This is a genomic window from Nonomuraea sp. NPDC050547, assembly GCF_044457345.1.
In the GTDB taxonomy this organism is placed as follows: Bacteria; Actinomycetota; Actinomycetes; order Streptosporangiales; family Streptosporangiaceae; genus Nonomuraea.
In genome coordinates, this window is record NZ_JBITGW010000004.1 from 1 (window position 1) to 114107 (window position 114107).

Consider the following 114107-nt stretch of genomic DNA (forward strand, 5'->3'; position numbering starts at 1 on the left):
GTGGGAGACCACCCCGATCCTGCGGCCCGCGCTGGAGGTGAACTCGTGTTTGAGCCCGATGCCCGGCAGCGCCGTCTGCTCGATCTCCATGGGGGTCTCCGGTTCTTGATCGTTAGCGGGATTCAGGGCCGCACCATACCCGACATCGCCGCTCGGGGTCAGGGCTCGACCAGACCGGCCCGGATGGCGTAGCGGGTCAGGTCGAGGCGGTCGTTGAGGCCGAGCTTGGCCAGGATGTTCGTGCGGTGGCGGTCCACGGTCTTGGGGCTGATGACCAGGGTGTCGGCGATGGCCTTGGTGGAGTGACCCTCGGCGATGAGCTTGACGATCTCCTCCTCGCGGGCGGTCAGCAGGCTGTCGGGCAGGGGATCGCCGTGCTCGTGGCGGTGCAGAAAGTCACGGATCAGGGCGGTGACCGCGCCCGGATAGAGGAAGGGCTCGCCGCGCATCGCCGCCCGGCAGGCCTCGATGAGGTCGCGGTCGGCGACCGACTTCAGGACGTAGCCGCTGGCCCCCGCCTTCAGCGAGGCGAAGAAGTACTGCTCGTTGTCGTACATCGACAACATCAGCAGCCGTACGGCGGGCCAGCGCCGCGAGATCTCCCTGGCCGCCTGCAGCCCGGTCATGCGCGGCATCGCGATGTCCAGGATGACCAGGTCGGCCTCGTGCTCGCGCAGGACGTTGAGCACCTCGGCGCCGTCGGCGGCCTCGGCGACGACGGTCAGGTCGGGTTCGGCGTCCAGGATGAGGCGTACGCCCTGGCGGACCAGCGCGTGGTCGTCGGCCAGCACGATCCTGGCGGGTGTCGCGGTCATGCGGTCGGCTCCTTGGCGGTTCCGGGGACGGTGAGCGTGATCCGCGTGCCCCCGCCGGGTGGTGAGTGGATGCCCAGGCGGGCGCCGATGAGCAGGGCGCGCTCGTGCATGCCGCGGATGCCGGCGCCGTGCTCGCGGACTCCGCCCCGGCCGTCGTCGGTGACGCGCAGGACCACCTCGCCGTCCTCGACGACGGCCAGCGTCAGGGCCGCGGTGGTTGCGCCGGAGTGGCGGGCGACGTTGGTGAGGCTCTCCTGGGCGATGCGATACAGGACGAGTTCGACGTCGGCGGCCAGCGGCGGCACGCTCGCCAGCGAGCGGGTGACGTGGACGCTGCCGGTCTGCGACAGATCGGTGGCCAGCGCGGTCAGCGCGCTGTGCAGGCCGAGATCCTCCAGGACGCCGGGGCGCAGCCGCCGGGCGACCTGGCGGACCTCGTCCAGGCTGGCCCGGATCGCCTCCTGCGTGTGCTCAAGCTCGGCCGTCAGCTCGGCGGGGGCGCGGTCACGGGTGCGTTTGAGCCCCAGCAGCGCGACGGTGAGGCTCTGCCCGATCTCGTCGTGCAGTTCCCTGGCGATGCGGCCGCGCTCGGCCTCCTGCGCGGCGAGCGCGTGGGCGCTGGCCGAGGCGCGTTCCTCCTCCAGCCGGTCCAGCATCTGGTTGAAGGTGGTGACCACGCTGGCCAGGTCGCCGTTGCCGTCCTCGCGCAGCCGGTCGCGGTTGTGCAGCAGATCCACGCGCTGCATCAGCGACGTCAGCGCGGTCAGCGGCGCCAGACTGGCGCGGACCAGCAGGGCGTTGGCGGCCAGGATCAGCGCCAGGCCGATCGCCAGCACAGGGATCTCGGCCAGCAGCACCGGCGAGGACACCGTCGCCGGTGACAGCGCCAGCACGAGCGTGCCGGCCGCGAACACCAGGGCGTTGATGACGAACAGACGGCGAAACAGCGCCTGCGCCGGGCTGTGGGCGTGCTCCTTCATGACCTCAGCCTGGTCGGGCGCCCCCCGCGATGTCCAACGACCGGCCCGGCCACGGCGGAAGATACGGGCCGCGACCCCGCCGAAGTGCGGGTCAGCCCCGATAGCCGCAGGTGGGGGCGGCTGGCGAGACTGATCACCTCCCCGGAGATAAGGGGCGGACCGTAAGGAGGTGACGATGCGCGGCACGGACACGTCCTGGATCGTCGCGGCCGCGGCGCTCGTTCTTCTGCTGGCCGCCGCGTTGCGGTCCGTCCCCCGGGGCCATCACCTGGTCGTGCTGCGTTACGGCCGGGCGGTCGCGGTGCGGCGGCGAGGACTGGTGGTCGTCATCCCGTTCCTCGACCGCACCCGCCCGGTGCCCGCGGGCGCCGAACTCGTCGAGGCGTTCGCGCTGCCGGCCCGCACCCGCGACGGCCTGCGGGTGCGGGTGAGCGTCGTCGCCCACGTCGGCGTCACCGACCGCACCGCCTACGCGCTGGCCGCCCGCCCGCCGCTCGCCTGCGCCGCCGAGGAGCTGGAACGCCAGATCGTCGCCCGCGTGGCCGCCGCCACCCTGAACGAGCTGGCCCGATCGCCCGAGAACGTAGGCCGCCTGCTGCACGACGGGCTTCAGGCCCGCGTCGCCCGCCTGGGCCTGGGTGTGGTCCGGGTCGAGCCGGTCCGCCTGGAGCTGCGGGCCGACCCCGCCCTGCTGCGGTGGGCGCGCGAGCGGCACACCGTCCCGACTGACGAAGGTGCACCCATGGAGATCCATCACACGACCGTGCCCGGCACCGGCGACCTGCACCACCTGCGTACCCGCGCCGGGGAACGCCTCAGCGTGCTCGTCGACCACACGCAGCGCCGCCACCTGCACGTGTACGGCACCGGCGAGGCCGACCAGCCGCTCGTGGCCGTCACGCTCGACGGCGACGAAGCCGACCAGCTCGCCGAGCTGCTGAACAGCCGCAAGACCGCCGACCGCCTGGCCGCCCTGGAACGCCGCCTGGAACGTATGGAGGTGCGCGCCTCATGACCGCCAGACCTTCGACCAGCCTTCACCCCGCCAGCGTGGATGGTGCCATGCAAGCGCGCGACATCGCCGTCCGACTGCCCACCGTGACCGTCCGCGACCCCGTCGTACGGGCCGTGCGGCTCATGGTCGTCAACCGGCTGCCCGGCCTCATCGTCGTCGACGACCACACCAGGCCGGCGACCGTGCTGCCCGGCACCCAGGTGCTGCGCCTGGCCATCCCCGCCTCCATCCGCGAGGACCACGCCCTGGCCGCCACGCTCGACGAGGCGGAGGCCGACGTGTTCTGGCAGGAGCTCGGCAGCCTGACCGTCGGCGACTGCCTGCCGGCGCCCATGGGCCGGCCGGCCACCGTCGCCAAGGACGCCACCCTGCTGGAGGTGGCCGCGCTCATGGCGCGCACCCGCAGCCCGCTGGTCGCCGTCGTCGCCCACGACGGCACGCTGACCGGCGCGATCACCCTCGAACGCCTGCTGACGAGCCTGGCCATCATCGGCCCGTCCGACTGACCGCGCGCCCGCGCCCACCGCCTCACCGCCGCCAGGAGGTCTGCTCTTCATGCCCGGCCACGCCCCGCGAGCCTCCGCCAGACCAGGATGAGCGCCATCGTGGCCCTGGCCATCTTCGTCGTGGCGTTCTTCTTCATCGCCACGGAGAAGGCCGACAAGGTCAAGGTCGTCCTCATCGCCGCCGGGCTGATGACCGTGCTCGGTCTGGCGCCGGGTTCCGACGTCTTCTTCAACGAGCACGCCGGCGTCGACTGGAACGTCATCTTCCTCCTGCTCGGCATGATGATCATCGTTGGGGTGATCAAGCAGACAGGCTTGTTCGACTACCTGGCGATCTGGGCGGCCAAACGGTCGAAGGGCCGGCCGTACCGGCTGATGGTGATGCTCATGGCTATCACCGCCATCGCCTCGCCCTTCCTGGACAACGTCACCACGATCATGCTGGTCGCGCCGGTGACCGTGATGGTGTGCGGGCGGTTGCGGATCCCGGCGCAGCCGTACCTGATCGCGGAGGTTCTGGCCTCCAACATCGGCGGGGCGGCCACGCTCATCGGGGATCCGCCCAACATCATCATCGGCAGCCGGGCCGGGCTGACGTTCAACGACTTCCTCGTGCACATGGCGCCCGCGGTCGTCATCATCTTCGTGATCTTCGTGCTGTTCACCTATCCGTTGTTCCGGAAGTCGTTCCAGTACAACCCCGACCATGTCGCCAAGGTCATGGCCATGCAGGAGAAGCGGGCCATCACCGATCCCGTTCTGCTCGTGCGGTCGCTGGCGGTGCTGGCGGGGGTGGTGGTCGCGTTCGGGCTGCACTCGGTCTTCCATCTCGCGCCCTCGGTCATCGCGCTCGTCGGCGCGGGGGTCATGCTGCTGGTGTGCCGGGTCGAGCTCGGCGACGTGCTGCGCGAGGTCGAATGGCCTACGCTGGTGTTCTTCGCCGGGTTGTTCGTCATGGTCGCGGGGCTCGTGCACACGGGCACGATCGAGGCCATCGGCCGGGCCAGCATCGAGCTGTTCGGCGACAACCACTTCGCCGCGGCCACCTCGCTGCTGTTCGGCTCCAGCATCCTCGGCGCCTTCTTCGACAACATCCCCTACGTCGCCACCATGGCGCCCGTCGTCGAGGAACTCGCCGCCGCCGCGCCCGACGCCGCCACCGGCCGGGCCCTGTGGTGGGCCTTCGCGCTCGGCGCGGACTTCGGCGGGAACGGCACCGCCGTCGCCGCCAGCGCCAACGTCGTGGCCATCGGCATCGCCGCCCGCACCGGCCACCCGATCAGCTTCTGGCAGTTCACCCGCTACGGCATCGTCGTCACCCTCGCCAGCACCGCCCTGGCCTGGGTCTACGTCTGGCTGCGCTACTTCCTCTAGGAACCGGTGCGGTGGCGGCTCGGCGACAGGCCGCGTACCCGTTTGAAGGCCACGCTCAGCGCGAACGCGTTGGCGTAGCCGACGTGCCTGGCGACCGAGTCGATGGTGATGTCGGAGGAACGCAGCAGGTCGGCGGCGAGCGCGAGCCGCCAGCCGGTGACGTAGGCCATCGGCGGCTCGCCCACGAGGCTGGCGAAGCGGCGGGCGAACGCCGCGCGTGACGCGCCGACCTTCTCCGCCAGGAGCGCCACCGTCCACGGCCGGGCCGGGTCGCCGTGGATCAGCTTCAGCGCCGGGCCGATCAGCGGGTCGCTCTGCGCCTGGTACCAGCCGGGCGCCTGGGCCTCGGGGCGGGCGAACCAGGCGCGCAGGGTCGCGATCAGCGCCAGGTCGAGGAGCCGGTCGAGGACGACCTGCTGGCCGGGGCCTTCGCCGTTGACCTCCTGGGCCAGCAGTTCCATGACCGGGGAGGGCGTGCTCGCCCGCGGCACGAGCACGACCGCGGGCAGGGCGTTGAGCAGCCGGTCGCCGACCTCGCCGCTGACCTGGTAGGTGCCGCTGGCCACGATCGCCGAGCCGTCGGGGGTGAGCCCGCTGGTGCGGGGGCCGAGCCGCAGCTCGTCGGTGATGTCGACGCCGTCGATGGTGGTCAGGCGGTTGCCCGGGTGGACGACGGTGTCGGGGGCGGTGGCCGGGTCGTCGCCGATCGTGTACGGCGCGGGCCCCTTGACGATCGCCACGTCACCGGTGCGCATCAGCACGGGCTCGCCCCCGTCGGGCACGATCCAGGCGTGCCCGCGCAGCGCGGTGGCCAGGGCGAGCATGGCGCCGTCGGCGATCCGCAGCGACCACGGTGGTTCCAGGATCGCCTGGCAGAACGCCGCGCTGCGGGCACGGACTCCGTCGAGAAGGTCGGCGAGGGGGTCCACACCCTCAGCTTAGACGGACAGAAATGGAGGCGAGCGTACCGAATATGGATCGTCTCACCCGGGGCGACTTCACTGGAAGTGACTCGATCGACGACCTCAGGAAGGCGGTCCCATGTACGCGATCACGGGTGTGACAGGCCACGTCGGCGGCGCGGCGGCCCAGGAGCTTCTGGCCGGTGGAGCGGCGGTGCGGGCGGTGGTCCGCGACCCGGCGAAGGGCCGCGACTGGCCTCAGGCGGCGGTCGCCGATCTCGGCGACAGGGCGGCGCTGGCGGAGGCGTTGCGCGGCTGCCACGGCGTGTTCGTCATGCTGCCGACCGATCCGGCGGCGGACGACCCCGACGCCTATCACCGCGGGCTGGCCGCCTCGATCGCCGGAGCGGTCGAGGACAGCGGCGTTCCGCACGTGGTGATGCTGTCCTCGGTCGGCGCGGAACTGGCGGAGGGCACGGGCCCCATCCGCTGGTTGCACCACCTGGAGAACCTGCTGCGCGAGACCGGCACGGTCCTGACCGCGATCCGCTCGCCGCACTTCCAGGAGAAGGTCGAGACCGTGCTCGACGCCGCCACGGGGGCCGGCGTCTACCCGGTCTTCGGCGAGTCGGCCGACGTGCCCACGCCGATGGTCGCCACGCGCGACATCGGCAAGGTGGTCGCGCGGGCCCTGACGGAGCCGCCCGCGAGCGGCGAGGTCGTCGACCTGGACGCCCCCGGCTACACCGAGCGGCAGGTCGCGGAGGAACTGGCGGCGGTGCTCGGCACGACGCTGCGGGTGGTCACCATCCCGCGGCCCGGCTGGGTCGGCACGATGGTCGAGGCGGGCCTCCCGGAGCCCCTCGCGCAGGAACTCGCCGGCCTGTACGAGGCCGAGCAGCGCGGCCTGCTCGAACCCCGGGGCGACCGGACGATCGCCTGCCCGACCGAGCTGGGCGAGACCCTGCGTCACGTGGTGAAGACCATCTCCTAGGAGGGCACCGTGTCCACGATGCTGATGACCGGCGGCACGTCGGGCTTCGGCGCGACCGCCGCCGGCCGGCTGACGCGCGGCGGGGACCGCCTGATCCTGGGCGCGCGCCGGCCGGTGCCCGGCGGCGAGTCGATCCCGCTCGACCTGACCGACCTCGCCTCGGTACGCGCCTTCGCGACCTCGGTGCGCGAACGACTCGGCGGCACCCCAGGCACCCCCGTGGACGCCCTGGTGCTCAACGCCGGCCTGATCCGCCCCGACGCGGACGGCCGGAGCGCGGACGGCTTCGAGACGACGTTCGCCGTCAACCACCTCGCCCACTACCTGCTCATCCGCCTGCTCCTGCCCACGTTGGCCGACGGCGCGATCGTCGTCCTGACCACGAGCGGCACGCACGACCCCGCCACCGGCGCGGGACTGACACCGCCGAGGCACGCGGACGCGGACCTGCTGGCTCACCCGGACCGCGACCCCGGCCGCGATCCGCGGCCGCGCAAGGCGGGCGAGCACGCGTACACCGCGTCCAAGCTCTGCGCCGTGCTGACGGCGCGCGCTCTGGCCGGGCGCGGCGTCACGGCCGTCGCCTACGATCCGGGTCAGGTGTTCGGCACGGGGCTGGCCAAGGACCTGCCGGTTCCCCTGCGGGTGGCGTGGTCGCTGCTGGGCACGCCGGTGCCGCGCTGGGCGGTGAGCCGGTTCAACCCGTATCTCAACAGCCGCGCCGCCGCAGGGAACGCCCTGGCCGACCTGGCCCTCGGCCTGGCGAGGCCACCGGGCGGCCGCTCGTACGCCGCGTTGCGCCGGGGCCGGCTCACCTGGCCGGACCCGTCGGAATCGGCCCGCGACGGCAGGCTCGCCCAGGCGCTCTGGGACGACAGCGCCAATCTCGCCGGTCACTTCAGGGCGTCGCGGTAGGCGTCGAGGACGAGGCCGTGGAAGTGGTGGAGCGCGTGCTCCGACAGGCCGGAGCCGGCGGGGTCGTACACGATCTTGCCCTGGGTGAAGGCGGGTGTGCGCATCCCGCGCTGGACGCTCTCCACCAGGGCGATGTCCTCCACCTGGAGAACCTCGTCGATGTAGCGGATGCTGTCGAGCTCCGCCTCGTCCGGATCGGCGGTCTCCAGGTAGAAGTCCCAGGTCTCCAGCGTCCGTTCCGGGCCGGCGGGGATGATCTGCAGGACCATGAGGTTGCCCCGGCCGGGGTAGCGCAGCAGGCACGTGTTGGGCCACAGCCACCAGACCGCGTGCTCGGTCACGGTCGCGCCCGACACGTCGTAGGCGGAGTTCTCGGCCGTGCCCGCCCGCGCCATGTGGCTGGACCAGATGCCGTGGGTCGTCACCTGGTACGTGCTCATGTCGACCAGCGACACGAAGTCCTTGTGCGCCACGTGGCAGTGGTAGCACTCCAGGAAGTTGTCGACGACGTTCTTCCAGTTGGAGGCGATGTCGTAGGTGAGGCGGCGGGCGAGGGTCAGTTTGGCGATGTCCGGCGCCCGCTCCTCGATCTCCGCCGCCAGGTCCCCGGCCCGCTCGGCGAGCGGGGCGGCGCCGGGGTCGAGGTTGACGTAGACCATGCCGGCGAACTCGGTGACCTGGACGGGGTCCAGGCGTACCGTGCCGGGGTCGAAGGCCGGCAGGTCGCCGGTGTTGCGGGCGCGCCGCAACCGGCCGGTCAGGTCGAAGTTCCAGGCGTGGTACGGACAGACGATGCTGCGCCGGACGCCGCACCCGGACAGCAGTTCGTGCGCCCGGTGCTTGCACACGTTGTAGAACGCGCGCAGCGTGCCGGACTCGTCCCGGACGGCGACGACGGGCATGCCGGCCACGGTGGCGCTGACGTAGCTTCCCGGCTCGCGCAGCTTCTCCGGGTGGCACAACCACTGCCACGTCCGCGCGAAGATCGCCCGCTGGTCGACGTCGAACCAGGCCGGATCGGTGTAGGCGTCGGCGTGCAGCGACATCGACAGCGCGGGGTCGGGGTGGTATCCGGCGGAGATGTGGTCGAAGGTGAGGGTCATCCTGCCTCCTGCAGACTTCTGCCGCGTCCATCGCGTGGGGGATCCGGTGTCCCTGGCGCCAGGGACGGGAAAGATCGCTCCCCGGCGTGACGCCCGCGCGGGGTCGCGCTGCCTAACCTGCCCGCCATGGAATCCGAATGGACCAGGTTCGGCAAGACCCGCCGCTGGGTGATCGGGATGGTGGCCGCGGCGCTGATCCCGGTGGTGGCCGGGCTCGCGCTCGTCGTCTCCTCACGCGCCACGTGCGGCAACCAGGCCACCGAGGAGCCCTGCCCCGCACCCATCCTGGGGCCGGGCGGGCAGGCCGTGGAGGACAAGTTCTACTTCGTCCACCAGCCGCTGCGCGGCGACGGCAGCATCACCGCCCGGGTGAACGGCATGACGGGGCGGATCAAGGAGCCGCCGCCGCCCGGGACCGGCGCGGGCCCGCCGCCCGTCCCCGGGCTGGTGCCGTGGGCCAAGGCCGGGGTCATGGTCAAGGACGGCATCCGGCGGGGGTCGCGGTACGCGGCGGTCATGGTGACCGCCGAGCACGGGGTGCGCATGCAGCACAACTTCACCGAGGACGTCGCGGGCTCGGCCGGACCGTATCCGCGCTGGCTGCGGCTGACGCGTACCGGCGACAGGCTCACCGGATACGAGTCGGCCGACGGCCAGAAGTGGACCGAGGTGGGCAAGGCCGATCTCGGCGGGCTGCCCGGCACGGTGGAGATCGGGCTGTTCGCCGCCTCGCCCGGCGCGCTGACGATGGCCGGCGGCGGGCCCGAGTCCAGGTTCTCCGAGGCCACCGCCGTCTTCGACCAGGTCAGCCCGCAGGCGGGCCCGTGGAAGAGTGACGACATCGGCGTCCAGATGGAGCCCGACGGCGTGACGCCGCACCACGGGGGAGGGCTCTCCCGCTCAGGCGGCACGTTCACCGTCACGGGGACCGGCGACATAGCGCCCGGCACCGAGTGGCAGCCGATCGAGCGCACGCTCATCGGCGCGTTCCCGGGCCTGATCGCGGTGATCGTCGTGGCGGTCTCGTTCGGGACGGCCGGCCGCCGGCGCCTCGTCCCCAAGGCGGTGGTGATCGGCACCGTCGCCTTCGTCAGCGGGGTGATCCCCGCCGCCGTCGTGGTGCCGATCGCCCTGCGGATCCTCCCCTCCAACGGCGTCCACCCGCTTCCGGCCGGCCTGCCGGCGTACCTGCAGGTGATCGTCGGCACCGGCCTGCTGTTCGCCGCCGTCGCGGTGCTGTCCCTGGGCATCGGCGCGCTGTTCGGGCGGGCCGCCGCGGGGATCGTCGCGGCCGTCGCCGCGGTCTTCCTTCCGTACGCGCTGGCGCTGGCGGGCGTGGGGGACTGGCTGCTGGCGGTCACTCCGGCGGCGGGTTTCGCGATCCAGCAGAGCGCCCGCGAGTACGCGCAGGTCGAGGGCTTCTACACCGCGCTCACCGGCTACTTCCCGCTGGCGCCGTGGGCGGGGTTCGCGGTGCTGTGCGCGTACGCCGCGCTCGGCCTCGGGCTGGCCGTCGTCATGGAGCGCCGGAGGCGGTTGCACTAGTGCACAGCTCGGTGTTATCCCTTGCCGCAAGGGATGCCGGCAGGCTCGTGCGTACGGTGTCAACATGAAGTATCTGGAAGGGCCGTTCGCGCCCGTCACCGAAGAGGTCACCGCTCACGACCTGCCCGTCACCGGGCGGATCCCGGCCGAGCTCAACGGCCGCTACCTGCGCAACGGTCCCAACCCGCTGGGCGTGGAGGACCCGGTCGTCCACATCTGGGGCATGGGCCAGGGCATGGTGCACGGGGTACGGCTGCGCGACGGCCGCGCCGAGTGGTACCGCAACCGGTTCGTCCGCGCGCCGGGCATCGCGCCCATGGTGCACGTGATCGAGCACGCCCGGCGCACCTTCGCCATGCTGGAAGGCGGCATGCCGCCCACCGAGCTGGACGACGAGCTGAACACCCTGGGCACGTGCGCGCTGGGCGGGACCGAGGAGGGGTTCACGGCGGGGGCCCACTCCAAGCACGACCCGCTCACCGGCGAACTGCACTCGCTGTCGTACATGATGGGCCGCGACGTCGTCCAGTACATCGTGACCGGTGTCGGGGGCGGCGTCGTGCGGGCCACCACGATCCCCATGACGCGCACGCCGTTCCTGCACGACTTCGCGCTCACCGAGAACCACGTGGTGCTGTGGGACACGCCGCTGGGCTTCGACGGCTTCGAGTGCCGGTGGCTGCCGGAGCACCCGACGCGGGTGGGGGTCATGCCGCGTACCGGCGGGGAGGTGCGCTGGCTGGACATCGACCCGGTCCACGTCAGCCACACGCTCAACGCCTACGACGACGGCGACTCGGTCGTGGTCGACCTGGTCACGGCCGAGGGGCCGTTCCATCCCGCCGATCCCGGGGCGATCCGCCCCGTGCTTGACCGGTGGACGATCACCGCGGACGCCGTCCATCAGCGGCGGGTCGACGACCGGCCGCAGGACTTCCCCCGGGTGAACGAGACGCGCGCCACCCGGCCCCACCGGTACGGCTACTCGGCGGCGGCGGCCCTCTACGGGATCCCGTTCGCGCCCGAGGGGATGCCGCCCGACGACGCGTTCACCAACGCCCTGGTCAAGCATGACCTGGAGCGGGGGACGGCCGAGGTGCACGGGTTCGGCGCCGACGAGGCCGTGGGGGAGGCCGTGTTCGCCGCCGCCGGGCCGGGAGAGGACGAGGGGTATCTGCTGACGTACGTCCACAATCCGCTCAGGAACGCCAGCGATCTGGTGATCCTGAGCGCCCAGGACTTCACCGGCGCGCCCGTCGCGCGGGTCCACCTTCCGGCCAGGGTGCCGCTCGGGCTGCACGGCAACTGGTTGCCCGATCGCTGAGGCGTGGCAGCATGGCGTCGTGAACGATCCGCGACCGCCGTACCTCCGGATCGTCGCCGACATCGAGCGGCGCATCGCCGACGGAGAGCTGCGGCCAGGCGATCGCGTCCCCACCACCAGGGCGATCATGGCCGAATGGGGCGTGGCCATGGCGACGGCCACCAAGGCGCTGTCCGCGCTCAAGCAGGCGGGCGCCATCGAGTCCGCGGCCCGGGTCGGCGCCGTGGTCGCCGCTCGCCGGCTGCCCGCGCGCTCGGCCGGGAGCCTCGAACGCGAGCGGGTCGTCCGCGTGGCCCTGCGGATCGCAGACGAGAGCGGCCTGGCGGCGCTGTCGATGCGGGCGGTGGCGGCCAAGCTCGGCGTCGCCACCATGACCCTCTACCGGCACCTCGACGCCAAGGCCGAGCTCACCCACTTGATCGCCGACGCCGCGTTCGCCGAGATCGAGTACCCGGAGCCGCCGCCCGGATGGCGCTCCCACCTGCGGGTGGCCGCCCAACTGCAGTGGGCCGCCTACCAGCGCCATCCCTGGCTGCCGCGCCTGGTGTCGATCACCCGGCCGGTGCCGCTGCCGGGGATGCTGGCGTACGGGCTGTGGACGCTGCGCGCGCTCGACGGCCTCGACCTGGACCCCGGCACCCGCCTGCACGTGTACGGCACGCTCGTCAACTACGTGCGCGGGACGGCGGTGAACATCGAGAGCGAGGCCGGCGCCGAACTCGACACCGGCATGACCAGCACGCAGTGGGTCACGGCCAGGCTGTCCGTCGACGGGCCGCTGGTCGCCCAGGTCACCGAGCCGGGGACGGAGCTCGATCTGGAGTCGTTGTTCGCCTTCGGCCTCGAACGCCTCCTGGACGGCCTGGGAACCGTGCTCACACCCCGGCGGTGAGCCCGATGATGGCTTAGCCTGAGGGCGTGGAGGATGTTCTGGCGGGCTCCGAGAGCGTGTGGGGCTTCGAGAGCGACGCCCTGCGCATCCGGCCGGGGCCGAAGGCGAACAAACTCCTCGCCGAACTCGGCGAACGCGTCGTTCCCCACAGCGCGATCGCCGAGGTGTCGCTCGCGCATGGCAGGCGGGGCACGGTGGTGCTCCGGGTGACGCCGAGGCGTGGGGCGGATCCGGTGATCAGCGCCGCCGCCGGGCAACTGGCCGAGGTGCTGGACCCGTACCGGCTGGTGTTGCCCGCCGGCAAGGAGACGCTGGCCGACTACTACGCCGACGAGCTCCGGTCCGCGATCACGAGCCGGGAGCCCGCCGAGCGGTTCCTGGTCGCCGCCCCGCCCGTGCCGCGGGGTTTCAAGGCGTGGGACGGCGCGGCCACGTTCGACGGCGAGCACGTGACCTTCACGTGGTTCTGGTCGGGCGCCTCGACGGCCAAGTACAGCGCCGGTGACCAGCGCTTCCGCGTCGCCGATCTGGAAGGCGTGGAATGGCACGCGCCGGTGAGGGCGAGCGGCTCGCTCAGGCTGAAGGTACGCGACCGGGTGGCCCCGTCCGACCCGAACGACGACCCGGCCTCGGTGGTGTTCGGCCTGGGCTGGGGCGTCACTCACAAGTCGCTCCCGTTCGCCGCCGCCGTCCTGGCCGCGATCCCCGCCGGCGGGCCGAAACCGCTCTCCCCCCGCCACACCGCCGCCGAGATCACCGAGCTGATCGCCAAGCTGGGCGAACTGCGCGACGCCGGGCTGCTGTCCCCCGAGGAGTTCCAGGCCAAGAAGGCCGAGCTGCTGTCCCGGATGTGAGCTAGTCGGCCGTGCTGTGGCGGGCGTACCAGGAGAGGGTGGTCGCCGTGACGACCGCGACGGCGGCGACCCAGCGCCAGGAGACCGCGGGCTGCGGCGTGGTGGGGGTGCCGGTCTTGCCGGGTCGCACGGGAGTACCCAGGGCGGTGATCAGGTCGGTGGTCACGGGACCTCCGATGGTCTCGTGGGTGGTCTCGCGTTCGTCGCCGGCCTTGAGCGGGCCCGTGCCCGGACGGATCGGGATGTTTCCCGAACACAGCGACGTGGACAGGCTCGCGCCCGGCACCCGCTCGGCCTGGCCGGCGAAAACGAGGTAACGCGCGTCCTGGTCGAACACGTACCCGCACGCGGGGCTGTCGGTGTCGGCGCCGATCTGGAACTCGGCGGTGGGCGCGCCCTTGTAGACGTGGTCGGTGCGGAAGGTGTAAATCTTCTGGGCGTTCGGCGGGCCCTTGACCGTGCGGATCGCCACCACGGTGCCGGTGAACACCGCCGTCGCGTTCTGTACGGCCTGCGCCGGCTTGAACTCCACGCAACTGCAGGCGCAGGCGGCGGTGGTCGTGCCCACCAGCATGGCGGCCGCCAGCGCGGTGACCACGAGCAATCGCAGCATCATGACCTCACGACGTACGGCGGACCCCGAACGGTTCGCTACACCACCTCGTATACCAGCTCGTAGACCGCCTGGCCGTCGCCCAGCACGGCGTTCTTGCGCCCGGTGGCGCGGTCGGCCACGGTCGCGACGACGGAGCCGATGTAGTCGTCCACGCCGGCGAAGCCGCCGTCCAGCTCGATGACCTCGATCTTCGCGGGCGCCGCTCCCAGCGGGAAGGTGTGCCCGAGGTCGATCCGCATGCCCTCCTCGAACTCGTACGGGGCATCGGCGACGTCGGCGCCGCCGACCCGGATGACGATCTCGTCCCCGGCGTCCGGGTCGCGGTCGGAGGGCGTACGGCAGATCAGGGAGACCAGCCGGAGCGTCGCCGCGGGCGCGTCGACGGGCACGCGCACCAGCGGGATCGGCGCCGGCTCGCGCAGCGGCGGGACCAGCTCGCCCGGGTCGAACAGGCGTGGCGGCGAGATCTGCCCGCGCGACAGCTTGATGGCGTGCTGCATCGCCGCGTTGATCAGCTTGGTGTAGGTCGAGATCACGGTCAGCAGGACGTCGGTGGAGGGCAGGCCGCGGAAGAACTCCGGCTGCCGGAGCGCGAACTCGAGATCGTTGCGCGTCTGGATGAAGCGCAGCTTGCGCTCGCGCGCGTCGGCGAGCGCCAGCAGGAACGCCTCCTGTTCCTCCGGGGTGGGGACCGGCAGCGGCAGCGTGTCGTATGTGACGACCTCGGCCTCGTAGGCGGCCGAGCTGTCGGAGGCGATGGTGGGGAACTGCTTGAACCGGGTGATCACCTCGCCGATCTCGACGGTCGGCGCGATCGTCGCGCCGGAGCCCGCCTTCTGGAACATCGTCGCGGTGTACTCCGAGCGCGAACTGGCGCTCCTGTTCGCCTCCTCGAACGAGGCCTTGAAGCTGCCGGAGGCGACCAGCCCGTTCGCCTCGGCCTGGAGGGTGGCGGCCAGCGAGGTCTGGCGGGTGGTCGAGACCGACGTGATGCGGATGACCGCGTAGAACTCGCCGCCGGTCTGCAGCCCGCGCACGAAGCTGTCGCCGAAGGCCCGGTTGAACTCCTCGAACCGCAGGGCGTCGAGCAGCGCCTTGGCGTCGGCGGTGACCCTGAACCCGCGGCCCCGGCGCAGCGCGTTCTCGACGACGACGCGGGCCACGAGGAAGGTGGAGGTGGAGTTGTAGTTGGACGACTCGGAGAACGTCGTCTTCGCCGAGGCGGAGAAGAACCCGTAGCGGCCCTGCGCCTCGAAGGACATGCCCAGGGTCTCCTGGAGTTCCTCGTGGGTGCTGACGATGCTGATCGACGAGGTCACCGTCTGGCCGTCGGCGTCCGGGTCGGAGGAGACGGTGAAGCCTTCGAGCGCCGTCCCGACGGCCAGGCCGGACTCGCTGTTGAAGCCCATCCCGACCTCTTCGTCGTTGAACAGGACCCTGCGCACCTGCGGAATTCGCGCCATGCACCGACGATCTCAGGGCGCCGGGTCCCGCCACATGAGTACGGGGCTACTCAGCTTCTCCGTCGGGCCAGTAAGGAAGCGAGCGCCCCGCGGCCGACGCGATGGCGGCGCCGTCCACCTCGGCGAAGGTGAGCTCGACACCGCCGGCGGGCCACTCCACGGCGAGCTGGAACGGCTCGGCGGGCGGAGAGGGCCACAACCACAACCCGGCGACGAGGACGCTCGAGTCTTCTGGGCCGCTGCGCATCGACATGCCGGGCAGCAGCCAGGAGATCTGCGGACCCGGCGGCGGCGCGGCCGACGGGGGATGCCGCTTGCCGATGCGGTGCCCGACGGTGGTGACCTTGGAGCCGTCGGCGAAGCGCACGCCGAACCGCAGCAGGTCGTCAGGCAGCGGGGCGCCGGCCTTCACACCGGTGACCATGTGCTGGTAGATGGCGCGCGTGAGGGCGGAGTCGTCGGCGGCCGAGCGCGTGATGACGTCCACGTTGATCAGGCAGCCGGTGCTGAAGGCCTGGATCGTCTGCACGATCATGGCGACGTCCTGGGTACGGGCCAGCACCAGATCGCTGACCAGCACCGCGCCCCTCTCCAGCGCCGGAGGCGCCTGCCAGGGGGACAGGCCCGGTTGGGGTGATTCGGATGGTTCGTCCTGGGCCGTTGGGGGCTCGAAGAACATGATTCCCACCATATGCGCGCGCAGCGCTTCACGAGCGGCGGCGGGACGCGACCGTCCGTGCCATGAAGGACTCGATCCGCCCGTCGGCCGCGGCCGTCCGCCACAGGCGCAGCGTCTCCTGCTCGCCGGTCGCCTCGCCGCGCAGTTGCCCCTTGGTGTGCCGGAAGGTGTCGGCGGGGATCGCGGCCAGCCGGCCGGCGACCGACAACGCCCGGTCGAGCAGTTCACCGGGCTCGGCCACCTCGTCCACAAACCCGTGGGCCAGCGCTTCGGCGGCCGGATGGTTGCGGCCGCCGAGGATCGCCCGCCGCGCGCCGACCGGCCCGAGCGCGGACCGCATGATCTCCAGGGCCACCTCCGGGAACGGCACTCCCACCAGCAGCTCGGGAACGCCGATCGTGCCCGGTCCGGTGGCCATGACGCGGTGGTCGCAGGCGGCGGCCAGCACGCAGCCGCCGGCGATCGCGTGGCCGTTGATCGCGGCCACGGCGGGCTTGCCCAGGTCGAAGACGGCCCGGAACGCGCCGCTCAGCGCCGGCAGGTACGTGGCCACGTAGCCGGCGCCGCCGTCGACGATGCGCTCCAGGTCGACCCCGGCCGAGAAGGCCCGTCCGGAACCGGTGAGCACGACGGCTCTCACCCCGCCGGTGTCCAGGTCGCGCAGCGTCGTCTCGATCGCCTGGCACAGCTCCAGGTCCAGGGCGTTGACCTTGCCGTGGGCCAGCCGTACGACGGCGATCCCGTCGATGACCTCAACCTCGATCACGCCGGTTCCTTTCCGCCGAACGGCAGGTCTTCGCTCATGCGCGGCATAACGATTCTTTGGGGGTATGACGCACCTTCTTGCAATGGAGCTGTGAAAGGCGAAGATAGCGTCATTCCCATGACCTCGTGCAGAGTTATGGCCGTGGTGCTGGCCGGCGGACAGGGAAAACGACTACTGCCGTTGACGATGGGCAGGGCCAAACCGAACGTCCCGTTCGGCGGGATGTTCCGGCTGATCGACTTCGTGCTCTCCAATCTGACCAACGCCGGCTATCTCAAGATCGTGGTGCTGACCCAGTACCAGAGCAACAGTCTCGACCGCTACATCGCGCGCGGCTGGCAACTCTCCTCTCAGGTGGGGCACTACATCGCCCCGGTTCCGGCGCAGCAGCAGTTCGGGCCGCAGTGGTTCTCCGGCTCGGCCGACGCGCTGTTCCAGAACCTGCACCTGCTGCGGGACGATCCTCCGGAACATGTGCTGGTGTTCGGGGCCGACCACGTCTACCGGATGGATCCGGCGCAGATGCTCGCCCAGCACCTCGAGTCCGGGGCGGACGTCACGGTCGCGGCGATCCGGCAACCGCGGGCGCTGGCCCACCAGTTCGGGGTGATCGAGTGCGCGCCGGGCGGCCGGCGGATCGCGCGGTTCGTGGAGAAACCCGGTGACCCGGCCGGCCTGCCCGACTCGCCGGAGGAGATCCGCGCGTCCATGGGCAACTACGTGTTCAGGACGCAGGCGCTGATCGACGCGGTGGAGGAGGACGCGATGGACGTGTCCAGCCGCCACGACATCGGCGCCGACATCATCCCCATGCTGGTACGCGAGGGCCGGGCCGACGTCTACGACTTCGCCCGCAACCACGTGCACGGCGTCAGTCCCCGCGAGCGCGGCTACTGGCGTGACGTCGGCACCCTGGACGCCTACTACGAAGCCCACATGGACCTCATCGGACCCGACCCGGCCTTCACGCTGCACAACGCGCACTGGCCGATCCGCACCTTCCACGACCTGCTCGCGCCGGTGACCTTCGGCAGGGAACGGCCGGGCCGCGCCGTCGACTCGCTGCTCTCGCCGGGCGTCGCCGTCGCCGCCGAGGCGGACATCGAGCGCTCCGTGCTGTCCCCGCGGGTCACGTTGGGGGCCCGCGCCCAGGTCGCCGACTCGATCCTGATGGAGAACGTACGGGTGGGCCGGGACGCGATCGTCCGGCGGGCGATCGTGGACCGCGACGCCGTCATCCCGGACGGCGCGAGGATCGGCCTCGACCCCGAACTGGATCGCGAGCTCTACACGGTCACCGACAACGGGATCGTGGTCGTCGGCAGCGAGGGCGCCCGGCGGTGCGAGACCCGGGTCGAGACGGCCGGCGGCCTGCCGACCGGATCGCGTCACTAGCCCATGAGGAAATTCCCGGAGCGGAATCCTCTCGTAAACGCTAAAAACTGCGAAGATCGCCCGTTTCTCACCGTCGGCCGGGGTATGGCTGAACGCGCAATCGTCTGAATCATCTTATTCGGGGGAGAAAGATGTTCACTCACAGCAAACCCAACAGGAGGGGGCAGGTGGAGGTTCTCTTCACCCTTCCCGGTGAGGTCGGGCCGGTGTCCGTCGTCGGCGACTTCAACGGCTGGGACCCGCTCGCGCACCCGATGCAGCTCGGCGACGACGGTCGCTACAGGGTGGCGGTAGCCGTACCGCAGGGCGAGGCGTTCGCCTTCCGGTACCTGGGCGATGGCGGCCGCTGGTTCGACGACGAGGGCGCCGAGGAGTACGACCACCGTGGCGCCGTCTTCCGCGTCCCGACGCCCAAGCGCCGTGCCGTTCCCGCCAAGCCGCGCGTCGCCGCTGGCAAGACCGCACGCTGACCCTCCACGCGGGCCCGCCGGCCGGATCCGGGAAGTCATGCCCGACCGGCGGGTGCCGCAGGGGGTGGACGCGAACCGCGCGCCACCCCACATTGGTAGACATGTCGATCAGAGCAGGCGGCCTCGCGGCCGCCGCCGCGGGCTGCGTCCTGGCCACCCCTGTCGCCGTGTGGTGGCTGGTCGGGGATCTGAGCGTGGACGTGCCGCAGGGGACCGGTCTCGACTACGCGTTCCGGCCGCCGGACATCGGCCCGGTGGTGGAGCGGGTGGCCGGCCTGGGCGCTGTGGCCGTCATGGTGCTCACGCTCGGCCTGCTGATCTGGGCCGCCCGGGGGCGGCGCTTCGACGGCCGGTGGTGGGCGGCGCTCGTACCGGCGCTGGTGGCGGGGGCGATCGCCGGGGCGGGGGCGCGCGTCGTGACCGCGGGCACGATCGGCGCGAACATCGGGGCCGGGCTGGCCCTGGTCGGCGGGGGCGTGGTCGTCGGCCTGCTCCTGCTGTGGGCGGCCGGGTGGTCGGCGCGGTTGCTGCTGTCCCGCTGACATCGGAATTCGACTGACCGTAAAGGGCGACTCTCCGCAAACCCTGCTGGAAAAATTGGACAAGATCTGCTTTTAGTTTTCCCCGCCTTCGCTTCATTGTTAGGTCGTCGGGCGAACCTTGCCACCGCATTCCTCCGCACCCCCCGTGCAGTGAAAGCAGGTTCTCATGGTCAGACGGTCCCTCTTACTCGCGATATCCGCCCTCCTGTCCGTGGCCGCCTTCTTCGGATTCGCGCTCCCGGCCCACGCGGTCACGCCGGAACAGAAACTCGCCGCGCTCTCCACCTTCTCCCAGCCGAACGCCGGCAGCGCCTCCGCCTGGCGCGCCGCCTGGCAGAACCAGGCCGCGTGGGCCGACTACAACTTCGACTGGTCGACCGACCTGTGCTCCAGCAGCCCCGACCAGCCGCTCGGCTTCGACTTCAGGATGTCCTGCCGGCGCCACGACTTCGGCTACCGCAACTACAAGGCCATGAACGTCTTCCCGGCCAACAAGCCGCGTATCGACGACGCCTTCTACTTCGACATGCGCCAGGTGTGCGCCGGATATTCCGGGCTCTCCCGCTCCACCTGCAACGGCCTGGCCTGGACCTATTACCAGGCGGTCAAGGAATTCGGCGACCTGCGCGTCACCGATGAGCAGATTCAGCAGGTCAAGCAGCAGGCCGAACGGAACCACCAGAACGCCGCGGCCTGAACCGTCGTCGGCGGCGGGGACGCCGGACCGGCGTCCCCGTCACCGGCTCGACCTGGTTCTCACGGACCCAGGGGAGCGCCGCCGGATCATTCCCCTGCCGGGCCTGCCGGGCCTGCCGGGTCGGCCGGCCGCACGCCGCAGGGGCCGCCGGCGTGGACGGTGAGGTCGCCGCGGTCCACGTGGAGCTCGATCGTCGCCAGCGTGCGCTGCTCCCACTCCGGGAGTACGGCCCCCGCCGGCACGTGACAGCAGATGCTCTTGCTGCCCGAGGAATGGTCGGCCATGGCCTCCGTCAGCGGCCCGCCGGAGCGCAGGCGCCGACGCAACGTCTGGTGGCGCAGCAACGTGTCCGGGTACTCCCGCGGCACCTGGTCGCCCGCGGCGGCGACCGGGTCGAGGAAGTGGTTGGTGTGGACCAGGACGCCGTCGTCGTCGGGCAGCACCCAGGCGGGACCGCCCGGATGGAGTTCCGCGGTGATCGCGGAGCCCGGGGTGACCACGGTGATCGAGGTCGAGGCGGAGACCTCGGGCGAGACCAGCAGGCCGGTGGCCGAGGACAGGTCGCGGGCCTCGTCGAGCACGCGCCGGGCCACCACGTGAACGGGCACGCCCATGGCCTCGCCGTCGCGCGCGTGTGACAGGAACGTGAAGAGCACGCCGACGTTCGCCGAGCTGACGCCGATCTTGCCGACGATGCCGTACTCGGTCATCGTGCGCACGACGTGCCCGGACGGGTGGGGGATGGTCCAGACGAACCAGTTCCCGGCCATCGCCTCGGCCCAGTCCCAGGTCTGCCCGGCCCGGGTCGGTTCGCCGAGCACAATGGCCGCCGAGCACTCGCCGCGCGGCGGCGCGGGCAGGGTGGCGAGGATCTCGGTCCGCGCGTTGATCGCGGCCAGGTCCTCGACCGGCAGCCCGGCGCCCGCCGCCATGCCCTCGATCTCCCGGGCGAGGTCGGGCGCCCACTTCTCGATCGCGGTGAACGCCCGCGCGCCCGGCTCGGCGATGGGCACCGGCGCCTCCGCCAGGCCGTCGAACATCATCCGGTACCCGGTCACGGTGCGGGCGATGTCGCGCGCGTGAGCCGTACCGAACTCAAGACCACGCTCGTACGGCCCGGCGGCCCGCGAGGTGAAGCTCCTGACCACGACTACCTCCAGTGTCAACGGCGGTGCAACATGACGATCATGCGGACGGCGGAGACCGCGCTCGCGACCGCACTGATCACGGTGACCCATAACCAGAAGGCCGTCCAGGTGGCGGGGATCGGCAGGAGCGCGGCGAGCAGGACGGGGTAGCCGAGCACCAGGACGCGCAGCCGCCGCTCGTCACGGAGATGGAGTCGGAGCGGGCGCGCCGGGCACGGGCGCAGGCCGCCGGCCAGGACCAGGCGCCAGGTGTGCAGCGCGGTGAGGTAGAGCGTGACGATGACCGCCAGCCCGAGCAACTGGGCCCATTCCGGCGCGGTGTCGTCCCCGGCCAGGAGGTAGGGCAGCACCATCGCCGCGAGCGGCAGCGTGCTGGCCGCCTCTGCCGCGATCATCCGGCTGGCCGGCCTCTCGCGGAACAGCGGAAGCGCTGATATGTTCATATTTCGTTCTATCGTACTGAAAACGATAGGTGAAGATGTGAGAGGTAATGATGAGAATCCTCGCCCTCGGCGGTCCCGGATCGATGGGCAGGGTCGCGGTGCGCGTGGCAGCGGGTCTCGCCGGGGTGCGGGAGATCGTCGTCGCCGACCGTGACCTGGACGCGGCGCACCGGCTGGTCAAGGAGCTCGGCGGCCTCCCGGCACGGCTCAGCGCCCGGCAGGTGGACGTCACCGACGCGGACGGGCTGGCCGCCGCGCTGGAAGGGGCCGACGTCGTGCTCAACACGGTCGGGCCCTACTACCGCTTCGGCCCGGCCGTCCTGCGGGCGGCGATCCTCGCCCGCACCCACTACCTCGACATCTGCGACGACTGGGAACCCACCCTGGAGATGCTCGAGCTCGACGGGCAGGCCCGCGCCGCGGGCGTGCGCGCGGTGATCGGCATGGGCGCGAGCCCCGGGATCAGCAACCTGCTCGCGGCCCGCGCCGTGGCGGAACTCGACACCGTGACGGACCTCTACACCGCCTGGCCCGTCGACGTCCCCGGCTCCGGCGCCGAGCAGACCGAGCTGAACGGGCCCGACGGCCGGCCCATCGCGGCGGCGGTGCATTGGATGCAGCAGATCAGCGGTACCGTCGCCGTGGTCAGCGGCGGGCAGGTCGTCCAGCGGCCGCCCATGCGGCCGGTCACGCTCGACCTGCCCGGCGGCAGGAAGGGCACCGCCTACACCGTCGGCCACCCCGAGCCCGTGACGCTGGCGCGTAGCTACGTCCTGACGGGGGAGTCGGCCAGCCTCATGGTCGTCACGCCGGGTACCGCGGCCTACCTGGACGTGCTGCGCACCGACCTCGACGAAGGCCGGCTCACCAACGAGAGCGCCGCCGCCGCCCTGGCCAAGCCCGCCACGCGCCGGGCCATGCGGGCGGCCGTGCGGGCGTTCGGCTTCAAGGCGCCGGGCTCCCTGCCGGCGTTCTTCGCCGCCGCCATAGGCACGGCGGACGGGCGGCCGCGTACCGTCCTGGCCCACCTGGCCGGGGCCGAGACGCTGATGATGGGCATGGACGAGGCCACCGGCCTCCCGGCCGCGCTGGGCCTGGCCCAGCTGCTCGACGTGGAGCGCGTCCCGCCCGGCGTGCACCCGCCGGAGACCGCGATCGACGGCGAGCGGTTCTTCGCCGACCTGGCCGGGCACGCCGGGTCCGTCCGGGTCATCGTGGAGTGAGCGTCCCGTAGAGCTTGAACAGGCGGATGCCGGAGCCGATCTGGTGGTCGAGCAGCTTCCAGCAGGTCGCGGTCAGCTCGCGGGCCTGCGCGCCGGGCCAGGGCCGCGGCAGCAGTTCCGGAGGCAGGAGCGGGTCGTCCTCCATCGCGCGGGTGAACTCGGCGGCCAGCTCCACCGCGATGGTCAGCCGCTCCTGCGGGGAGAGCGGGTTCGCGCCTCGCAGCAGGTCGAGCCGCGGCCGGGCGATCGCGGCGAGGCGGTCGTAGCGCCCGGCGATCTCCTTCAGCGGCCACAGGGCGCGGGCGAGGGCGACCGGGTCGGCCTGCCCGCCCCTGCGCAGGTCGCGGGTGGTCAGGAAGGTGACGTGGTCGAGGACGTCCAGGCGGCGGGCGTGCTCCTCGACGTAGGGCTCCCACGCGTTGGCGCTGAGGTAGAGGCCGCCGTGCACGGGCGCCCCGCCGAGCGCGGTGATCGCCGCGCGCAGCGCGTCCCTGCCGGTCCTCGCACTTTCCGGTACGGCGAAGCCCACCAGATGCCAGGTGCCGTCCCAGGGCGCGAGCCCGGCGTCCTGCCGGTAGGCGTGGGCGACGAACTCGACGTCGAGCCCCATCGCCCGCTCGGCGCTGCCGGTGGCCCGCAGGATCGCCTTGCGCCCGCGGCCCTCCTGGACGAAGCGCTCCTCCGCGACCAGCCGCTTGATGCACAGGCGCACCTGCTGATCGGTCATGCCGAGCTGTTCCGCGGTGGCGTAGAGCTCACCCGCGTCGACGGTGAGGTCGGTGCGGACGAGCGCCTCGACGAGCATCCGGGTGGGGACGTGGACGTCCAATGCGGTGGCCCTCCAGGGGTGTGTGAGCGGGAAGAGTTTACGTCACCCGAAAATCATGCCCTTGCGAACGTCGAGGAACGCGAACTTCGCGAGGTCGGCCAGGTAGTTCTGGGTGACCAGCCACGGGTCGCGCTCGCCCTGCTGCGGGAACAGGTGCGCGGCGCGCTGGACGTAGCCGGCGGTCAGGCCGAGCAGAGGCCGCCGGGCGCCGTCGCGCGGGAAGGCGGGCATCGCCGTGCTCAGGCCGTGCCTGCGCATGTGGGCGAGCAGCCGTACGACGTAGCGGGAGGACAGGTCGGCGCGCAGGGTCCATGACGCGTTGGTGTAGCCGACGCAGAAGGCGAGGTTGGGCACGCCGCCGAGCATCAGCCCCCGGTAGGCGGTGGTGGCGGCGAGGTCGACCGGCTTGCCGTCCACCGTCAGCGCGATGCCGCCGAGGGGGATCAGCGACAGCCCGGTCGCGGAGACGACGACGTCGGCGGCCAGTTCCTTGCCCGACTCCAGCGTGATGCCGTCCTTCGTGAACCGGGCGATGCGGCCGGTGACCACCGACGCCCGCCCGGCGGTCACGTCGCGGAAGAGATCGCCGTTGGGCACGACGCACAGCCGCTGGTCCCAGGGCTGGTAGCCGGGCGTGAAGTGCCGGTCGGCGTAGGCGGGGTCGGGCAGGAACCTGAGGACGCCCCGGCGCAGGTACCGCTTGGTCCGCTCGGGGTAGCGTCTGCTCAGCCAGTAGATCAGCTGGCTGCGCAGCACGTTCTTGGCGCGGACGAGGGTGTGCGCGAGCCGCGCGGGCAGCAGGCGGCGCAGCGCGTCGGCGGTCCGGTCGACGTCGGGCAGCGCGCTCATGTACGTCGGGGAGCGCTGGAGCATCGTGACGTGCGCCGCCTTCCCGGCCAGCGCGGGCACGAGCGTGACGGCGGTGGCGCCGCTGCCGATCACCACGACCCGGCTGCCGGTGACGTCGAGGTCCTCCGGCCAGAACTGCGGATGCGCGAACCGGCCGCCGAAGTGCTCCACGCCGTCGAAGTCCGGCTGGTGGCCCTGCTCGTAGTCGTAGTAGCCGGCGCAGACGTAGAGGAACGAGCACGTCCAGACCCCGTCGCCGGTCCGCACCGTCCACCGGCCGCGCTCGCCGGACCAGCCGGCGGAGACGACCTTGGTCCCGTAGCGGATGTGCCGGTCGATGCCGTGCTCGCGGGCGGTGTCCTCGATGTAGCGGCGGATGCTGTCGCCGTCGGCCAGCGACTTCCCGCCGCGCCACGGCTGGAAGGGGTAGCTGAGCGTGAACATGTCCGAGTCGGAGCGGACGCCCGGGTAGCGGAACAGGTCCCACGTGCCACCGGGGCGGTCCCGGGCTTCGAGCACCGCGTACGTCCAGCCGCGCTCGCGCTGGAGGCGCCACGCGGCGCCGATGCCGGACAGGCCCGCTCCGATGATCAACACGTCCACGTCTATCACATCAGAAACGGTCGTCATAAAAACGACCGTATCATGTGCGAACGTTCAGGGCTTCCGCGCCACCGCCCCGTGGGCGTCGATGAACGGCCCCGCCTCGTCGTGCCACTGCGAGATCGGGGCCAGCCCCGGCTCCACCATCTCCAGGCCCTCGAAGCAGCTGGCCATCTCCTCGAGCGAGCGCAGGTAGTAGGGGACCGCGCCGCTCTCCGCCAGCTTGTCGCTGCCCTCCGCGACGGCCTCGCCGGTGGCGGTGCCGTCCCACAGCACGAGGTAGCTGCCCGAGGGCACGCTGTCCATGACCCGGCCGACGATCGAGCGCATGAGCTCGAAGTCCTCGACGTACCCCAGCACGCCCATGAACATCACCGCGATGGGCTTGGTGAAGTCGAGCACGTTGTGGGCGTCGGAGACGATCAGCTCCGGCTCGTGGTAGTCGCCGTCCACGTACGCGGTGACGCCCTCCGGGGTGGTGTTGCGCAGCAGGGCGCGGGCGTGCACGAGCACCAGCGGGTCGTTGTCGACATAGACGATGCGCGAGGCCGCGTTGATCGACTGGGCGACCTCGTGGGTGTTCTGCATGGTCGGCAGGCCGGTGCCGATGTCGAGGAACTGGGAGATCCCGGCCTCGCCCGCCAGGTGGCCGACGGCGCGGACCAGGAACCCGCGCGACTGCACGGCCATCTTCACGATGTCCGGATACACCTGGGCCACCGCGTCGCCGGCGGCCCGGTCGGCCTCGAAGTTGTCCTTGCCTCCCATCCAGTAGTTCCAGATGCGGGCCGCGTGCGGGATGTCGGGCTGGATCTTCGCGGCGAGGTCGGAACGCTCGTGGTTCATGGGCGGGCTTCCTGTGAGGGGTTTCGCGTGAAGTGATCGTACGGCGGCGCCGCTCAGCGGTACACGGCCACGGCCGCCTCGCCGATCAGCGTCTCGAACAGGCCGACGAGCTCCTTCACCTGAGGCGAGTGCTCGTTGACGATGGTCCGCAGGGTCGTGGTCAGCTGGGCCGGCGACTGGCCGATGTAGAGCTCGGTGTGCACCTGCAGCGCCAGGACGAGGCCGCAGAGCGCGGCGCCGCGCGCGTCCATCTCCCGCCAGCCGCTCACCGCGGAGCGCACGTCGGTCGAGGCGCGCACGATCGAGGCCATGTCGGCCCGGTAGCGCGTGTACGGCAGCATGCCCAGCCGCCGCCCGGTCACCTCCGTCAGCAGGCCGACGCGTACGAGCTGCCGCCTGGCCCGGTCGTAGCTGTCGGCCGCGACCGTCTTGGCCCAGGTCACCGCGTCCAGCTCCGGCCGCTCGCGGAGGAACGCCCCCGCGTACGCGTCGACGACCGGGTCGCCGGTGGGGGTGCGGTCGGTGACCGCCACGGCGCGGCCGTCGAGCCGGACGCGCCCGTACAGGGCCAGGTCGATCAGCACCGCCCCGGCCAGCCCGAGGGAGATGGAGGAGCGGTGGATGAGCGGCTTGCCGTTCTCGTGGTGGCACACGATGAAGAGGTCCTGGTAGAGCGGCGGCGGGACCTCCGCGCTCACACCGGCTCCTTCGTCAGCGCGCTCGGCCGTAGGGTGGGCGGACGGCCGAGCAGGTACAGGGCGCCGAGGACCACGCCGCCCACCACGAACCAGATCAGGCCGACGACCTGCGCCATCACGTTGGCGTGGATCACGACGAAGACGAGCACGCCCAGCCCGATCAGCGGCGCGACCAGGTGCGCCCACATGTTCGTGGACCGGCCGCGGATCGTGTAGTGCACGATCACCGACAGGTGCAGGACGATGAAGGCCACCAGCGCGCCCATGTTGATCAGGCTGCTGAGGAAGTCGACGCCGTCCGGGCGGGTGGCCATCCACAGCCCGAGACCCACGGAGAGCGCCGAGATGAGCAGGATGGCGTTGGTGGGCACGGCGTTCTTGACCGAGATCCTGGCCAGGAACGAGGGCAGTTGCCGGTCGCGGGCCATGGCGTAGAGCAGCCGGGAGACCGCGACCTGCGCGACCAGCGTGTTGGCGATGCCCCACGAGATGGCGGTGGCCGTCGAGGTGACCTGCCTCAGCCACTCGCCGCCCGCCACCTGGGCCGTGTCGTAGAAGGCGGTGCCGCTGGCGCTGGTCAGCAGACCCTGCGGATCGGGTACGAGCAGCGCCGCCACCCAGACCTGGGCGATGAACAGCACTCCGGCCAGCAGCAGCGCGATGCGCATCGCCCGGCCCACCTGCTCGGAGCCGCCGGTGGACTCCTCGACGAGCATGCTGATCCCGTCGAAGCCGAGGAACGACAGCACCGCCACCGACACCGCGGCGAACACGATCGGCCAGGAGAAGGTGTCCGGGTTGAACAGCGGCGCCAGGCTGAACCCGCGCCCGTAGCCCTGCATGAGGGCCCAGACCCCGGCCGCCAGGAACAGCGCCAGCACGGCCAGCTCGGCGACGATCATCACCTTGGTGATGGTGATCGTCATGCGGATGCCCCGCAGGTTGATGGCGGTGTTGACGGCGACGAAGAAGATCAGCCAGGCCCAGACCGGGATGCCGGGCAGGGTGGAGTTCATGGCGATCGAGGCGACCAGGTAGAGCAGGCTCGGCACCAGCAGGTAGTCCAGCAGGATCGCCCATCCGGTCATGAACCCGACGGGCGGGGCGATGCCGCGGCCGGCGTAGTTGTAGACCGATCCGGACAGCGGGAACGCCCGTACCATCTGGGCGTAGGACATGGCGGTGAACAGGAGCGCGACCACGCCGACCAGGTACGCCATGACCGGCATGCCGCCCGATCGCGAGTAGACGAGGCCGAAGATGGCGAACGGTGCGATGGGCACCATCATGACCAGGCCGTAGAAGACCAGGTCGGCGAGCCCTACCCCGCGGCGTAATTCCTGCTGGTAACCGAAACGGTCGATGCCGGCCTGGGGGTCCACAACAGCCTCCTCGCTGCTGGTCTTACTGAGGTTGTGTGATCCTTCCGTAGCTCTGGGTCGCCTCGCAAGACATATCGGCCCCGTTCAACCGCACAGAACCTCGACAACATCGGTCATTACGCCGGGTCCGGGCCCTTGGCGGCCTCCGCGGCCAGCAGAGCGGCGCCGAGCTGGACGGCGACCAGCGTGCGGATCGGGATCGGGGTGGCGGTGAACCCGGCGTCGGCCTCGGCGAACCAGGCGTCGAAGAGCGCCCGCACGCGGGCCCGTTCCGCCCGGATGGCCGGGGTCGGGTTGCCCGCCGCCAGCTCGGCGTCCAGCATCCGCAGCAAGGTGCCGCCATAGCGCAGCCGCATGCTGTGCTTGAGCTGCTCGTTGCCGACGACCTCGGCGACCGTGGCCGGCCGGTCGGTGCCGGGGAAGCCCTCCCATTCGGAGATGTAGGCGTCGTGGGTGGCGACGAAGTCCTCCATCGACCGGCGGAACGGCGAGGTCACGGTCAGGTCGGCCCCGACCGCGGCCATGGACCGCCTCAGCTCGGCGATCAGGTCGCGCTGCGACGCCAGGTGAGCCGCGATCGTGTCGCCGTACACCTGGCCGGTCGGGGTCTGGTCGGAGACGGCCGGATCGGCCCAGTAGGGCAGCTCGGTCACCAGGTGCAGGGCGCCGAAGCGGTCGGCGTAGTCGACGCTGCCGCCGCCGATGCCGTAGACCTCGCCCAGTTCGGCGCCGCGCGGCGTGATGTAGGCGGCCGGGCCGATCTGCCTGGCGCTCGGGATCTCCGGCGGGCCCATGTGCAGCGGCAGGCCCCGGCCGGAGGCGACGGTGGCGAGTTCTTCCGCCAGGCCGGGCAGCTCGCGGCTGAGGTAGTAGAAGGCGCCCTGGAGCTCGCCGTTGTGCAGGGAGTAGACGAAGTCCGGCTTCACCTCGTCCATCAGCCGCATCAGCGCCTCGGTCTCCGGCAGCGTGCGGTCGAAGGTGTAGCCGTCGCCGGTCAGCGGGAACGTCCACTCGACCTGGTCGGCCTCGCACGGGCGGTAGAAGTGCTCGGCGTACGCCCGCCGGTCGCCGGGCCGCGCGTACCAGCCTTCGTTGAGCCGGGCGCCGTCCGGGTCGACGCAGGGGATGAGGTGCCAGCGGTAGCCGAACTCCTCGCGCAGCCACGGGTCGTCGATGAGCCGGCGCAGCAGGTTGCTCACGGTGAGGGAGCCGATGGGCTCGTTGGGGTGGGGGCCGCCGATGATGACCGCTTCGTGGGGGCCGGCGCCGATCGTGGCCACGCGGAGCGGCTCGCCCAGGCGGGAGGTGCCGATGTGGCGCAGCCGTACCAGGTCGGGGTGGGTGGCGGCGAGGTGGTCGAGCTCGGCGTGCATCTGATCCACGGACGGGAACGCGGCGTGGTCGGGCACCTGGTTCATGTATGCGTCGACGTTCATGCACGCAAAGATAATCTGGATTATTCTAATAATCTAGATTATCGTTTCGCTCACTCAACTCCGGGAGACCCGACACCATGCGACTGACCAGGGCGGAAAGCAAGGCCGCGAACAAGCGCGCGCTGATCGACGCCGCACGGGAGGTCGTCGGCAGGGACGGCGCGCGGGCGAAGCTGGAGGAGATCGCGCAACTCGCCGGGCTCACGACCGGCGCCGTCTACTCGCTGTTCGGCGGGAAGGACGGGCTGATGGTCGCGATGATCGACGACTACACCGGCCCGCTCGACCGGCGGCCGGTCGAGCGGATCCCGCCTGACCGCCCGCTTGAGGAGGTCGTGGACGCCATCGCCCGGCAGTTCTGGCGGATGTCGGCCGACCCGGAGGCCGCCGGGCTGCTGTTGTTCGAGGTCCGCTTGCTGGAGCTCGTGCTGAACGACGCGAACCTGCTCGCCAAGCTCAACACCGCCGTCAACGCCTCCGAGGCCGACCTGGTACGCCACCTCACCGGTCGCGAACACGACGGCGTACCGGTCACCGGAGAACAGGCCGTCCGCCTGGCCCGCGCGCTCAAGGCGCTGCTGTCCGGGCTCGGTCAGGCCGTCATCCTCGGCGTTCACGGCAGCTCGGAGGAGTTCTTCGCCGACGCCGCGCGCTCCCTGGTCACCTCCAGGGTGCTCGGCCCGGCATAGCCAGGTCACCCCCCGAAAGGCAGGACCATGTCCAGATCCGGCTTCGGCATCATCGGCCCTCCGGTGCTGTTCATCGGCGTCTTCCAGTTGCTGGAGACGATGCTCTCGCCCGCGCTCCCGCTCATCCAGAGAGAGCTGTCCGCCTCGCCCGGCGAGATCGCGTGGATCTTCACCGGCGGGCTGATCAGCTCGGCGATCAGCACGCCGATCTCCGGCCGCCTGGCCGACATGTACGACAAGCGGACCGTCCTGCTCATCCTGATGGCGATCACCAGCGCCGGCGCCCTCATCTCGGGCCTGGCGCCCAACGTGCAGGTGCTGATCGCCGGCCAGGCCGTACAGGGCGTCTGGCTGGGCGTGCTGCCGCTGACCGTCGGGCTGTTCCGCGACACCCTCGAACCCGAGCAGGGCGCCACCGGCAACGGCCTGGTCATCGGCACGGCCGCGCTCGCCGGCGCGATCGGCCTGATCCTGTCCGGGCCGCTCATCACCGCGCTCGGCTACCGGAGCCTGTTCTTCCTGACCCTGGGCGGCGCGCTGGTGGCCGCGCTCTGGGCCTGGATCGCCGTGCCCGCCACGCCCCGCGACGCCCGCGGCCGCGTCGACTGGCCGGGCGGGCTGCTGCTCGGCGGCGGGATCGCCCTGCTCATGCTGGGCCTGACCACCTCGTCGAGCTGGGGCTGGACCGATCCCGCCGCGCTCGCCCTGTTCGCCGGCGCGGCCCTGACGCTGGGACTGTGGGCCTTCGTCGAGCTGCGCAGCAGGGAACCGCTCGTGGACCTGCGCCTGCTGGCCGGACGTTCTTCCGCCGGAGTGACCGCGATGGGGTTCGTGTTCGGCTTCGCCTCCTTCGGGCTGCTGGTCGCGCTGCCGATGATGCTGTCCCTGCCCGCGAACACCGGGTACGGCATGGGCGCCGACACCCTGTGGATCGGGCTCTACATGTTCCCGCTGGGCGTCGCGGGCACCGTGATCGCGCCACTGGTCGGGCCGATGACCCGGGTGCTCGGGCGGCGTACCGTGCTGGTGCTCGGCGCCGTCCTGGTCTCCGTGGGCACGGCCATGCTCGCCTTCTGGCACGGCTCCCCGTGGGAGATCGTGGCCGGGGTGACCGTCACCGGCCTGGGCGGCGGCATCGGGCTCACCGCGGTCCTCAACGTCGTGGCCGCCGACGTGCCCGGGGAACGGGCGGCCGGCGTCAGCGGCGTGGTCTTCGTCGCCAAGAGCATCGGCGGCACCTTCGGCGCGCAGGTGGGCGCCATGGTGCTGGCCGGCGGCAGCGTGGCCGGGATCCCCGCCGAGAGCAGCTTCGTGTCCACCTACCTGCTGTCCGCGCTGCTCGGGCTGCTCGCCGTGGGCGCCGCGTTCGTGATCCCCAGCGCTGTGCGGTACGCCGAAGCCGCGCGCGAAGGTTCGGCCAACGCGCCAAAGCCCGCCGCCTTCTAGGGTGACACGCTGCGACAGCGGCCAACGAAAGGAGCAGTCAGTGCGGGTCTACATCTCCATCGACATGGAGGGCATTTCCGGCATCGCGACCATGGACCAGATCGTCCGCGGCGGCCACGGCTATCCCCGCTCGCAGAGCCTGATGACCGCCGAGGCCAACGCCGCGATCGAGGGCGCGTTCGAGGCGGGCGCCGACAGCGTCCTGATCAACGACAGCCACGGCACCATGGACAACCTGCTGCACGAGGAGCTCGACCCCCGCGCCCGGCTGATCTTCGGCACGCCCAAGCTGGACTGCATGGCCGAGGGCATCTCGGCCGAGCACGACGTGGCCATGTTCCTCGGCTACCACGCCGCCGCCGGCTCACCGGGCGTGCTCTCCCACACCTACTCCTCACACTTCTACGAGGTGCGGCTCAACGGCAGCCCGGTCTCGGAGGCCGAGGTCAACGCGCTGCAGGCGGCCGCGGTCGGCGTACCGATCGGGTTGCTCACCGGTGACGACGTCATCTGCGGCGTCGCGGAGAAGGCCTTCCCCGGCGTACGCACCGTCGCGGTCAAGGTGGCCCACGGGCACACCGCGGCCGACAGCCTGTCCCCGACCGAGGCCAGGCGGCAGATCCGGGAGGCCGCGGCGGCGACCGTACGCGGGGCGGGAGACCTGGCGCCGCTGCGCATGCCCGACGTGCTGGAGCTGGAGATCGACATGCCGAGCACGCCCGCGGCGGAGCTGGGCGCGCTCATCCCGGGCGTGCGCAGGATCGCCGACAAGACGCTCGCCGGCACCTTCACCACGCCCGCCGAGCTGCTCGGCTGCGTGAGCGTCTGCTACCACCTCGCCGCCGACGCGATGATCAGCCGGATGGCCCTGTTCGGCCGTCGAGCGTAGGCACGACCATCGGCGTGCCGGTCACCGGGTCCGGCACGACGACGGCGGGCAGGTCGAAGACGTCCTTGATCAGCGCGGCGTCCACCACGTCGGCCGCCGCGCCCTCGGCGACGACCTGCCCGTCCTTCATCGCGATCAGATGGTCGGCGAACCGGCACGCCTGGTTGATGTCGTGCAGCACGGCGACGACCGTGCGCCCCTCGTCCCGCAGCCGCGCCAGCAGCGCCAGCAGCCGGTACTGGTGCGCGATGTCCAGGAACGAGGTCGGCTCGTCGAGCAGCAGGTACGGCGTGCGCTGCGCGAGCACCATGGCCACCCACACCCGCTGCCGCTGCCCGCCCGACAACTCGTTCACCGGCCGGTCGGCCAAGCCGTCCACGCCCGCGGTCGTCATGGCCTCGCTGACCGCGCTCTCGTCCTCCGCCGACCACAGCGACAACATCGGCTGGTGCGGGAAACGCCCGCGCCCGATGAGCTGCCTGACCCTGATGTCCTCCGGCGCCAGCGGATCCTGGGGCAGGAACCCGAGCGAGCGGGCGAGTGCCTTGGCCGCGTAGGACCCGACGTCCCGCTCGTCGAGCAGCACGTTCCCCTCGGCCGGGCGCAGCAGCCGCACGAGCGCCCGCAGCAGCGTCGACTTCCCGCACGCGTTGGCGCCGACGATCGCGGTGAACGCGCCGTCGGGGACGTCCAGGCTCAACCGGGTCGAGACCACCCGGTCGGCGTAGCGCAGCTCCAGCTCCTGGGCCCGCAGACGCACCTCGGTCACGTTCGCCTCACCTCCTTGGCCGGCACTCCGATCAGAGGTCACGTTCGCCTCACCTCCTTGGCCAGCAGCCAGATCAGGTAACAGCCGCCGATCGCGGTGGTGACGACACCGACCGGCAGGGATTCGGGGGCCAGCAGCATCTGCGCGGCCAGGTCGGCGGCCTGCAGCAGGACCGCGCCGGTGAGCGCGGCCGGCAGGAGCGGAACCCCGGCCGCTCCCGCCAGCCGGCGCCCGATCTGGGGAGCGGCCAGCGCGATGAACACGATCGGCCCGGCCACCGAGGTGACCGTCGCGGTGCACCCGACGCCGACCAGCACCATGAGCAGCCGCAGCCGGCCCAGCCCGACACCGGTCGTGCTCGCGACCGCCTCGCCCAGCGCCGCCTGGTGCATGGTGTGCGACCAGGCCGTCATCAGGGCCAGTAGCACACCGATGATCGCGAAGGGAACCGGCAGGTCCGCCCAGTCGACGCCGTTCAGCGAACCCGCGCTCCAGCCCACGGCCGCGATCGCGACCTCCAGCTCGGCGCGCAGCACGATCCACGAGTTGAAGGCGGTCACGATCGCGCTGACCGCGATCCCGATCACGACCAGGCGCAGCCCCGACAGCCCGCCGCCCGAGGACAGCAGGTAGATCATGGCGGCCACGGCCAGCCCGCCGATCACCGAGCTCGTCGCGAGCACGACGGAGCCGCCGGAGAAGACCGTGAGCGCGACCAGCGCGCCGGTGTAGGCGCCGGCGTCGAGGCCGATCACGTCGGGGCTGCCCATGGGGTTGCGGGTGAGGTTCTGGAAGATCGCCCCGGCCACGCCGAGCGCGAGGCCGAAGACCATGCCCGCCAGCACCCGGGGCAGCCGCCAGTCCCTGATCACCACCACGGACTCGCCCTGCCCGCCGAGCGCGGTCAGCACCTCGCCTGGCGTCGCCCACGAGGCGCCGTAACACAGGCCGAGCAGCCCGGCCCCGAGCATCAAGGCGGCCAGCGCCGCAGACAGCACCAGAGCCCGGCGCTCGACCCGGACCGACCGCCCGCCCGCGCGCAGCACGACGACGCTCACAGCGTCCCCACCCCAAAGCGCCCGACGACGACACTCATAGCGTCCCCGCCCCGTAGCGCCGCACGGCCCAGATGAGCACCGGGCCGCCGAGGAACGCGGTCACGATCGCCACCGGCACCTCGCCCGTCGGCAGCAGCACCCGCGAGCCCATGTCGGAGACCAGGAGCAGGATCGGCCCGAGCACCGCCGCGAACGCGGTCAGCCACGGGACAGAACCCCGGGCCATCGGCCGGACCACGTGCGGCACGATCAGGCCGACGAACAGGATCGGCCCGGCCGCCGCGGTGGCCGCCCCGGCCAGCACGGTGATGCACAGGAGCGCGGCCAGCCGTACCCGGGTGACGCTCGCGCCCAGGGTGCGCGCGACCGTCTCGCCGAGCGCGACCGCGTTGAGCGGACGGCTGAGCAGCAGCGCCCCGGCGACGGCGAGGACGATCAGCACCAGCGTGAGCGCGAACGGGTCCTTCTCGCGGCCGGCCAGCGAGCCGATCGACCAGAACCGGAAGCGGTCGAAGACGTCGGGCAGCATCAGCCGCAGCCCCAGCGACAGCCCGGCCAGCACCGCGCTCAGCGCGACGCCGGTGAGCACGAGGCGCAGCGGCGACGCGCGTCCCACCGAGTACACCAGCACCGCGGCCAGCGCCGCGCCGCCGCCGGACAGCGCGAGCTCCGAGGCGGGCGTGGTGGCCAGGCCGAGCGCGGCGCCCACGGTCATCGCGAAGCCGGCCCCGGCGGTGACGCCGAGGACGCCCGGCTCGGCGAGCGGGTTGCGCGACAGCGTCTGGATGAGCACGCCCGCCACCGCCAGCGCGGCGCCGACGCCCACGCCGAGCAGCGCGCGCGGCAGCCGGACGTCGCGCACGATCGAGTGGTCGGGCGATCCGTCGAAGGCGAACAGCGCGCGCACCACCTCGGCGGGCGCGACGGCGTGGGCGCCGACGCCGACGCTGACGACGGCGACCAGCGCGAGCAGGGCCACTCCGGCGACGAGCACCGCGCCGCGCCCGGTGATCGTCCCGGCGCGTGCGGCGAGTGTCATCGCGCGGCCAGCGGCGCCAGCGACTTGTCGAGCGCGTCCAGGGTGAGCAGCGCCTGGCCGTAGGTGGCGGCCTCGGTGTAGCGGATCGCGAAGGCCTTGCCCGCCTTCACCGCGGGCAGCTTCTTCCACAGCTCGGAGTCGAGCACGTACTGGACGGCCTGCAGCGGCGCGCCGTCCGGGCCGACCGAGTAGGTGACCACGTCGGCCTCGGCCAGCGCCGTGGGCAGCTCCTCGATCGAGGGGTACTCACTGACGTCCTTGCTGCCGCCGCCCTTCACCTTGACCTGGCCGTAGTAGGCGGCGCCGATGTCGTTGGCGATGTTGGTGCCCCACGACTTGTCGAACTCGCGCTGGAAGGTGCCCTTGCCGACCTCCCCGTACGCGCCGACGTGGGCGAGCTTCAGCCCCGGCAGGACCTTCTCGTACTTCTTCCTGAGCTCGGCCGCCTTGGCCTCGTAGGTCGTCCTGGCGGTGTCGAAGCCCTCCAGCGCGCCCGCGGCGTCGGCCTGGCGCTGCGACAGTTCCCGCCACGCCGAGGGGACCGTCGGCCCGATCGCCACGACGGGCGCGATCGACTGCAGGCGCTTGAGGTCGACGTCGGCCAGCACCGGCGTCGGCACGCCGATGACGATGAGGTCGGGCTTGGCGTTGGCGATCGCCTCGTAGTTGGTCTCCGCCGCGGTGTCGCCCGCGACCTTCGGCAGCTTGTCGTAGGCGGCGCGGGTCTTGGCGTCCATGAGCGGCACGCCACGCTTCCACGTCGAGATCCCCGTCAGCGGCGCTCCCGCCTCGATCAGCACGGGTACGGCATAGCCGGTCGCGACCACGCGCCGGGGGTCGGCGGGGATGGTGATGTCGCCGTTGGCGGCCTTGAAGACGCGGGTGGCGGTCTTGGCGGCGGGCGGCTGGCTCCCGGTGTTCGACGCGCAGCCCGCGGTGGCCACGGCGAGTGCGAGCATGACGGAGCCGAGCGTGCGGCCAGTAGACATGGGTGTTTCCTTAACGTGGGTGGATCAGTGCTCGTGGTCGTCGTAGTCGGCGGCGCCGCGTTTCCAGTAGCCCGTGATGTCCTGGTCGTCGGCGCCGAGCTTGAGGTGGTCGCGGACCCAGCGGCGCAGCGGCTTCAGCGTCTCTGCCTCGCCCGCCATCCAGGCGAAGATCCGCTCGCCCTCGGGCACCGCCACCTCCTGGACGGCCCGCGCGAGGTCGCCGTTGCGCAGCCAGCGGACCTCGACGCCCGCGGGCGCGGTCAGCTCGATCTCCTCGCCGGCGTCGGCGACCTCGATGAAGGCCCATCCGGCGGCGGTGCCCGGCAGCTCTTCCAGCCAGCGGGCGATCGCGGGCAGCGCGGTGAGGTCGCCGGCCAGCAGGTACCGGTCGTAGGAGTGGGGCACGATCAGCCCGCCGGGCGGGCCGGCGACGTGGGTGGTCGCGCCGGGGGCGGCGTTCCGCGCCCAGTCGGCGGCGACGCCCTTGCCGTGCAGGGCGAAGTCGAGGTCGAGTTCGCCGGCCGCCGGGTCGTAGCGGCGCACCGTGTACTTGCGGGTGGTGGGGAACGGGCGCGGCCAGCTCAGCATGTGGCCGTCGGGCTCGGGCAGGCGCAGGGAGCCGTCGGTCTCGGGGAAGATGAGGCGTACGTGCTCGTCGGGGGAGTGGGCCTCGAATCCGGCCAGGCCGGGGCCGCCCAGGGTCACCCGGATCAGCCCGCTGCCGACCATGGCGGTGCGCAGGACCTCGACCTCGCGGATCCGGATCGGGTAGGCCACCTTGCGGGCGATCGTCCCCGCTCTGACCTCCGCGATGCGCTCCAGGTACCGCTCACGGTCATCGATCCGCTTCACGAGTTCCGTCCCTTCTGGGTGATTTAGGCAAGGCTAACCTAATCACATGGAAGGGAAGGGCCGCGCCCGGGGGCAGGCCGGGCGCGGCCGTCGAGGGGGATCGGTCAGGGAGCGTCGTAGCCGAGGGAGTAGGCGCCGGCGCCGCTGTAGGCGTGGACGCGGTAGCGGTAGTACCCGGCGGTGCCGGTGTACGTGAGCGTCTCGTCCGGGCCCGAGGTGGCGCCCTGGGCGACGGCGGCCCAGCTGGAGCCGTTCCACTTCTGCAGGTACAGGTCGTAGTCGGTGCCCGCGGGACCGTCCAGGCAGGCGCGGTGGGGGCCGGTCGTGGTCGTCTGGAAGTACTGGCCGTCAGGCTGGTACTGGCTGGCGCCGCTGGTCAGCGACCCGGTCTTGTTCGTCTCGTAGCCCGGACACCCCGTCGGCGGACCGCTGCCGAGTGTCAGGGTGAACGTGGCCGAGCGGGTCACCGAGGCGCCCGTGCCCACGACGGTGATCGTGTAGCTGCCCGTCGGCGCCTGCGCGGTGGTGGAGAGCGTCAGCGTCGAGGACGCGCCGGCCTGGATGACCGAGGGCGAGAACGACGCGGTGACGCCCGCCGGCTGGCCGGAGGCCGCGAGCGTGATCTGCTGCGCGCTGCCGCCGGTCACCGCGCTGGACACGGTCGAGGTGGCGGTCTGTCCCGGCTGCACGGTGGCCGAGGACGGGGAGAGGGCCAGCGAGAAGTCGTTGCCTCCGGTGGGCGGGTTGTTGTCGATCATGCCGGAGATCTCGTTGTAGACCTCGGTGATCCTGGTGCCCCAGTTGGGGCAGCCGCCCAGGTGGTGCAGGGCGATCACCTTGTGGCTGGAGGCGGCCAGCACCGGCGAGCCGGAGTTGCCGCCCGAGGTGTCGCAGCGGTAGCCGGTGTTGACGCCGGAGGACACCACGTCGATCTTGCAGGTGGCGCCGCCCTGGGTCTCCTCGAACAACGACAGTCGCTTGGGCCGCGCGTCGCCGTGGCCGGGGATGTAGATCCGCTCACCGGCGACGGGCGGGCGCGGGTCGAGGTACAGCGTGCCGAACTGCTGGATGGCGGCGAAGTCGGCGACGCTGAAGAGGGTGTAATCGAGGGCGTTGAGCACGCTGGTCTTGAGGAACTGCCCGCCGGCCACCTTGGTGCCGGCCCGCGGGTCGTTGCCGCCGCACGTCGCGCACTGGTAGTCGAACTGGAACTCGCTGGCGGCCAGGTCGGCGGCGTTCTCCATGCAGTGGTTGTTGGTCAGCATGCGGTTGGTGTTGCCGACCCGCCACGCGGTGCAGTGGCCCAGGCCGTCGAGGAGCTGGCGGGCGACCGCGTTGCCCCTGGCGTACTCGGTGGGGTGGCTGTCGCGGTAGCAGACGACGTCACGCCGGGCGTCGGTGCCGCAGACCGAGAAGCTCTTGGGGGTGCGCGCGGCGGCTTCGTCGCCGGTGAAGCCGCGGTAGTAGCGGTTGATCACGGCGCCGTAGCCGAGCCCGGCGAGCCGCGCGGCCGAGCGCCGGCCGGTGGTGTGCAGGGTGACCACGGCCGTGTCGCCGTCGACGGACAGGGCGGCGAAGCCCGGCGTGCCGTGGACGGTGTGGCCGGAGCCGCGGACGTTGGCGCCGAGCGTCGGGTCGCCGTAGTAGGTGTGGACCTCACGGCGGTCGGGGCCGGCGACGGTGACGTAGTCGCCGGGGACGAGCTTGAGCGCGGCGAAGTGGACCTTGATGTAGCTGGATCCAGGTCGCCGGATCTGGGTGGTGCGCTCCGCCGCGCCGTAGCGCAGCTTGAGGTCGGCAGCGTGCTGCTCGCCGGCGGGGGTGACCGGGTCTGCCTGCTGCTGGGCCGGTGGTGGGGTGGTCGCTGACTGCTGCTGGGGTACGGCTGCCGCGGCCGGAGCGGCCGTCGCGAGGATCGCGGCCAGGGCCACGATCGCAGTCCAGGGCTTGTGACTCATGCCAATGACACCTCCGCCTGGGGGGAAGACGGTTGGCCGAGGCTAACCCCGCATGTGCTACGTACCGGTATCCGTCATCGGTACTGAACCTGCGTCCGGCCGGTCACCAGTTGGCGGGCAGGCCGGGGGTGCGGGCGGGCAGGCGGTGGCCGGGCGGGCGGATCACGTAGACGATGCCCGCGCTGCTGGAGCTGCGCAGCCAGACGTTCTCGAAGGCGGCGCGGGGGTAGACCCGGCGCGCGTCGTCGTTCGCCGGCGCGTTGGCCGGGTCGTTGACGATCACGTCGCCGGTCCGGGTGAAGCCGATGACGACGAACAGGTGGCCGTCGGTCCCGTACCCGGCGCCGGGCAGTTCCTCCTTCTTGAACGACTGCGAGGTGACCACCGGGATCCCGGCCTTGATGAACCGTTCGAGCTCCGTCAGCGACCGCAGCCGGGTGACGAACCCGTCGAGCCCGTACCGCCCCGCGTAGGCGGTGTTGAACGGCCAGTTCCCCGCCCCCTCGTAGTCGAGGTCGTAGACGTAGCGGGCGGCGTAGTCGACCTCGGGGCTCGGGTCGCTCGGATCGACCCAGGCCAGGTCGGCGGCGCTCGGCCCCTTGCGCCAGTAGCCCAGCACCATCGCGGTCGAGGTGGGGCTGCACCACGCCTGGCCGCCGCCGTCCCACTCGGGGTAGTGGCCGAGGTGGATGCCCTGCGAGCGCCGCGGCACCTTGAGCTCGACACCCCACGCCCGGCCGCCGGGGCTGACGGGCACGCTCGCCCGGTACGGCACCGCCGACGCCATCGCCCCCAGGGTCCGCACGACGGGCCCGCCCGCCTGGCCGGGCTTGCGGTGCAGCGTGACCCGGAGCTGGTAGGAGTCGACCGGCCGGCCCTTCGCGGCGGCGAACGTGTCGACGTTGACGGTGCCGTCCGCGTCGGCCTGGCCGGGTACGGAGGTGCGGCGGATGTCGGCGTCGCCGTAGGCCCAGCGGCCGAGGACGTACCACTTGGTGCCGGGTGACGTGCCGCGCAGCTCGATCTGGATCCAGGTGCCCGCCGGGGTGTCGGCGGTCCAGGAGCCGATCAGCTCGGTGGCGCCGAATCCGACCTGGGTGTCGCGGCTGGTCCAGCGGGCGTACTCCCAGCTCGCGCCGCCGTACTCGATCATGCCGGCGGGCGCGGCGAAGGTCAGGGCGGAGCCGGCGGCGACGCCCTCGGAGGTGCCCGCGCGAAGGGCAGCCCGCTGGTAGACCACCGGGGGAGGTTGCGCGCCCGCGGCCGCGTGGAGCGGGACGGGGATCGCGGTCAGGAGCAGGGTCACCAGCAGCACAGCCAGCTTGCGCATCGGGCCTCACCTCGGGCGGAAGGTAACACCGCCAATACCGCGTTCGCATCGGATGAGTTACGTATGTGGCCACGATTGCGCAATCGATTTCGCTGAAGAAATGCACTGTCGGAAGGGGGTACTAGTCAGATTTTCGGCTACTTTAGAGCAAACGATTGACATCCTCTCGCTTCACATGGACACTCAGCCGCAACGTCGGTGTGAAGGGACCTCCGAGTTGGCTACTTCGGACCTGCTGTTGATGAACGCCCTGGTGACCACGCTCGCCGAGGACGGAAGGACGCCCGCCGAGGCCTCCGCCGTGCTCATCAGGGACGGACGCGTGACATACGTCGGAGAGGACGCGGTCGCCAGAACGATGGCCGGCCCCGCGGTCCCCGTGATCGACGCCGGGCGGCGCAGGGTGGTGCCCGGCCTCATCGACGGGCACACCCACTTCGTCCGCGCCGGACTGACCTGGAACGACGAGGTCCAGTGGGGCCGCGAGCCCACCCTCGCCGGAGCCCTGGAACGGATCGCCGAGGCCGCCGCCGACCGCCCGCCCGGCACCTGGATCAAGGTCATCGGCGGCTGGCATCCCGAGCAGTTCGCCGAGCGCAGGGCGCCCACGCGCGAGGAACTGGACCGCGCCGCCCCCGGCCATCCGGTCTTCGTCCAGCTGGGCTACTCGTGGGGTCTTCTCAGCACCGCCGCTCTGCGCGAGGTGGACCTGGGCAAGGCGGCCGCCGAGGGCCTCGACGCCGCCGCCGTCGATCCGGCCGGCGTGCTGCGCGGCATGGCGGCGATGCGCTGGCTGTACTGGCAGCTGCCCGTACCCTCCCCGGAGGAGCAGGTGGCCTCCACGGCCGCCGCCTCCCTCGCCTTCAGCGCCGCCGGGATCACCGGGCTCATCGACGGCGGCGGCGCCAACACCGGCCCCGACGTGTACGCCGCCCTCTACGAGACCTGGCGGCGCGGGCTGCTCACCGTCCGGGTGCGCACGACCGTGCACGCCTCGCGCCCGCACGCCGAGCCGGAGGAACTACCCGGCTACCTGCGCTATCTCGCGCCGGGCTTCGGCGACGACATGCTCAGGGTCCTCGGCATGGGCGAGATCGTCCACTACAACGTGCACGACGGCTTCTCCCGCAGCCCCGACCTGTCGGAAGGCTCGCTCGAAGCCCTGTACGCGACCTTCGCCGACTGCGCCCGCCGCCGCTGGCCGGTGCAGATCCACGCCATCAGGGCCGACACCATCGAGGCGATCGTGGGCCTGTGGGAGCGGCTGGACGCCGAGATCCCGCTCGCGCCGCTGCGCTGGGCGATCGTGCACGGCGAAGGCATGAGCCGGGCCACGGTCGAGCGGGTGGCCAGGCTCGGCGCCGGCGTGCTCGTGCCGGCCATGCTCAGGTTCGAGGGGGCCGAGCTGATCGAGGCGTGGGGCGAGGAGGCGGTGCTCCAGGCGCCGCCGCTGCGGGCCCTGCTCGACGCGGGCGTGCCGGTCGGCGGGGGCACCGACGCGATGCGGGTGGCCTCCTACCGGCCCTTCACCGCCATGCACTGGTACGTCTCCGGCCGCGAGATCGGCGGAAAGCGGATCAGGGCGGCGGACAACCTGCTCACCCGTGCCGAGGCGCTGCGCATCTGCACCGGCGGCAGCGCCTGGTTCAGCTTCGAGGAGCACCAGCGCGGACGGCTGGAGCCGGGCCTGCGCGGTGACCTGGTGGTGCTCGACAAGGACTACTTCACCGTGCCAGAGGACGAGATCCCCGGAATCGGCGCCGAGCTGACCGTGGTCGGCGGCGTCGCCGTCTGGGCCGGTCCCGCGTTCCGTTAGAGAAGGAGAGCCGTCATGTCCTACCGCAAGCTCGTCGCGGCGGCACTCGTGGCCGCGGCGATCACCGCGTGCTCGGCCCAGAACACCGGCCCGGCCGCCGCGCCCGCCGCGGCGGCCGGAGGAACGCTCAGGTTCGGCGTGGGCTTCACGCTCGACGACTGGGAGCCGTTCAACAAGCCGAACAACACCTACGTCTCCGCCGTCTTCGAGCAGCTCGTCGAACAGGCGCCGGACGGCATCGAACTGCTGCCCAGGCTCGCGACCTCGTGGAAGGCGACGGGCGAGCAGGTGGAGTTCACGCTCAGGACCGGTGTCGTCTTCCATGACGGCACGCCGTTCGACGCGCAGGCCGTCAAGGTCAACCTGGAGCGGATCCGCGACAGCATGACCGAGTTCGCGACGATCATGAAGCCGGTCGAGGAGATCCTCACCCCCGACGCCTCGCACGTGGTGCTCAAGCTGAAGCGCCCCGCCCCGGCGCTGCCCGCGCAGCTGGCCAGGACGGGCGGCTACATGCTGAGCCCCAAGACCATCAAGGACGGCACGTTCAAGACCCAGCCCGCCGGAACCGGCCCGTGGAAGTACAACGCCGCCCAGTCGATCCGCGACTCCAAGGTCGTGCTCGACTTCTTCGACAAGTACTACGAGCCGGACAAGGTCGGCCCGCGCCGCCTGGAGATCCACACGATCGCCGACGACGACAGCGGCTACAACGCGCTCGTCACCGGCCAGGTGGACGTCGTCTCGGTGGCCGCGCAGTACAAGAAGCGCGCCGAGACCCAGGGCCTGAAGTCGCTGTGGTACCCCGGCCTGCGCTACCACTTCCTGTTCTTCGACCGCAAGGACACCTTCGCCGACCCCCGCGTACGGCAGGCCGTCTGCCACTCCCTGGACACCAAGGCCCTGCTCGACGGTCAGTTCGAGGGCCTGGGCGAGAGCTACCCGCAGCGCTTCAGCGAAGGCCAGCCCGGCTACAACCCGCAGGTGCTCGGCTACACCCGTGACGTGACCAAGGCCCGCGCCCTGCTGGCGGAGAGCGGCGAGAAGGACGTCAGCTTCACCTTCCCCGTCTTCCCCGGCACCGAGCTGCTGGGCGAGCTGGTCCGCAGCCAGCTGGCCGAGTCCGGGATCACGGTCAAGGTGGAGAAGATGTCGATCCCGCAGTACTTCTCCACCTTCGACCGGTACCCCGCGGCGTACAACACCAGCAACAGCGAGAGCACCGGCCCGCTCGACTACTACGCCTACAGGTTCGCCCCGGACGGCGGCGGCAACCCCTACAAGACCGGCTCCCCGGAGCTGGAGAAACTGGCCGAGCGGGCGCTGGCCGGCGGCACGGACGCCGAGCGGGAGGACCTGTACCGGCGGATGACCCAGATCATCCACGACCAGGCACTCGACTGCGGCTTCTTCAGCCGCCCGATCACCTTCATCTGGGACCCGCGCAAGGTGGACAACATCGTGCCGACCCGGTTCGAGCCGTCGGTCTTCCGCTACAAGGAAGCCCGCATCCATGCGTAAGCTCATCCTCTCCCGGCTGGTCGCCCTGCCGCCGATGCTGCTGCTGGTGTCGGTCGTGGTGTTCCTGCTGACCCGGGTCGGGGTGGACCCGACCCGGCAGATGCTGGGCGAAGGGGCGAGCGAGGCGCAGCGGGCGCTGCTGCGCCATCAGCTGGGCTACGACCGGCCGCTGGTGGTGCAGTTCGGGTCGTGGCTGGGCCAGGTGTTCAGGGGCGATCTCGGGACCTCGTTCTTCACCCAGCAGCCGATCGTGTCCAGCCTCGCCGAGCGGCTGCCGGTCACGCTGGCGATGGTGGCCGGCGGCACCCTGCTGGCGATCGCCGTCGGCGTGCCCGCGGGCGTCTGGGGCGCGCTGCGCGCGGGCTCGGCGATCGACCGGCTGATCACCGCGGTCACCTCCGCCGGGCTGGCCATGCCCGGGTTCTGGCTGGCCCTGTTGCTCATGCTCTTCTTCGCGGTGGAGCTGCGCTGGTTCCCGGTGCTCGGATTCACCCGGTTCGCCGACGGGCCCGGCATGTGGGCGTACGGGCTGGTGCTGCCGTGTGTGGCGCTGGGGCTGCACTCGGCCGCGGTGATCGCCCGGCAGACCAGGGGCGCCATGGCCGAGACGCTGCGCGCGCCGTACGTGCGGGCGCTGCGCGCGGTCGGCACGCCGCGCCGCAGGATCGTCTACCGCTACGCGCTGCGCAACTCCATGGTGCCGATCCTGACCGCGGCCGGCCACGAGGTCGTCGTGCTGCTCGCGGTCAGCTTCGTGGTCGAGCGCGTCTTCGCCATCCCCGGCACGGGCACGCTGATCCTCGACGCGGTGGTGCGCAACGACGTGCCCGTCCTGCAGGGCGGGATCGTGCTGGTCGCCTGCCTCGTGGTGCTGATCAACCTGGCCGTCGACATCGGCTACGGGCTGCTCGACCCGAAGGCGAGGCCGCAGTGAGCGCCGTCTCCCGGCTGCTCCGGCAGCCCGCCACGGTCGTCTGCCTGGCGTTTCTGCTGCTCCTGGTCCTGGCCGCGGTGGCCGCGCCGTGGCTGGCGCCGTACGACCCGTCGGCCGTGAACGTCACGGGCAGGCTGGAAGGGCCGAGCGCCGCGCACTGGCTGGGCACCGACGAGCTGGGCCGCGATCAGCTCTCCCGGCTCATCTACGGCACCAGGATCGCGCTGCGCGCCTCGGTGCAGGCGGTGGGCCTGGCCCTCCTGCTCGGCGTGCCCGCCGGGCTGGTCATCGGCTACTTCGGCGGCTGGTGGGACCGGGTGGCCATGCGGGTGGTGGACGCGGTCAGCTCCATCCCGGCGCTGCTGCTGGCGTTCGGCGTCATCGCGCTGCTCGGGCGCGGCCTGACCAACGCGATGCTGGGCGTCAGCGTCATCTTCGCCATCCAGCTGCTCCGGCTGACCCGCGGCATGGTCCTGGCCGAGCGCGAACTGCCGTACGTGGACGCGGCCCGCGTGCTCGGGCTGTCCGCCCCGCGCATCATGTTCGGCCAGATCCTGCCCAACGTGGCGGGGCCGCTGATCGTGCAGTCCTCCATCTACCTCGGCTTCGCGCAGCTCTTCGAGGCCATGCTCAGCTTCCTCGGGCTCGGCGTGGACGTGGGCGACGCCTCGTGGGGGCAGATGCTGGACCGCTCGCGGGCCTACGTGGGCGACCAGCCGTGGCTGCCGGTCTTCCCCGGCCTCGCCATCATGCTCACGGTGCTGGCGTTCAACCTGATCGGCGACGGACTGCGCGAGGCCATGAGCGGGGCGCGGGCACCTGCGCCCTCCTGGAAGCCGCCGCCGGTCCGGCTCGTGCCCGCCGTACCCACGCGGGCGCTGCTGTCGGTGCGCTCGCTGAGCGTCGCCTTTCCCGGACCGGTCACCGTGGTCGAGGACGTGAGCTTCGACATCGCCGAAGGTGAGGTCTTCGGTCTCGTCGGCGAGTCGGGCTCGGGCAAGACGATGACCGCGCTCGCGCTGGCCGGGCTCCTGCCGCCGCCGGGCGCGGTGACCGAAGGCAGCGTACGGCTGGCCGGACGCGAGCTCCTCGGCCTGCCCGACGACGAGCTCGCCACCCTGCGCGGCCCGGAGATCGGCATGATCTTCCAGGACCCGCAGTCCGCGCTGTCACCGGTGCACACCATCGGCAGGCAGCTCATCGAGCCGCTGCGCACCCACGAGGGCCTGTCCCGCAGGGCCGCCCTGGACCGGGCCGCCGAGCTGCTGACCCTGGTCGGCGTGCCGGACGCCCGGCGCAGGCTCGGCGACCATCCCCACCAGTTCTCCGGCGGCATGGCCCAGCGCGTGGTCATCGCCAGGGCGCTGGCCGCGGGCCCCCGGCTCCTCATCGCCGACGAGCCCACCACGGCGCTCGACGTGACCGTGCAGTGCCAGGTGCTCGACCTGCTGCTCGACCTGCGCGAACGGTTCGGCATGACGATCCTGCTCATCACCCACGACCTGGGCGTGGTGGCCGACGTGTGCGACCGGGTCGCGGTCATGCGCGCGGGCGGGATCGTGGAGCAGGCGCCGGTCGGCGGACTGTTCACCGCGCCGGAACACCCCTACACCGCCGCCCTGCTGGCCGCCTCCGGAGGTGCCCATGCCTGACCGGCCGCTCCTGCGCGTGGAGAACCTGCGGGTGAGCTACGAGACGGGCCGCACCCTGTGGACGGCCCGCCGCTTCGACGCGGTGAAGGACGTCAGCTTCTCCGTCGCGGCGGGGGAGACGTTCGGCCTGGTCGGCGAGTCGGGCAGCGGCAAGAGCACCACGGGCAGGGCGGTGCTCAGGCTGGTGCGCCCGGCCGCCGGGACGATCGAGTTCGACGGCCACGACCTGGGCGCGTTCGGCGCGCGTACGCCCCGCTGGTACCGGCAGGCCGTCCAGGTCGTCTTCCAGGACCCGCTGGCCTCCCTGAACTCCCGGCACCTGGTGGCCAAGACGCTGACACTGGCCCTGCGCGCGGGCAACGACGGCGGCACCGGCGGCGTGGACGAGCTCCTCGACCAGGTCGGGCTGGCCCGCGAGCTCGGCGGACGCTACCCGGCCGAGCTGTCCGGCGGCCAGCGCCAGCGGGTGGCGATCGCGCGGGCGCTGGCCGTACGGCCCCGCCTGGTCATCTGCGACGAGGCCGTCAGCGCCCTCGACGTCTCCACCCAGAGCCAGATCATCGAACTGCTGCTCAAGCTGCAGCGCGAACTCTCGCTGAGCCTGCTGTTCATCTCCCACGACCTGGCGGTGGTCCGGCGGATCAGCCACCAGGTCGGCGTGATGCACCTCGGCAGCCTGGTCGAGCAGGGCGGCGCGGAAGAGGTCTACCGGCGGCCCCGCCACCCGTACACCCGCATGTTGCTGGACTCGGCGCCGGTGCCCGACCCCGTCGTCCAGCGGGAGCGGCGCGCCCGCAGGCGCACGCCGCGCGAACTCACGGAAGAGGAAGCATGACGATCCTGATCAGAGGCGGACACCTGCTGACCATGGACGACGCCATCGGCGACGTGCCCGGCGGCGACCTGCTCATCGACGGCTCGGCCATCGTCTCCGCGGGGCCGGCCGACCCCGGCGTGCAGGCGGAGGAGGTGATCGACGCGACCGGGATGATCGTGCTGCCCGGCTTCGTGGACACCCACATCCACCTGTGGCAGACGGTGCTGCGCGGGCTGGCCTCGGAGCTGTGGCACGGCGAGTACTTCACGTCGGTGCTGCCCTACCGCTCCAGGTTCCGCCCGGAGGACGTCTACGCGGGCGGCTTCGCCGGAGGCAGGGAACTGCTCGGCAACGGGGTCACCACCGCGCTCGACTTCTGCCACTGCATCGCGACGCCGCGGCACTCCGACATGGCCGTGGCCGGGCTGATCGACTCCGGCATCCGCGGCGTGCACGGCTACAGCCTGCGCGACAAGCCCCCAGGCCACTTCACCTCCCACGACCAGCGGCTCGCGGACGCCGTACGGGTGCAGGAAGGGCTGGGGCACGACCGGGTCTCGCTCATGCTGGCGCTCAGCGACCTGGAGACCGTCGACCTCGCGACCAGCGCCAAGGAGGTGGCCTTCGCCCGCGAGCGGGGGCTGCGGATGACGATCCACTCCAACTACGCGGGGCAGATCACCGCGATGCACGAGGCGGGGCTGCTCGGCCCCGACCTCGTGCCGGTGCACGGCAACGTGGTCACCGACGAGGAGATCAGGATGCTGGCCGACGCCGACGCCACCCTGTCCTCCACCCCGGCGGTCGAGATCGGCCTCGGCTCCTCCTTCTCGATCGTGCGCAGGGCCGTGAAGCTCGGGCTGCGGGTCGGCTGGGGCTGCGACATCGTCACCTATACCGACGCCGACCTGCTCGGCCAGATGCGCCTCGGCTACCAGCTCACCTGCTACCTCGACAGCGAGGAGGAGCGCTCGCAGGGCCGTGACGGCCGCCGCCGTCCCGGCGTCCCGACGCTGACGGCGCGCGAGGTGCTGCGCATGGCCACCGTGAACGGCGCGCGGGCCCTCGGCCTGTCCGCCCGGATCGGCAGCCTCACCCCGGGCAAGGAGGCCGACGTCATCCTGGTGAAGGCGGGCTCGCTGGCCGACCCGGCCGCCCACGTGCTCATGCAGTGCAACGGACGGGACGTGGACACCGTCCTGGTGGCGGGCGAGGTGCGCAAGAGGGCCGGGCGGCACGTCGGGCTCGACCCGGAGCGGCCCGGCGTGCTCGTCGACGCCGCCCGCGCGCACGTGCTCGCCGAGTTCCCCAGCCACGACTGATGCGCGTCGACTTCCACGCCCACCTCTGGACCGACGACTACCTCGACCTGCTCGACTCCTGCGGCCGCGCGGCCACGGCGGTCCAGCGCGGCATGGGAGCCGGCACGTCCCGGGCCGAGATGGCCGCGCGCCTGTCGCTCATGGACGCGGCCGGCATCGACCTGCAGGTGCTGTCGGCGACGCCGCAGGCGGCCGACTTCGCCGATCCGGCCCACGCGCTGACCGCCGCCCGCCACGTCAACGACCTGTACGCCGAGACCGTGCGGCGGTGGCCTGACCGCTTCGCGATGCTGGCCGCCCTCCCGCTCCCGCACGCCGGCCTGGCCGCCGCCGAGCTGGAGCGGGCCATGGACGACCTGGGCGCGGTGGGCGTCGCGATCAACTCCGCCGCGCTCGGGCACACCTCGCTCCTTCCCGTGTACGCCGAGCTCGACCGGCGTGGCGCCGTCCTGTTCGTGCACCCGGCGGGGGAGTTCGCGGCCGACCCCAGGCTGCGGTGGGCGGTCGGCGCGCCGGTCGAGGACACGGTGGCGGCCATGCGGCTCATCGTCGACGGCGTCCCGCTCCGCCACCCGGGGATGCGCATCGTCGTCCCGCACCTCGGCGGGGCGCTAGCGATGCTGGCCGAGCGGGCCGACCACCAGATGTCCGGGCTGCCGGAGCCGCCCAGCGTCACGGCCCGCCGGATGTTCTACGACACCGTCTCCCACGGCCACGTGCCGGCCCTGCGCGCGGCCGCGCAGACGTTCGGCGCCGACCGCCTGGTCCTGGGGACGGACTTCCCGTTCCTGAAGGGGGAGCTGTTCACCGGCGCGGTCTCCCATCTGGCGGAGGGGTTGAACGCGCAGGAGGTGGAGCAGGTCACCCGGCGGACCCCGACGAGCTTGCTGACGCGCGGCTGATCCCGGCTCGGTCCGTGACGCCGGCTCGGTCCGTGACGTCGGGTCGGTCTGTGACGTCGGGTCGGTCTGTGACGTCGGGTCGGTCTGTGATGCCGGGTCCGTCTGTGATGCCGGCTCAGTCTGTGGTGAGGGCGGCCAGGACGTCGGCCGCCCTGGCCGCGCGGGCCAGCGGGGCCGCCTGGCCCGCCCACAGGTTGACCAGGCCGGGCAGGCCCCTGGCCGCTGCTTCACGGCGGATCGGGAGCATCAGGGCGTTCTGCACCGGGTAGGGCGGGACGTCCTGTTCGTGGGGCTCCATCTCGCGTAGGAAACGGTTGGGGATGGCGCGGGCCGTACGCCCGGAGAACAGGCGCGTCAGGACGGTCACCCGCGCGTCCGGCCCGAGCAGCGCGTCCTTGTGCGTACGGCTCGCGCCCGACTCCTCGGTGGCCAGGAACGCGGTGCCGACCTGCACACCGTCGGCCCCGAGCGCCAGCGCGGCGCGCACCCCGCGGCGGTCGGCGACGCCTCCGGCGGCGATCACCGGGATGTCCACGGCGTCGGCCACCTGCGGCACCAGCGAGAACGTGCCCACCAGCGACTCGCGCACCGGCCGCAGGAACGCGCCCCGGTGGCCGCCGGCGTCGCTGCCCGAGGCGACGACGGCGTCCAGCCCCGCCTCGCGCAGGGCCACCGCCTCCTCGACCGTGGTCGCGGTGCCGATCGTGACGACGCCCGCCCGCCTGGCCCCCTCCAGAACCCATGCGGGCGGCACGCCCATCACGAAGCTGATCACCGGCGGCGCCGCCGCGAGCAGCGCCTCCGCCTGCTCGGCGAAGCCGGGGTGAGCCGCCCGCGCGGGCGGCTCGACCCCCAGTTCCTCGTAGTACGGCCGCAGCCGCTCCACGTCCGCCGGTACGGCCCGCAGCCCCTCCTCCTCCGCCAGCGGCACCCACAGGTTGACCGCGAACGGCCGCCCGGTGGCCGCCTTCAACTCGCCGACCAGCGACACGAGCTCGTCGGCGCCGAGGATGTGCCCGCCGTAGGAGCCGAGCCCGCCGCCTTCCGACACCGCGGCCGCCAGGGCGACCGACGACAGCCCGCCGCCGAACGGCCCCTGCACGACCGGATGCTCGATGCCCAGCAACTCCTGGAGCCTGCCCATGGTCAGGCCACCGCCCGTTCGTGCCGCCCGCGGGCGAACTGCGCGGCGGTCGTGGCCACGCGCCGCCCGAGGTGTTCGGCGGTGCGCAGGTCGGACTCCATCGGCGCCGCGTCGGGGCCCAGGTCGGAGGGCGACTGCGCCATCGCGCCGAGGAAGCCGCCGAGCCGGTTGAGGTCCTGCGGGGAGCCGCCGGAGGTGTACAGCCAGCCGGGCGGCAGCCCGAGCGTCACCCAGTGCATGCCGTGCTGGGCGCCGAACAGGGCGAGGGAGGTCAGGGTGTTGAGCTTGTCGCCGTTGACGCCGGCGGAGTTGGTGAAGCCCGCGCCGATCTTGTCCCGCCAGCCCATCTCGCTCCAGACCTTCACGCTGGCCTCGGCGAAGGACTGGAAGGCCGCCGACTGGCTGCCCATGTACGTGGGGGTGCCGAAGATGATCGCGTCCGCGTCGGCCAGGGCCTGCCAGAGCGCCTCGTCCAGGACGCTCACGTCGCGCAGGTCGGCGCGGGCGCCGTCAACGGAGTCCACTCCTGCGGCCACGGCGCGGGCCTGGCGGGCGGTGTGGCCGTAGCCGCTGTGGTAGGCGATCGCCACTGTTGTCGTCATGAGACGGACACTAGACGACCGGTCAACTATTTTTCAAGTAGACTGCTCTCATGGGACGACAGAGTGACGCTCGCGAACGCCTCCTCGGCGCGGCCTGCCGGCTGATCCACAGCCGGGGCTACTCCAGCATCGGCGTGGCCGAGATCTGCGCGGAGGCCGACGTGCGGAAGGGAAGCTTCTACCACTTCTTCGACTCCAAGCAGGCGCTCACGCTGGAGGTCATCGACGCCCACTGGGCCGGTCAGCGCGCCTCCTGGCAGGCCATCCTGACCGCGGCGGCCCCGGCCGAGGACCGGCTCGAACGCCTCTTCCGCTCCCAGGCCGACGCCCAGCGCCAGACCAAGCAGAGCACCGGCGTGGTCAACGGCTGCCTGCTCGCCAACCTCGCCCTGGAGCTCAGCAACCAGGACGAGACGGTCAGGGCTCGGCTGCGGCAGATCTTCGACGAGCAGGTGGAGCTGGTCAGAACCGCCCTCGGGCCGTCGGGCACGCCGGAGACCGCCCGCGCGATGGTCGCCCAGCTGGAGGGCATGGTGTTGTTCGCCAAGCTCGGCAACGACCCGTCGCTCCTGGACGGTGTCTGGACCCAGGCCAGGCTGCTGCTGTCCTCCTCGTAGAGGTGAGGTCCGTCAGGTGTGTTCGCGGAGGAAGTCGGCGAGGATCCGGTTGTAGGCCACCGGCCGTTCCATGTTGGGGTGGTGCGCGGCGTCGCCGATCGTGACCGCGCGGCCGTGCGGGACGCTCGCGGCGAGCCGTTCCGCCATCCCCACGAGGTCGGGCGAGTCGAGGGCCCCGCTGATCGCGAGCACCGGAACCTCGATCTTGGCCGCACGCTCCCAGGTGTCGCGCACGGGCACGAGCAGGTTGGGCTCGCCCGCGGCGTGCTTGGACATGGTGCCCGTGGCCATGGCGCGCAGCCGCCGGGCGACGTCCGGGTCGAGGCCCTCGGGCCCGAGGTGCGGACCGGCGGACAACGTCATGAACCCCTCGACGGAACCGCAGAGATCCCCCGCGCCCATCGCGGCCTGCCACGCCGTCCACTCCCGGACGGTCCAGGGATCGGAGTAGTACGGCTCGCTCGTCCCGGCCCCGCTGACCACCACCGCGCTGACCAGATCGGGATGCTCGATCGCGGTGTCGACCGCGATGCCCGCGCCCATGGAGACGCCGGCCAGCACGGCGGGCCAGGCGCCGAGATGCCGCAGCAGCGCCGCGAGATCGTCGGTCTGCCGGTACGGCCGCGCCGCGTTGCCCGAGCGCCCGTGCCCCCGGGCGTCGGGCGCGATGACGCGGTGACCTGCGGCGAAGACCGGAATCTGGTCGTCCCACATGTGGTGGTCGAGGAAGCCGCCGTGCAACAGGACGAGCGGGCGGCCCTGGCCCTGGTCGGTCCAGAAAATGTCGTTCATGACACCTAAGGTGTCATTTCTGCGTGAGAATGACAACTCGGGTGTCATTATGGTGGAGTGAGTGAGACAGAGAGGGCCGAACGGCTCGTCGCGGTGTTCGACCTCGTCGGCCCGCTGTACCGTCGGGCCTGGCGTCAGGTGGAGCAGGACGCGCCCGTCGAAGGGCTGACGGTGGGGCTGCGGGCCGTGCTCAGCATGCTCAGGCAGAACGGGCCGACGACCGTCCCGCAGCTCGGCCGGACGCTGGCGCTCAGCCGCCAGTTCGTGCAGCGCACCATCAACGACGGCGCCGCCCTCGGCCTGGTGGAGTCCGTGCCCAATCCGGCGCACAAGAAGTCCTCGCTCATCCGGCTCACCGGCCGGGGCGCCGCCGCCGTCGACGCCCTGGTCGGCCGCGAGCGCGCCGTCCTGCGCGAGGTCGGCCGCGACCTCACCGACTCCGACGTCGAAGCGTGCGTCCGCGTCCTCGCCCGCCTCCTCCACCACCTCGACGACCCCGCCCCAGCCCACTGAAACCACCAGCGGTACCCCCGGCGAACCGCCACCGCCCCACACCTCACCACCCAAGCCGACGCCGCGCCCGGCGAGGGGGCGCGCCGGAAGCGGTCTTCTGCCGGGCGCCGGGAAACCGCCGCCCCTACGCGCCGCACCACCCGGCCCGCACCAACCCGGCTGACGCCCGGCGGCGGCTGGTCCGCCACCGGTATGGCGGCCTTTGCCGGAGCCGGTGGCGGAGAAGCCGGTCGTGGTCTGCCCGGCCGGTCGGCGTTGCGGTCCGGCCGCAGCTCGGGGTGTAGGAGCGTGGGGTCGGGTGCCGGCCGGGTGTGGGAGTGCGGGGGCGGGGTGCTCGGCCGGGGAGAGGAGTTCTCGGGTGGGGGGCTATTTGGCCATGTGCCAGGTCTTTCGGGGTTTGTTGTGCATGCGGCCGGGGATTCCGGGGCGTCGCTGCCAGGGGAGCGGGCCGGTGGGCGGGCGGTAGGCGACGCCCAGCGCGTCCAGGCGGGCGTAGTGGGCGGCGTGCATCCGGTGCTCGAAGCCGGCGAAGTCGCGCTCGTCCGGCCCCGGCAGCCGCGACCACGCCACCTCGGCCAGCGCCGCGAGCCTGGGGAAGGCCTGATAGTCCACGCGCCCCCGGTTCTCGGCGACCTCGGTCCAGAGGTTGGCCTGGGCGCCGATCACCCGGGCCGCGTGCGGCGTACCGGCCAGGCGGGGTGGCACGGGCTCGAAGCGGTAGACGTCCTCCAGCGTGTGCACCCATCCGAACGGCACCGGCTCGTCCTCGCCCGCCGCCTGCACGTGGTCCAGGTACACCTCCTGCTGCGGGCACATCACCACGTCGTGCCCGGCCTCGGCGGCGGCGATGCCGCCGGCGTACCAGCGCCAGCACATGACGGCCGCGCCCGAGGCCAGGCCGCCCTGCGCGATCTCGTCCCACCCGATGAGACGGCGCCCGCGCGCGGCGAGGAACCGGTCGAAGTGCCGCACGATCCAGGACTGGAGCTCGTCCTCCCCGGCCAGCCCGAGCTCCCTGACGCGCGCCTGGGCCGTGGCCGACGCCCGCCACTGGTCCTTGAGGCACTCGTCGCCGCCGAGGTGCACGAACCGGCTCGGGAAGATCTCCAGCACCTCGTCCAGAACGTTCTCGTAGAAGCGCAGGACGCCCTCGGTGGGGGCCAGCACGTTGGGGTTGATCAGCCAGTCGCCGAGCACCTCCAGGGCGGAGGTGTCGATCACGTCGGTGTTGCCCAGCTCGGGATAGGAGGCGATCGCCGCCTGCGAATGGCCGGGCAGGTCGATCTCGGGGACGACGGTGACGTGGCGTTCGGCGGCGTACGCCACGATCTCCCGCAGATCGTCCTGGGTGTAGAAGCCGCCGTGCGGGCGTTCGTCCCAGGTGACCGGCTCGCCCCACCCGATCCGCGTCCGCCGCCGCCACGCCCCGACCTCGGTGAGCCGCGGATAGCGCCGGATCTGGACCCGCCACCCCTGATCATCGGTGAGGTGCAGATGAAGGACATTGAGCTTGTGTACGGCCAGCAGATCGACATACCTCAGCACGTCATCCTTGGGCAGGAAATGCCGGGCGACATCCAGCATGAACCCCCGCCAGGCGAACCGCGGCGCATCCTCGACGACCAGATACGGAACGTCGGCTGGCCCCGCCTCGATCGCCGCGCGCCGGAACGCGTCCGGCCCCCGAAGCTGCCGCAACGTCTGCCGCCCCCAGAACACCCCGGCCGGATCGCCCCCCACGATCTCCGCCCCGAGCGCGGACGTGCTCAGCCGGTAAGCCTCCGCCCCGAGCCCCGGATCCACCCGCGTCCGCACGTCCCCGCCCAGCGGCCCGGTCTCGCCCTGCCAGTCGACCCGCACGGGCGCGGGGACTAAGTTCACCTCGGTCACCCGCCCATTGTCCGCCCTGACGAACCGGGCGTCCGCGTTCCCTGTCACATCGTTCGATCGACGCGTAGATGTCAGCAACCTGAAGGGAACACCGAGATGACCGTCAACGACTACACCGCCAAGCTCGACCAGCCGCTGCGTGAGATCGCGGAGAAGCTCCAGGCCCTGATCGACGCGGCGATGCCCCAGCCCGGCGCGGTATGGCACGGGCACCCGGTCTGGAGCCTCGGGGGCGCGCCCGGCAAGACGCCGGTCGCGTTCTTCAAGGCCTACAAGAACTACGTCACCTTCGGCCTGTGGCGCGGCCAGGAGATCGAGGACCCGTCGAGCCGGCTGACGGCCGCCAACCGGCAGATGGCGGTGGTCAAGCTCCAGAGCGTCGAGGAGGTCGACGACGCGCTGTTCGCCTCCTGGATCCAGGCGGCCCGCGCCCTTGAGGCATAACGCGGGCGTTATAGCTGGTTGCGCATTGTTGAGGGCGGGCGGCCGCCGTACCGTCGAAGGCATGGCATTACGGAGCATCACCGTGAGCCTTCTGCTGGGCTTGGGGCTCATCAGCGCGCCGGCGGCCTACAGCGTCCGAGGTGGCGACGCGTTCTACGCCGGGCCGACGCGCTGCACGATCGGCGCGTCCGTCCAGGGCGGCTATGTGACCACCGGCGACTGCGCGCCCGCGGGTACCGCCGTGACCGGGCTCAACCGGGTGGCCCAGGGCACCGTCCAGGCGGTGGCCTTCCCCGGCAAGAACATGGGCTGGGTCCGGGTGAACGCGAACTGGACGCCACGCGGCGTGGTCAGCGACGGCCGGGGTGGCGAGATCCGGGTCGCCGGCGCGCAGCAGGCGCCGGTCGGGGCCGCGGTCTGCCGGTCGGGCGCCACCACCGGGTGGCAGTGCGGCATCATCCTGCGCCGCAACGCGTCCATCACCTACCCGCAGGGGACCGTTCACGGGCTGATCGAGACCAACATCTGCGCGGAGCCGGGCGACCGCGGCGGGCCGCTGCTGTGGAACGGGCACATCCAGGGCATCCTGGTCGGCTCCACGGGCAACTGCGCGACCGGCGGGCGCTCGTTCTACCAGCCGATCATCCCGATCCTTCAGACGTTCGGGCTGACGCTCCTGTCGTCGTGAGCTCGCGGGTGACCAGGACGTCCAGTTTGGCGGTCAGGGCGGCGAGCTCTTCTCGCACTGCCTTCAGCTCCTTCTGGGTCTCGGCTTCGGCGGGGGAGGCCTCGGCGTCGTTCATGGCGTTCACCACTACCGCTATGAAGAGATTTAGGGCGACAAATGTGGACATGAGGATGTACGCGATGAAGAAGAGCCACGCCCACGGCTTGTGATCCATGACCTCCTGGGCCACGTTGCCCCAGTCGTCCCCGGTCATGATCTGGAACAACGTGAACAACGAGCGCGGCAGCTCGTCGAAGCGCTCCGGCATGATCTCGCCGAACAACTTCGTGGAGACGACCGCGGCGATGTAGATCAGCAGGACGAGCAGGCCCATGATGGAGGCCATCCCGGGCACGGCGGCGAGCAGCGCGTGCACCACGCGGCGCATGCTCGGCACCGCCGAGATCAGCCGCAGCGCCCGCAGGATCCGCAGCGCCCGCAGGATCGAGGTCGGCCCGCTGGCCGGGATCAGGGAGACGATCACGATCACCGCGTCGAACCAGTTCCACGGGTCCTTGAAGAACGATCGCCCGTTCGCGTAGAGGCGGGCGGCGATCTCGACCGTGAAGATCGCCAGTGCTATGTGGTCGATCGTGACCAGGACGCCGCCGACGTGGCGCATCAGGTAGGTGCTGGTCTCGCAGCCGATGGTGACCGCGTTGACGATGATGACCAGGATGATCGCCCTTTGGACGACCTGTCGTTCGAGAAAGGCGCGCACCTGCGCTCGCCTTGTCACCTGTACCGCTCCAGGGGGTAGGAAGACTGCCATAAAGATCATCCCAGGGGAGATCTGGCAGTGTCCGGAAATCAGGCGATATGCGGGTTTCTCCACCACCTCGCCCGGCTGCGCGCCGCCCGGATCCGGCTCGCCCCGGCCCGCGACGCCGCCGGGGTCCCGCTCGGGATGGTGAGCCCGGACGACCCGCCGGTGAAACGCCTCAACGGCGCGTGCGAAACGCCCCAGCGGTGCGCGTGGGAAGGGGCTCAGGAGCGGACGTGCTCCGGCCGTACGCCCAGCCCGACGAAGCGGCCCATCAGGTGGCGCAACGGCGGCAGGGCGCGGAAGAGCGAGAAGACCGCGGGCACGTGCTCCGTGGTGTCGTCCGACAGCCGCTTCGGATACAGGTCGCGCAGGATCGTCGTCTGGAACGCCTGCGTGACCCTGGCCGGGAACTGTCTGCGTGCCTGCACCGCCGCCAGCACCCGCTCGGGGGGCGGCCCGGAACGGCGCAGCGCCGGGCCGACCAGGTTGGCCGTGGCCACCGCGTCCTGCACGGCCAGGTTGATGCCCACCCCGCCGGCCGGCGACATGGCGTGGGCCGCGTCGCCGATGCACAGCAGGCCGGGCCGGTGCCAGCGGCGCAGCCGGTCGACCCGGACGGCCAGGTGGTGCACCTCGCTCCAGCCGAGCTCCCCGACCCGCTCGCGCAGGCCGGGGACGAAGGCCGCGATCCGCTCGTGGAAGGCCGGCAGCCCGCTCGCCTGGAGCCGGTCGTACGCGCCGGTCGGGATCGTGTAGGCGAACTGCCAGAAATCGCCCCGGTCGATGGCGACCAGCGAGCCCCTCCCGCCCTGGAAGAACGGCACCCGCTCACCCTCCCGCCGAGGCAGGCGGAACCACAGCACGTCCATGGGCGGCGAGCCCGCCAGAGGCAGCAGCCCGGCCTGGGCGCGCAGCACGGAGTGCCGGCCGTCGGCGGCGACCACCAGGTCCGCCCTGATCTCGATCGGGCCCTCCGCACCCGTGGCCCGCAGACCGGCGACCCGGCCGTCCTCGACGATCAGACCGGTCGCCTCCGTGGAACGCATCAGCCGGAAGCCGGGACAGGAGGCGGCCTTGCCGTACAGGAAGTCGAGAAGGTCCCACTGTGGCATGAACGCGATGTACGGGTGGCGCACCTTCAGCCGGGTGAAGTCGGCGAAGGTGACGCTCTGGCCGCCCATGCGTACCGCGACCTCGCTCATCTTGTTGTGCGGCAGCTTAAGGAACTCGCCGCTCCAGCCGAGCTCGGCGATGATCTCCAGCGTCGACGGGTGGACGGTGTCGCCGCGGAAGTCGCGCAGGAAGTCGGCGTGCTTCTCCAGCACGACCACCTCGACTCCCCGGCGGGCCAGCAGCAGTCCGGTCATCATGCCGGCGGGTCCGCCGCCGGCGACGAGCACTCTGGTACGCACCTCGTGTCACCTTCCCGTGGGGTAGAGCAGGCCGACCAGGGCGGGGACGTCGATCGGCGAGCCCGTGGCCCGGCTGACCGCCACCGCCGCGAACAGCGTCTTGGCGGCGGTCCCGGTGTCGTGCGGCGGCAGCTCGCCCGCCGCGACCCGGTCCGCCAGGAACGCGCCGATGAGCCGCTGCCCCTCGCCGGTCAGCTCGGCCAGCGCCGCGCGGGCGCGGGTGGCGCTGAAGAAGACCGCCACCAGCTCGGCGTTGCCCGCCAGCAGTCCGTCGAAGGCGGTGAGCAGCTCGGTCAGGACCTCCCTGGCCGGCCGTCCGGAGTGGCCGGCGGTCAGGAGCTCGCGCAGGCGCGTCATGAACCCACGCTCGCGCAGCAGGGTCTCGACCAGCGCCTCTTTGCTGTCGAAGTACCGGTAGAGCAGCCCCGGCGTCACGCCCGCCGCCTCGGCGAGGTCCTTGACCGACGCCCCGTCCACGCCCTTGGCGGCGAACACCCGCAACGCCGCGTCGAGCAGCTGCTCACGCCGCCACTCCGCCTGTTCCTTACGCGTCGCCATGATCTCCACATTTCATTGAATAAACGTTTACTCAACGAAATCTAGACGATCGGGTACGGCCCCGGCAAGCCGCACCTCGTTCCCTCCACCCGCACAGGAGAAACGGCGGTTCCGGAGACCGGAACGCCACATTTCACTTTCGGTAGCCGGGAGATAACTTCGCGTCGCACTCCTTCTCAGAAAGGCAGGCTTCATGTCCGTGGTCATCACCAGCCCCTACCAGCACTCCGTGGCCGACTACTGGAACCGCGAGAAGAACGCCGTCAACCTCCGCCTCGGCGAGGTCTCCGGCACCTACCACCACCACTACGGCATCGGCGCCGTCGACTGGTCCGTGCTGGACGAGCCGGAGGAGACCCGCGACGAGCGGATGATCGCCGAGATGCACCGGCTCGAGACCGCACAGGCCGTACTGCTGCTCGACCACCTCGGCCAGGTCCAGCCCACCGACCGGCTGCTCGACGCCGGATCGGGCCGCGGCGGCAGCAGCTTCATGGCGCACGAACGCTTCGGCTGCCGCGTGGACGGCGTCTCGATCTCGCAGAAGCAGGTCGACTTCGCCAACGAGCAGGCGCGCCTGCGCGGCGTGCAGGACAAGGTGGAGTTCCACTTTCGCAACATGCTGCAGACCGGCCTCGAACCCGGCAGCCTGAAGGCCATCTGGAACAACGAGAGCACGATGTACGTCAACCTCTCCAAGCTGTTCGCCGCCCACTCCCAGCTGCTCGCGCCCGGCGGCCGCTACGTGACCATCACCGGCTGCTACAACGACGTGTACGGGCTGCCCTCCAAGGCCGTCAGCGAGATCAACGCCCACTACGTCTGCGACATCCACCCGCGCAGCGCCTACTTCAAGGCCATGGCCGACAACCACCTCGTGCCCATCGACGTGATCGACCTGACCGAGGCGACCATCCCCTACTGGGAGCTGCGCGCGCGCTCATCCGTGGTCACCGGCATCGAGGACGCGTTCCTGACGGCCTACAAGGACGGCAGCTTCCAGTACCTGCTGATCGCCGCCGACCGCGTCTGACCTCAGCCCAGCGAAAGGAACGTCATGCCCAACCCCTCCGCGTTCCTGCCCGGACCCACCGGGCTCGGCACCTCCGCCGCCCGCCTGTTCGCCCAACCGGCGGGCGGCCTCGCCGTACCGCAGGACCCCGGGTGTGTGCCAGGTCCCCGCACCGTCAGACAGCCGCCGCTGGTGTTCGCGCAACGGCCCTGGGCCGACGGGAGCATGCCCGCGCTGTACTGCCCGCTCGCCGTGCGCGTGGACCACGCGCTCGGCGAGGTGGTCAACGAGCGGCTGGTGGAGTGGGCGGAGAAGATCGGCCTGCACGAGGGGCGCATCGAGACGTTCCGGCAAGCCGGCTTCGGCCACCTGGTCACCCTCGCCCACCCCGACGTCGACGACCCCGACCGGCTGCTGCTGGCCGGGCAGATGAACGCCGCCTGGTGGGCCTGCGACGACTACTACGCCGACGAGACCGAACTCGGCGCCGACCCCGCGTTGCTGGCCAGCCGGCTGGCCCTGGCGATGTCGGCCATGGACGCGCCGCCGCCGGCCGACGAGTTCGGCGACGAGCTGGAGGCGCAGCTCAGGAGCGACCCGGTGCTCGTCTCCCTGACCTCGGCCCGCGACCACGTGGCCGTGCACTCGACGCCGTCGCAGCTCGCCCGCGTCAACCTGACGTCCTTCCAGATGTGGGTCAGCTGGAACGCCTACGGCGCCTGGCGGCAGAGCGGCGAACCCGTGGAGGCCTGGCGCTACCTGGCCGCCCGCCAGCACGACAGCTTCTACACCTCGATGACCCTGTCCGACATCGTGGGCGGCTACGAGGTGCCGGGCAACCTCTTCTACGAGGAGCGGGTGCACCGCGCCGTCATGCGGGCGGGCACCGCGGCCGTCATCGTCAACGACCTGCACTCGGCGATCCGCGAGGCCGCCGACGAGCTGCCCGACTGCAACATCGTGCTGCTGGTGGCCGCCGAGCGCGGCTGCACCCTGCGCGAGGCGGCGGAACGCGCTGTCGCCCTGCACAACGACATCGTCGCGGCCTTCGAGGCCGACTGCCACGAGCTGCGTGCCCTACCCTCGCCCGAGCTCCACCACTTCCTGTGGGCGCTCGGCGCCTGGCTGGGCGGCGGCCTGGAATGGCACGGCACCACCAACCGCTACACGACCACGGAGTAGTGGGTCGTCAGGGGTTAAGGGCATTGACCGGCATCTCCTAGAGTCTGGGTGGCGCGCCACGACGACCGCGCTGGTTCCTCGGGGTGGATCTTGTCGTATACCTCCATACCTGGATCGCCGGAATGTGATGTGGGATCGATGCCATGAAGAACGCGGGAGACCTGGCGAGGGTGAGCGTGTTCGCCGCGCTCATCGCCGTGCTCGGACTACCGGGCACGCTCAACGTTTTCGGCAACGCCGTGCCGATCACTCTGCAGACCTTCGGCGTCATGCTCGCCGGTGCCATTCTGGGCACCTGGCGGGCGGCGCTGGCGGTGACCGTGCTGCTCGTGCTCGTCGCGGTCGGCCTGCCGCTGCTGGCGGGCGGACGGGGCGGGCTGGGGGTGTTCGCCGCCGCCTCGGCCGGCTACCTGATCGGCTGGATCCCCGGCGCCGCCCTCACCGGCTGGATCGTGCAACGCGGCGGGCGCAAGCCGGGCATCGTCCGGCTGCTGCTGGCCTGCGTCGCCGGCGGCATCGGGGTGATCTACCTGTGCGGCGTGCCCGTGCAGGCGCTGGTCACCGGCATCCCCCTGGGCAAGACGATGCTGCTCAGCACGGTGTTCCTGCCCGGCGACCTGATCAAGGCGGTGCTCGCCGCCTTCGTCGCGAGGGGCGTCCAGCGGGCCTACCCCGACGCCGTGCCGGCCATCTGGCAGGAGCGGCACACGTGGCGGTAGCGGCACACGTCCTGGAGCACGCCGCGCGCGACCCCGACAGGGTCGCGCTCGTCGGCCCGGAGGAGGAGGTCACCTACGCGGAACTGGCCGAGCGGATCAAGGCGCGCGACGTGCGTGCCACCGCCGGTCCCGCCGTGATCAGCGTGAAGGACCCGGTGGCCGCCCTCACCCAGGCGCTCGCCGCCGACCTGGCGGGGATCACGCCGCTGGTCTGCGACGACCGCGCCGCCCGCCTGCTGGCGGACCTCCCACCCGCTCCTCCGGCCGAGGGCGGGTGGGCCTGTTTCACCTCCGGCAGCACCGGGCGGCCGCGTGCGGTGGTCCGTTCGCGGGCCTCCTGGACCGACTCCTTCCGGCACCTCGGCCGCCTGTCCGGCATCGGCGGTGAAGACGTGGTGCTGATCCCGGGTCCGCTCGTCACCTCCCTGTACGCCTTCGCCGCCGCCCACGCCCTGGGCGCCGGCGCGACGGCGATCGTCCCCGGCCGGTGGTCCCTGGAGCACCTCGACGCGGCCACCGCGGTCCACCTGGTACCCCACCAGCTCCAGGAGGTTCTGCCCAAGCCCGACTCCCTGCGCGTGGCCCTCGTCGGCGGCGCCGCGCTCGACCCCGCCGCCCGCGAACGCGCCCAGGCCGGCGGCCTCCGGGTGCTGTCCTACTACGGGTCGAGCGAGCTCTCCTTCGTCGCCGCCGACGCCGACGGCACCGGCATGCGCGCCTTCCCCGAGGTGGAGATCGAGGTCAGGGCGGGCGAGGTGTGGGTGCGTTCGCCCTGGGTGGCCGACGGCTACCTGGCGGGCGCCGCCGGCCCGCTGCGCCGGGACGCCGCGGGCTGGGCCACGGTCGGCGACCTGGCGGAGCCGTACCGGCCGGGCGGGGTTCTGCGGGTGCGCGGCAGGGGCGACGGCGCGATCCAGACCGGCGGCGCGACCGTCGTGCCCGAGGACGTCGAGGCGGTGCTGCGGCGGGTGCCGGGCGTGGCGGACGCGGTCGTCGTCGGCGCGCCGCACCCCGACCTGGGCGCGCTCGTGTGCGCGGTGGTCGAGGGCCCGGTACGGCGGGCCGACCTGGAAGCCGCCGCCCGCGCGGGACTGGACCGGGTGCAACGGCCGAGACGCTGGTACGCGGCCGACACCCTGCCGCGCACCCCCACCGGCAAACCGGCCAGGGCGCTGATCGCCGAGACGCTGACCGGCTTCAGGAGGCTGGCGTGAGGCCGGTGGTGGTGGCCGCCCGGCGTACCCCGATCGGTACGGCAGGGCACGCCTTCAAGACCCTCACCGCCGACCGGCTCGCCGCCCCGGTGCTCGCGGCGGTGCTCGCCGACGTGCGCAAGGCGGCCGGCGGGTACCGGGACGTGGACGACGTGGTGCTCGGCAACTGCATGGGCCCCGGCGGGAACCTGGCCCGCGTCTCGGCGCTGGCCGCCGGGTTCGGGCACGAGGTGCCCGGTCTGACCGTCGACCGGCAGTGCGGCAGCGGCCTGGCCGCGATCCTGCTGGCCGGGCAGGCGGTGAGCGCCGGTGAGGCGGAGTTCGTGATCGCCGGCGGGGCCGAGAGCGCCTCGACCGCTCCGCTGCGCACGCGACGGGGGGCGGCGCAGCCGTACGAGCGGGCGCCGTTCACCCCGGACGGGCATCCGGACCCCGACATGGGACCCGCCGCCGAGGCGCTGGCGCGCGCCCGCGGCGTCGGCCGCGAGCGTCAGGACGCCTACGCGATCGACAGCCACGCCAAGGCGCTGGCCGGTGACTTCACGGGGGAGATCGTCGCGGTCGGCGAGCGGGAGACCGACGAGCGGCCGCGCGTCCTGCGGGAGCGGTCGCTGGCCAGGCTGCCGGCGGCGTTCGTGCCCGGCGGCACGGTCACCGCGGGCAACTCCTCGCCGATCAGCGACGGCGCGGCGGCGGTGGCCGTCGTGGACGAGCGGCTGGGGCTGCCGGGCCTGCGGCTGGTGGCCGGTTCCGTCGTGGGATGCGACCCGGAGCTGCCCGGCTGGGGGCCGGTGCCGGCCGTACGGCGGGTGCTGCGGCGGGCCGGGGCCGAGCTCGGGCAGGTGGCGGCGGTGGAGATCGTGGAGGCGTTCGCCGCGCAGGTGCTCGCGGTGACCGACGCGCTCGGCCTCGACCCCTTGGGCGCCGACCGCACGCGCGTCTGCGCCGACGGCGGAGCCCTCGCCCTCGGCCATCCGTGGGGGGCCAGCGGCGCGGTCGTGGTCACCCGCCTGTTCCACCGGCTGGTGGGCGCGGGCGCGCCGCGTGGCACGCTGGGGCTGGCGACGGCCGCGGTCGGCGGCGGTCTCGGGGTCGCGGCGTTGTTCGAGGTGGTGTAGATGATCGAGCTGAGCGGCGTCGGCGTACGGCTGGCGGAGCGCGAGGTCCTGGACGGCCTGACGCTGACCCTGTCCGAGCGGCGGATCGGCGTGGCCGGGGCCAACGGCTCCGGCAAGAGCACCTTCGCCCGCCTCCTGAACGGCCTGGCCCTGCCCACCACCGGCACCGTCCGCGTCCTGGGCATGGACACCCGCCGCGAGGCGGCCAAGATCAGGCGCCGGGTCGGATTCCTGTTCACCGACCCCGACGCGCAGATCGTGATGCCGACGGTCGCCGAGGACGTGGCCTTCTCCCTGCGCCGCAGGGGCCTGCCGAAGGCGGAGGTGGCCGCGCTGGTGGAGGAGGTGCTGTCGCGCTACGGCCTGGCCGCCCACGCCGACCACCCCGCGCACCAGCTCTCCGGCGGCCAGAAGCAACTGCTCGCCCTGTGCTCCGTGCTGGTCCTCGAACCCGACATCCTCGTCATGGACGAGCCCACCACCCTGCTCGACCTGCGCAACTCCCGCCAGGTGGCGCGCATCCTGCGTGAGCTTCCCCAGCAGCTCGTGGTCGTCAGCCACGACCTCGCGCTGCTGGCGGACTTCGACCGGGTTCTTGTGCTCGACCAGGGCAAACTCGTCGCCGACGGCGCGCCGGAGGCAGCGCTCGACCACTACAGGGACCTGATGGCATGACCGGTCTCAAGCTGCTCGGACTGGCCGCCGGATGCACGGTGCTGGTCCTGCTCCAGACCCCGGCGGCGCTGGCCGGCGCGACCGCCGTCGTCCTGGCTCTGTACGCGGTGGCCCGGGTACGCCCGGCGGCCGCCTGGGGGCAGATCCGGCCGGTGCGCTGGTTCGCGCTCGCGCTGTTCGTCACCCAGCTCCTGCTGGCCGACCTGCCGGCCGCGACGGTCACGACGATGCGCGTGGTGCTCATGGTCGCACTGGCCGGGCTGGTCACGCTCACCACGCCCGCCTCGGTGATGCTCGCCGCCCTGGAGCGCGGGCTCGCGCCGCTGCGGCTGGTGCGGGTGGACCCGTTCCGGGTCTCGCTCATGCTCACGCTCACCCTGCGCAGCGTGCCCCTGCTCACCGACCTCGCGCGCCGGGTCAGGGAGGCGCAGCGGGCGCGCGGGGTGTCGTGGAGCGTGCGGGCCTTCGCCGTACCGCTGGTGGTGGGAGCGCTGCGGCACGCCGACGCGCTCGGCGAGGCCCTCAGCGCCCGCGGCCTGGACGACTGAGCCCCTACGGCGCGAGTCGCCCGCGGTCTGGACGACTGAGCCCCTACGGCGCCAGCGGGAAGACGGCGCGGAACTGCGCGCCGGGCCCGTGATCGGTGATCGCGAGGCTGCCCCCGTGGACCGAGGCGATCTGCCGCGACAGCGCCAGCCCGAGCCCGCTGCCGCCCTGGTCGCGCTCGCGTCCCTCCCGCAGGCGGGTGAAGCGCTCGAAGACCCGCTCCCGGTCCTGCGGGGCGATGCCGTTGCCGTCGTCGGTGACGGTCAGCACCACCTCGCCGCCGTCCACGGCGACCGCCACGTCGACGCGCGAGCGGGCGTGGCGCTCGGCGTTGTCGAGCAGGTTCGTCAGCAGCCGGTCGAGCTGGATGGGGGAGCCGTCCACGAAGGCGCCGTCCGGGGCCTCCGCGTGGACGCCCGCCCGCCGGTCCGCCTGTTCGCGCGCCAGCTCGCCGAGGTCCACCCGCCTTCTGTCCGGTACGGCTCCCGCGTCCAGCCTGGCCATCATCAGCAGCTCGTCGATGATCCCCGACAGCCGGTCGACGGCTTCGAGCGAACGGGCGCCCACCTCGGGCCAGTCGGTGTCCGCCGGGTAGGCGACGGCCAGCTCCAGCTGGGTGCGCAGCGCGGTGATCGGGCTGCGCAGTTCGTGCGAGGCGTCGCTGACGAAGTGGCGCTGGGTCTCGGCGGAGCGTTCGAGGCGGGCGAGGGTGTCGTTGGTGGCGGCGGCCAGGGTGGCGATCTCGTCGCCCGTCCCCGGCACGGTCACCCGTTGCCCCAGGTCACCGGCGGTGATGGCGGCGAGCTGGGTGCGTATCCGCTTGACCGGGCGCAGGGCCTGGCCGACCGCGGTCCAGGCGGCCAGGCCGACCATGAACAGCAGCGCGGGCAGGGCGACGGCGAGCGTGAAGTAGAGCAGGCGGATCGCCTCCCGGGTGGCGGAGACGTCCTCGGCGCCGTACACGGTGATCGGGCCGCTGGGGGTGGTGGTGCGCAGGGCGGCGATGTAGTACTCCTCGCTCGCCTCGGGCAGATCGGGCCGGCCGTAGGTGGTGGTGAGGCGTTCCGGCGCCGGGGTGGGCAGGGCGGCGAATCGGTTCTGGTCGCCGGCCTGCGTCGAGGTGCCGAGGACGGCGCCGTCGGCGGCGATGACCTGCAGGAGGTCGATGCCGGGCGGGGTGGACAGCTCGGCGGGCAGGTCGCCGCGGCGGGCGTCGGCGGCCTGCGCCTGCACGGCCTGGTTCACCCGGGCGGCGAGCTGGGCTTCGAGCGTGCGGGGGATGGTCATGGCGAGGATGGCCGCGGCGGCGCCCAGCGCGATCGCGGCCGCGAACGTGGCGGCCAACGTCACCCGGCCCCGAACGGAGCGCGGCATGACCTTCATGGGAAGGTCGTTGCCGCGACCGGTTCGGGGCAAAGCCAGCAACGCTGCCGGATTCGCCCAAGCGGCGGGCTATGCCTTGGGCTTGTAGACGAGCACCTGGACGCCCGAGCTCAGCGGCGTCGACTTCACGAAGTCCAGGTGGGTGATGTCCAGGCCCTCGAACACCCGGGTGCCCTCACCGCCGATGACCGGCATGACCCAGAGGTGGTACTCGTCCACCAGCTTGTGCTCCAGCAGCGTGCGGTCGAGCTCGCCGGTGCCGTACTTCAGGATGCTCTGGCCGGGCTCCTGCTTCAGCTTGGCGACCGTCTCGGCCACGTCGCCCTCGATGAGGGTGGCGTTCCACTTGGTCTCCTTCAGGGTCCTGGAGGCCACGTACTTGGGCAGGGCGTTCATCCGCACGGCGTACTCGCCCTCGGACGCCTCCATCAGCGGCCAGACCTCGGCGAAGCCCTCGTAGGTCTCCCGGCCGAGCAGCAGGGCGTCGGCGCCGTACAGCAGGTCGGCGGCGTATCCGGCATAGTTCTCGTCCCAGTAGGGAGTGCTCCACTTCTCGGGCGAGCTGATGACTCCGTCGATGGTCATGAAGGTGGACTCGATGAGCTTACGCATGTCCGGCGTCCTCTTTCGGGGGTTGTTCTCGGTTCGATGAGGTAACTCTGCCGGACCGTTCTTACCGTTTCTTTTCCGCCCGCCGTAACCCGGCGGAAGTCAGAGGGCGCGGAGGACCTCGCGCAGCCGTACGGCGAAGCCCTCCGCGTCCTCCGTCCAGGCGACGTGCCCGCCGGGGAACATCGTGGGCTCGGTGCCGATCGAGGTGGCCAGCGCCCTGGAGGCGCGGTCGCAGAGCTGGCCGGTGGAGTCCTCGCCCAGCCCGACCAGCACACGGACCGGTCCGTCGCGCAGCGCGGCGACGTCGGGTTCCCAGCGGACGGTGCCGCGCATCATGTGCAGGTAGGAGTAGCGCTCGTCGGCGACGTACTGGGGGTCGGGCTCGGCGGGGAACATGTGCTCCAGGGCGCCCTCCGGCAGGTGGATGTCGGCGTTCTCGAAGAAGATCGCCCATGCGGTCGCGGTGTCGCCTGCGGCGTAGGCGGCGATCATGTCCTCCATGCGGGCGTCGAGCTTCTCGCGGTCGGGCAGCTGCGTGTAGTGGGGCGGCTCGTGCGCGATCACCGCGCGTACCCGCTCGGGGTGGGCCTGGGCGAGGGCGAGCACGCTCACGGCGCCGCCGCTGCTGCCGAACACGACCGCGGGGCCCGCGTCGACCTCGGCGAGGAGCAGGGAGAGGTCCGCGGCGCGGAGGGCGGGGGTGGAGTCTCGCCCGGGGTCGTCGAGCACGCTGCGGTGGATGCCGCGGGGGTCGGTGGTCAGCACCGTGTACTCATCGGCCAGCAGGTCGGCCAGCGACGCGAACGCCCCGGCGTCCATCGGCGCGCCGAACAGGACGACGAGCGGTCCCTGGCCGCGCACCTCGTAGTGCAGCGTGCCGTCGGGGGTCTTCAGGGTGGGCATGTTCATCTCCTCGGCTCCGGTACTGGACGGTACAGTACTCGCTTCGGTACTGGACCGTCCAGTACTATTCCGTCATGGACACCGGACGCACCGCCCAGAAGCGTCGCGCGATCGTCGACGCCGCGCGCACCCTCTTCCTGCGCAACGGCTACGCGGGCACCAGCATGGACGAGATCGCCGCGATGGCCGAGGTCTCCAAGCAGACCGTCTACAAGCACTTCGCCGACAAGCAACGGCTGTTCACCGAGCTGATCACCCTCGACATCTCGCGGATCGAGGTCGAGGTGCACCCGCTCGAAGCCGCCATGCCCGGCACCGACGACCTGGAACGCGACCTGCGGGAGTACGCCCGCACGCACCTGGCCGTGGTCATGCAGCCGCATCTGCTCCGCATGCGCCGCGTCCTCATCGGCGAGGCGGACCGCTTCCCCGACCTGGCTCGTGCCTGGTACGAGAACGGGCCGGTGCGATCGAGCGCGCTGTTCGCCGGGTGGTTCGAGGCGCTCGGGCGGCGCGGGCTGCTCAACGTGCCGGACCCGCTGCTGGCGGCCCAGCACTTCAACTGGCTGGTGTTGTCGATCCCGCTGAACAGGGCGATGTCCTTGCCGGTCGAGGCGGCGCTCTACGAGGAGAAGGAACTGCACCACTACGCCGACGAGGGGGTGCGCGTCTTTCTGGCCGCCTACGGAAGATGACTTCACGATAGAGATACTTTATGGTGGAGGTATATCTGCGACCTCTGGAGTGCCGATGATCGACCCCTTCGCCCCGAGCACGCGCGGCCTCGCCGACCCCGACCCCGCCCGCGAAGCGCTGCGCGCCGCGGGGCCGATCGTGAAGGTGGCCGCGCCCTCCGGCGGCTCGGTGTGGATCGTGACCGAGGAGAACCTGGCCCGCGAGGTGCTGGCCCATCCCGACATCGCCAAGGACCCGGCCAACGCGCCGGAGAGCTGGGACCCGCGGCGCGCCGGGCTCGAACCGGCCGCGGCCGCGCGGCCGTCCCTCACCACGCTCGACGGACCCGCCCACACCGAGCTGCGCCGCGCCCACGCCCCGCTGCTCAACGCCAGGCGGATCGCCGCGCAGTCCGATCGCGTCCACGAACTGGCCCGCGAACTGCTGACCGAGCTCGCCGGCGGGCCGCAGCCGGTCGACCTGATGGCCGGATTCACCGTCCGCTACCCGCTCACCGTCCTGCTCGACCTGCTCGGCATCCCGCTCGACCGGGTGGAGCAGGCGACGGAGGCGTGCAAGCTGATGTTCGACCCCGAGCCGGGCGCGCAGGGCCGCGCGATGGCCGAGCTCGCCCGGCTGGCCGAGGCGGGACTGGACGGCGAGCGCGGCGGGCTCGCCGCCGAACTGCGCGAGCGCGTGCCCGAGGGCACCACCCGCGAGCAGCTTCTCTACTACCTCTTCGGGCTGATCTTCGCCGGCCAGCTCACCACCGACGCCGCGCTCGGCTTCCTGGTCGCCCGCGCGCTCGCCACTCCGTCCGTCGGGGACGATCTCGTGCGCGAGACGTTGCGTGACCACCCGCCCGCGCCCTACACGCTCTGGCGGTTCACCACCGCTGAGATCGAGCTCGCCGGGGAGCGTGTGCCCGCCCGCTCGCCCGTCCTGGTGGACATCCAGGGCATCAACACCGATCCCGGCCGCGAGCCCGGCCCCGACCTCACGTTCGGCGCCGGCGCGCACTTCTGCGTCGGGGCCCAGCTCGCCCAGCTCGAACTGCGCGCGGTGGCCGACGTCCTGGCCGCCGACTTCCCCGACGCCCGGCTCGCCGTACCCTACGACGAGCTGCGCCAGAGCACCTACGGCGGCATCATGGGCGTGCGGCTCACCGCCCTGCCCGTCACCCTTGGCGCTGGGCGAGCGGGACCGCCGCCTCGCTCGTGAAGGGCAGGAACGTGAACGACTCCTGCAGGTAGAGCGTCACCGTGTCGGCGGTGTGCGACAGGTAGCCGATCGACAGGTCCTCGCCCAGGTGCAGGTCGTAGTCGCCGCCGCGGGTGGTCAGCACCAGTGCTCCGGCGAGCGCGGGCGCCCAGATGATGTCGCCGTCCACCATCCGCTCGATGTGCGAGCGCACCGGGTAGCCGTGGTCGCTGGTCTCGGTGACGCCCGTGTACGCCTCCGGGCCCAGCAGGACCGTGTACGGCCCGTCCACGCCGGCCACCCGCAGGGCGCTGAGCGCCTGGGCGATCGCCTCCGGGTAGCCGGTGAACTCGGCAGGCAGCGGGATCGGGCGGTGCGAGCTGGCCGGGACGATGCCGGTGATGCCGGCGGCGCCGTACCCCTGGAAGATCGCGCGGTCCTCGGCGATGGCGAGCGCGGTCGCGGCGTCCTTGGCGGGCTGCCAGTCGGAGTCGCCGGAACCGCGCTCGACGTCGTCGATCGCTTCACGGCTCAGCTCGAACGGCCGGCGCAGCTCCACCAGCGCCGCCACACCCCGCTGCCGGGCCTCGACGCCGTCGCCGGGCGGCTGGATCCCGGTGACGTGGCCGGTTCCGACGGCAGAGCTGTCGGCGCCGGTCGGGCCGTGGGTGTCGACCACGCGGCGGCCGGCGAGGTTGCGCTTGAACGTGCGGGCCACCTCCTCCTCGATCTGCGCCCAGGCGGCGTCGGAGATCGGGGCGAGCTCGCGGTGCAGGTTGTTCATGACTGCGGGACTCCTTTGAGGCTGCCGATCTCCAGAGCGCCCGGCGCCTGCGGTTCGGCCAGCCGTTCGAGCAGGTCGGGCGTCGGGACGAAATAGGTCGAGCCGGTCAGGGCGGTGGAGAAGTCCAGGATCCGGTCGTAGTTGCCGGGAGGGTCGCCGGCGAACATGTTCGTGATCATCCGGTCGATGACGTCAGGGGTCCTGGAGTAGCCGATGAAGTAGGTGCCGAACTCGCCGGCCGCGGCGTTGCCGAACGGCATGTTGTCCCGCACGATCTTCAGCTCCCTGCCGTCCTCCTCGATGACGGTCAGCGCGTTGTGCGCCCAGGTCGGCTTGGTCTGGTCGTCCAGCTCGACGTTGGCCAGCTTGGTACGGCCGATGACGCGCTCCTGGTGCTCGACGGGCAACGCGTTCCAGGCGGCCAGGTCGTGCACGTACTTCTGCACGGTGACGTACGTGCCGCCGGCGAACAGCGGGTCCTCCTCGCCGATCAGCACCGAGTCGGCGGCCAGATCGTCCTCGGGGTTCTCCGTGCCGTCCACGAAGCCGAGCAGGTCGCGGGCGTCGAAGTAGCGGAAGCCGTGCACCTCGTCCACGCCCGACAGCGCGCCCGACAGCCGGTCCATGATCAGCGCGGCCAGCTCGAAGCAGAGGTCCATGCGTCCGGCCCGCAGGTGCAGCAGCAGGTCACCGGGCGTCGAGGGCGCGTGGTGGACGCCGCGCACCTCGGGCATCGGGCGCAACATGGCCGGACGCGGCAGGTCGAACCACCGGTCCCACGCCTCGGCGCCGATACCGAGCACGCAGGACAGATCGCCGTCCAGACTGCGGAAGCCGACCGTGCGCCGCAGCGCCGCCAGGTCGCCGCAGAGCGCCCTGACCGCCTCGCGGGCCGCGGCGTCGTGCTTCACCGTCGCCACGGTGAAGACGGCCGCCCTGCTCAGCGGCCCGAGAACCGCCTGCAGTCCATGCTGTCGTGAGCTCACCTGTCGAACCTTGCCGCCCGGCGGTAAGGCCAACCTCACGGCTCAGCCAACGGAGAGAATGTCAGGTTTCCCCTGGTCTGTGGCGGACACAGGCCCAGCGTGAGACGACTGCCCGCCCTGGGTGTCTGCTTGACGGCCGCGTTCATGTCCGGCCTCGACGTGAGCATCGTCAACGTGGCGCTGCCGTCCATCCAGGAGAGCCTGCACGCCGGTGAGGACGGCCTGCAGTGGACGCTGTCCGGGTACGCGCTCACGTTCGGGCTGCTGCTCGTGCCCGCCGGACGGCTCGGCGACGCGCGCAGCCGGCGGGCCGTGTTCATGGTCGGCGTCGCCCTGTTCACGCTGGCCAGCACCGCCTGCGGTTTCGCGCCCACCATGCCGCTGCTGATCGCCGCCCGGCTGGTCCAGGGCGTCGCGGCCGGCATGCTCAACCCGCAGGTGTCCGGGCTGATCCAGCAGATGTTCCAGGGCCAGGAACGTGGCAGGGCCTTCGGCGCGTTCGGCGCCACGATGGGCATCGCGACCGCGGCCGGGCCCACGATCGGCGGCGCGCTCGTCACCGCGTTCGGCCACGAGGAAGGCTGGCGGTGGGTGTTCCTGGTCAACCTGCCGATCGGCGTCATCCTGCTGCCGCTGGCCTGGAAGCTGCTGCCGCCCGGCGTGAAGGGGCGCCAGGAGAGCATGGATCCCGTCGGCGTGCTGCTGCTCGGAATCGGCGTGTTCGGCCTGCTCCTGCCATTCGTGCAGCAGCACCAGTGGGAGGGACAGGTCAAGTGGCTGCTCGTGCCCGCCGCGCTGGCCGTACTGGCGCTCTTCGTCGCCTGGGAACGCCGCTACAAGCGTGAGCCGCTGATCCAGCTCGGCCTGTTCGCCAAACACTCCTACAGCCTCGGCGCCGTCATCGCCCTGTTCTACTTCGCCGGATTCACCGGCATCTTCTTCATCTACACCCTCTACCTGCAGAACGGCCTGCACTACACCCCGCTCCAGGCAGGGCTGGCCATCACCCCGTTCGCCATCGGCTCCTCCCTGGCCGCCATCGCCGGCGGACGCCTGGTCGGGCGGGCCGGGCGGCTGCTCGTCGCCGTCGGCCTCGCCGTCGTCATCGCCGGACTCGCCGCCACCATCGTGGTCACCGGAATCTGGACCGGGCCCGAACTCGGCTGGGCCAACGCGCCGACCCTGCTGATCGCCGGACTCGGCAGCGGGCTCGTGATCGCGCCCAACCAGGCGATCAGCCTGTCGGAGGTGCCACCGGTCCACGGCGGCAGCGCCGCCGGCGTGCTCCAGACCGGCCAGCGGCTCGGCTCCGCCTTCGGCATCGCCGCCACCGGATCGATCTTCTTCGGCGCGCTCCACGCCGGGTGGCCCTCGGCGTTCCGGCACGGGCTCGTGGTGGTCATCGCCTTCGTCGCCGTGGCGCTCGCCGCCGCCGTCTTCGACCTGGTCCACAGCAGGAGTACGGCCCGCCGTACCGGATAGCCGGATCTTGCAACCTACCCCCCAAACCCACTGTGACCTGCGACTATCGCCGCGCGTTCGGGGCGATAGCGAAACGGTAGTGGGACGATGCCCGCCCGCTTGAGCCTGAGGCCAGTTGATCCACAGGAACCAGCCCAATACGGGTGAGGCGAAGGAGACGCAGGCCATGTTCACCGCCAAATTGACTCGGACTCTCCGGCTTCTGGTATCGCGCTCCGCCAACAACCCCTGGGAATAACGGTGTCGATCCACGTAGAGGTGCCGGCGATCTCCGAGACTCTCGGAACCGGACAGGCGTGCGGCACCTTCGGCGAACTGCTCCAAGGCGCACTGGCGGACCCGCAGGTGGACTTCCTGGTCACCCTGCCGATCGAGGCGGGCAGCACCGCCCGCTTCCGCTACGACCGGCGGACCACCGACATCCGGGTGGTCCCCGGAGACCGGAAGAAGGCCAGGTCGCTGGCCCGCTCGATGCTCACGTTCCGCGGCTACCGCGGCGGCGGCGACCTCCACGTCGACACCGACCTGCCCATCGGCAAAGGGCTGGCCAGCTCCTCCGCCGACCTCGTGGCCACGGCGTGGGCCGTGGGCCGGGCGCTCGGCGAACTGCCCACACCGGGCGAGATCGAGGAGCTGATGCGGAGGATCGAGCCGTCCGACGGCGTGATGTACCCGGGCACCGTGGCCTTCCGCCACCGCGACGTACGGCTCCTCGAACGCCTCGGCCACCTTCCCGACATGACCATCGTCGGCGTCGACGAGGGCGGCAGCGTGGACACGGTCGCCTTCAACCGCGGCCACCGGCGTTTCTCCGACTCCGCCCGGCAGGAGTACCAGCGGCTCCTGGACACGCTGCGCGTCGCGGTCCCGGCCGGCGACACCGCCGAGATCGGCCACGTGGCCAGCAGGAGCGCCGCCATGCACCAGCGGATGCACCCCAAGCGCATGCTCCGCGACATGCTCGGCATCTGCGGCGTCGTCGGCGGCCTCGGCGTCGTCACCGCGCACAGCGGCACCATGCTCGGCATCCTGCTCGACGAGGCCGACCCCGACTACACCGCCAAGCTGGGAAAGGCGATCGGCGAATGCTCCGCGCTGGCCGGCGGCTCCCACCTCTTCCGCACCGCCCGCCCGGCTAGGAGGCCGACGTGAGTTCCCCCAAGCGGCGAGTCGAACTGCGCAGCGACACCTTCACCCTGCCCTCGCCGCGGATGCTGGAGGCGATGGTGGCCGCCGAACTCGGCGACGACGTCTACGGCGAGGACCCGACCGTCAACGCGCTGGAGGTCCTGGCCGCGAGACTGCTCGGCAAGGAGGCCGCCTGCTTCATGCCCAGCGGCACCATGAGCAACCTGGCCAGCATCATGACCCACTGCCCGCGCGGCTCGAAGGTCATCGTCGGCGAAGAATCCGACATCTACGTGTACGAGGCCGGCGGGGCCTCGGTATGCGGGGGAGTGATCTACCACCCGATCCCCAACAAGCTCGACGGCACGATGGACCTCGACGCCATCGCCGCCGCCTTCCCGCCCGACTCCGACGATCCGCAGTTCGCCCTGCCCGCGCTGCTCTGCCTGGAGAACCCGCAGAATCACCGGGGCGGCAAGGTGCTGCCCGCGGCGTACCTGCGCGAAGTCACGGACTTCGCCCGGGAGAACGGCCTGACCGTGCACATGGACGGCTCGCGCATCTTCAACGCCGCGCTGGCCGCCGACGTGCCCGTCGCCGAGCTGGCCGGCTACGCGGACTCCGTCATGTTCTGCCTGTCCAAGGGGCTCGGCGCGCCGGTCGGCTCGATGGCCGTCGGGACCGGGCCGTTCATCCGCGACGTGCGCCGCCTGCGCAAGATGCTCGGCGGCGGGATGCGGCAGGCCGGCGTACTGGCAGCGGCCGCGATCGTCGCCCTGGAGAACAGCGGGCGGCTGGCCGAGGACCACGAGAGCGCCCGGCGGCTCGCCGACGGCCTCGACACCATCCCAGGCATCGCGGTCGACCGCGCCGAGCCCGGCATCAACATGGTCTTCTTCCGCGTCCTCACCATGGACAACCCCACGTTCGTCGCCGCCGCGCAGGCCCAGGGCGTGGCACTGGCCGAGCTCGGCCACGGGCAGATCCGGGCCGTGACCCACTACGGAGTCGAGCCAGAGGACATCGGCTACGTGCTCGACGTGATCCGTTCGATCCTCGCCGACTCCACCAGGAGGAGCCATGCCGATCACAAGCCCGTACTCGCCGGTTGACGTCCGGCCGCAGCTCTCCGCCGAGGAGTTCTACGCCGAGTACGTCAACAAGAAGCCGGTCCTGATGCCCGGCGCCCTCGCCGAGCTTCCCGCCGCCCAGCGCTGGTCGCTGCCCTACCTCGCCTCGATCGCGCCCGACCTGCCGGTACGGCTCAAGACCGGGCGCGTGGCCGAGGGCAAGACCACGACCGTCCGGCTCGACGACTACTCCAAGACGGTCATCGCCTGGGAACAGCGCGGATCCGACGACGTGGAACGGCCCGCGTACCTGCACGACGTGCCGCTGCTCACGTTCATCCCCGAACTGCGGCAGGACCTCGAACCCTTCCCCGGGCACCTGTTCCCCGCGTTCTTCCGCGACAACTGGGCGGTCTTCCCGCAATTCTTCGTCGGCCCCTCGCAGGCCGTCACCACGCTGCACTTCGACACCCTGCTCACCCACAACCTGTTCTTCCAGCTCGACGGCAGCAAGCGCTTCGTCATGGTCGCCAACGAGGACCGCGACCGCTGCTACACCTACAACTGGCGCTGGGCCGAAGTGAACCCGGAAGACCCCGACTACGACCGCCACCCCGACTTCCGCGGCGTACGCGTCATGGAGGCGCACGTCCAGGCCGGCGACCTCTTCTACATGCCGCCCGGCACCCTGCACCAGGTCTCCTCACTCAGCTCGTCGGTGTCGTTCAACATCGACTGGCACGACAAGGTCAGCGCCCTGCGCGGCATCGCCGCCGTACGCCACGGCATGCCGCGCCAGAACCTGCGCTACAACCTGCTGCTCGCCCTCGGCGTCTACGGCCGGGTGCCGCTCAAGGTGCTCATGCCGGCCCTCCGGTCGTACTTCACGTACATCTCCTAATCCTTCCTCTCCGGCCGGGAGAACGCATGCTGTTCAGCCAAGACCTGATCCGCTCGCTGGCCACGGCGGTCGACCTGGTCAACACGCAGCTCGTCACCGTCGCCGACCTGGTCGCGCTCGTCGAGCGCCGCCAGGTCGGATACCCCGACGAGCTGACCGGGGCCGACCTCGAAGCCGTGCGCGGTTCGCGGGAGGAGTTCCACCACGTCTTCATCGCGCCCGACCAGGGCGTCGAGCGCCTCAACAGGCTGCTCGGGCGGACCAGGCTCACCCTGCGGCTGTCCGAGTACGACGGCCAGCGGCTGCGCCTGCAGCACCACGCCGGGGAGGCGCCGGTGGCAGAACAACTCACCGCCGACTGCGGGCTCGCCCTCGCGTACCTGTTCGTCCACGGCGAGCAGACCCGGCTGCGGACCTGCGCCGCCGACGGTTGCTCCCGGGTCTTCGTGGACGCCTCACGCAACCGCTGCCGGGTGTACTGCGACAGCCGTACCTGCGGAAACCGCGCCCACGCGGCGGCACACCGAGCACGTCGCCGGACCTAGGGACGATATGAGCGCCCATGCCTTCCCGCCCTCGCCCAATCTGGCCCTCGACGAACTCGTCAACCACAGACGTCGGGCCGGGCAGCCGCTGATTCACCTGGGGTTCGGCGAATCGCAACTGCCCGTGCCCGACTTCCTCGCCGACCGGCTGCACGCCGGCGCGGCCAGGAACCGCTACGGCCAGATCGGCGGCGAACTCGACTGCCGCGAAGCCGCCGCCGGCTACTTCACCCGCCGGGGCCTGCGCACCCACGCCGACCAGGTCGTCATGGCCCCCGGCAGCAAACCCGTCCTGCTCGCCCTGATGGCGGCCCTGCCGGGAGCCGTCGTGCTGCCCCGGCCCTGCTGGGTCACCTACGAGCCACAAGCACGGCTGTTCGCACGCGAGGTCGTCGGCGTGCCCGTGCCGCCCCAGTGCGGCGGAGTACCCGACCCGGACCGGCTCGTCCCCGCGTTGCGGGCGGCACGACGAGCCGGTCTGCGCCCCCGCTCCATCGTGCTCACCCTGCCCGACAACCCGACCGGCACACACGCGCCCGCCGCCGTGGTGCGCAGGCTGGCGGAGATCGCCGACGACTGGGACCTGCTCGTCATCTCCGACGAGATCTACCGCGACATCGTCCACCCGCCCGGCGAGGACATCACCAGCCCGGCCGAGTACGTGCCCGACCGGACCGTCGTCACCTCCGGCCTCAGCAAGAGCCTGGCGCTCGGAGGATGGCGGATCGGATTCGCCCGCTTTCCCGACACGGTCGACGGGCTGGCGCTGCAGAGCCGGGTCATCGGGCTGGCCAGCGAGATCTGGTCGTCCCTGGCGGGTCCGATGCAGGAGGTCGCACGGTACGCGCTGTCGGAACCGCCGGAACTGCGCCGGCACCTGGCAGCCAGCACGCGGCTGCACGGGGCGGTGGCGGCGGCCGTACACGAGGTGATGACAGGAACGGGCGCGGCCTGCCGCCCGCCGACAGGAGGCTTCTACGTCTACCCGGACTTCTCCCCGATCCACGGCAGACTGGCCGCGATGGGCGTACGCGACTCGGCCACCCTCGAACGCCACCTGCTCGACCGGCTGGGCGTGGCGGTACTGGGCGGCCACCACTTCGGCGACGACCCCAAGGCGCTCCGCTTCCGCGCGGCGACCAGCATGTTGTACGGCGAAAGCGACGAGGAACGCTGGCTGGCCCTGGAAAGCGCAGACCCGGTGGCCCTGCCCCACATCGAACGCCTCCTGGACAACCTGACCGACGCCTTCTCCACGTTGACCGGCGCATCCACCCGGTCCGCGGTGGCCGCGCTCCACTAAAGGCATCGTGTTCCGCTTCGCTCCACGCGTTCTTCCAGTCGAGCCGGGGGCTCGACCCCGCGCCGGACCTCGCTCCGCTCGGGCTGCCTTCCTTGAGCGCTTTCGCCCGCAAGGTGGGCAGCGGTGTGCGTGGGAGCAGTTCGAGCCGGTCGGTGTGCGACCGGCTCCGGGGTGTCGGATCCGCGGCGTCGGGTGGGGCGAGGCCCGGCGAGTCACGTAGACCCTTGTCGGCGCTGGGTGCAGCCAGACTGCCGGCGTTCACAGCCGCCGAGGTCGGGGCGGTCTATCTGGAGTGATCGCGCCCGCCGGCCTGACCCGGTCGTGGGCCGCCCGGCAGTAGCCGGTTCAGTGCGCGATCTCCAATCTGATGTATCAGGCGACGCTTGCGGGTGCCGGTCGCTCGGTCCGGCTGACGTCGCGTACTCGTCCAGGACGACGATCGCGCGCTGGTACTAGGCAGCCCCTGTGGCGCGGCCCGTCTGTTGGGAGGCGAGTTTCGAGTAAGTGGTAATTGGGTCTGCACCGGAATGGTGGCTGGGGCGGTATGCGGTAAAGGCGGCGATTTGTCGTGGGGGAGATTGCTCGTTCGGGCCAGGCTTCTCGCGGATTCCCATTAAGTTGGTTCGGGCTCGGACACATTAACCAAGGGCCGACGCCAGGAATGCCGGTCGAAGGCCTGGCAACTCATGTTTGAGGTGCTACGTGAGCAGACGCAGACGTTTGCAGCGGCCGTGGGATCCGCCCTGGGTGAAGATCGCCGGACTTGCCGCCGCGTTGTTCTCGGTCGTCATCGCGATCTTGAGCTTCGCGGGTGACGAGAAGGGGCGGAGGGTGGTCGCGGGCGGGCCGTCCCCCACGTCCACGCAGCGTCATGAACCCATGGAGGTTCCCGGAGTCGCTGAGCCGACACCCACCGGGGCTGCCACGTCTCCCTCGGCGGCGGTCCCGGATCGTTTCATCGGGACTTGGGTCGGACTGGTAGCCGACGAAGACATGAAAACGCCATTTCCGGTGGAGATTCTCCTACGGCAGGGTGGGCTTGGCGAGACCATAGGGAAAGTCCACTACGAGTCGCTCAGGTGTCAGGGTGTCGTCCGGCTCTATGAAGTCTCGTCGCGAGAACTCTCGGTGCAGGAAAGTCTTTCCGTGTCCACCGATATGTGCGACGAAGATCTTGTGACGCTGAGATATGAAGCGAATGGAACTCTTCACTACAGTTATGGCGCTGGGGAGGGGCGTGCGGTATTGAGGAGGCAAGTGCCGTAGAGCCGGGGGCCATCGGCTTTTGTTACATGCGTCACTCACCGGGCCTGGCGTGACGGGCGCTTCCTGGTTTCCTACCTTCGGGGCAGGCGCCTTACCTGAGGGTACGTCCTTACCTTCAGTAAGCCCGGCTCCTAGGGTCTCGGCCATGCCTGACACATCCAAGGAGACCGCACGGGCCGGGTGGAAGCAGTGGGCGGGGCTGGCCGTTCTCGCGCTCCCCGCCATGCTCGTGATGATCGATATGAGCGTGTTGCACCTGGCCATGCCGCGACTGAGCGCCGATCTCGATCCCAGCGCCCCCCAACTGCTCTGGATCACCGACATCTACGGCTTCCTCATCGCCGGCGCGCTGATCCCCATGGGCGCCCTGGGCGACCGGATCGGGCGGCGGCGGGTTCTGCTCGTCGGGGCGGCCACGTTCGGGGCCGCCTCCGTGCTGGCCGCCTACGCGCCCACCGCCGAGACCCTGATCGCCGCCCGCGCGTTGCTCGGTCTCGCCGGGGCGGCGCTGGGCCCGTCCACCCTGTCGCTGATCAGCGTCATGTTCCACGATCCACGGCAGCGTACAACGGCGATCACCGTCTGGATGGCCAGCTTCATGGCGGGCGGTGCCGTAGGCCCGCTGGTGGGTGGCGTGATGCTGGAGTACTTCTGGTGGGGGTCGGTGTTCCTGGCGGCGGTGCCGGTCATGGTGCTGCTGGTGGTACTCGGGCCGATCCTGCTGCCCGAGTACCGCGACCCCCGGCCCGCCCGGCTGGACCTGCCCAGCGCGGCGATGTCGCTGACGGCGGCCCTGGCGGTGGTGTACGGCATCAAGGAGATGGCCAAGGACGGCTTCGCGTCGGTGCCCGCGGTCGCCGTCGTGCTGGGGCTGGTCGCCGGGGTTCTGTTCGTACGGCGGCAGCGGCGGCTCGCCCATCCGGTGCTGGATCTGTCGTTGTTCGCCAACCGGGCCTTCACCGTTTCGCTGGGCACGCTGACCATCACCGTGATCTTCATGCTGGGCACGCAGTTCCTCATGGCCCAGTACATGCAGATGGTGCTGGGCCTGTCCCCGCTCACGGCCGGGCTGTGGGGGCTGCCCCTGGTCATCGCGGGCACCGTCGCGATCTTCGTCGCGTCGGCGCTCGCGGGGAAGATTCACCGTGCCTCCATCATCGGGACCGGGCTGGTCGTCGCCGCCGCCGGGTTCGCCGTGCTCACTCAGGCGGACGCGTCGGCCGGGCCGCCGGTCGTGGTGACCGGGTCGGTTCTGCTGTTCGCGGGGCTCATGCCGGTGTCGGGGCTGGGCATCGACATGATCGTGGGTGCCGCTCCGCCCCCGCAGGCGGGCGCGGCCGCCGCGGCCGGGGAGACCACCCAGGAACTGGGCGGCGCCCTGGGGATCGCCCTCCTCGGCAGCCTGGTCAACGCCGTCTACCACGGCCGCATGACGGAGACCGCCTTCGGCCACCCGCCCGCCGCCGCGGAAACGCTGCCGGCCGCCCTGGCCGTGGCCCGGTCACTTCCCGGGCCGGCCGGTGACGAGCTCGTCGCCTTCGCCCGGGACGCGTTCGCCGACGGGTTGCGGCTGACCTCGGCCATCGCCGTCCCCGTCCTGCTCGGGCTGGCCGGAGTGGTGGTGTTCCTCCTCAGGAAGGTAGAGCGGACCTAGGGTCTTCGCGCGCCGGTACGGCCAGGGGTGACCTGAGCCTCACGCTCCTGTGCTCGTTCGACGAGCGCTCGTGCCCGTCTCAGCCGTATCGCTCGACGAGCGCGTTGCCGATCGAGGCCAGGTGGTCCCGCACACTCGCGGGGCCGGTCACCTCAAGCCATTCGATCAGCCCGGAAAGCTCGCCGGCGAGCGTGTACTCGTCGTGGCCGCGGATCACGACCTCGACGCGGCCGTCGGTCGTGGAACCTCCCACCTCGAGCCGGCCGCCGAACCCTATCCGGAGCGGGCCTATCCCTTGGGGCGCGCAGAGCGCCTGGATCTCGAAAGGCGTTCGCTTGCGGTCGACTTCGTCGGCGATCTCACGCCAGCTCTCTGCAAGGTCGAAGTCCTCGGGACGGCGCACGGGATCGTCGGTCGGCTCGGCGGACGACACACGATCGATCCTGAAGGTCCGCCGGCCGGCCTCGGTGTGGGAGACGAGGTACCACGACGGACCTTTGGCGACGATGCCCAGCGGGTGGACGGTTCTCTCGGATTCGGCGCCTTCGCGGTCGACGTAGCCGAGCCGCACCTGCACGCCGCGGATCACCGCGTCCTGGAGTTCGTCGAGGAAGCGGGGCGGCCGGTGCTCGCCCCGGGAGTTCGTGTCGAACGTGGAGGTGGTCAGCCTGGATTGCGGCCATTGGATCCAGCAAGAAAGGCCGGAAGAAGCCAACCAGGCGATTCTCAAGTGGCTGGGCCGAAAGCACTCGCGACGCAGCTAGTCGCGGACCGTGAGGCCCATGGAGCGGGCCGTACCCGCGATGATCTTCTCGGCCTGGTCGAGATCGGAGGTGTTGAGGTCGGGGAGTTTGGCCTGGGCGACCTCGCGGAGCTGGGCGCGGGTGATCGAGCCGCCGTTCACGTGCCCCGGGCGCGGGCTGCCGCCGTCGAGGCCGGTGACGCGCCGGATCAACGAGGCGGTGGTCGGCTGCTTGGTGGCGAACTCGAACGACCGGTCCTCGTAGACGGTGATGACCGCGGGGATCACGAAGCCGCGCCGATCCTGGGTCTGCGCGTTGTACTGCCGGCAGAACTCCATGAGGTTGATGCCGAGCGGGCCGAGGTCCTTGCCGACGCTCGCCGGGTTCGCCCCGCCGGCCTCGAGGTGCATGGTGACGACTCTGGCCACCTTGTTCTTCGCCATGTCGGGTACGCTAAAGTCTCCAGCAACTGGAGACTCAAGGGAATTATGAGTTACACGATCGGCCGCCTGGCGAAGCTGACCGGCATGCCCGTCAAGACGATTCGCTTCTACTCCGACTCGGGGGTGCTGCCCGAGCGGGAACGGACCGCCTCCGGCTACCGGATCTACGGGGACGAGGACCGGGCCCGGCTGGAACTGATCCGTACGCTGAGGGAGATCGGGGTCGATCTGGTCACGATCCGCTCGCTCGGCGATCGCAGGCTGAGAAACGTGCTCGATCTGCACCTCAAGGCGGTCGAGACCCAGCTCAAGTCGCTCCAGCGGACCAGGGCGGTGCTCAGGGCGACGCTCGGCAGGGACGGCGATCCGGCCGAGGACGATCTGCGCAGGCTGCACGCGCTCAGCCGGGTCGGGACTGCGGAGATGGAGCTGCTGCTCGACGAGTTCGTCGACGAGGTGGGCGGCGGCATCGAGGCCCGGCACGAGTGGCTGGCCGACATGCGCGACTGCATGCTCCCCGAACTGCCCGAGGAGCCGACCACCGTCCAGCTCGACGCGTGGCTGGAGCTGGCCGGCCTGCTCGCCGACGAGGACTACCGGGAGAGCCTGCGCCGCCAGAGCAAGGACTTCTGGGAGGGAGACGTCGACATCGAGGCCTGGCAGGAGGCGAACACCCAGGTCATGCGGGAGGGGCTGGCCGCGGCGCAGGCGGGCGTCGAGCCCGGCTCGCCCGAGTCGGCGGTGGTTCTCGAGCGGATTCTGGCGGTCATGGGGCAGAGCCGGGAGGAGATGCTGCGCACGTTCGACGAGCACGATCCTCGGGCGGCCAGGTTGTGGGAGCTGGTGTCGATCATCCAGGAGACGCCCTGGCCGGCGGAGCAGACGATCGCCTACGGCTGGATCGAGGCCGCGCTCCGAAAGCTGGATGGCTAGGTGTCGAGGGCGCGTACGCAGGTCAGGCCGGTCAGTGCGACGACGGCCATGACGGCGAACAGGGGGCGCAGGCCGATCTGCTGCGCGAGCAGGCCGCCCACGAGAGCCCCCAGCGGCATCGTGCCCCACGCGATCAGCCGGTAGCAGCTGTTGACCCGGCCCAGCATCGCGTCCGGGGTGATGCGCTGGCGTAGCGAGACCATGACCACGTTGGCCACCACGATGCCGATCCCGCCGACGAAGAAGCCCGCGCCGACGAGGTACGGGCTGGTAGTGGCCGCGGGGACGCCGATGAGCACCGCGCCGGCCGGCAGGGCCAGGACGAGTGTCCGGGTACGGCCCAGCCGCCGCTCCAGCCAGGCGCCGGCCAGCGAGCCCACCAGGCTGCCCGCGGCGATGGTGCCCAGGAGCAGGCCGTATCCGGCTTCCGGCAGGCGCATCGGGCCCGTGGCGTACAGGACGAGGACGGCCGTCGCGGCGTTGCTCGCGAAGTTGAACAGGCCGGTCAGCACCGCCAGACGGCGCAGCACCTTCTGCCGCCACAGGTAGCGCAGCCCGGCCGCGATGTCGGCGCGCAGGGTGGTGGTGGGCTCGGTGCGGTCGACGCGGTAGGAGCCGCGCACGAGGAACAGGGCGGCGACGGCCAGCAGCCACAGGGCGGCGGGGGTGGCGAAGGCGAGTGCCGCGGCGGCGGCCGCCAGCAGGCCGGCGAGTGGCGGGCCGACGAACTGGTTGGCGGTCAGCTCGGCGGCGAAGAGGCGGCCGTTGGCCTGGGTGAGGCGCTCGCGGGGGACGATCTGGGGGACGATCGACTGGGCCGCGGTGTCGTAGACGGTCTCGGCGGTGCCGATGAGGAAGGCGGCGCCGTACAGGAGCCAGATGGAGCCCCACCCGAGCAGGACGGCGGCGGTCACGGCGGCCAGGAGCGCGGCGCGCGTCAGGTTGGCGGCGAGCATGGCGCGGCGGCGGTCGAGGCGGTCGACGAGCGCGCCGGCCGGTAGCGCGCACACGAGCCAGGGCAGGGTGACGGCGACGGCGAGGCCCGCCACGAGCGGCGGGGAGCGGGTGAACTGGACCGCGACCAGGGGCAGCGCGACCTTGAGTATGCCGTCGGCGAGGTTGGACAGGCCGGATGAGGTCCACAGCTGCCAGTAGGCGCGCGACATCGGTGCAGGGTTTCACGAAGATCGCCGGTCGTGCAATGGCCAGGCGATAGGGCGGCAATAGCGACATTTGGCGTAGTGGCCTCATCACGGGATGGAGGCCGGCCTTGACAGAAGCGACAGCGGCATACCAGAACCCCCGCCTGGTACGACTGGGACCGAACCTGTGGGCTGCGTGCTTCACGCTGATGAAGCTCATCCCGGCGCGCTACATCCTGCGCCGGGCCGCCGAGCAGGGACTGCTGACGCCGGACACGGTGATCGTGGAGACCACCTCCGGCACGTTCGGGCTGGCGCTGGCGATGCAGGCGGTGCACCTCGACCGCCGCCTCGTGCTGGTCAGCGATCCGGCGATCGACGAGCGGCTGTACCGGCGGCTCACGGATCTGGGCGCGGTCGTGGACCGGGTGCCCAAGGAGGCGGGCGACGGGCCCGGCGGGTTCCAGACGGCGCGGCTCAACCGGCTGGCCGAGGTACGCGCGGGGCTGGAGCACTCCTTCTGCCCGGAGCAGTACACGAACCCGGACAACCCACGCTCCTACGCGATCGTCTCCGAGCTGCTGCGCGAGCGGCTGGGCCGGGTCGACTGCGTGGTCGGGCCGGTGGGCTCGGGCGGCTCGATGTGCGGGACCGTCACCCACCTGCGCCGCACCGACCCGCACTGCCGCGCCATCGGCGTGGACACCCACGGCAGCGTGCTGTTCGGCCAGCCCGAAGGCCACCGGGAACTGCGCGGGCTCGGCATGAGCGTGCTGCCCGCCAACCTCGACCACCGCGTCTTCGACGACGTGCACTGGTGCTCGGCGGCCGCCGCCTACCAGGCCACCCGCGAACTGCACCAGAGCCACGCCCTGTTCATGGGCCCGACCAGCGGCGCCGCGTACCTGGCCGCGCGCTGGTGGGCGCAGCAGAACCCGGAGGCGCGCACGGTCGTGATGATGCCGGACGAGGGCTACCGCTACCAGGACACCGTCTACGACGACGCCTGGCTGGCCGAGCACCGCCACGACCGGCTGCTCCTGCCCGCCGAACCCAAGATCGTCGACCTGGCCGCCGCGGCGGACGCCGCCTGGACCGGGTTCGCGTGGGGACGGCGTTCCTACGGCGAGGTCGTGGGGTCGTGAACAACGACGCCGGGCGCATACTCGGCGAGCTCGGTCTCAGGACCAGGCAGGTCGTGTACGGCACGGCCGCCCCCGACGAGCTCCCGATGATCATGAAGGTGGACCGGGCCCACCTGGTGATGCTCGCCGAGCGGCGGCTCATCGGCAGGAAGGCGGCCGCGGCCCTGCTGCGCTGCCTGGAGGACCTGACCCCCGGCGACCTGAGCGGGCGCCCGGCCCCCCGCGGCACCTACCTGATGTACGAGGGATACCTGATCGAGCGGCTCGGCCCCGACGTCGGCGGCGTCCTGCAGACCGGCCGCTCGCGCAACGACCTCAAGGCCACCATCACCTCGCTCCGGTGCCGCGCCTGGCTGCTGGACTTCGCCGAGCAGGCCATCCGCCTGGAGGCGATCCTGCTGGCGCGGGCCCGCGCCCACCAGCCGGTGGTCATGCCGGTGTACACGCACTTCCAGGCGGCCATGCCGATCACGTACGGCTACTACCTCCTGGGAGTGGCGCGGGCGGTGGGCAGGGAGATCGACGCGCTGGCGGCCGCCGCAGGCGGGCTGCACATCTGCCCTCTCGGGGCCTGCGCCGTCGCCGGTACGGACCTGCCCATCGACCCGTCGCGCACCGCTGGCCTGCTCGGCTACATCGACGCCAGCAGGCACGCGCTCGACGCCGTCGCCAGCCGGGACGCCGTGCTGCGCATGCTGGCATCGGCGGCCGCGCTGAGCGTCGTGCTCAGCAGGCTGGCCACCGACCTGCAGCTGTGGAGCACAGCCGAGTTCGGCTTCATCGCCTTCCCCGACCGGCTGGTGGGAGGCAGCTCCGCCATGCCGCAAAAGCGCAACGCCTTCCTGCTGGAACACCTCAAGGCCAAGCCGGGACGGGCGATCGCCGCGTGGGCGGGGGCGGCGGCGGCCATGGCGGCGACGCCGTTCACCAACACGATCGAGGTCGGCACCGAGGCCATGGAGTGCGTCTGGCCGGGGCTGGCCGCCGTCGAGCAGGCGGTGCAGCTCGCCCAGGTCGTGGTCGGCGGGGCCAGGCCCAACGCCGACCGGATGGCGGAGCGGGCGGCGGGCGGCTTCACGACCGCGACCGCGCTGGCCAACCGGATGGTCCGCGACGGCGTGCCGTTCCGCACCGCGCACCGCGAGGTCGGCGCGGCGGTGCGCGCGGCACTCGACGCGGGCACCACCTCGCTGGCGGACCTCGACCTCGCCCAGGTCGTCCGCGAGCAGGCCTACGGCGGCGGGCCGGGCGCCTTCGCCGAGCCGTACCAGCGTGCCTACGCCTCCTGGGTCCGCCACCGCCGGTGGTGCCTGGACTGGCGCGACTCGCAGGCCGAGGCCGACGCCGCGCTGGCGACGGCCGTGACGAGCGTGATGGAGCAGGCATGAGCTGGTTCGTGCTCGTCGAAAGCAACACCACCGGGTCCGGGCGGGTGTTCTGCGAACGCGCCCGCGAGCTGGGACTGCGGCCGGTCGTGCTGGCCCGCGACCCCGCCCGCTACCCCTACGTCGCCGCCGACGGCATCGAGGCCAGGCAGGTCGACACCGGCGACCCCGCGGTCGTGCTGGCCGCCTGTCACCGGCTCGGCGGCCGGGTCGCGGGGGTGACCAGCAGTTCCGAGTACCACATCGCGACCGCGGCCGAGGTGGCCAGGCGCCTCGGCCTGCCGCACCCCGACCCCGGCGCCATCCGCGCCTGCCGCGACAAGGCGGTCCAGCGGGCCGTGCTGCGCGAGGCCGGGGTGCCGAGCGCCGCCTTCGCGCCCGCCCGCACCCCCGGCACCGCCGTCGCGGCCGCCCAGCGCATCGGCTTCCCCGTCGTCGTCAAGCCCGTCGCCGGATCGGGCTCGGTCGCCACCCGCCTGTGCCGGGACGCCGCCGAGGTCGAGGCGGCCACCCACCACGTCCTGAACACCGACGGGCTGCCGCCGCAGAGCGCGGTCATGGTCGAGGAATACCTGCGCGGCGCCGAATACTCGGTCGAGACCTTCGACGACCAGGTGGTCGGCGTCACGCGCAAGCACCTCGGCGCGGAGCCGTACTTCGTGGAGGTCGGGCACGACTTCCCCGCGCCGCTCGACCCGGCCGCGCGCGCCGCGGCCGGCGAGCTCGCGCACGCCGCGCTGAAGGCGCTGGAGCTGTGCTGGGGTCCCGCCCACGTCGAGATCCGGTACGGCGCGGCCGGCGCGCGCATCGTCGAGGTCAACCCCCGGCTGGCCGGCGGCATGATCCCGCGCATGGTCGAGGAGGCCACCGGGATCGACCTCATCCGGCACACCGTGGCCAAGGCCGCCGGCCGCGACGAACCCCTGCGGGCCGGCCGGGAACGCGCGGCCTCGATCCGCTTCCTGGTGGCCGGCGAAGAAGGCACCTTGGCCGGGATCGACGGGACGGAGGACGCCGGCCGCGTGCCCGGCGTGGTCGAGGTGGGCCTCACCCGCGCGCCCGGCCAGTACGTGGTGCTGCGCCGCTCGTTCCAGGACCGGCTCTGCTACGTGATCGCGGCCGCCGACACCGGCGCCGCCGCGGCCAGGGCCGCCACGACAGGACTTCACGCACTGAAGGCACGCATCACGACATGAGCGCGATAGGGCGCCGATAGGGAGACGAAGGGCGGTCCGACCACCGTGAACGCAGCGAACGGAGGAGTGGTGAAGACGGTAACGGCGCTGGTGGAAGCGCGGGTGGCGGCCACGCCCGACGCGATCGCGATCGTGGACTCGACAGGATCGACGTCGTACGGCGAGCTGAACCGCCGGGCGGACGCCGTGGCGGCCCGGCTGCGCGCGAAGGGCGCCGGCCCGGGTTCGATCGTCGGCGTCCGGCTGGGCCGGTCGGCGGCGATGGTCACGGCCTGGCTCGGCGTCCTGAAGGCCGGGGCGGCCTACCTGCCCCTGGACGGCTCCTACCCCGAGGCGCGGCTGCGCTTCATGCTCGACGACTCGGGCGCCGAGCTGGTCCTTTCCGAAGCGGACGTCCTTGGGATCGACAGGCCCGAGGCCTCCGGATCCGACGCGCCCGCAGCGCGCGTCGAGCCCGGGGACCTGGCCTACGTGATCTACACCTCCGGCTCCACGGGCCTGCCCAAGGGCGTCATGATCGAGCACCGGAGCATCGCCAACACCCTGGAGTGGTACGCCGGTGTCCTGGGCGTGCGCCCGGGTGACCGGGTGGGGCAGACGGCGGCGAGCGGGTTCGACATCGCCGGCTGCGAGATCTGGGGCGCCCTGATCGCCGGCGCCGAACTGCGCATCGCCCCTGAACAGGCCAGGAAGTCGCCCGAGGAGCTCTGCCACTGGGCCGCGGACAGCCGCCTGGACGTGTTGTTCATGGTGACCCCGCTGGCCCAGCTCGCCATCGAGCACGGCTGGCTGGACGGCTCGTCGCTGCGCGTGCTGGCCACCGGCGGCGAACGGCTGCTGGTCGCCCCGCCCCGGGGAGCCGGCTACCGCTTCCTCAACATGTACGGGCCCACCGAGACCGCCGTGGTGGCGACCTGCACCGAGGTCGCGCCGGGCGCCGAACTTCCGCCGCCGATCGGGGCGCCGATCGCGAACACGACCGCGTACGTGCTGGACGAGGACGGCGCGCGGGTGCCGGACGGGGCCGAGGGCGAGCTGTACCTCGGCGGCGCCGGGGTCGGCCGCGGCTACCTGGGCCGGCCGGAGCTGACCGCCGAGCGCTTCGTCGTCCGCGACGGTGAGCGGCTCTACCGCACCGGCGATCTGGTGCGCCGGCTCGCCGACGGCAACCTGCGTTTCGTCGGCAGGACCGACGACCAGGTGAAGGTCCGCGGCTTCCGCATCGAGCTGGGCGAGGTCGAGGCGCAGTTGCGCGCCTGTCCCGGCGTGGGCGAGGCGGCCGTGGTCGTGTGGGAGCCGGAACGCGGCTTCCCCCGCCTGGCCGGGTACGCCTGCGGTGACTTCGACGCCGCCCGCGTACGGTCGCTGCTGGCCGAACGGCTGCCCGAGCACATGGTGCCCGCGGTGATCGTGCCGATGGCGAGCCTGCCGCTGACCCCCAACCAGAAGCTCGACCGGGCCGCCCTGCCCGACCCGGCGGACCACGCCGCCGAGCTCTGCCCGGCCGCCGGGTTCGACCCCGCGCAGGCGGCGCTGGCCGAGGACTGGCGGCAGGCGTGCGGGGTCACCGCGCGCGACGCCGAGGACAGCCTCGTCGTGCTCGGCGCCGGCTCCCTCGACCTGATCATGCTGCAGGCGCGGCTGGGGGACCGGATCGGGCTGCCCGTCCCCGCTGGTCTGCTCAACCTCTCCCAGCCGCTCAAGGAGCAGGCCCGCCTGCTGGCCGGGATCGAACCCGGCGCCGCCGTACCCGCGCGGGCCGCGCGGGCGTACCAGGGGCCGGGCAGCCTGGGGCAGGAGGCGGTCGTCTTCCTGGAGGAGCTGACCGGCAGCGGCATGGGCTACCAGTACCAGATGATCCTGGAAGGGCCCGGCGCGCCGGACGTCTCCCTCCTGGAGAAGTCGCTGCTGGCGGTCCTCAGGAATCAGGCGGCGCTGAGCTGCCGGTGGCGGATCACCGCCGCGGGCCTCGAAGGCCGGCGCGAGGAGCCCGACACCGCCCCGCTCGCCCTGCACCGGGTGGACACCGAAGAGGTCGAGGCCCTGGTGGCCCGCCTCGTGGACCGGCCCTTCCGCTACGACGACTTCCCCCTGGTCGGCTGGGACCTCATCCTGCACCCGGGCGGCACCGTCCTGCTCCAGCGCGAGCACCACCTGATCCACGACGGCTGGTCGGTGGGCGTCTTCCTCAGCCAGCTCCAGGCCGCCTACGACGGCACGGAGCCGAGGGAGAGCCAGGTCAGCTACTTCGACTGGGCCGGCGACCAGCGCGAGTGGGCCGACGGCGACCGCAGCGCGGCGACCAGGGCCTACTGGCACGAGCAGCTGAAGGACTGGCGCCCTGACTCCGATCCGCCCAGTGAGCTGCGCACCCACCTCAGCCTCCAGCCGCTCGGCGAGGAGCGCTCGGCGCTGCTGGAGGCCGCTGCCGCGCGGCTGGGCGTCACGCCGTACGCGCTGATGCTGGCGGTCTTCCGCCAGATCACGGCGGAGAGCGTGGTCGGCGCCAGCTTCGCCAACCGCGACGTCGACACGCAAGAGCTGGTCGGCCTGTTCGTGAACGTGCTGCCCCTCGTCAGGAGCCGCCACCACGGCGAGAGCCCGGCGGACGCGGCCCGCGCCGAGATGGCCCTGGTCGTCGCGGCCGACCGGCACCAGAGGCTGCCCACGCCCGAGATCCTCCGGGTCAGCGCCCCGGGCGCCAGGAGCCCGCTCTACCCGATCATGTTCAGCCAGCACGACTCGCCGCTGCCCGAGCTGAGCCTGGGCGCATGGCGGCCGCGCGTACGCGAGCTGGGCAACGGTCGCGGCAAGACCGACCTCAACGTGATCGTCATGAACCGCGGCCTCCAGCACGGCAGAAGCACCGGACGCCGTGACGCGAGCGCCTACGCCCTGCGCTGGGAGCACGAGCTCACCCGCTTCCCCGACCACGTGGTCACCGAACTCCAGCGGCGGTTCACCCGGCTGCTGGACCACGCCTGCGCGCACCCGGACCAGCCGTGGCCGCCCGCCGGCGACAACCGGAACGGAGAGTCCAGATGATCGAATCACAGGTCGCCGAGATCGTCCGCAAGCGCTGGTGCGAGGTCCTGGAGACCCCGCAGGTCGCGCAGGACGACGACTTCTTCCTCTCGGGCGGGCACTCGCTGCTGGCCGTACGGCTGACCGCCGCGCTGAGGGAGGACCTCGCCGTCAGGATCCCCGTCTCGGTGCTGTTCGAGTCCAAGACCCTCGAGTGCTACGCCGGCCGGGTCGCCGACTTCGTCCTGGCGGAAACCTGAGCGATGGACGAGCTGACCACGGCCGTGCGGGCCGCATGGGAACAGAGCCTCAACGTGTCCGTCGGCGACGACGCCGACTTCTTCCGCCTCGGCGGTGACTCGATGAAGGCCATCACCATCTGCGCCAAGGTCGAGGAGTCGTGCCAGGTACGGCCCAGGCTCAGGGTGCTGTTCGACAACCCGCGCTTCGACGCCTACGTGAACGCGGTCTCCGAAATCGTGCGGGAGAAGCGGCGATGAACGACTTCGTGCCTTCGACGTCACCGGAGGAGATGCTCAAGGACCCCTGGGTCTCCCGGGCCATCCTCGCCGAGGTGCTGGACTGGCTGCGGACGCACGCGGCGGACCGGCCGGAGAGCGAACAGCGGGCGCTGGCCCGCGCGGCCGGGGTCGCCTCCGGGCTGTTCGCGGCGGAGTTCCCCGAGAAGTACGGGGGCTGGTCGCTGCCGGAACTGGTCGTCGCCGATCTGCGGGAGGAGGCGGCCGCCAGCGGCCTGCCGTACTCGCGGCACATCCTGTCCTGTCCGGACGGGCCGAGCAGGATCGTGCTGTGCGGCACCCCCGAGCAGCGCGAGCGGTGGCTGCGCCCGATGATCGAGGGGCGCATGCGGCGCTGCCTGGCGATGACGGAGGAGAGCGGCGGCTCGGACGTGTCGGCGATGAGCACAACCGCGACCCGCGCGCCCGGCGGCTGGGTGCTGAACGGCCGCAAGTTCATGATCAGCAACGCGGAGACGGCGGACGCCGCGGTCGTGCTGGCCAACGTCGTGGGCGAGCCCGTAGCGGGGCCGACGTTCTTCATCTTCACCACCGACGTCCCCGGCTGGCGGATCGTACGGCGGCTGCCGGGCATGGAACCCGGCTACGACCCGTACGAGGTCGAGCTGGACGGGATCGAGGTCGGCGAGGAGGCGGTGCTCGGCGGCCCCGGCCAGATCGGCGGCGCGAACGGCATGGCCATCGAGTGGCTGCCCTACGGCCGGGTCTCGCTGGCCGCGCGGGCGATCGGCCTGGCCCGCTGGGCGCTTGGTGTCGCGCGGGCCCACGCCTCCCAGCGCAGGATCGCCGGCGGGCGGCTCAGCGACAAGCAGTACATCCGCGAGTTCATCGTCCGCTCGGACGTCAAGATCGAGGCCTCCCGCGCGCTGATCAGGCAGGCCGCCCGCGTGCTCGACGAGGGCGGGATCGCGGTGCGCGAGGCGGCGATCGCCAAGCTCCACGCCACCGAGTCGGCCTGCGAGGTCATCGACGACGCCATGCAGACGCTCGGCGGGCGCGGCTGGCTGCAGGAGTACGGGCTGGAGCGGGCCTACCGGGAGGCGCGCGTCTTCCGCATGGTGGACGGCGCCTCCGAGCTGCTCAAGGAGACCATCTTCCACATCCCGGGCGGAGAATGATCATGAGCGACTGGCTTCAGCCGATCCGCGAGCAGGGCAGGGACAGGTTCGTCTTCTTCCCCTCGGCCGGTTCGAGCGCCTCGGCCGCGCTGGCCCTGGCCGACGCCGTGCCCGACGGGTGGTCGCTGTGGAGTGTGCAGTACCCGGGCCGCGGCCCCCGGCTGCGCGAGCCGCAGGCCGCCTCGGTCAGGGAGATCGCGGTGGGCTGCCTGCCCGAGCTGCTGCGGGCGCCCGGCCGCCTGCTGCTGTTCGGCCACAGCTTCGGCGCCTTCGCGGCCTACGACACCGCCCAGCTGCTGGCGGCCAAGCAGCGGCCCGCCGCCGGGCTGGTGGTCTCCGGCTCGGCGGCGCCCGGCTCGCCCATGCCCGACCTGTCGCCGGAACGGCTGAGCGCCGGATCGCTGATCGCCTCGATGACCCGCCAGGGCGGCACCGCGGCCGAACTGCTCGACAACGAGGAGCTGATGGAGCTGGTGCTGCCCGCGCTGCGGGCCGACCTCGCCCTGGGCAGGCAGTACGTGGACGACCATCCGGCGCCGCTGGCCACCCCCGTGCTCGCGCTGGCAGGGCGGCACGACCCGGTGATGACCGAGGCGCACCTGGCGACCTGGCGTCGGCACACCGCCGCCTGGCTCGGCTGCGAGTCCAACGAGGGCGACCACTTCTTCTACCTGCGCGACCCGGCGGTGCTCGCCGGGGCGGTCGACCGGCATTGGCGGGCGGCATGATCTACGACCAGGTGATGAGCTGGATCAGGAAAGACCCCGAGCGCGCCTGCGTGCTGGAGGGCGGCAGGGTCTACACCTGCGGCCGGATGTTGCGGGACATCGAGGCGTTCAGGACCGAGCTGGCCCGCGCCCGCGTCGGCCCCGGCGACCTCGTGGCCGTGGCCTGCGTGGGCCGGGGGCGGGCGATCGCGGGCATGCTCGCGGCCTGGTCCGCCGGCGCCGCCTACCTGCCGCTGGCCCACGGACTGCCCAAGGCCAGGGTGCGGACGATCGTCGACACCGCCCGTCCCGCCGTGGTGCTCACGGACGACGACGGTGACGGGCCGGGCTCCGGCGGCTGCCGTCTGCTGGCCGATCCGGCCCCGATCGACCCGTCGACCGCGTACGTGATCTTCACCTCGGGCTCCACCGGGAAGCCGAAGGGCGTGGTCGTCAGCCACGCCGGACTGGGCCCGATGACCCGCTGGTACAAGGAGATCACCACGCTGGAGCCGGGCGACGTGGCCGGCCAGGTCGCGCAGCTCAGCTTCGACGCCAGCGTGCTGGAGATCTGGGGCGCGCTGGCCAACGGCGCCGTGCTCGCGGTGCCCTCGCTCGACGCCGTGCTCGACCCGGTCGACTACCAGGACTTCCTGCGCGAACACGAGGTCAGGGCGTCGTTCGTGCCGACCGGGATGGTCGCGGGCGTGCTCGACCAGGACTGGCCGGCCGACTTCCCGACCCGCATGCTGTTCACCGGCGGCGACCGGCTCACCCGGCGGCCCGAGCCGCGCCACCCGTTCGCCTTCTACAACATCTACGGCCCCGCCGAGTGCACCGTCGCCGCGACCTGCCAGCAGGTAGGTCCGGGTGAGGGGCCGCCGCCCATCGGGCGGGCGCTGCCGTACGTGCGGGTCCGCGTCAGCGACGACGGCGAGCTCTGGCTCGGCGGGCCCGCCGTGGCCCTCGGCTACCTCGGCGCGGGCGACGAGGCCTTCGTCCGCCACGACGGCGAGCGCTGGTACCGCACCGGCGACCTCGTCTCCACCGACGCCGACGGCGTGCTCCACTACCTGTCGCGCGCCGACGACCAGATCCAGATCGGCGGGCGCAGGACCGAGCCGGCCGAGATCGTCCACGCCATCCTCATGCTCGCCGGCCTCACGGACGCGGTCGTCTACACCCGGGAGACACCCTCGGGAGAGGTACGGCTGGCCGCCGCCGTCACCCCGGCCACCGCGAACCGGCAGGACATCCAGCGCCACCTCCAGGACCTGCTCCCCGCCTACATGATCCCGTCGGAGATCGTCGCGATGGACGCGCTCCCGCTCACCCGCCACGGCAAGATCGACGTCGACGCCCTGAGGGGAAGCCCGTGAACCACGTCCGCGTGCCCCGCGTCCAGCACCGCCTCTGGCTGGCCGACCAGCTCACCCCCGGCGACACCGGCTACCTGGGCAGCACCTTCCTGCGCCTGCGCGGCCCCCTCGACACCGGGGCGCTGGAGCGGGCGCTCACCACGATCGTCACCCGGCACGAGGTGCTGCGCACCTCCCTGGACACCCGCGACGGCGAGCTCGCCGGAGTTCTGAGGCCGGTCGCCGGCTTCCGCCTCGACGTGCGCCCGATCGACGAGGACGACCTCGGCCCGGCGCTCGCGGCGGAGGCGGCGACGCCGCTCGACATCTCCGCCGGTCTGCCCCTGCGCGCGCTGCTCCTGCGCCTGGCGCCGGACGAGCACGTGCTCTGCCTGACCGTGCACCACCTCGCCTTCGACCGCGGCTCGGTCGGCATCCTCTACCGCGAGCTCACCGAGCTGTACGCCGGGCGCGACCTGCCGCCGATACCCCGGCAGTTCCGCGACCTGGCCGCCGCCGACGACGCCGCGTACGACGCGGGCGAACTCGCCTCGATCGTGGCGGAGCGGCGCGACGCGCTGGCCGACCTGAGCCCGTTCGAGCTGGCCCCCGACCATCCCCGGCCGCAGATCCGCGGCGGCGAGGGAGCGCTGCGGCACGGGTTCGAGCTGCCGGAGGAGACCGCCCGCGGGCTGGCCGAGCTCGCCCGCGCGGAGGGCGCCTCCCTGTACATGGTGCTGCTGGCGGGCGTGCACGCCCTGCTCTACCGCTACAGCGGGCGGGGCGACGTCACCACCGGCGCGTCCTCGTCGACCCGGCGCGAGCCGGTGATCGGCCCGTTCTTCAACATGCTCGTGCTGCCCGGCGACGTCTCGGCGAACCCGGCCTTCACCGAACTGGTCGGCCGCGTGCGCGACGCCGCCCTGGACGCCTACGACGGCCGGGCGCTGGCCTTCGACTCCCTCGTCACCGAGCTGCGGGTCGAGCGCGACCCCGCCAGGACGCCGCTGTTCCAGATCCTCGTGGACCTCACCGCCCCCGTCACCCTGCCCGACCTGGACGGCGTCGAGACCGTCGAGATCCTGACCCCAGGCGGCGGCTCCAAATACGACCTCACGATCGAGTTCCGCCGCGAGGGCGACGGCGTCGCCTACTCCGTCGAATGGGACACCGCGCTCTACGAGAGCACCACCGTCATGCGGCTCATGGCGCACCTGCGGGCGGTGCTCGACGCGGTCGCCGCCGACCCGTCGCTGCGCGTGGACGACGTGCCCGTGCTCGCCGACGCCGAGGTGCTCGGCCTGCGCGCGCATGCCGAGCCCGGCCGGGTCGAGCTGCCCGAGCTCTGCCTGCACGAGCTCTTCGCCGAGCAGGCCGCCCGCACACCGGCCGCCCCCGCCGTCCAGGACGGCGAGCGCCTGCTCACCTACGCCGAGCTGGAGCGCCGGGTCGCCGCGATCGCCCGCGCGCTGGCCGCCCGCGGCGTCGGCGCCGACACGCCGGTCGGCGTCATGCTGGAGCGCTCGGCCGACCTCGTGGCCGTGGTGCTCGGGGTGCTGAAGGCCGGCGGCGCGTACCTGCCGATCGAGCCCGACACCCCGCCCGCCCGCGTGCGCAGGCTCCTCGACCTGGCCGGCGCGGAGGTCTGCGTGAGCGCGGGCGACCTCGCCGAGCTGCTGCTCGGCGACGGCCCGGACCCCGATCCGGTACGGCCCGGCCACTTGTGCGCCGTCTACTTCACCTCCGGCTCGACCGGCGAGCCCAAGGGCGTGGCCTGCACCCACGGGGGCTGGGTCGGCCAGATGGCCAACCTGCAGGAGCGCTACCAGCTCGCCCCCGGTGAGGCCGTCCTGCTCAAGACGCCCCTGACCTTCGACGACGTGGCCAGGGAGATCTTCTGGCCGCTCATGGCCGGCGCCCGCATCGTGGTGCTGCCGCCCGGCCTGCACCGCGACGCGCAGGCGCTGCTGCGGGCGGCGATCGAGCACGAGGTGGTGTGGCTGCAGTTCGTGCCGAGCATGCTGGTGATGTTCCTGGACGAGATCGGGCCGGGCGCGCGCGAGGGCCTGCACGCCCTGCGGCACGTCGTCTCCGACGGCGACCGGCTGCGGCCGGAGACCGTCGCCGCCTTCTACGACCGGCTCGGCTGCCGGCCCAGGCTCAACAACCACTGGGGCACCACCGAGGTGTCCATCGACTCCACGCACCACGTGTGCACGCCCGCCGACGCCGACGGCGGCGAGGCGGTCTGCCTGGGCCGGCCGATGGAGAACCACGAGGTGTACGTGCTGGACCACACCCTCCAGCCGGTGCCGCACGGGGCGGTCGGCGAGCTGTGCATCGGCGGGGTCGGACTGGCCCGCGGCTACGTGGGCGATCCGGGCAAGACGGCGCGGGCCTTCGTCCCCCATCCGTGGCGGGCGGGCGAGCGCGTCTACCGGACCGGCGACACCGGACGGCTGCGGCCCGACGGCTCCCTGCAGTACCGGGGCCGGCGCGACCACCAGGTGAAGGTGCGGGGGGTGCGGATCGAGCTGGGTGAGGTGGAGGCGGCTCTGCGCGCCTACCCCGGTGTGACCGACGCGGTGGTCGCCACCTGGGAACCGCTCCCAGGCGACAAGCGCCTTGCCGCCTATGTGAGCTTCGACGGGCCCGCGCCCGCCGTGGGCGAGGTGCGGGCGTTCCTGGGGGAGCGGCTGGCCCCGCAGGCGGTGCCGAGCGCGATCGTGGCGCTGCCGAAGCTGCCCAGGATGCCCAGCGGCAAGGTGGACCGCAGGTCGCTGCCAGAGCCGGACCCCGACACCCTGAGCGACGAGCCGTTCGTGCCTCCGCGCACCGACACCGAGCGGGCGATCGCCGAGGTGTGGGCGGCCGTGCTGGGCGTGCCCAGGCTGGGCGCCAACGACGACTTCTTCGCGATGGGCGGGCACTCGCTGCTGGTCACCAGGGCGGTCAACCGGATGCGGGAGGCCTTCGCCCTCGACATCCCGCTGCGCCTGGTGTTCGAGCACTCCACGGTACGCACCGCGGCCGCCCGGCTCGAAGAGCTGATCTTCGCCGAGATCGAGGCGATGAGCGACGACGAGGCCGCCCGCCTCATGGTCGCCGAGACGTGAGGAGAAACCCCATGTACAAGGTCGTCGTCAACGACGAGGAGCAGTACTCCATCTGGCCCGCCGCCCGGGACGTCCCCGCCGGCTGGCACGAGGAGGGCACGAGCGGCACCGAGGAGGAGTGCACCGCCCACATCGAGCGGGTGTGGGTGGACATGCGCCCGCGCAGCCTGCGCATCTGAATCCTTGAGGGAGCGACGATGAACATCGACAGCCTTTCGCCCGAGAAGCAAGCCCTGCTGCGCAGGCGCCTGCAGGGCCGGGCCGGTGGCGGCGACGGAGGCATCCCGCGCCGCCCGGACGGCGCCGCGCCGCTCTCGCCGGTGCAGCACGCCATGTGGGTCACCAACCAGTTCTTGGACTCGAACGCGGTCTACACCGTCCCCCGGCTGCTGCGGATCCCGGGCGAACTGGATGTCGACGCGCTGCGCCGCGCCCTCGGCGCCCTGGTGGAACGGCACGAGATCCTGCGCACCGCCTACCGGGGCACGCCGCCGCTGCAGGAGGTCGCCCCTCCCGGCCCGGCCGCCCTGCGCCTGACGGCGGCCGCCGACCGGGACGAGGCGCTCGCCCTGGCCCTCGCCGAGATCGCCACCCCCTTCGACCTGGCGGACGGCCCGGTCTTCCGCGCGCTGCTCATCCGCGTCGCCGAGCCCGGCGAGCACCTGCTCGCGCTCACCACCCACCACGTCGCCTCCGACGGCTGGTCGTGCACGCTGATGGTGCGCGAGCTCGACGAGCTGTACGGCGCCGCCGTGGCCGGCCGTACCCCGTCGCTGGCCCCGCTGCCCGTCCAGTACGCCGACTACGCCCACTGGCAGGCGCGCCGCGTCGCCGAGCGCGAACCCGCCCAGCTCGCCTACTGGCGCGCCGCGCTGGACGGCGTCCCGCAGGTCCTGGAACTGCCCACCGACCGGCCCAGGCCGATGACCGAGTCGCACGCCGGCGACGCCGTCGACCTGGAACTCGCCCCCGAGCTGAGCGACCGGGTGCGCGCCCTGGCCGCCGACCACGGCGTCACCGTGTACACCGTGCTGCTGGCCTGCTACGCGATCGTCCTGAGGCACTACTGTGGCCAGCGCAGGTTCGCGATCGGCTCGGTGCTGTCGGGGCGCAACGCCGCCGAGACCGAGGCGCTGCTCGGCCTGTTCGCCAACGCGGTGGCACTGCCCATGGACCTGTCGGGCGAACCGGCCTTCGCGGAACTGCTGCGCCGTACGCACGAGGTGGTCCTGGGCGCTTTCGACCACCAGGACGTCACCTTCGACCAGGTGGTGGCGGCGGTGAAGGCCACCAGGTCGGCCGCGCGCAACCCCGTCTACCAGGTGCTCTACCAGTGCTTCGAGACCGGCGAGCGGGCCGGTGAGCTGCCCGCGCTGAAGGGCGAGCCGGTCGGCTTCGCCGACCCCACCGCCAAGGTGGACCTGACGCTGATCGCGGTCAACGGCGGCGCGGGCATCGAGCTGTCGCTGAACTACGCCACCGACCTGTTCACCGCCGACACCGCCCGGCGGCTGCTCGGCCATCTGGTGAACGTCGTCGAGCACGTGGCCGCGAACCCCGGCGAACCCGTCGGGAGCGCGGCCGTCCTGGGGGACACCGAGACGCACCTGCTCACCCACACCTGGGCCGGGCCCGCCCGAGGGGAACCACCTACCGGGACGGTGGTGAGCCTCGTCCGGGCGCAGGCGGCGGCCTCGCCCGGGGCGACCGCCCTGGTGTGCGGTGAGCAGGTGTTCAGCTACCGCGAGCTGGACGCGGTCACCGACCGGCTGGCGCGCGGGCTGCTGGCCGAGGGCGTACGGCCGGGGGACGTGGTCGGTCTTGCGCTGCCGCGGGGCGCGGAGCTGGTGCTGTCGGCGCTGGCCGTGATGAAGGCGGGGGCCGCCTATCTGGCGCTGGATCCCGCCTATCCGGCGGCGCGGCTGGCGTACATGCTGGAGGACGTCGACGCGGCGTTCGTGATCACCGACGACCGCTTCGGCGAGCTGGGGGCGGACGAGGGCGAGCTGCCCGAGCCCCGGCCCGGCGATCTGGCCTACGTGGTGTACACCTCGGGCTCGACCGGGCTGCCCAAGGGGACCGACGCGACCCACGCGGCCGTGGTGAACCTGCTGCACGGCGCGCGCGCGTACCTGGGCGCGAGCCCGGATGACCGCTGGCTGCTGCTCGCCTCGATGGGCTTCGACGCCTCGACGCTGGAGCTGTACCTGCCGCTGATCTCCGGGGCGCGCGTGGTCGTGGCGCCGGAGTCGGCGCGGGCCGACGGGGCCGAACAGTGCCGGGTGATCCGCGAGCACGGCGTCACCCACGTGCAGGCCACCCCGTCGGGCTGGAGGCTGCTCATGGCCGGTGACGTCGGCGCCTCGCTGCGGGTCGCGCTCTACACCGCCGAGCCCATGCCCGAGGCCCTGGCCACCGCGATCAGGGCTCGGGCGGCCCGGCTGGTCAACGGCTACGGGCCCACCGAGACCACCGTCCACACCACGTACGCCGACGTGCCGGCGGGCGCGCCGCCCTTCTGCATCGGCCGGCCGATCTCCGGTGCCGCCGTCTACCTGCTCGACGAGCAGTCGCGGCCGGTGCCGCTGGGCGCGCTCGGCGAGCTGTGCATCGGCGGGCGTGGCCTCGCGCTCGGCTACCACGGACGTCCCGGGCTGACCGCGCGCCGGTTCGTCCCCGACCCGTTCGGTACGCCGGGCTCGCGCATGTACCGCACCGGCGACCGGGCCAGGTTCCTGCCCGACGGGCGGCTGGAACTGCAGGGCCGGATCGACAACCAGGTGAAGATCCGCGGCAACCGGGTCGAGCCAGGCGAGGTCGAGGCCGTGCTGCTGGCCCACCCCGGTGTCAGGCAGGCGGCGGTCGTTCCGGTCGAGGGGCCGGGCGGGCTGCGGCTGGCCGGATACGTCGTGCCGTCCGGCGCGATCGAGGTGGCCGAGCTGCGGCAGCACCTGGCCGGGGCGCTGCCCGGGTACATGGTGCCGGCGGCGCTGGCCGTACTGGAGGAGATACCGCTCACCCCGAGCGGCAAGCTCGACCGCAAGCGGCTGCCCGCGCCCGAGGACGGCGAGCCGGCCGACGCCGAGCCCGCCACCGACACCGAGCGGGCGCTCGCGCGGGTGTGGGCGGACGTGCTCGGCCGCGAGACCGTCGGCGCCGGCGACAACTTCTTCGACATCGGCGGCGACTCCGTGCTGGCCATCTACGTCGTCGCCGGGGCGCGCGCGGCCGGGCTGGAGATCACCCCGCGCCAGGTGCTGTCGCGGCAGACGCTGCGGGAGCTGGCCGCCGTCGCCGTCCCCGCCGCCGCGCAGGAGGACGACGACGCGGCCGCGGAGAGCTATCCGCTCTCGCCGCTGCAGGCCGGGATGGTCTTCCACACGCTGTTCGAGCCCGAGAGCACCGACTACATCGTGCAGTTCGTCCACACCATCGAGGGCGACCTGGACGTGCCCGCGCTGCGCCGCGCCTGGGAGCACGTCGTCGCGCGCCACCCCATCCTGCGCACCACGTTCGCGTGGGACGGACTGCCCGAACCCATGCAGATCGTCCACCCCTCCGCTCCGGTACGGCTGCGCGAACTCGACTGGACCGGCATCCCCGCGCCCAAGGTCGCCGAGCGCCTGGCCGGACACCTCGCCGACGAGCGCGCCCGCGGCGTCGACCTGGAGAACGAGCCCCCACGCCGCTTCGACCTGATCAGGCTGGCCGACGGCACCCACCGGCTGATCTGGCACGGCCACCACGTCCTGCTGGACGGCTGGAGCGTCCGCCTGGTCCTCGACGAGGTCCGCGAGGTCTACCGGAGCCTGCGCGAGACGGGCGAACCGCCCGTGCTGCCCGAGCCGATGCCGTTCAGGAAGTACATCGAGTGGGTGCGCGGCCACGACCCGGCCGCCGCCGCGGGCTACTGGCAGGCCATGCTCGCCGACGTCACCAGCCCCACCCCGCTGACGATCCTTCCGCCCGAGCGCGGCGACGGCCGCGGCGCGACCAGCCAGGACGTGGCGCTCCTGCACGAGCGGCTGCCCGCCGAGGTCACCCGCCGGCTGCGCGAACTGGCCCGCGAGCACCGCATCACGGTCAGCGCGATCGCCCACGCCGCCTGGGGTCTGCTGCTCAGCCGCCACGCCGGCGCCCGCGACGTCGTCTTCGGCTCGACCGTCTCGGGACGCTCCGGCGGCCTGCCGGGCGTCGAACGGACCGTCGGGCTGCTGATCAACACGCTGCCCGTCCGGGTACGCGTGCCCGAGCGGGCCACCGTCGCCGGCTGGCTGCGCGAGGTCCACGAGCAGCTCGTGGAGCACCGCGACCACGAGCACTGCGCGCTGGTCGAGGTGCAGCGGCAGTCGCGGGTGCCCGCAGGGCAGCGGCTGTTCCACACGATCCTCATGTTCGAGAACTTCCCCCACAAGGAACAGGAACCCGGCGGCCTGAAGATCGCCGCGGCCCAGACGTGGGAGCAGACCGGCTACCCGCTGGTGCTGAACGTCGGCCTCAACGACGAGCTGCGGCTGCGGCTGGACTACCAGCCCTCCCGGGTCACCGCGGACGGCGCCGGGCGGCTGCTCGCCCACTACCGGATGCTGCTCGAAGCGCTGGCCGCCCGGCCCGGCGCGGCCCTGGCCGAGCTGGCGCCGCTGCCCGCCGAGGAGTGGCGCGCCGTGGTCGAGGAGTTCAACGACACCGCGGCGCCGTACCCTCGCGAGCGCTGTCTGCACGAGCTGTTCGAGGACAGCGCCGAGCGCGCGCCCGGCGCGGTCGCGGTCGTCTCCGGCGGGCTTACCGTCACGTACGGTGAGCTGGACGCGCGGGCCAACCGGCTCGCCCACCACCTTCGCGACCTGGGCGTCGGACCGGAGACGCTGGTCGGCATCTGCGTCGAGCGCGGCGTGGAGATGGCGGTGGCGGTGCTGGGCGTGCTCAAGGCCGGCGGCGCCTATGTGCCGCTCGACCCGGAGTACCCGGCGGAGCGGCTGGCGTTCATGCTGGCCGACACCGCGGCCCCGGTCGTGCTCACGCAGGAACGGCTGGCCGGGCGGCTGCCCGAGCACACCGGCCGGGTGGTCGTGCTCGACGGCGAGCACGACGCGGCGCGCATCGCCGCCCGCGACCCCGGCCGCCCCGGGCGCGCGGCCCGTCCCGGCAACCTGTCGTACGTCATCTACACCTCCGGCTCGACCGGACGGCCGAAGGGCACGCTCATCCGGCACCAGGGCATCGTCAACTACATCTGGTGGATGGTGAGCGGCTTCCCCCTCGACGACGGGGACAAGGTCCTGCAGCTGGCCGGGCTGAGCTTCGACATCTCCGTCTACGAGATGTTCTGGCCCTGGGCCTCCGGGGCGGCGGTCGTCCTGGCCAGGCCGGACGGCTACCGCGACCCGCACTACATCGTCCGGGTCATGACCGAGGAGAACGTCACCGCCGCGCACCTGGTCCCCTCGATGCTGCGGGCCATGCTGCCGCTCGTGGAGGACGGCGGGCTGCCGCTGCGCTGGTTGTTCGCCAGCGCAGAAGCGCTCACCACCGACGTGCTGCGCGCATGGGGCAAACGCTGCCCGGACACGCGCCTGCTCAACCTCTACGGCGCCACCGAGGTGTCCGTGGACTCCACCGTGTGGGTCTGCGACCCCGCCGCCGAGCGGGTCTCGGTGGGCGGCCCGATCGCCAACACCCGCGTGTACGTGCTCGATCCCGGCGGCGATCCGGTGCCCGTCGGGGTGGCAGGGGAGGCGTACCTGGCCGGTGACAGCGTGGGCCGCGGCTACCACGGCCGGCCCGGACTGACCGCCAGGCGCTTCGTGCCCGACCCGTTCGGCCCGCCGGGCGGACGGCTCTACCGCACCGGCGACCTGGTCCGATGGCTGCCGGAAGGGACGCTGGAGTTCCTGGGGCGGCTCGACCACCAGGTGAAGATCCGCGGCTTCCGGGTCGAGCTGGGCGAGGTCGAGGCGGTGATCGAGACGCATCCGCTGATCGACCAGGCCGTCGTGGTCGCCCGCGAGGAGGAGGGCGCGCCCAAGCGCCTCGTGGCCTACGCGGTGGCCCGCGGCCGCACGCCGACCACCTCGGAGCTGCGCGCGCACGTGCAGTCGCGGCTGCCCGACTACATGGTGCCGAGCGCCTTCGTCATGCTCGCCGAGATGCCGCTGAACCCGAACACCAAGGTCGACCGGCAGGCCCTGCCCGCGCCCGACGCCGTCCGCCCCGACCTGGCCGCCGCCTTCGTGGCCCCGCGCACCGAGGTGGAGAAGATCCTCGCCGAGGCGTGGAGCGAGGTCCTGGGCGTGCCCGACGTGGGCGTCCACGACAACTTCTTCGACCTCGGCGGCGACTCGATCCTGTCCATCCAGGTCATGGTCAAGGCCCGCCGCGCCGGGCTCGCGCTGACCCCGCGGCAGATGTTCGCCGACCCGACCATCGCGGAACTCGCCCACGCCCTGGAGAGCGCGGACGTCCCCGCCGCCGCCCACGCCGAGCAGGGCACGGTCACCGGCGCGGTCCCGCTCACCCCCATCCAGCGCTGGTTCACCGCGCTCGACTGGCCGCACGACCACTACAACCAGACGGTACGGCTGCGCTGGACCGAGACCCCCGACCCCGATCGGCTGCGCGCGGCGCTGACCCGGCTCACCGCCCACCACGACGCCCTGCGGTTGCGCCTGCGCAGGTCGCCGGCCGGCTGGACCCAGCACCTCGCCACGACCGAGGACGCCGACCTGCTCCATGAGGGCCCGCCCCTGAGCAGCGGCCTCGACCTGGAGCACGGCCCGATCGTGCGCGCGCACCTGGACGGCCGCGAGCTGACCATCACCATCCACCACGTGGCCGTGGACATCGTCTCGTGGGGCATCCTGCTCGACGACCTGGCCACCGCCTACCAAGGGCTGGAACTGCCGCAGAAGACCACCTCCTTCCGGCACTGGGCCGTCAAGCTGGCCGAGCACGCGGAGTCCGCCGAGTTCGCCGCCGAGGCCGCGTACTGGCGGATGCCGCGCCCACGGGCGGTGCCCTTCCCCGTGGACACCCCCGGCGGCGAGAACGTCGAGTCCTCCACCGCCACGGTGGTCCGCACCCTGGACGCCTCCTACACGCAGGCGTTGCTGCGCTCCGCGCACACCGCCCACCGCACCTCCGTGCACGACCTGCTGGTGACGGCGCTGGCCCAGACGGCCGCCGACCACACCGGCAGCCCCGACGTCCACATCGACCTGGAGGGACACGGGCGCGAGCCGCTCTTCGACGACGTCGACCTGTCCAGGACCGTCGGCTGGTTCACCGCGCTGCACCCGCTGCACGTCCACCTGCCCGACGCCCTCGACACCGGCCGCTGCGTCAAGATCGTCCGCGAGCACCTGCACACCACGCCGCACCACGGCATCGGGCACGGCCTGGCGGTCGAGCACGAGGCGGCGCCGATCAGCTTCAACTACCACGGCCAGGTGCGCACCGCCGCCGAGACCGGGCTGTTCACCCGGATCAGGTCGGCCGGGGGCGGCGACCGCGCGCCCGCCGGGCGCCGGCCCCACCTCATCGAGATCAACGGAGCCGTGGTGGACGGCGTCTTCCAGGTCGCCTGGAACTACTCGGCCGACCTCCACCGCGAGGAGACCGTGGGCGCGCTGGCCGACCGCTTCCTGGACCGGCTGGTCGCGCTGCTCATCCCGGCCCAGGGGCACACGCCGCACGCGCGCGCGTTCCTGGACCGCTTCTTCCCCGGCATCCCGGCCACGCGGCTGCGCCTGCGGCGCCACCGGGTGCCCGGCGCCGCCGTCGCGCTCGTCGCCGACGGCTCGGTGGCCGAGGCGTGGGGCGAGGGTCTCGCCTCGGCCGCCACCGGAGCGCTGGTCAGGCCGGACACCGTCTTCCAGGCGGGCTCGGTGAGCAAGCACGTCACCGCGGTCGGCGTGCTCAGGCTGGCCCAGGACGGCATCGCCGACCTCGACGAGGACGTCAACCACTACCTGCGTGGCTGGCGGCTGCCGTCCGCGGGCGTGACGCTGCGCGGGCTGCTCGCTCACACCGCGGGGCTCACGCGGGACGAGTTCGGCGGGCTGGGCGCCCGGCTGCCGGACGATCCCGAGCCGAGCCTGCTCGACGTGCTGGACGGCCGGCCGCCCGCGGCCACCGCGCCGATCCGCGCCGAACTGGCGCCGGGCGAGCGGTACCGGTACTCGGGCAACCACTTCGTCGTCATCGAGCAGGTGTTGCGCGACCTGACCGGCCGGCCGTTCCCCGAGCTCATGCGCGAGCTCGTCTTCGGCCCGCTCGGCATGCGCGACAGCGGCTACGGCACCGCCTTCGCCCGTTCGCTCGGCGAGCGCGCGGCGGTCGGCCACGACCAGGACGGCCGGCCGCTCGACGGCGGCTGGCGGGTCTACCCGAGCGCCACCGGCGGGCTGTGGACCAGCGCCGCCGACCTGGCCAGGGTGGCCGCGGAGATCCAGCGGGCGCACACGGGCACCGGCCGGCTGCTCGACCGGTGGGCCGCCGGTCAACTGCTCACCCCGGCCGCCGGCGCCGCGTATGGGCTGGGGACCGTCGTCAGGGAGGTCGACGGGATCCGCTGGTTCGGGCACACCGGGGTGGCCGCCGGGTATCGCTGCTATTCGGGGATCGGCCTTGAATCGGGGGCCGGAGTGGTCCTGATGTCGAACGGAGAATCGGGAACGGACTTCGCCATCGACCTGCTCGTGGAACTCGACGCGGGATTCCACGCCTGGGCGGAACAGTAGTCAGACCTTGCCGGGTGCCACCTGCCGATTTCAGCGGGTGGCACCCGTGCTGTTATGAAGATTAACTCGTATGTTGGCATTTGTGCTGGCCGAAACCCTGCCCCCGAATCGGGGTTCTCCCCAACGTCATATTTCACGCATATAGTGATCTCTGCAGATCAACGGTAACTCGTTGTCAAGTGAGTAGGTGGGCGTTGATCCTCGAGTTTCGGGTGCTTGGGCCGCTCGAAGTATTCGCCGGAAGCAAGGTGAATATCGAGGGCCGCCGCCGTCAGACCGTGCTGGTGATGCTGTTACTCGAACCCGGCCGCGTGGTCACCACCGGCCGTCTGGTCGAGGCGCTTTACGGCGAGGAGCCCCCGAAGACCGCCGACGCCCAGGTCCAGATCTGCATCTCCCAGCTACGCGGCTGGTTCGGCAAGTACACCGACGCCGAGGTCATCGTCACCCACTCCGCCGGCTACCTCATCCGGGTCCCCGAAGACTGCCTCGACCTCACCCGCTTCCGCCGCCACGTCACCCGCGGCCGCGAAGCCGCGCGCTCCCAAGATCTCGAAGGCGCGGTCAGCGAGTTCCGCTCCGGCCTGGCCCTGTGGCGGGGCGAGGCGCTGGAGGGCATCAACAGCCGCCGCGTCCAGGCCGCCGCCACCCGCCACAACGAGGAACGCTTCGTGGCACTCCAGGAGTGCATCGACCTCGAACTGCGCCTGCAACGCCACCACGAGCTGCTCGGCGAGCTCAAGGAACTCGTCGCCGTCCACCCGCTGCGCGAAGAGCTGCACATGCAGCTCGCCCTCGCCCTCTACCGCGCCGACCGGCAGGTAGAGGCGCTCGAAGTGCTCAGGAACGTGCAGTACACGCTGGTCGAGGAGCACGGGCTGAGCCCCGGCGAGGAACTGCGCCAGCTCGAACAGTCCATCCTGTCGCAGGACCCCGCCCTGGCCGCCGCGCCCGTCGCCGAGCCCGCGAAGATCGTGCCCCACCAGCTGCCCGCCGGGCCGTCCAACTTCGTCGGCCGCGACGAGGTCATCGCCGACGTGCGCGACCATCTCGTCAACTCGCGGCAGTTGCACCGGGCCGCCGTGGTCATGGTCACCGGGCCCGGCGGGGTGGGCAAGACGGCGCTGGCCGTACATGCCGCACACAAAGCACGCGAGGCCTTCCCCGACGGACAGCTCTACGCCCACCTGCGCGACGCCGACGGCCACCCCGTCCCCGCCGAGCAGGTGCTCGAACGCCTGCTGCGCTCCCTCGGCGTCGCTCCGTCCGTGCTGCCGAGCGGCATCGTCGAGCTCGGCACCATGTACCGCAGCGTCATGGCCAACCGGCGGGTCCTCGTCGTGCTCGACGACGCCGCCAGCGCCCGCCAGATCCTGCCGCTGGTGCCCGCCGAGCCGCGCTGCGCCCTCCTCGTCACCAGCCGCCGCTCCGTCATCGGCCTGCACGGCGCCCACCACGTCGACCTCGACATCTTCGACGAGGCCACCAGCCTCGAACTGCTCTCCCAGGTGATCGGCCAAGGCCGGGTCATGACCCAGCACGCCGCCGCCAGACGCCTCGCCGAAGCCTGCGGCCACCTGCCCCTCGGCCTCGGCATCGTCGCGGCCAAACTCTCCATGCGCCAGCACTGGCAGATCGACCAGATGGTACGCAGGCTCGCCGACGAACGCCGCCGCCTCGACGAGCTGATCCTCGGCGACGCCAGCGTCCGGGCGACCATCTCCATCTCCTGCCAGGAGCTCGACCCGCCCGCCGCCCGGCTGGTGCTGCTGCTCGGGGCGCTGGACGAGGTCGACTTCGGCGGCTGGATCGCCGGACCACTCCTCGACATGGACCCCTACGCCGCCACCGACATCCTGGAAACCCTCGTCGAGGAGCGCCTCGTCGACCTGGTGGTCCGCGACGACCAGCAGGTCCGGTACCGGCTGCACGACCTCACCAGGACCTATGTACGTGAGCTGCTGGCCAGGGAGATTCCCGCGCAGGAACAGGAAGAGGCGCTGCACCGGCTGCTGCGATGCTGGCTCCACCTGGCAAGCAGAGCCCACCGGCAGGCGTACGGCGGCGACTACACCATCCTGCACTCCGGCACCGAGCCGTGGACCCTGCCCGAAGAGCTGGTGGAGAGCCTGATCGCCGACCCCATCGAATGGTTCCAGATCGAACTCACCAACCTCGTGTCCAGCGTGCACCAGGCCGCCCGGCTCGGACTTCACGAGCTGTGCTGGGACCTGGCCGTCACCTCCGTCACGCTTTTCGAGACCCGCTCCTACCGGCAGGCCTGGCGGGAGACACACGAAGTGGCCTGGGGCGCGGTACGGCGGGCCGGCGACAGACGCGGCGAAGCCGTCGTCCGGTACTCGCTCAGCGGGCTGGAACTCGTCGAACAGCGGCTCGCCGAGGCGCAACAGAACCTCGAAGCCGCCCGCGCCTGGTTCGAGGCGAGCGGAGACGTGCACGGGCGCGGGCTGGTCCTGCGGCACCTCGCCTTCATCGAACGCACCAAAGGGCAGTACACGGTGGCTCAGGAGTGGTACGAGCAGGCGCTCGAAGACCTCCGATCCGTGGGCGACCCCGTCGGGGAAGCGCACGTGCTGCGCAACATCGCCCAGATCCACCTGGAGTCGGGGCGGGCGGAGGAGGCGGAGCCGTACCTGCGGGAGTCGCTGGCCATCTGCGTGCGTACCGGGTCCAGCCGGATCGAGGCGCAGGTCCGGTTCCGGCTGGGTGAGGCGCTGCTCACGCGCGGACGGCTGGAAGCGGCCGAAGAGTCGTTCGACGCCGCCCTGCACACGGCGACCAGCATGAACGACTCCATCGGCGAGGCGTTCGCGCTCCTGGGAATCGGACGGGTGCGCCTGGCACAGGGCGACCTGACGGGTGCGCGGCCGTTGCTCGGCGATGCCCTGATGGCGGCGTGCCTGGGAGGCAGCCAGCAGTGCGAGGGACAGTCGCTGCTGGCGCTGGCGGAGCTGGCACTGGCCCGCGACGAGCCGGAGATGGCGGCGGTCCGGTTGGAACGGGCGGAAGCCATCTTCACGGACAGCGAGGCCAAGGTGTGGCGAGCCCGAGTGGACGAGCTCCGCAGCAAGTTCTGAGGGCAAGGTGCTCGGGCCCGCCCGTTGCCCAGTTGGATCCCACCCGGGACAATGGTGTTTCGCTTCGCTCCGCGCGTTTTCGTCCGGCGGAGCCCGACCCCCCGCTTGCGCCAGCCCACCTCTGCGGTTGTCCGGGTAGCCGGGTCCCCTTTGTGTGAACGGACCCCCGCAGCCGACGGAAGCTCAACGCACCCGTCAGGTGCCCTCGAAGCGATCCTCCGGCCGGTCGCGCAGGCCGGAGGATCGGGCGTTGTCGCTTCGGTGGGGAGGTCAGATCGGGAGGGCGTCGGCGTTGGGGGCCACCACGCCGAACAGATCGCCGATCGTGGTCAGGGCGGCGGTGTGCAGGGTGGCGGCGGGCACCACCGTGCTGTCCGGGGCGGAGAGGGGGCGGGTGGCGCAGGCGTCGGCGACGATCGTGGGGCGGTAGCCCAGGTTGAAGGCTCCCTGCGCGGTGAACATGACGCACATGTGGGTCATGAAGCCCGCCAGGATGAGGTCGGGGCCCGCGTTCAGGCCGGTCAGGACCTGCTGGAGGTCGGTCTCGTGGAAGGCGTTGGGGAACGTCTTGACCACCACCGGCTCACCGTCGCGCGGTGCGACGCGCGGGTTGATGGCGCCGATCTCGGCCCGGATGTCGTAGGGGGTGTCGGGGCCGCCGTCGTTGATGATGTGGATGACCTTCGTGCCGGTGGTACGGGCGCGTTCGAGCAGGCGGGCTCCTGCGGTGAGGGCCTGGTCGGCGGCGGTGAGAGCCATGACGCCGGTGCTGTAGGTGTTCTGGTAGTCGATCATGATCAGGGTGGCGTCGGTCAGGCGGGCCGGGTCGGTGGGCAGGCCGGAGACCTGGCGGAGGGTGGGCGAAGTGGTGGTGCTCATGGTGGGGTTCCTCTCGGGTTGTCTGGCAGGCTTGCGCCTCGGGATTTCTGGGTGGCTTGCGGGTACGCGCCTCGGGATTTCGCGCAGGCTTACGCCGTAGGAGGTGCGGGCTTGGGCCGTCAGACGAGGTCGGTAGGTGAGGTGGGTGGGTCAGGCCACGGTGCGGAAGCGGCGGCGGTAGGAGCCGGGGCCGGTGCCCAGGCGGCGGCGGAAGGCGCGGTGCAGGGTTTCCACTGAACCGAAGCCGCTGTCGGCCGCCACCTGGGGCAAGGGCAGGTCGGTGGTTTCCAGGAGGCGCCGTGCCGCCTCCACGCGAGCGGCCTCGATGTAGGCGCCGGGAGTGCTGCCGGTACGTTGCCGGAACACGCGGGTGAACTGGCGCTGGCTCAGCCCCATCCGGGCCGCCATTTCGACGGCGGTGAGTTCCTCGGCCAGGTGTTCGGCGATCCACAGGCGCAGGTCGTCGATGTCGCGGCGGCCGGTGGCGGCGTGGGCCATCGGGACGCTGAACTGACTCTGACCGCCCTGCCGTTTGAGGTACATGACCAGTTCGCGGGCCACCGCCAGCGCGGTCTCCTCGCCGTGGTCGTCGGCGACGAGCGCGAGGGTCAGGTCCAGGCAGGCGCTGATGCCCGCGCCCGTCCACACCTGGCCGCTCGACCGTACGAAGATCGGGTCGGGGTCGACGGTGATGTTCGGGTGGTCGGCGGCCAGTTGCGCGGCGGTGGACCAGTGGGTGGTGGCCGTGAGGCCGTCCAGCAGTCCGGCCTCCGCCAGAATGTGCGCGCCTACGCACACCGATGCCACGCGGCGGGCGATCGGAGCGGTTCGCCGGACCCATGCCACCACGTCGGGATCCGTCAGGGCGAGCGGGCCTTCTGGGGTGACGTCCACGGCGCCGGGTACCAGCAGGGTGTCCACCCGGTCGCCGACCTCGTCGAACGACAGGTCGGCGACCAGCCGCACCCCGGCGGACGTGGTGACGTGGCCGCCTTGGGGCCCGGCCAGCAGCACCTCGTACAGGGCGCGGCCGCTGACCCGGTTGGCCAGGGCGAACACCTCGGCCGGGCCGGTGACGTCGAGCAGGTCGACGTTCGGGAAGAGCGCGATCACAACGCGGTGTGCGGTGGACATGTCCTGATTGTCACCGAATGCGCAGAGTGGCCGCAACGACAGTTATCTGTCACATCCGGCCATCATCCCGGGAGCCCTCCGCGAACCGCAGGCGTGTCCTTGCCTGGCGGGTCTTTGCGACATCTCGAAAATTACGTTGCATACGCGAATTCGTCAATCACAATTCGGCGAATCTAGATGCAAATATGCAGGTAAATAACATAGAATTGTTGCGTAGGGGCTGTCAGTTAATGCAACTAGCGTTTGCACTGCGCTAGGCTGACTCCCGATCGCTTGAGCAAGGAGCCCGATGCCCGGACAGAGGCTCACCCAGCAGGACCGCCGTCAGATCGCCGTGGGACTGCGCGATGGAATGACGTACGCCGCCATCGCCCGTGCCCTCGACCGGCCCACCTCGACCATCACCCGCGAGGTCATGCGCAACGGCGGCCCGAACGAGTACCACCCCGACCAGGCCCACCGGGCCAGCAGGCAGCCCGTCCGCCCCCAGGGCTCCGGCCGGTCGGCGTCGGCGAGGGCCGCCGACCTCGGCGCCCGCGATCCCCGGGTCGTGGAGCGGGTGTCCACGCACCTCACCGAGCTGCTGATGCAGAGCGGGCTGCCGCAGATGATGGCCAGAGTGCTCGCCGCGCTGTTCACCACCGACGGCGGCAGCCTCACTTCGGCCGAGCTCGTGCGACGCCTGAGTGTCAGCCCCGCCTCGATCTCCAAGGCGGTCGCCTACCTGGAGGAAATGGAGATCATCAAGCGCGAGCGCGACCCCCGCGGCCGAGCCGAGCGCTACGTCATGGACGACGACGTGTGGTACCAGGCCATGCTGGCCAGCGTCCGGATCAACACCCTGATCGCCGAGGCCTCACGCGACAGCGCCCAGGCACTCGGCGTGGACACGCCCGCCGGAACCCGCCTGGACAAACTGGGCCAGTTCCTCTTTCGGGTCAGCGACGACCTGCGTAACTCGGCGGAGCACTGGCGCCACATCTACGCGCCCGAGCAGCAGGACCGGCAATAGCCATTGGCCGCCTCGTCACCCGCATCGCCGCCCGTACCTGCTGGCCGACATGGGGCCGGGCATCGACGCTCACCTGGTCGGCCGCCTGCTCGCGACGCAGGTCCGCAGGGTCAGGGCCGAGACGGGGACGACGAGGGGTTAGGCGGGGAAGAGGGCGTCCACGTAGGGGTTGCGGAACTTGCCGGATGGGTCCAGGTCGCGGGCCAGCCGCCCGAACTCGGGCGCCCGCTCGTACATCGCGCTGATCTGCCGGGGTTTGGTGGTGGTGAGTTTGCCCCAGTGTGGGCGGGCGCCCAGTGGTATGAGCCGCTCCTCGACCTCGGCCAGGGCGGGCATGACCGCCGCCGCGTCGCGGATCCAGGTGAAGTGCAGGGTGACGGTGTCGCGGCCGTAGGCGGGGCTGAGCCACAGGTCGTCGCCGCGGACGGTACGCACCTCCGAGACGTGCAGCACGGGCGCCACCAGCGGGCCGATCTCCCTGATCGCCTCGAAGGCCTTGCCCGCGGCCTCGCGGGGCAGGTAGTACTCCGACTGCAGTTCCTCGCCCGCGCCGGGCACGAACTCGGGGCGGAAGTGCGGCAGCCGTTCGTGCCACGGGCCCGGCACCCCGAGCTGTTCCGTGCAGGACTCGGGCGGCATGCCGGGCACCGGGTGCACCGGCCGCTCGGCGGCCCGGCCTCCCGCCCAGCCGCTCCCCGCCCAGCCTTCCGCCCTGCCGCTTCCCGCCGACCCGCCTCCCGTCCTGCCGCCTCCCGTCCTGCCGCCTTCCGTCCTGCCGCCTTCCGTCCTGCCCCTTTCCGCCGAGTCGCCTTCCGGCCGTCCGTCGCCGGAGCGCTCCTCGTCGAGGCGGTGCTTGAGCCACACCTCGGCCTTGCCGCCGCGCCAGTCGGTGAACGCGCTGACGCTGTAGGCCGCGCCGTACACCTCGTCGAAACGCTTGGACACCTCCTCAAGCGGCACGTCGAGCCGGACCCGCTGCGCCACGTCGAAGGCGGGCTCGATCTCCAGCGTCAGCCGGGTGACGACGCCGAGCGCGCCGAGCGCGACGACGGCGCCGGGGAAGACGTCGGGGTCGTGCTCGCGGCTCAGTTCGACCAGGTCGCCGTCGGGGCCGACGAGCTGGAGGGCGACGACGGCGGCGGCCAGGCAGCGGAGGCCGTCGCCGGAGCCGTGGGTGCCGGTCGCGCACGATCCGGCGACCGAGATGTGGGGGAGCGAGGCCATGTTGGCCAGCGCGAATCCGGCGCGGTGCAGGTGCCCGGCGACCTCGGCGTAACGCAGGCCGGC

Annotated in this window: 101 protein-coding genes (1 of these 101 running past the window's edge); 60 read left to right on the plus strand and 41 right to left on the minus strand. The window is 72.0% G+C overall.

The genetic code is table 11. The features are described from left to right. Positions 1–158: 158 nt before the first annotated feature. Both ACIBHY_RS10810 and ACIBHY_RS10815 read right to left on the minus strand, forming a co-directional pair. Positions 159–815, minus strand: coding sequence for a response regulator (locus tag ACIBHY_RS10810; RefSeq protein ID WP_397306582.1), 657 nt, complete (start codon positions 813–815; stop codon positions 159–161). Then, complete coding sequence (locus ACIBHY_RS10815; RefSeq protein WP_397306583.1) at positions 812–1795, minus strand: HAMP domain-containing sensor histidine kinase; 984 nt, start codon at positions 1793–1795, stop codon at positions 812–814. The genes ACIBHY_RS10810 and ACIBHY_RS10815 overlap by 4 nt, the downstream gene beginning before the upstream one ends. 175 nt (positions 1796–1970) lie before the next feature. On the opposite strand from ACIBHY_RS10815, the gene ACIBHY_RS10820 reads away from it, so the two are divergent. From ACIBHY_RS10820 to ACIBHY_RS10830, 3 genes are all read left to right on the plus strand, one after another. Beyond that, positions 1971–2810 carry an SPFH domain-containing protein gene (locus ACIBHY_RS10820; protein ID WP_397306584.1) on the plus strand — a complete coding sequence of 280 codons (840 nt, stop codon included), beginning with the start codon at positions 1971–1973 and terminating at the stop codon, positions 2808–2810. Between the two features lie 47 nt (positions 2811–2857). Next, a complete protein-coding gene (locus tag ACIBHY_RS10825) occupies positions 2858–3316 on the plus strand; it encodes a CBS domain-containing protein (RefSeq protein WP_397306585.1) in 459 nt (152 codons plus the stop codon). An 87-nt stretch (positions 3317–3403) separates the two neighbouring features. Continuing rightward, positions 3404–4690 (plus strand): SLC13 family permease, encoded by a 1287-nt coding sequence (locus tag ACIBHY_RS10830; protein ID WP_397306586.1) that lies wholly within the window; start codon positions 3404–3406, stop codon positions 4688–4690. Here ACIBHY_RS10830 and ACIBHY_RS10835 read toward each other — a convergent pair. Then, positions 4687–5619, minus strand: coding sequence for an AraC family transcriptional regulator (locus ACIBHY_RS10835; RefSeq protein ID WP_397252276.1), 933 nt, complete (start codon positions 5617–5619; stop codon positions 4687–4689). The genes ACIBHY_RS10830 and ACIBHY_RS10835 overlap by 4 nt on opposite strands. Positions 5620–5731: 112 nt before the next feature. Here ACIBHY_RS10835 and ACIBHY_RS10840 point away from each other — a divergent pair, with 112 nt between their 5' ends. Together ACIBHY_RS10840 and ACIBHY_RS10845 are read left to right on the plus strand one after the other, a co-directional pair. Further along, on the plus strand, positions 5732–6586 hold the full coding sequence (locus ACIBHY_RS10840; RefSeq protein WP_397306587.1) for an NAD(P)H-binding protein: 855 nt from the start codon (positions 5732–5734) through the stop codon (positions 6584–6586). An 18-nt stretch (positions 6587–6604) separates the two neighbouring features. After that, entirely contained in the window at positions 6605–7501 is an 897-nt protein-coding gene (locus ACIBHY_RS10845; RefSeq protein WP_397306814.1) for an SDR family NAD(P)-dependent oxidoreductase, read from the plus strand. Here ACIBHY_RS10845 and ACIBHY_RS10850 read toward each other — a convergent pair. After that, the gene (locus tag ACIBHY_RS10850) at positions 7480–8604 is read right to left on the minus strand and encodes an SRPBCC family protein (protein WP_397252278.1); all 1125 of its coding nucleotides are present in this window, start codon (positions 8602–8604) and stop codon (positions 7480–7482) included. The two genes, ACIBHY_RS10845 and ACIBHY_RS10850, sit on opposite strands and share 22 nt — an antisense overlap. Positions 8605–8730: 126 nt before the next feature. Between ACIBHY_RS10850 and ACIBHY_RS10855 the strand changes: the two genes are divergently transcribed. The 4 genes from ACIBHY_RS10855 (at position 8731) to ACIBHY_RS10870 (ending at position 13219) form a co-directional block, all read left to right on the plus strand. Next, entirely contained in the window at positions 8731–10149 is a 1419-nt protein-coding gene (locus ACIBHY_RS10855; protein ID WP_397306588.1) for a hypothetical protein, read from the plus strand. Between the two features lie 64 nt (positions 10150–10213). Next, positions 10214–11473: a carotenoid oxygenase family protein gene (locus tag ACIBHY_RS10860; RefSeq protein ID WP_397252280.1), complete on the plus strand. Its 1260-nt coding sequence runs from the start codon at positions 10214–10216 to the stop codon at positions 11471–11473. A gap of 19 nt (positions 11474–11492) precedes the next feature. Continuing rightward, entirely contained in the window at positions 11493–12365 is an 873-nt protein-coding gene (locus ACIBHY_RS10865) for a GntR family transcriptional regulator (protein ID WP_397252281.1), read from the plus strand. Positions 12366–12391: 26 nt separating this feature from the next. Then, entirely contained in the window at positions 12392–13219 is an 828-nt protein-coding gene (locus tag ACIBHY_RS10870; RefSeq protein ID WP_397252282.1) for a DUF4429 domain-containing protein, read from the plus strand. A gap of 1 nt (position 13220) precedes the next feature. On the opposite strand, the gene ACIBHY_RS10875 is transcribed toward ACIBHY_RS10870, so the two are convergent. The 4 genes from ACIBHY_RS10875 to ACIBHY_RS10890 are packed head-to-tail and all read right to left on the minus strand — an operon-like array spanning position 13221 to position 16743. Next, positions 13221–13835: a hypothetical protein gene (locus ACIBHY_RS10875; protein WP_397306589.1), complete on the minus strand. Its 615-nt coding sequence runs from the start codon at positions 13833–13835 to the stop codon at positions 13221–13223. 35 nt (positions 13836–13870) lie between these two features. Next, positions 13871–15298 carry a hypothetical protein gene (locus ACIBHY_RS10880; RefSeq protein WP_397306590.1) on the minus strand — a complete coding sequence of 476 codons (1428 nt, stop codon included), beginning with the start codon at positions 15296–15298 and terminating at the stop codon, positions 13871–13873. Between the two features lie 46 nt (positions 15299–15344). Then, on the minus strand, positions 15345–15977 hold the full coding sequence (locus ACIBHY_RS10885; RefSeq protein ID WP_397306591.1) for a hypothetical protein: 633 nt from the start codon (positions 15975–15977) through the stop codon (positions 15345–15347). Between the two features lie 28 nt (positions 15978–16005). Next, the gene (locus ACIBHY_RS10890) at positions 16006–16743 is read right to left on the minus strand and encodes an enoyl-CoA hydratase/isomerase family protein (protein ID WP_397306592.1); all 738 of its coding nucleotides are present in this window, start codon (positions 16741–16743) and stop codon (positions 16006–16008) included. A gap of 117 nt (positions 16744–16860) precedes the next feature. Between ACIBHY_RS10890 and ACIBHY_RS10895 the strand changes: the two genes are divergently transcribed. From ACIBHY_RS10895 to ACIBHY_RS10910, 4 genes are all read left to right on the plus strand, one after another. Then, positions 16861–18138, plus strand: coding sequence for a glucose-1-phosphate adenylyltransferase (locus tag ACIBHY_RS10895; RefSeq protein WP_397252287.1), 1278 nt, complete (start codon positions 16861–16863; stop codon positions 18136–18138). A gap of 167 nt (positions 18139–18305) precedes the next feature. After that, positions 18306–18608 (plus strand): isoamylase early set domain-containing protein, encoded by a 303-nt coding sequence (locus tag ACIBHY_RS10900; RefSeq protein WP_397252288.1) that lies wholly within the window; start codon positions 18306–18308, stop codon positions 18606–18608. Positions 18609–18709: 101 nt separating this feature from the next. Next, positions 18710–19150 carry a hypothetical protein gene (locus tag ACIBHY_RS10905; protein WP_397306593.1) on the plus strand — a complete coding sequence of 147 codons (441 nt, stop codon included), beginning with the start codon at positions 18710–18712 and terminating at the stop codon, positions 19148–19150. Positions 19151–19316: 166 nt separating this feature from the next. Continuing rightward, positions 19317–19847 carry a phospholipase gene (locus ACIBHY_RS10910; protein WP_397252290.1) on the plus strand — a complete coding sequence of 177 codons (531 nt, stop codon included), beginning with the start codon at positions 19317–19319 and terminating at the stop codon, positions 19845–19847. A gap of 86 nt (positions 19848–19933) precedes the next feature. Here the strand turns inward: ACIBHY_RS10910 and ACIBHY_RS10915 are convergent, their stop codons facing one another. Beyond that, positions 19934–21013, minus strand: a complete 1080-nt coding sequence (locus ACIBHY_RS10915) for a C45 family autoproteolytic acyltransferase/hydolase (RefSeq protein WP_397306594.1) — start codon at positions 21011–21013, stop codon at positions 19934–19936. Next, positions 21010–21438: a hypothetical protein gene (locus ACIBHY_RS10920; RefSeq protein WP_397252292.1), complete on the minus strand. Its 429-nt coding sequence runs from the start codon at positions 21436–21438 to the stop codon at positions 21010–21012. Before ACIBHY_RS10920 ends, ACIBHY_RS10915 begins: the two co-directional genes overlap by 4 nt. A 47-nt stretch (positions 21439–21485) precedes the next feature. On the opposite strand from ACIBHY_RS10920, the gene ACIBHY_RS10925 reads away from it, so the two are divergent. Beyond that, on the plus strand, positions 21486–22661 hold the full coding sequence (locus ACIBHY_RS10925) for a saccharopine dehydrogenase family protein (protein ID WP_397306595.1): 1176 nt from the start codon (positions 21486–21488) through the stop codon (positions 22659–22661). Here ACIBHY_RS10925 and ACIBHY_RS10930 read toward each other — a convergent pair. The 6 genes from ACIBHY_RS10930 to ACIBHY_RS10955 form a co-directional block, all read right to left on the minus strand. Then, a complete protein-coding gene (locus ACIBHY_RS10930) occupies positions 22648–23490 on the minus strand; it encodes a PaaX family transcriptional regulator C-terminal domain-containing protein (protein WP_397306596.1) in 843 nt (280 codons plus the stop codon). The two genes, ACIBHY_RS10925 and ACIBHY_RS10930, sit on opposite strands and share 14 nt — an antisense overlap. A gap of 42 nt (positions 23491–23532) precedes the next feature. Then, the gene (locus ACIBHY_RS10935) at positions 23533–24969 is read right to left on the minus strand and encodes a flavin-containing monooxygenase (RefSeq protein ID WP_397252295.1); all 1437 of its coding nucleotides are present in this window, start codon (positions 24967–24969) and stop codon (positions 23533–23535) included. Between the two features lie 27 nt (positions 24970–24996). Beyond that, positions 24997–25788: an SAM-dependent methyltransferase gene (locus ACIBHY_RS10940; protein WP_397306597.1), complete on the minus strand. Its 792-nt coding sequence runs from the start codon at positions 25786–25788 to the stop codon at positions 24997–24999. Positions 25789–25841: 53 nt separating this feature from the next. After that, positions 25842–26486 (minus strand): GPP34 family phosphoprotein, encoded by a 645-nt coding sequence (locus tag ACIBHY_RS10945; RefSeq protein ID WP_397252297.1) that lies wholly within the window; start codon positions 26484–26486, stop codon positions 25842–25844. Beyond that, the gene (locus ACIBHY_RS10950) at positions 26483–27868 is read right to left on the minus strand and encodes an APC family permease (RefSeq protein WP_397306598.1); all 1386 of its coding nucleotides are present in this window, start codon (positions 27866–27868) and stop codon (positions 26483–26485) included. The genes ACIBHY_RS10945 and ACIBHY_RS10950 overlap by 4 nt, the downstream gene beginning before the upstream one ends. Positions 27869–27984: 116 nt before the next feature. After that, positions 27985–29304, minus strand: coding sequence for a M14 family zinc carboxypeptidase (locus ACIBHY_RS10955; RefSeq protein ID WP_397306599.1), 1320 nt, complete (start codon positions 29302–29304; stop codon positions 27985–27987). Positions 29305–29381: 77 nt separating this feature from the next. Here ACIBHY_RS10955 and ACIBHY_RS10960 point away from each other — a divergent pair, with 77 nt between their 5' ends. From ACIBHY_RS10960 to ACIBHY_RS10970, 3 genes are read left to right on the plus strand one after another with little or no spacing between them, the layout of a single operon-like run. Continuing rightward, the gene (locus ACIBHY_RS10960) at positions 29382–29993 is read left to right on the plus strand and encodes a TetR/AcrR family transcriptional regulator (RefSeq protein WP_397252300.1); all 612 of its coding nucleotides are present in this window, start codon (positions 29382–29384) and stop codon (positions 29991–29993) included. A gap of 27 nt (positions 29994–30020) precedes the next feature. Beyond that, positions 30021–31439, plus strand: coding sequence for an MFS transporter (locus ACIBHY_RS10965; RefSeq protein WP_397252301.1), 1419 nt, complete (start codon positions 30021–30023; stop codon positions 31437–31439). A 40-nt stretch (positions 31440–31479) separates the two neighbouring features. Next, complete coding sequence (locus ACIBHY_RS10970; protein ID WP_397252302.1) at positions 31480–32328, plus strand: M55 family metallopeptidase; 849 nt, start codon at positions 31480–31482, stop codon at positions 32326–32328. Here the strand turns inward: ACIBHY_RS10970 and ACIBHY_RS10975 are convergent. From ACIBHY_RS10975 to ACIBHY_RS11005, 7 genes are all read right to left on the minus strand, one after another. Further along, positions 32294–33097 carry an ABC transporter ATP-binding protein gene (locus ACIBHY_RS10975; protein ID WP_397252303.1) on the minus strand — a complete coding sequence of 268 codons (804 nt, stop codon included), beginning with the start codon at positions 33095–33097 and terminating at the stop codon, positions 32294–32296. The genes ACIBHY_RS10970 and ACIBHY_RS10975 overlap by 35 nt on opposite strands. 38 nt (positions 33098–33135) lie before the next feature. Further along, the gene (locus ACIBHY_RS10980) at positions 33136–34155 is read right to left on the minus strand and encodes a FecCD family ABC transporter permease (protein ID WP_397306600.1); all 1020 of its coding nucleotides are present in this window, start codon (positions 34153–34155) and stop codon (positions 33136–33138) included. 34 nt (positions 34156–34189) lie between these two features. Next, positions 34190–35194, minus strand: coding sequence for a FecCD family ABC transporter permease (locus ACIBHY_RS10985; RefSeq protein ID WP_397306601.1), 1005 nt, complete (start codon positions 35192–35194; stop codon positions 34190–34192). Further along, positions 35191–36183 carry an ABC transporter substrate-binding protein gene (locus tag ACIBHY_RS10990; RefSeq protein WP_397252306.1) on the minus strand — a complete coding sequence of 331 codons (993 nt, stop codon included), beginning with the start codon at positions 36181–36183 and terminating at the stop codon, positions 35191–35193. The genes ACIBHY_RS10985 and ACIBHY_RS10990 overlap by 4 nt, the downstream gene beginning before the upstream one ends. A gap of 24 nt (positions 36184–36207) precedes the next feature. Next, on the minus strand, positions 36208–37035 hold the full coding sequence (locus ACIBHY_RS10995) for a siderophore-interacting protein (RefSeq protein WP_397306602.1): 828 nt from the start codon (positions 37033–37035) through the stop codon (positions 36208–36210). Between the two features lie 104 nt (positions 37036–37139). Beyond that, on the minus strand, positions 37140–38993 hold the full coding sequence (locus ACIBHY_RS11000; RefSeq protein WP_397252308.1) for a trypsin-like peptidase domain-containing protein: 1854 nt from the start codon (positions 38991–38993) through the stop codon (positions 37140–37142). Positions 38994–39096: 103 nt separating this feature from the next. After that, positions 39097–40323, minus strand: coding sequence for a C39 family peptidase (locus tag ACIBHY_RS11005; protein ID WP_397306603.1), 1227 nt, complete (start codon positions 40321–40323; stop codon positions 39097–39099). Between the two features lie 217 nt (positions 40324–40540). Here ACIBHY_RS11005 and ACIBHY_RS11010 point away from each other — a divergent pair, with 217 nt between their 5' ends. Genes ACIBHY_RS11010 through ACIBHY_RS11040 form a run of 7 tightly spaced genes read left to right on the plus strand, consistent with a single transcriptional unit; the run spans position 40541 to position 49287 of the window. Continuing rightward, complete coding sequence (locus ACIBHY_RS11010; protein ID WP_397306604.1) at positions 40541–42139, plus strand: amidohydrolase; 1599 nt, start codon at positions 40541–40543, stop codon at positions 42137–42139. Positions 42140–42154: 15 nt separating this feature from the next. Further along, on the plus strand, positions 42155–43660 hold the full coding sequence (locus ACIBHY_RS11015; RefSeq protein WP_397306605.1) for an ABC transporter substrate-binding protein: 1506 nt from the start codon (positions 42155–42157) through the stop codon (positions 43658–43660). Beyond that, positions 43653–44594: an ABC transporter permease gene (locus ACIBHY_RS11020; RefSeq protein WP_397252312.1), complete on the plus strand. Its 942-nt coding sequence runs from the start codon at positions 43653–43655 to the stop codon at positions 44592–44594. Before ACIBHY_RS11015 ends, ACIBHY_RS11020 begins: the two co-directional genes overlap by 8 nt. Then, positions 44591–46246: a dipeptide/oligopeptide/nickel ABC transporter permease/ATP-binding protein gene (locus ACIBHY_RS11025; RefSeq protein ID WP_397252313.1), complete on the plus strand. Its 1656-nt coding sequence runs from the start codon at positions 44591–44593 to the stop codon at positions 46244–46246. Before ACIBHY_RS11020 ends, ACIBHY_RS11025 begins: the two co-directional genes overlap by 4 nt. Then, complete coding sequence (locus ACIBHY_RS11030; RefSeq protein ID WP_397306606.1) at positions 46239–47081, plus strand: ATP-binding cassette domain-containing protein; 843 nt, start codon at positions 46239–46241, stop codon at positions 47079–47081. Before ACIBHY_RS11025 ends, ACIBHY_RS11030 begins: the two co-directional genes overlap by 8 nt. Next, positions 47078–48385 carry an amidohydrolase family protein gene (locus ACIBHY_RS11035; protein ID WP_397306607.1) on the plus strand — a complete coding sequence of 436 codons (1308 nt, stop codon included), beginning with the start codon at positions 47078–47080 and terminating at the stop codon, positions 48383–48385. The genes ACIBHY_RS11030 and ACIBHY_RS11035 overlap by 4 nt, the downstream gene beginning before the upstream one ends. Further along, a complete protein-coding gene (locus tag ACIBHY_RS11040) occupies positions 48385–49287 on the plus strand; it encodes an amidohydrolase family protein (protein ID WP_397252316.1) in 903 nt (300 codons plus the stop codon). Before ACIBHY_RS11035 ends, ACIBHY_RS11040 begins: the two co-directional genes overlap by 1 nt. 115 nt (positions 49288–49402) lie before the next feature. Here the strand turns inward: ACIBHY_RS11040 and ACIBHY_RS11045 are convergent, their stop codons facing one another. Together ACIBHY_RS11045 and ACIBHY_RS11050 are read right to left on the minus strand one after the other, a co-directional pair. After that, positions 49403–50431, minus strand: a complete 1029-nt coding sequence (locus ACIBHY_RS11045) for an NAD(P)H-dependent flavin oxidoreductase (protein WP_397306608.1) — start codon at positions 50429–50431, stop codon at positions 49403–49405. Positions 50432–50433: 2 nt separating this feature from the next. Then, a complete protein-coding gene (locus tag ACIBHY_RS11050) occupies positions 50434–51033 on the minus strand; it encodes a flavodoxin family protein (RefSeq protein WP_397252318.1) in 600 nt (199 codons plus the stop codon). A gap of 50 nt (positions 51034–51083) precedes the next feature. Here ACIBHY_RS11050 and ACIBHY_RS11055 point away from each other — a divergent pair, with 50 nt between their 5' ends. After that, a complete protein-coding gene (locus tag ACIBHY_RS11055) occupies positions 51084–51650 on the plus strand; it encodes a TetR/AcrR family transcriptional regulator (RefSeq protein WP_397252319.1) in 567 nt (188 codons plus the stop codon). Between the two features lie 12 nt (positions 51651–51662). Here ACIBHY_RS11055 and ACIBHY_RS11060 read toward each other — a convergent pair whose 3' ends face one another. Continuing rightward, positions 51663–52442, minus strand: a complete 780-nt coding sequence (locus ACIBHY_RS11060) for an alpha/beta fold hydrolase (RefSeq protein ID WP_397306609.1) — start codon at positions 52440–52442, stop codon at positions 51663–51665. A gap of 57 nt (positions 52443–52499) precedes the next feature. Here ACIBHY_RS11060 and ACIBHY_RS11065 point away from each other — a divergent pair, with 57 nt between their 5' ends. Next, entirely contained in the window at positions 52500–52955 is a 456-nt protein-coding gene (locus ACIBHY_RS11065; protein ID WP_397252322.1) for a MarR family winged helix-turn-helix transcriptional regulator, read from the plus strand. A gap of 366 nt (positions 52956–53321) precedes the next feature. Here ACIBHY_RS11065 and ACIBHY_RS11070 read toward each other — a convergent pair whose 3' ends face one another. Next, the gene (locus ACIBHY_RS11070) at positions 53322–54845 is read right to left on the minus strand and encodes a beta-N-acetylhexosaminidase (protein WP_397252323.1); all 1524 of its coding nucleotides are present in this window, start codon (positions 54843–54845) and stop codon (positions 53322–53324) included. 96 nt (positions 54846–54941) lie between these two features. On the opposite strand from ACIBHY_RS11070, the gene ACIBHY_RS11075 reads away from it, so the two are divergent. Further along, positions 54942–55289: a DUF1801 domain-containing protein gene (locus tag ACIBHY_RS11075; protein ID WP_397252324.1), complete on the plus strand. Its 348-nt coding sequence runs from the start codon at positions 54942–54944 to the stop codon at positions 55287–55289. Positions 55290–55350: 61 nt separating this feature from the next. After that, positions 55351–55977, plus strand: coding sequence for a S1 family peptidase (locus tag ACIBHY_RS11080; protein WP_397252325.1), 627 nt, complete (start codon positions 55351–55353; stop codon positions 55975–55977). Here the strand turns inward: ACIBHY_RS11080 and ACIBHY_RS11085 are convergent. From ACIBHY_RS11085 to ACIBHY_RS11095, 3 genes are all read right to left on the minus strand, one after another. After that, the gene (locus ACIBHY_RS11085) at positions 55931–56755 is read right to left on the minus strand and encodes an ion transporter (protein ID WP_397252326.1); all 825 of its coding nucleotides are present in this window, start codon (positions 56753–56755) and stop codon (positions 55931–55933) included. The two genes, ACIBHY_RS11080 and ACIBHY_RS11085, sit on opposite strands and share 47 nt — an antisense overlap. 248 nt (positions 56756–57003) lie before the next feature. Then, positions 57004–58194, minus strand: a complete 1191-nt coding sequence (locus ACIBHY_RS11090; protein ID WP_397306610.1) for an FAD-dependent oxidoreductase — start codon at positions 58192–58194, stop codon at positions 57004–57006. A 6-nt stretch (positions 58195–58200) separates the two neighbouring features. Then, positions 58201–58752, minus strand: a complete 552-nt coding sequence (locus ACIBHY_RS11095; RefSeq protein WP_397306611.1) for a TetR/AcrR family transcriptional regulator — start codon at positions 58750–58752, stop codon at positions 58201–58203. Positions 58753–58945: 193 nt separating this feature from the next. Between ACIBHY_RS11095 and ACIBHY_RS11100 the strand changes: the two genes are divergently transcribed. The 7 genes from ACIBHY_RS11100 to ACIBHY_RS11130 all read left to right on the plus strand — a co-directional run bounded on the left by ACIBHY_RS11100 (position 58946) and on the right by ACIBHY_RS11130 (position 65220). Next, positions 58946–59785: a geranyl diphosphate 2-C-methyltransferase gene (locus tag ACIBHY_RS11100; RefSeq protein WP_397252329.1), complete on the plus strand. Its 840-nt coding sequence runs from the start codon at positions 58946–58948 to the stop codon at positions 59783–59785. A gap of 24 nt (positions 59786–59809) precedes the next feature. Continuing rightward, positions 59810–60946 carry a family 2 encapsulin nanocompartment cargo protein terpene cyclase gene (locus ACIBHY_RS11105; RefSeq protein WP_397306612.1) on the plus strand — a complete coding sequence of 379 codons (1137 nt, stop codon included), beginning with the start codon at positions 59810–59812 and terminating at the stop codon, positions 60944–60946. Between the two features lie 143 nt (positions 60947–61089). Continuing rightward, the gene (locus ACIBHY_RS11110) at positions 61090–61665 is read left to right on the plus strand and encodes a biotin transporter BioY (protein ID WP_397252331.1); all 576 of its coding nucleotides are present in this window, start codon (positions 61090–61092) and stop codon (positions 61663–61665) included. Beyond that, positions 61656–62879 (plus strand): class I adenylate-forming enzyme family protein, encoded by a 1224-nt coding sequence (locus ACIBHY_RS11115; RefSeq protein WP_397252332.1) that lies wholly within the window; start codon positions 61656–61658, stop codon positions 62877–62879. The genes ACIBHY_RS11110 and ACIBHY_RS11115 overlap by 10 nt, the downstream gene beginning before the upstream one ends. Further along, positions 62876–63997: a thiolase family protein gene (locus ACIBHY_RS11120; RefSeq protein ID WP_397252333.1), complete on the plus strand. Its 1122-nt coding sequence runs from the start codon at positions 62876–62878 to the stop codon at positions 63995–63997. Before ACIBHY_RS11115 ends, ACIBHY_RS11120 begins: the two co-directional genes overlap by 4 nt. Continuing rightward, positions 63998–64672, plus strand: coding sequence for an energy-coupling factor ABC transporter ATP-binding protein (locus ACIBHY_RS11125; RefSeq protein WP_397306613.1), 675 nt, complete (start codon positions 63998–64000; stop codon positions 64670–64672). It abuts the gene before it with no gap. Next, positions 64669–65220, plus strand: coding sequence for an energy-coupling factor transporter transmembrane component T family protein (locus ACIBHY_RS11130; RefSeq protein WP_397252335.1), 552 nt, complete (start codon positions 64669–64671; stop codon positions 65218–65220). Before ACIBHY_RS11125 ends, ACIBHY_RS11130 begins: the two co-directional genes overlap by 4 nt. Positions 65221–65263: 43 nt before the next feature. On the opposite strand, the gene ACIBHY_RS11135 is transcribed toward ACIBHY_RS11130, so the two are convergent. The 3 genes from ACIBHY_RS11135 to ACIBHY_RS11145 form a co-directional block, all read right to left on the minus strand. Then, positions 65264–66592 carry a sensor histidine kinase gene (locus tag ACIBHY_RS11135; RefSeq protein WP_397252336.1) on the minus strand — a complete coding sequence of 443 codons (1329 nt, stop codon included), beginning with the start codon at positions 66590–66592 and terminating at the stop codon, positions 65264–65266. 78 nt (positions 66593–66670) lie between these two features. After that, on the minus strand, positions 66671–67213 hold the full coding sequence (locus tag ACIBHY_RS11140; protein ID WP_397252337.1) for a dihydrofolate reductase family protein: 543 nt from the start codon (positions 67211–67213) through the stop codon (positions 66671–66673). 99 nt (positions 67214–67312) lie between these two features. Then, on the minus strand, positions 67313–68116 hold the full coding sequence (locus ACIBHY_RS11145; RefSeq protein ID WP_397252338.1) for an alpha/beta fold hydrolase: 804 nt from the start codon (positions 68114–68116) through the stop codon (positions 67313–67315). 74 nt (positions 68117–68190) lie between these two features. Here ACIBHY_RS11145 and ACIBHY_RS11150 point away from each other — a divergent pair, with 74 nt between their 5' ends. Both ACIBHY_RS11150 and ACIBHY_RS11155 read left to right on the plus strand, forming a co-directional pair. Further along, entirely contained in the window at positions 68191–68811 is a 621-nt protein-coding gene (locus ACIBHY_RS11150; protein WP_397252339.1) for a TetR/AcrR family transcriptional regulator, read from the plus strand. Positions 68812–68866: 55 nt separating this feature from the next. Next, entirely contained in the window at positions 68867–70012 is a 1146-nt protein-coding gene (locus tag ACIBHY_RS11155) for a cytochrome P450 (RefSeq protein WP_397252340.1), read from the plus strand. Here ACIBHY_RS11155 and ACIBHY_RS11160 read toward each other — a convergent pair. After that, entirely contained in the window at positions 69969–70775 is an 807-nt protein-coding gene (locus ACIBHY_RS11160; protein WP_397252341.1) for a family 1 encapsulin nanocompartment shell protein, read from the minus strand. The two genes, ACIBHY_RS11155 and ACIBHY_RS11160, sit on opposite strands and share 44 nt — an antisense overlap. After that, positions 70772–71761 (minus strand): Dyp-type peroxidase, encoded by a 990-nt coding sequence (locus tag ACIBHY_RS11165; RefSeq protein WP_397252342.1) that lies wholly within the window; start codon positions 71759–71761, stop codon positions 70772–70774. Before ACIBHY_RS11165 ends, ACIBHY_RS11160 begins: the two co-directional genes overlap by 4 nt. Positions 71762–71860: 99 nt before the next feature. On the opposite strand from ACIBHY_RS11165, the gene ACIBHY_RS11170 reads away from it, so the two are divergent. From ACIBHY_RS11170 to ACIBHY_RS11205, 8 genes are all read left to right on the plus strand, one after another. After that, positions 71861–73243 (plus strand): MFS transporter, encoded by a 1383-nt coding sequence (locus ACIBHY_RS11170; RefSeq protein WP_397306614.1) that lies wholly within the window; start codon positions 71861–71863, stop codon positions 73241–73243. A 240-nt stretch (positions 73244–73483) separates the two neighbouring features. Further along, positions 73484–74395, plus strand: coding sequence for a hypothetical protein (locus ACIBHY_RS11175; protein ID WP_397306615.1), 912 nt, complete (start codon positions 73484–73486; stop codon positions 74393–74395). Next, positions 74392–75483 carry a low-specificity L-threonine aldolase gene (ltaE, locus tag ACIBHY_RS11180; protein WP_397252345.1) on the plus strand — a complete coding sequence of 364 codons (1092 nt, stop codon included), beginning with the start codon at positions 74392–74394 and terminating at the stop codon, positions 75481–75483. The genes ACIBHY_RS11175 and ltaE overlap by 4 nt, the downstream gene beginning before the upstream one ends. Then, on the plus strand, positions 75452–76342 hold the full coding sequence (locus ACIBHY_RS11185) for a cupin-like domain-containing protein (protein ID WP_397252347.1): 891 nt from the start codon (positions 75452–75454) through the stop codon (positions 76340–76342). Before ltaE ends, ACIBHY_RS11185 begins: the two co-directional genes overlap by 32 nt. Positions 76343–76368: 26 nt before the next feature. Beyond that, the gene (locus ACIBHY_RS11190) at positions 76369–76887 is read left to right on the plus strand and encodes a CGNR zinc finger domain-containing protein (protein ID WP_397252348.1); all 519 of its coding nucleotides are present in this window, start codon (positions 76369–76371) and stop codon (positions 76885–76887) included. A gap of 7 nt (positions 76888–76894) precedes the next feature. Then, positions 76895–78190, plus strand: coding sequence for a pyridoxal phosphate-dependent aminotransferase (locus ACIBHY_RS11195; protein WP_397252349.1), 1296 nt, complete (start codon positions 76895–76897; stop codon positions 78188–78190). Positions 78191–78937: 747 nt separating this feature from the next. Continuing rightward, positions 78938–79456 carry a hypothetical protein gene (locus tag ACIBHY_RS11200; protein ID WP_397252350.1) on the plus strand — a complete coding sequence of 173 codons (519 nt, stop codon included), beginning with the start codon at positions 78938–78940 and terminating at the stop codon, positions 79454–79456. 145 nt (positions 79457–79601) lie between these two features. Beyond that, positions 79602–81110: an MFS transporter gene (locus tag ACIBHY_RS11205; RefSeq protein ID WP_397306616.1), complete on the plus strand. Its 1509-nt coding sequence runs from the start codon at positions 79602–79604 to the stop codon at positions 81108–81110. Between the two features lie 79 nt (positions 81111–81189). Here the strand turns inward: ACIBHY_RS11205 and ACIBHY_RS11210 are convergent, their stop codons facing one another. Beyond that, positions 81190–81840, minus strand: coding sequence for a helix-turn-helix transcriptional regulator (locus tag ACIBHY_RS11210; RefSeq protein WP_397306617.1), 651 nt, complete (start codon positions 81838–81840; stop codon positions 81190–81192). Between the two features lie 30 nt (positions 81841–81870). After that, positions 81871–82296, minus strand: coding sequence for a 50S ribosomal protein L11 (gene rplK / locus ACIBHY_RS11215; RefSeq protein ID WP_397306618.1), 426 nt, complete (start codon positions 82294–82296; stop codon positions 81871–81873). A gap of 45 nt (positions 82297–82341) precedes the next feature. On the opposite strand from rplK, the gene ACIBHY_RS11220 reads away from it, so the two are divergent. Continuing rightward, complete coding sequence (locus ACIBHY_RS11220; protein ID WP_397306619.1) at positions 82342–83229, plus strand: MerR family transcriptional regulator; 888 nt, start codon at positions 82342–82344, stop codon at positions 83227–83229. On the opposite strand, the gene ACIBHY_RS11225 is transcribed toward ACIBHY_RS11220, so the two are convergent. Next, positions 83226–84395 (minus strand): MFS transporter, encoded by a 1170-nt coding sequence (locus tag ACIBHY_RS11225; RefSeq protein ID WP_397252354.1) that lies wholly within the window; start codon positions 84393–84395, stop codon positions 83226–83228. The genes ACIBHY_RS11220 and ACIBHY_RS11225 overlap by 4 nt on opposite strands. Before the next feature lie 185 nt (positions 84396–84580). On the opposite strand from ACIBHY_RS11225, the gene ACIBHY_RS11230 reads away from it, so the two are divergent. The 13 genes from ACIBHY_RS11230 (at position 84581) to ACIBHY_RS11290 (ending at position 109795) form a co-directional block, all read left to right on the plus strand. Further along, entirely contained in the window at positions 84581–85516 is a 936-nt protein-coding gene (locus ACIBHY_RS11230; protein WP_397306620.1) for a cysteine synthase family protein, read from the plus strand. Further along, a complete protein-coding gene (gene argH, locus ACIBHY_RS11235) occupies positions 85513–86904 on the plus strand; it encodes an argininosuccinate lyase (protein ID WP_397252356.1) in 1392 nt (463 codons plus the stop codon). The genes ACIBHY_RS11230 and argH overlap by 4 nt, the downstream gene beginning before the upstream one ends. Continuing rightward, positions 86901–88097: an ATP-grasp domain-containing protein gene (locus ACIBHY_RS11240; RefSeq protein ID WP_397252357.1), complete on the plus strand. Its 1197-nt coding sequence runs from the start codon at positions 86901–86903 to the stop codon at positions 88095–88097. Before argH ends, ACIBHY_RS11240 begins: the two co-directional genes overlap by 4 nt. 69 nt (positions 88098–88166) lie before the next feature. Further along, positions 88167–91142, plus strand: coding sequence for an amino acid adenylation domain-containing protein (locus ACIBHY_RS11245; protein WP_397306621.1), 2976 nt, complete (start codon positions 88167–88169; stop codon positions 91140–91142). Next, positions 91139–91381, plus strand: a complete 243-nt coding sequence (locus ACIBHY_RS11250; RefSeq protein WP_184966298.1) for a phosphopantetheine-binding protein — start codon at positions 91139–91141, stop codon at positions 91379–91381. Before ACIBHY_RS11245 ends, ACIBHY_RS11250 begins: the two co-directional genes overlap by 4 nt. Before the next feature lie 3 nt (positions 91382–91384). Continuing rightward, positions 91385–91621 (plus strand): phosphopantetheine-binding protein, encoded by a 237-nt coding sequence (locus ACIBHY_RS11255; protein WP_397252360.1) that lies wholly within the window; start codon positions 91385–91387, stop codon positions 91619–91621. Beyond that, the gene (locus tag ACIBHY_RS11260; protein ID WP_397306622.1) at positions 91618–92778 is read left to right on the plus strand and encodes an acyl-CoA dehydrogenase family protein; all 1161 of its coding nucleotides are present in this window, start codon (positions 91618–91620) and stop codon (positions 92776–92778) included. The genes ACIBHY_RS11255 and ACIBHY_RS11260 overlap by 4 nt, the downstream gene beginning before the upstream one ends. Positions 92779–92780: 2 nt before the next feature. Then, a complete protein-coding gene (locus ACIBHY_RS11265; protein WP_379608903.1) occupies positions 92781–93506 on the plus strand; it encodes a thioesterase II family protein in 726 nt (241 codons plus the stop codon). Beyond that, on the plus strand, positions 93503–94864 hold the full coding sequence (locus tag ACIBHY_RS11270; RefSeq protein ID WP_397252362.1) for an amino acid adenylation domain-containing protein: 1362 nt from the start codon (positions 93503–93505) through the stop codon (positions 94862–94864). Before ACIBHY_RS11265 ends, ACIBHY_RS11270 begins: the two co-directional genes overlap by 4 nt. Then, on the plus strand, positions 94861–97959 hold the full coding sequence (locus tag ACIBHY_RS11275; protein WP_397306623.1) for an amino acid adenylation domain-containing protein: 3099 nt from the start codon (positions 94861–94863) through the stop codon (positions 97957–97959). The genes ACIBHY_RS11270 and ACIBHY_RS11275 overlap by 4 nt, the downstream gene beginning before the upstream one ends. A gap of 11 nt (positions 97960–97970) precedes the next feature. Next, on the plus strand, positions 97971–98138 hold the full coding sequence (locus ACIBHY_RS11280; protein ID WP_397306624.1) for an MbtH family protein: 168 nt from the start codon (positions 97971–97973) through the stop codon (positions 98136–98138). Between the two features lie 18 nt (positions 98139–98156). After that, positions 98157–106697 carry an amino acid adenylation domain-containing protein gene (locus tag ACIBHY_RS11285; protein ID WP_397306625.1) on the plus strand — a complete coding sequence of 2847 codons (8541 nt, stop codon included), beginning with the start codon at positions 98157–98159 and terminating at the stop codon, positions 106695–106697. A gap of 284 nt (positions 106698–106981) precedes the next feature. Beyond that, positions 106982–109795: a BTAD domain-containing putative transcriptional regulator gene (locus ACIBHY_RS11290; RefSeq protein WP_397252558.1), complete on the plus strand. Its 2814-nt coding sequence runs from the start codon at positions 106982–106984 to the stop codon at positions 109793–109795. A 270-nt stretch (positions 109796–110065) separates the two neighbouring features. Here the strand turns inward: ACIBHY_RS11290 and ACIBHY_RS11295 are convergent, their stop codons facing one another. Together ACIBHY_RS11295 and ACIBHY_RS11300 are read right to left on the minus strand one after the other, a co-directional pair. Beyond that, a complete protein-coding gene (locus tag ACIBHY_RS11295; RefSeq protein ID WP_397252365.1) occupies positions 110066–110674 on the minus strand; it encodes a cysteine hydrolase family protein in 609 nt (202 codons plus the stop codon). 150 nt (positions 110675–110824) lie between these two features. Next, complete coding sequence (locus tag ACIBHY_RS11300; RefSeq protein ID WP_397306626.1) at positions 110825–111808, minus strand: GlxA family transcriptional regulator; 984 nt, start codon at positions 111806–111808, stop codon at positions 110825–110827. A 289-nt stretch (positions 111809–112097) separates the two neighbouring features. Between ACIBHY_RS11300 and ACIBHY_RS11305 the strand changes: the two genes are divergently transcribed. After that, positions 112098–112820, plus strand: coding sequence for a helix-turn-helix domain-containing protein (locus ACIBHY_RS11305; protein ID WP_397252367.1), 723 nt, complete (start codon positions 112098–112100; stop codon positions 112818–112820). Positions 112821–112958: 138 nt separating this feature from the next. Here the strand turns inward: ACIBHY_RS11305 and ACIBHY_RS11310 are convergent, their stop codons facing one another. Beyond that, positions 112959–114107, minus strand: partial view of a D-arabinono-1,4-lactone oxidase gene (locus ACIBHY_RS11310; RefSeq protein ID WP_397306627.1) — the 3' portion only. Its footprint extends 231 nt past the window's final position; the window shows 1149 of its 1380 coding nt (coding positions 232–1380); its start codon lies beyond the right edge, outside the window — the gene reads right to left on this strand; its stop codon occupies positions 112959–112961.

Bases quoted from the DNA above. Each gene is read 5' to 3' on its own strand.
- ACIBHY_RS11135 (WP_397252336.1), bottom strand. From the start codon at position 66,592: ATGCCGCGCTCCGTTCGGGGCCGGGTGACGTTGGCCGCCACGTTCGCG.
- ACIBHY_RS11185 (WP_397252347.1), top strand. From the start codon at position 75,452: ATGCCGATCACAAGCCCGTACTCGCCGGTTGACGTCCGGCCGCAGCTC.
- ACIBHY_RS10880 (WP_397306590.1), bottom strand. From the start codon at position 15,298: ATGGCGCGAATTCCGCAGGTGCGCAGGGTCCTGTTCAACGACGAAGAG.
- ACIBHY_RS10875 (WP_397306589.1), bottom strand. From the start codon at position 13,835: ATGATGCTGCGATTGCTCGTGGTCACCGCGCTGGCGGCCGCCATGCTG.
- ACIBHY_RS11220 (WP_397306619.1), top strand. From the start codon at position 82,342: ATGAGTTACACGATCGGCCGCCTGGCGAAGCTGACCGGCATGCCCGTC.
- ACIBHY_RS11140 (WP_397252337.1), bottom strand. From the start codon at position 67,213: ATGCGTAAGCTCATCGAGTCCACCTTCATGACCATCGACGGAGTCATC.
- ACIBHY_RS11110 (WP_397252331.1), top strand. From the start codon at position 61,090: ATGAAGAACGCGGGAGACCTGGCGAGGGTGAGCGTGTTCGCCGCGCTC.
- ACIBHY_RS11150 (WP_397252339.1), top strand. From the start codon at position 68,191: ATGGACACCGGACGCACCGCCCAGAAGCGTCGCGCGATCGTCGACGCC.
- ACIBHY_RS11285 (WP_397306625.1), top strand. From the start codon at position 98,157: ATGAACATCGACAGCCTTTCGCCCGAGAAGCAAGCCCTGCTGCGCAGG.
- ACIBHY_RS11080 (WP_397252325.1), top strand. From the start codon at position 55,351: ATGGCATTACGGAGCATCACCGTGAGCCTTCTGCTGGGCTTGGGGCTC.
- ACIBHY_RS11160 (WP_397252341.1), bottom strand. From the start codon at position 70,775: ATGAACAACCTGCACCGCGAGCTCGCCCCGATCTCCGACGCCGCCTGG.
- ACIBHY_RS11035 (WP_397306607.1), top strand. From the start codon at position 47,078: ATGACGATCCTGATCAGAGGCGGACACCTGCTGACCATGGACGACGCC.
- ACIBHY_RS11270 (WP_397252362.1), top strand. From the start codon at position 93,503: ATGATCTACGACCAGGTGATGAGCTGGATCAGGAAAGACCCCGAGCGC.
- ACIBHY_RS10985 (WP_397306601.1), bottom strand. From the start codon at position 35,194: ATGACACTCGCCGCACGCGCCGGGACGATCACCGGGCGCGGCGCGGTG.
- ACIBHY_RS10855 (WP_397306588.1), top strand. From the start codon at position 8,731: ATGGAATCCGAATGGACCAGGTTCGGCAAGACCCGCCGCTGGGTGATC.
- ACIBHY_RS11005 (WP_397306603.1), bottom strand. From the start codon at position 40,323: ATGCGCAAGCTGGCTGTGCTGCTGGTGACCCTGCTCCTGACCGCGATC.
- ACIBHY_RS10860 (WP_397252280.1), top strand. From the start codon at position 10,214: ATGAAGTATCTGGAAGGGCCGTTCGCGCCCGTCACCGAAGAGGTCACC.
- ACIBHY_RS10920 (WP_397252292.1), bottom strand. From the start codon at position 21,438: ATGAACATATCAGCGCTTCCGCTGTTCCGCGAGAGGCCGGCCAGCCGG.
- ACIBHY_RS11050 (WP_397252318.1), bottom strand. From the start codon at position 51,033: ATGACGACAACAGTGGCGATCGCCTACCACAGCGGCTACGGCCACACC.
- ACIBHY_RS11195 (WP_397252349.1), top strand. From the start codon at position 76,895: ATGAGCGCCCATGCCTTCCCGCCCTCGCCCAATCTGGCCCTCGACGAA.
- ACIBHY_RS10905 (WP_397306593.1), top strand. From the start codon at position 18,710: ATGTCGATCAGAGCAGGCGGCCTCGCGGCCGCCGCCGCGGGCTGCGTC.
- ACIBHY_RS11240 (WP_397252357.1), top strand. From the start codon at position 86,901: ATGAGCTGGTTCGTGCTCGTCGAAAGCAACACCACCGGGTCCGGGCGG.
- ACIBHY_RS11040 (WP_397252316.1), top strand. From the start codon at position 48,385: ATGCGCGTCGACTTCCACGCCCACCTCTGGACCGACGACTACCTCGAC.
- ACIBHY_RS11105 (WP_397306612.1), top strand. From the start codon at position 59,810: ATGCCCAACCCCTCCGCGTTCCTGCCCGGACCCACCGGGCTCGGCACC.
- ACIBHY_RS10955 (WP_397306599.1), bottom strand. From the start codon at position 29,304: ATGAACGTCGACGCATACATGAACCAGGTGCCCGACCACGCCGCGTTC.
- ACIBHY_RS10850 (WP_397252278.1), bottom strand. From the start codon at position 8,604: ATGACCCTCACCTTCGACCACATCTCCGCCGGATACCACCCCGACCCC.
- ACIBHY_RS11190 (WP_397252348.1), top strand. From the start codon at position 76,369: ATGCTGTTCAGCCAAGACCTGATCCGCTCGCTGGCCACGGCGGTCGAC.
- ACIBHY_RS11260 (WP_397306622.1), top strand. From the start codon at position 91,618: ATGAACGACTTCGTGCCTTCGACGTCACCGGAGGAGATGCTCAAGGAC.
- ACIBHY_RS11015 (WP_397306605.1), top strand. From the start codon at position 42,155: ATGTCCTACCGCAAGCTCGTCGCGGCGGCACTCGTGGCCGCGGCGATC.
- ACIBHY_RS10895 (WP_397252287.1), top strand. From the start codon at position 16,861: ATGACCTCGTGCAGAGTTATGGCCGTGGTGCTGGCCGGCGGACAGGGA.
- ACIBHY_RS10845 (WP_397306814.1), top strand. From the start codon at position 6,605: ATGCTGATGACCGGCGGCACGTCGGGCTTCGGCGCGACCGCCGCCGGC.
- ACIBHY_RS11225 (WP_397252354.1), bottom strand. From the start codon at position 84,395: ATGTCGCGCGCCTACTGGCAGCTGTGGACCTCATCCGGCCTGTCCAAC.
- ACIBHY_RS11095 (WP_397306611.1), bottom strand. From the start codon at position 58,752: ATGGCGACGCGTAAGGAACAGGCGGAGTGGCGGCGTGAGCAGCTGCTC.
- ACIBHY_RS10965 (WP_397252301.1), top strand. From the start codon at position 30,021: ATGTCCAGATCCGGCTTCGGCATCATCGGCCCTCCGGTGCTGTTCATC.
- ACIBHY_RS11030 (WP_397306606.1), top strand. From the start codon at position 46,239: ATGCCTGACCGGCCGCTCCTGCGCGTGGAGAACCTGCGGGTGAGCTAC.
- ACIBHY_RS10940 (WP_397306597.1), bottom strand. From the start codon at position 25,788: ATGAACCACGAGCGTTCCGACCTCGCCGCGAAGATCCAGCCCGACATC.
- ACIBHY_RS11075 (WP_397252324.1), top strand. From the start codon at position 54,942: ATGACCGTCAACGACTACACCGCCAAGCTCGACCAGCCGCTGCGTGAG.
- ACIBHY_RS11155 (WP_397252340.1), top strand. From the start codon at position 68,867: ATGATCGACCCCTTCGCCCCGAGCACGCGCGGCCTCGCCGACCCCGAC.
- ACIBHY_RS10810 (WP_397306582.1), bottom strand. From the start codon at position 815: ATGACCGCGACACCCGCCAGGATCGTGCTGGCCGACGACCACGCGCTG.
- ACIBHY_RS11265 (WP_379608903.1), top strand. From the start codon at position 92,781: ATGAGCGACTGGCTTCAGCCGATCCGCGAGCAGGGCAGGGACAGGTTC.
- ACIBHY_RS11300 (WP_397306626.1), bottom strand. From the start codon at position 111,808: ATGTCCACCGCACACCGCGTTGTGATCGCGCTCTTCCCGAACGTCGAC.
- ACIBHY_RS11125 (WP_397306613.1), top strand. From the start codon at position 63,998: ATGATCGAGCTGAGCGGCGTCGGCGTACGGCTGGCGGAGCGCGAGGTC.
- ACIBHY_RS11230 (WP_397306620.1), top strand. From the start codon at position 84,581: ATGAAGCTCATCCCGGCGCGCTACATCCTGCGCCGGGCCGCCGAGCAG.
- ACIBHY_RS11060 (WP_397306609.1), bottom strand. From the start codon at position 52,442: ATGAACGACATTTTCTGGACCGACCAGGGCCAGGGCCGCCCGCTCGTC.
- ACIBHY_RS11250 (WP_184966298.1), top strand. From the start codon at position 91,139: ATGATCGAATCACAGGTCGCCGAGATCGTCCGCAAGCGCTGGTGCGAG.
- ACIBHY_RS11055 (WP_397252319.1), top strand. From the start codon at position 51,084: ATGGGACGACAGAGTGACGCTCGCGAACGCCTCCTCGGCGCGGCCTGC.
- ACIBHY_RS10840 (WP_397306587.1), top strand. From the start codon at position 5,732: ATGTACGCGATCACGGGTGTGACAGGCCACGTCGGCGGCGCGGCGGCC.
- ACIBHY_RS11045 (WP_397306608.1), bottom strand. From the start codon at position 50,431: ATGGGCAGGCTCCAGGAGTTGCTGGGCATCGAGCATCCGGTCGTGCAG.
- ACIBHY_RS10825 (WP_397306585.1), top strand. From the start codon at position 2,858: ATGCAAGCGCGCGACATCGCCGTCCGACTGCCCACCGTGACCGTCCGC.
- ACIBHY_RS11100 (WP_397252329.1), top strand. From the start codon at position 58,946: ATGTCCGTGGTCATCACCAGCCCCTACCAGCACTCCGTGGCCGACTAC.
- ACIBHY_RS10925 (WP_397306595.1), top strand. From the start codon at position 21,486: ATGATGAGAATCCTCGCCCTCGGCGGTCCCGGATCGATGGGCAGGGTC.
- ACIBHY_RS10990 (WP_397252306.1), bottom strand. From the start codon at position 36,183: ATGTCTACTGGCCGCACGCTCGGCTCCGTCATGCTCGCACTCGCCGTG.
- ACIBHY_RS10830 (WP_397306586.1), top strand. From the start codon at position 3,404: ATGAGCGCCATCGTGGCCCTGGCCATCTTCGTCGTGGCGTTCTTCTTC.
- ACIBHY_RS11295 (WP_397252365.1), bottom strand. From the start codon at position 110,674: ATGAGCACCACCACTTCGCCCACCCTCCGCCAGGTCTCCGGCCTGCCC.
- ACIBHY_RS11305 (WP_397252367.1), top strand. From the start codon at position 112,098: ATGCCCGGACAGAGGCTCACCCAGCAGGACCGCCGTCAGATCGCCGTG.
- ACIBHY_RS10815 (WP_397306583.1), bottom strand. From the start codon at position 1,795: ATGAAGGAGCACGCCCACAGCCCGGCGCAGGCGCTGTTTCGCCGTCTG.
- ACIBHY_RS11205 (WP_397306616.1), top strand. From the start codon at position 79,602: ATGCCTGACACATCCAAGGAGACCGCACGGGCCGGGTGGAAGCAGTGG.
- ACIBHY_RS11130 (WP_397252335.1), top strand. From the start codon at position 64,669: ATGACCGGTCTCAAGCTGCTCGGACTGGCCGCCGGATGCACGGTGCTG.
- ACIBHY_RS11000 (WP_397252308.1), bottom strand. From the start codon at position 38,993: ATGAGTCACAAGCCCTGGACTGCGATCGTGGCCCTGGCCGCGATCCTC.
- rplK (WP_397306618.1), bottom strand. From the start codon at position 82,296: ATGGCGAAGAACAAGGTGGCCAGAGTCGTCACCATGCACCTCGAGGCC.
- ACIBHY_RS10910 (WP_397252290.1), top strand. From the start codon at position 19,317: ATGGTCAGACGGTCCCTCTTACTCGCGATATCCGCCCTCCTGTCCGTG.
- ACIBHY_RS10885 (WP_397306591.1), bottom strand. From the start codon at position 15,977: ATGTTCTTCGAGCCCCCAACGGCCCAGGACGAACCATCCGAATCACCC.
- ACIBHY_RS11020 (WP_397252312.1), top strand. From the start codon at position 43,653: ATGCGTAAGCTCATCCTCTCCCGGCTGGTCGCCCTGCCGCCGATGCTG.
- ACIBHY_RS10960 (WP_397252300.1), top strand. From the start codon at position 29,382: ATGCGACTGACCAGGGCGGAAAGCAAGGCCGCGAACAAGCGCGCGCTG.
- ACIBHY_RS11280 (WP_397306624.1), top strand. From the start codon at position 97,971: ATGTACAAGGTCGTCGTCAACGACGAGGAGCAGTACTCCATCTGGCCC.
- ACIBHY_RS10935 (WP_397252295.1), bottom strand. From the start codon at position 24,969: ATGACGACCGTTTCTGATGTGATAGACGTGGACGTGTTGATCATCGGA.
- ACIBHY_RS10820 (WP_397306584.1), top strand. From the start codon at position 1,971: ATGCGCGGCACGGACACGTCCTGGATCGTCGCGGCCGCGGCGCTCGTT.
- ACIBHY_RS11145 (WP_397252338.1), bottom strand. From the start codon at position 68,116: ATGCCCACCCTGAAGACCCCCGACGGCACGCTGCACTACGAGGTGCGC.
- ACIBHY_RS11255 (WP_397252360.1), top strand. From the start codon at position 91,385: ATGGACGAGCTGACCACGGCCGTGCGGGCCGCATGGGAACAGAGCCTC.